Here is a 115,343-nt window from a genome sequence, read left to right on the forward strand (position 1 = left end):
GGCGGTTTCTCCCAATAACCAGTTTCTTAAGTCACCAACGGTAAAGCTGGATATTTTAGCAAAGGCTTGTTTATCGTGCTGTGCCATAATGAGCCGAGTTACTTCATCGTCTTCATACGGGATGGTAATGTCATCCAAAAAGTCGATTAATAAACAATCGGCTAAAGCCATTTGCGCCGCTACACGTTCTGTGGCGTCGGAAGCTGCAACCCCAGCCAATTCATCACCTGAGCGTCGCGGCGATGCTTTGGCAAGTAATACTTTTAAACTCTCAAATTGGTAGGTTTTCTGCCCTACAGTATGTTGATAAGCCATTTTGTTCACCTTCTATCTATACGTTTTATAGGCTATAAAATACAAGCTCTATAAACATCATTAACTCAAATCATCTGACGCGGCTCTAATTTCAGCGAACTCTTCTTCTGGCGTACCACTCACTAAGTGATGACGGCTGAATATGACAAAGTAGAGAATAAATATGACATAAATCCCTGCTGCCATAAACCAAACTTTGGGATCTACCATTAGTCCTGCAATAACGGCAAGAAAAGCTAACACAAGGGCGATACCTGAAGTCATGATGCCGCCCGGTGTCTTATAAGGGCGCGGCAGGTCAGGACGAGATAAACGCAGCTTAATGTGCGAGGCCATCATTAATACGTATGAGATAGTCGCACCGAACACCGCCATGAGAATGAGAAGGTCTCCTTCACCAGTAAGTGATAACAGAAAACCTATAATACCAGGGACAATAAGAGCCAAGTAAGGCGCTTTATTACTATTGGTGAGTGATAGTTTTTTGGGTAAATAACCCGCACGCGATAAGGCGAAAATCTGCCGAGAGTAGGCATAAATGATGGAAAAGAAGCTGGCGATCAGACCTGCGAGACCAACGAAGTTTACAAAACTTGCCAACCACGTATTTTCACCATATACGGCGATTAGGGCATCAACCAAAGGCGCTCCTGAATCTTTTAAGGTATCTGCACCCGCAGCACCTGGTCCTAAGAATAAAATAAGCAACGCGAATGACGCTAAAATCAACATGGCACCGATTAGCCCACGTGGTAATGACTTAGCAGGATCTTTAGCCTCTTCAGCCGCTAGAGGCACACCCTCAACCGCTAAAAAGAACCAAATCGCATAAGGAACGGCAGCCCAAATCCCGATATAACCAAAGGGTAGAAACGGACTTGCTCCTGCTTGTGTACCAACGGCAATATCAAATAGATTTTTACTATCAAAATGAGGAAACATCGATACGATAAATACCACTAAGGCAATACAGGCAACAGCGGTAATGCCAAACATAATCTTTAATGCTTCGCCTGCGCCTTTTAAGTGAATAGCGATAAAGACGATATAGCATGTTAAATATACGATCCAGCCTCCGATACCGAACAAAGACTCGCAGTACGAGCCAATGAACACTGCGATAGCGGCCGGTGCGATGGCATATTCAATCAAAATCGCAGTACCAGTTAAATATCCTCCCAAAGGGCCAAAAGCGGTACGGGCGAAACTATATCCGCCGCCTGCTGTAGGCAACATGGTGGACATCTCTGACATCGATAAACACATGCACAGATACATGAGAGCTACGGCTATCAAGGCGACAAACATTCCGCCCCAACCCCCTTGTGCTAGGCCAAAGTTCCAACCAGCAAAGTCTCCGGAGATGACATAGGCGACGCCAAGACCTATTAATAAAACCCAGCCAACCGCACCTTCTTTAAGCTGACGTTTGGCGAAATAATCTTTTTCAGCTTGAGTGCTGCCAGAGACCGCGCTTTTTTGATCATTAGGCGTGCTTGTCATGTTGTTCCCCTGCATAAAGACTATAAGTAAACTGAGGGTACTGCTAACTCATACTGTAAATAACTTCTTATTAAAAATTATTAACAACTGACATCTGAAAGCTGAAAATAAAAAGGTCGTATCCCTTCAACTCAAACTGCTAGTAACGCATGGTTGAAATGATACGACCTGTTATTAATGATTAAAGACGATAATCATTAGATCAATGTCAAAATGTCACAAAGCTATAAGGCTACATAGCGTAGTCAATTACAATGCGACCCTCGATTTTTCCTTGGCGCATACGTTCAAGAATATCGTTGATATTCTCAAGCGGTTCAGCCGCTACGGTCGCTTTTACTTTGCCTTCCGCTGCCATATCGAGCGATTCTTGCAAATCAAGACGCGTACCGACGATTGAACCACGAATAGTAATACCATTTAGTACCGTATTAAAGATAGAGACAGGGAAGTCACCCGTTGGCAGACCATTACAGACCAAAGTGCCACCGCGTCGTAACATCGTTAAAGCTTGATCAAAGGCCTTAGAGGATACGGCAGTTACAAGCACCCCATGAGCACCGCCGATCTCTTTTTGTAGATACTCACCAGGATCGGTATTCTTGGCATTAACGGTAACTGTTGCGCCTAGTTTTTTGGCAAATTCAAGCTTCTCATCGTCAATATCGACAGCGGCAACGTTGAGTCCCATAGCAGTAGCGTACTGTACCGCCATGTGACCAAGTCCACCGATACCTGAAATAACGACCCAATCACCCGGCTTGGTGTCGGTCATTTTTAGACCTTTATACACCGTAACACCTGCACATAGGACTGGTGCAATCTCAACAGAGTCAACACTCTCAGGGATGATGCCCACATAGTCAGCATCTGCTAATACGTATTCTGCAAAGCTACCATTTACTGAATAGCCAGAGTTTTTTTGTTTTAGACATAGAGTCTCCCAACCGCCTAAGCAGTGGGTGCAGTGACCACAGGCAGAGTAGAGCCAAGGGACACCAACTCGGTCGCCTTCTTTGACATGATGTACGTTTTCGCCAACAGCGGTAATGAGGCCGACGCCTTCGTGTCCGGGGATAAATGGTGGGCTTGGTTTGACTGGCCAATCTCCTTCAACCGCATGCAAATCAGTATGACAAACACCCGATGCTTGCATTTTTACCACAATCTGACCGGCGCCTGGGGTCGGGATGTCAACTTCTTCAATCTGCAGAGGTTGATTGAACTCATGTAGAACAGCCGCTTTCATTTTATTACTCATAAGGTAACTCCTTATTAATAGCAGTCACTAACGCTCAACTCAATCGTTCAAACCGCCAATTATTTTACCTATAGATGATTAGTAAGCATCAAAGTCGCACTTTACAGTTTTTCTATAAAGTGCTTTGAGAGATAGAGTTAAAAGAACCCCATCTTTTTAGGACTGTAAGACACCAGCATGTTTTTGGTTTGCTGATAATGATCGAGCATCATTAGATGGTTTTCACGGCCGATACCGGACTGTTTATAACCACCGAAAGCAGCATGCGACGGATAGATGTGATAGCAGTTGGTCCATACACGACCCGCTTGGATACCACGTCCGAAACGATACGCTTTATGTACACTGCGTGTCCAAATCCCAGCGCCAAGACCATATAACGTGTCATTAGCAATGCTCATCGCTTCGTCGTCGTCTTTGAACTTTGTGACGGCAAGTACTGGTCCAAAGATTTCCTCTTGGAACACGCGCATGTCATTAGTACCTTCGAAGATAGTCGGCTGCACATAGTAACCGTCTCCAAGATCGCCATTGTGTTCGGCTTTTTCGCCGCCCACTAGGACTTTTGCACCTTCTTTTTTACCGATATCGAGATAAGAAAGAATTTTTTCTAATTGATCTGAGCTGGCTTGCGCACCAATCATGGTGTCAGTGTCTAATGGATTGCCCATTTTGATAGCTTCGACGCGAGCAATACAGCGTTTGATAAATTCATCATAAATGCTTTCATGTACTAAAGCGCGCGATGGACAAGTACAAACCTCACCTTGGTTCAAGGCAAACATCACTAAGCCTTCTACTGCTTTGTCTAAGAAATCATCATCTTCGTCCATGATATCGGCAAAGAAAATATTTGGACTCTTACCACCAAGCTCAAGCGTTACTGGAATAATGTTTTCACTAGCATACTGCATGATGAGACGACCGGTGGTCGTTTCGCCAGTGAAAGCCACTTTATTAATGCGTGGGTTAGAAGCCAATGGTTTACCTGCCTCGACACCAAAACCATTCACGATATTTAGTACGCCTTTTGGCAAAATATCAGCGATGCCGATGGTTTCTAGCATGAACAAGATAGAAGCTGGCGTTTGCTCAGCAGGCTTCATGACGATACAGTTACCAGCAGCAAGAGCTGGGGCAATTTTCCATACTGCCATCAGAATAGGGAAGTTCCATGGGATAATTTGACCGACGACACCAAGCGGCTCATGAAAGTGATAAGCAACCGTGTCTTCATCTATTTGGCTAATACCACCTTCTTGGGCACGAATCGCGCTGGCAAAATAGCGAAATTGATCGATAGCTAATGGAATATCTGCCATGAGAGTCTCACGCACAGGCTTACCGTTTTCATAACATTCAGCGATAGCGATGGCTTCTAGATTGGCTTCCATCTTATCAGCGATTTTAAGTAGTAGGTTTGCGCGTTCAGCAACGCTGGTCTTACCCCAAGCGTCTTTGGCAGCATGAGCCGCATCTAGCGCGGCTTCAATATCTACTTCTTTTGAGCGAGCGACCTGACAGATGACTTTACCATCGACAGGACTTGGATTATCGAAATACTCACCATCAACGGGTGCAACCCACTCACCGTTGATAAAGTTGTCATATTTTTCGCGGAATTGGACAGGACTGTCTTCAGTATTAGGGTAGGCGTATAGCATCAACGACTCCTTGTTGTGTTGTTTGAGAGAGATCACAGGAAAGTTTATTTATTGTTTTATAAAATATTATAAAAAATAGATACTTACGTGTTTCATAATTAGTCTTCCTGACTAATTACTCACTCTATCGTACTTAGCTTTAAGACAGAGTGATAATGACTTTTTATAATGATATATTCTGTATCGCATAACTTTACGTTATATAAGCGCTGAAGATTAAAGTGGTTCGCAAAACTGGCGTAACTGTTATAATCGTTGCCAAGTAATTTAAGCGGTTGTCTTCAAAGCACTTATCCATTGTATGGGCTTCAATCTTGTCCAGTGTGCGCAGTGTACTTTTTATATGCAGCCGCATTTACTTCCTTGTTTTTTTAAGTTGCCTCAATTATACGTATACAATCGGTGACTTTATTTCTTATACTTTTTTCTCATTGTTAACTTAATTGGTTTGAATATATGCGTCAATCTTCTGCTCTTGATATTTTAAAAACAGGTCAAAATGTCTTTTTGACAGGCTCAGCAGGTTCAGGTAAGACTTATACGCTCAACCAATATATCAATTATCTGCGTGCACGCCGCGTACCAGTAGCAGTTACGGCAAGTACAGGCATTGCAGCAACGCATATGAACGGCACGACTATCCATAGTTGGTCGGGTATTGGCATTAAAGATGAGCTGACGGATCGTGATTTAACCAATTTATCGCGCAAGCAGTTTTTGGCAGATAGATTAAAAGATACAGCGGTGCTAATCATAGATGAGATATCCATGCTCCACGCCAAGCAGCTCAATTTGGTCAGTCAGGTCCTCAAATATGTGCGCAAAAACGACAAGGCATTTGGTGGTATTCAGGTCGTCGTCGCTGGAGATTTTTTTCAGCTCCCACCGATTGGAAGTAAGGGCGAGAGCAATCGTGAGAAGTTTGCCTTTATGTCGGAGGCTTGGCTTGATGCTAAGTTTCATATTTGCTATCTATCAGAGCAGCATCGACAAGTGAGCGAGGTGGCTAATGGCGGTCTTGATTTGGATGACATTTTGAACCAAATTCGTCGGCAAGAAGTCACTTTTGAAGCAATTGCTGCGCTCGAGGCCACCTTTGATCAAAACGTCGATATTAAGCGCACTCGTCTCTATACGCATAATCTTAACGTCAATAAAATCAACGACAAAGAACTAGCAGCGTTAGATGGCGATATGATGCGCTTTGAAGCTACCTCTACGGGCGATAACAAGTTGGTTGAGACCCTAAAGAAGACCGTACGTACTCAAGATGAGCTGATTCTCAAAATTGGCGCTAAGGTAATGTTTATCAAAAACAATACTGAGCTTGGTGTCTCTAATGGCACGATGGGGGAGCTGATTGGTTTTGCGGCAGTCAAAGTAGATGATAGCAAAGACCATAGTGACCCTTTAATTGAAGATGATGTTAGTACAGATAGTGATACAGATACTGCGAAGAACACAAAAAGTAAGGGCAAAGCTAAAGACGAAGAAACGCCAAAAGCTAAAAAACCCACTACGCAAAAAATGCCTGTGGTGAGACTCAATTCTGGTCGTGAGGTCATCGCTGAGCCTGAAGAATGGATCATCGAAGATGAAACGGGAGATGTACTAGCAAGCTACCTGCAAGTGCCGCTCTGTCTGGCGTGGGCGATTACCATTCATAAGTCGCAAGGCATGACATTAGATGCTGCTGAGATTGACTTGTCGCGTACCTTTGAGCTTGGGCAAGGCTATGTAGCTTTGTCACGATTAAAATCGCTGGCAGGACTACAACTGCTGGGTATGAATGAGATGAGCTTACAGCTTGATCCGTTAGCGCGTGGCGCCGACAAGCGGTTTTTGGTACTATCTGAGGAAGCCGATGCCAACTATGCGATGCTTGATGAAAAAAGCATGAAGCAGGCGCATGATAAGTTTGTTTTAAAATCGGGCGGTACGCTGAGCCAGTCTGTGATTGATGCCTATACAAGCCTACAAAAAAAACGCCGCGAAAAACAGCAAGCGCAGCAAGATAAGAAGCTAAAGTTGGGCAATCAAGTCTCAGATAAGTCAGAGAACACCTTGCTTGCGACACGGCTACTATTAGAAGAAAGCTTGTCCATTGCTGATATTGCTCAGACACGTGAGCTTGCGCAGTCAACGATTATGCGCCATATTAGTGATCTAAAACGTCAAGACCCAAGTCTTTCTTGTGATCATCTACGTCCTGATGACGATACAATGATGGCAGTAGGTAATGCTTATGTGGCAATCAAAGTGGCCAACAATCCTAATGATTTTAACGATAATGGCAGTGTAAAAATTAAGCCTATTTACGAGAGTCTTAAGCAAAGTATTGATTATAATACCATTAGATTGGCGCTAATTTTTATTACACCATAGACTTGCTATTTTTGCTCCTACATCATCTCCTACCTTTATAGCGATACTTTGTTATGCCTGAATTCTCTAATACCACTTACCACCTAAACTCTAAACCTATAAGAGCGACGACTCATGCTGCTGGCGAGCACACACAGCCATTGAGAGTCGCCATCAATGGCTTTGGACGTATAGGTCGTAACGTATTACGTGCGTTGCTAGAGCGCTTTGAGGTACTTGGACGCGCCATTCATGTGGTGGCTATCAATGATTTGGCTCCAGCTGAGACTTTGTTGCATTTATTGAAGTTTGATAGCACGCATGGGCGTTTGAGCAGACTGGGGGTCAGTGCCGAAATTGTTCAGGACGGCATCACTGATAAGGAACAAAAACCATCTGCTACTGCAAAAAGTGACATCCAGCTGTGCCTAACAAAAAACAATCTAACCTATTGTATTCGTCTATTATCAAGGCATGATCCAAAAACGCTGCCTTGGGACACTCTTGGTATCGATGTGGTATTGGAATGTACAGGACATTTTCGCTCTTATGCTCAAGCCAATCTACATATTGAAGCAGGTGCGCAACAAGTTATCATCGGTGCTGCACCCTTTGACGATGTTGACGCTTGTATCGTAATGGGTGTTAATACTGAGCTACTGACGCGTGAGCTACCGATTGTCTCAGGTGTCTCTTGTACCACGCAAGCGCTAGTGCCACTGATTGATACGCTCGATAAGGCCTTTGGTGTCAAGTCCGCAATGATGACTGAGATTCATGCTGTCACAGCTGATCAAACGGTCCTTGATCAAGCACATCGTGACCCAAGACGCGCGCGAGCGTCTGGTCATAATATCATTCCTACAACATCTAGTAGTATTGCCGCCTCAGAACGCGTGTTGCCAGCGATGATGGGCAAGATTAATGGACATTCTATTCGTGTGCCCACCATTAATGTCGCAGCAATCGATGTAACGTTTGTATTTAACGCATCGGGCATCAGTATCGATGCCATACGCGAAGTACTCAAGTCCGCCAGTCAAGCGCATTTGCTAGATATTATGGCCTATACTGATGAACCATTGGTCTCAAGTGACTTCATCCATCAGACAGAATCACTTATTATCGATGGGCAGCAACTCATGCAAGTGGATGATCAATACAAGGTTTTTGCGTGGTACGATAACGAGTGGGGCTATGCCAATAGGCTACTTGATATGTGTTTGCACCTGGCTTCTAGCAAGCAGACATTCACTAAAAAACAATAAGAAGTAAAATAATTTAATTTATTTTAGATATGCGCTTGCAATATGAAACGATATCTATATAATGATGCACCAATGGAGACGTGGCAGAGCGGTTGAATGCACCGGTCTTGAAAACCGGCAAGGGTTCATAGCCCTTCGAGAGTTCGAATCTCTCCGTCTCCGCCAAATTTAAAAGGCCCCAATCATTAATTGATTGGGGCCTTTTTTTATGGTTATTTTTTATATAGTTATAACCTTTGTACTTCTTTTGTTTAGTGCTGACTATAGCGCTGTTTACTCCAGAGGAGCCTCCTTAAACTCAATCTGCTGACCATCAGTTAAAAGTAGAACACCCTCACTAATCTCTATCGTAACATCTTGTGCGTTCCTAATCGCACGCATGACATTCACATCCTCAATACTACTTTCAATGACGATTTTACCTGACTGCTCAGGCTCAACAGCTGGTTTAAACTGCGTAAGCGGAACATTGAATTTTTTACCTTCTGTCAGTTTTGCATTTTTCATCAGCAAAGTCCCCTTAAAGCTTTCAATAGGCACCGAGCCATGATTGGATAGCATAAACTGCAGCTTTACCTGATTTAGGCTGTCACTATCACTACTTTTTACAGGTAACAAGGCGAGAGGGTAAGTCAACGTATTCATAGCATCTATCTGCTGATTGACCGTAACAGGGCTTTTTTTGCCAGTCGGGTTGTTAGGGTGCAGGCGCTCATATTCACGTTGCTGTACTAGTGCTTGCTTAATCGTTATACGCGGCATGGCGCCAGACTCGTAAGCATCGCTAAGCTTCATCCGTAGCATATAGCGGCTAAGAAGCTGTCTATCACTCTCAGGCAATTGCTCAAAAGTAGCGCCTAGCTTTTTTTGCCAATGATCAGAGTTCGTCGGTATGGTTTGCTTACTCGGGTCAGTTGGCGGCTGTGAGCAGCCACTCAATAAACCCGCTGCCACTAGTGACAAAACAAGCAACATAGCGGTACCTAAGCGCTGATAAAAGTGCTTATTATAAGGTATGGGCAGGAAGTCAAAGCTACGGAATAAAATGAGTGTACTCGCTATCATGCGCTTCTTTAAAGGCCTTACCATGATCTACCTCCTTGTTATAATCGATCCACTATAAAATAAACAAAAGCCACTAAAATAAGTTATATACAGCAACGAGCTGCGTGTGCATAGCAAGCAAAAAAATAATTTCAACAGTGTTTTTTAATCTTTGTACAGCTTTTACTTAGGACTGACTATATTTTTTTAATCAACTCTATAATCGACGTCAATTAGAATATACCTTACTTCGGTAAATAGTATTAGGAGCCATCATTAGCTATTGTGTTAAATTATGCTTAATACTAGTGACTTATATAATAAAAAAGAAGGCGACAATGAGGGGAAATAAGAGGCAAAATATCGCAAAGTGGGATGGCAAAGTGAATGGTAAAGACAGTGGTGGAGAATAAAGTAAGTAGAATACTTTAAGTAAAAAAGTCGGTCGCTAAGTGACTAAAATACACTTAGCGACTGGCTTTTTTAGGGTTATCTTAAACTATCAATAACAACGATCAGCTCGATAAAAACCTCAGTGCTAGTCGTCGTTTTGTAATTCCGTCAACGGATGCGTGATACTATTATTGTGCGTAACCACGATCGCTTCATCGATGATACGTTGGCTGACACCACGCTTACGCAGAGTTTCGATGAAAACTTCATCATGCGCTAAAGTATAATCTTGATGATCACGGTCAAGACCTTGGCGAATATACAAGCGGATTAGCCCTTGAATACGTTTGAACCCAAGCTCTGATGAGGTTGCCTCTAGTAGCTCAATCATCTCTTCAGAAAGACGAATGCTGACTGGGCGCATGATTTTTTGCGGATGATCAGAGAACTTATTTTTTATGCGTACAGGTATCATAATAAACCATTACTTTTAGTGACTAAAAACAAAGAACTTCAACGAGAATGATAGTAGCTATTCATTTGCAATAAGTGCTTGAAGTCGTTACTTATAAACATTTTAGATAGCTGTCATAAACAAACAGTTATCAATACTACTTACCATACAACAAAACCACTGCAAAAAACACTACAGTAGTAAAAATAGCAACCATAAAAAAACCTTCATCTAATATTGATGAAGGTTTTCATTATATGGCTCTCCAACCTGGGCTCGAACCAGGGACACACGGATTAACAGTCCGTTGCTCTACCAACTGAGCTATTGGAGAATAAGCTGTGATAACGGCAAACCTACTGTACGTGTCTGACATAGCAAGCACTAAGCTCGTTTGCGTTATGTGGGGCACATTTTAGCCAAGTAGCTGTAGACTGTCAACCAAATAAATCATTAATCATGGTTATTTATTATAATTTCTTTTTTAATGAGATTTAAGAGATACTGTACGACGTATTTGACAGTTCTGATAAGCTGTTTTAGTCAATGATAAACATAAGACCTAGTATTATAGGTAGAGCACTCATAAAAAAACCCTCATCAAATCGATGAGGGTTTTGGCAAATGCCATAATTGAATTACAAATAATTCAAGATTTTACTACTAAAATGTGGCTCTCCAACCTGGGCTCGAACCAGGGACACACGGATTAACAGTCCGTTGCTCTACCAACTGAGCTATTGGAGAATAGGCTGTAAGTATGTAATGACTTACAACAAGCTTAGAAAGCCTCTAACGAGTTCTTGCTAAGTGGGGCGTATTCTAGCAAAGATAAAAAATACGTCAAGCCTTTTTTTGCATAATTAGTAAAAATTATCATTTTAATGATGTGATAGAGGGTTTTTATCAAAAAATACCATGAAAAAGCCACTCTATAGAGTATATAAGCGGCTTTTTTTGTAGAAGCAATAGTGGAACCAGCTGTTCATTGCAATTTATTCAGTAACGTCTAAATCAGCCACTGATTTTTCGATGCGTGATAAGGCATCTTTTAGCGTCGCTTCGTCCGTTGCGTAAGAGATGCGCATATAGCCGCCAAGGCCAAAGGCGTCACCTGGTACGACAGCTACGCCAACCTTATCTAATAACCATGCTGAAAACTCAGTACATGATGACAGACCAGCGGCTTTAATAAGTGGTTTGATTTCAGGATAGACATAAAAGGCGCCGTCAGGACGCAGGCAAGTAATGCCCTTAATAGCATTTAGACCATTGACGACCAAATCACAACGTTTCTCAAAAGCTTCTACCATTGGCGCAAGTACGCTCTGGTCACCGCTAATAGCAGCTTCGGCGGCGACTTGGCTGATAGAAGCGGGGCACGAGGTTGATTGTGACTGAACTTTTTTCATTGCGCCGATGAGTTTGGCAGGGCCACCTGCATAGCCGATACGCCAGCCTGTCATGGCATACGCTTTTGAGACACCATTTAGGATGATGGCACGCTCTTTTAGCTCAGGTGCAGCGTTTAAGATATTGTAGAACTTATCACCCGTCCAGCGAATGTGCTCATACATATCATCTGAGGCCACATAGACGTGTGGATGCTTCTTCAATACTTCCGCAATGGCTTTTAGCTCATCCAAAGTATAAATCATGCCTGTTGGATTTGATGGGCTATTTAATACCAATAGTTTGGTTTTGTCCGTGATGGCGGCTTCTAACTGCTCAGCTGTGATTTTAAAATCTTGCGACGCTGGGCATTCGACGATGACAGGTTTACCGCCTGCGATGATAACCATGTCAGGATAACTGACCCAGTATGGCGCTGGAATGATGACTTCATCACCTGGATTGATAAAGGCTTGAGCAAGGTTGAAAAAAGACTGCTTACCACCGACTGACACTAGGATTTCATTTGGCTCATAGCTGATGTCGTTATCGCGCTTGAACTTCTCGATGATGGCTTTTTTGAGTTCTGGTGTCCCATCGACAGCGGTGTATTTGGTAAAACCGTCATTGATTGCATCAATGGCCGCTTTTTTGATGTGCTCTGGCGTATCAAAATCAGGTTCGCCAGCGCCAAGGCCAATGATGTCTTTGCCAGCCGCTTTTAGCTCTTTGGCTTTATTGGTAATCGCTAGAGTCGGTGATGGTTTGATGCTATTGACACGGTCAGACAATTGCAATTCACTCATGGGAGATCCTTTTTAACTGGGAGGGAAACTGGTTGATCGAGACTAGTTGTATGGTGTTGTAATTATTGTCAATACAAGATAAAAGCATGTTAAATAAAGAATATACTACCCTTTATATAAGCTCTTATAACCTTGCTTTTAGCATTGTAGCATGCTGATATTGTGCTGTCTCAATGGTTAATAGGGGATGGGAGACTGATTTGGCTCCATGTGATAAATGTTATTAAGTTAAACATTGTTATGAGGGTAAGGGCTGTCACAAAACAGGTGGTTTGCGTTACACTAATGCAAATCACCTATACTACTTTTAACTGCTCATAGCGAAACGGGAAGATTATGCCACAACTAAACACTTCGTCAACAGCCAAAAAAGCGCCTCTAAATCATGAGCTGTACATGTCAGTACTGATGACACCTGATATGGCCAATTTCATTGGTAATGTGCATGGTGGCGATCTGCTAAAAATGCTTGACCAAGTTGCTTATGCTTGCGCCAGCCGTTATAGCGGTAGTTATGTAGTGACGCTCTCTGTTGACCAAGTGATGTTCCGTGAGCCCATTTATGTGGGTGAGCTGGTCACTTTTGCTGCAAGCGTTAACTATGTGGGTACCACCTCAATGGAGATAGGCATTCGTGTTGAGGCAGAGGATGTGCGCGCACGTACTATCCGGCATACCAATAGCTGCTATTTCACAATGGTTGCTATCGATGACAATGGCAAACCCAATCCAGTTCCACCGCTTGACATTAAAAACCCTATGCAACAGTGTCGCTTTGATGCAGGTTTGGCGCGTAAAAATTTGCGGATGGATAGCTCACAACGTCCTAGTTGCGATATTAACAACATGATTGAAAGTCCAGAAAATACGACTAACAGTAAACCTAAATAAGCCTATACCTCAGCTCAAAGCCCTTTGACATGACTCACTAAAAAGCTACTGATATTTTCAAGGCCCTATTTTAAGCTAAGCTGTTACCTACCATAAACAGCATGGCTCCTATAAAGTGCACATGCCTTATCACGTATCGTTTTATTGAGTTTAGTATGAGTTTAGAGCCGCCCAATACCAACCTACAATCCCATCCTACTGATGATCCCAACATAGTAAGTACGCGCACACGCGGTGTTGGGAAGTCTGATGATAATACTTCTGCATCCGAGCATAAGTCTTCAAGTTCGCTGACGACAGTACTAATCGCAGTTGGGGCAAATCTTATTATCGCTATTGCGAAGACGTTGGCGGCATTTATGACTGGTTCTGCATCGATGATAGCGGAATCAGCGCATTCTTGGGCAGATGCGGGCAATGGGACACTATTGATTGTCGCTGAAAAAAAAGCAGTGAAACCTGCTGATAGAAGTCATCCTTTGGGCTATGGTAAAGAGTCGTATGTCTGGTCGATGATTGCCGCTTTTGGTGTCTTTATGGCAGGCTCTATTGTATCTATTTATACAGGTATCACTGAGTGGAATGCAGCGGAGAGTGAGACCAACTATACCATTGGTTTTATTATATTGGCGATCGCTTTTGTACTTGAGGGGTTTTCATTAGTACAGGCTTATCTACAAAGTAAAAAACATGGTGAAGCAATTGATGTAAGTGCGATTGGTTATGTCGTTGATACGTCGAACCCAACGCTACGCGGCGTGTTTTTTGAAGACTTGGCAGCTGTGATCGGTTTGGTTGTCGCTGCTGCTGCGATGGGTATGCATGCCTATACTGGTCAGCCATTTTGGGATGCGCTTGGCTCTATCATTGTTGGTTTGCTTTTGGGCGCAGTCGCCATATTTTTAATCAGTCGTAACCGTGACTTTTTAGTAGGCCATAAAGTCTCTGATAAAATGCATCGTTATGTGCTAGGCAAACTACTTGAACATCCAGATGTCGATAGCGTGTCGTATTTACATTTGGAATGGGTCGGTCCCAAAAAAATATTTATGGTGGCAGCAGTAGATATTGCAGGCAATCAACGCGAAGAATCTCTCGCTCGTAAGTTTGAAACTATCGAAAATCAATTCCGAGCCAATCCACTGTTCCAAGAGGCTATTTTAACCTTATCAGTACCTGACGCTGAAGTTTTGAGTTTAGAGAGTAGTGAGGCTGTTTGATATTTCTGATAACTTTCATAACGAGTGACAACGCATTCCTAATGCCTCACAACGAATGACGAATTAATGAATCTCTGACGCTCAGTAGGTAGATATAAAAAAAGGGTCACTTATTTAAAGTGACCCTTTTAACTTTAAGATAATACTTATATGCTAAATATTATTTTTTTGGTGCGTTAGCACCGATGAACCAAGCATCTTTATCGATAATACGACTGACTTCAGTAAATAAGTCCGCTGTATCTTCGTCACCAGCTTCTCCAGCAGTATCAATGGCCTTGCGTAGCTCTTCTGCAATCTTCTTATAACGATTGGTCAACTCACGAACATGCTGATCAACTTCAGTAATGTCAGTAGGGTAAGTCTCTAGTACGGAGTCTTCAACGACACGTTTTGAGATACCGTTCGCTTTACCACCTAAAATAACAATACGTTCGGCTACAGTGTCATATGCTTCTGTTAAACGCTCGTAGGTGTCATCTAACAATTGATGCACACCGATAAAGCCAGTACCTTGTAGATTCCAATGGCACTGTTTGCTATCCATGCTCAAGTCGATCAAATTGGCTAAATTAGAGTTTAGCAAATCTACCATTTTTTTCGCTGTATCATCAGTAATACCGCTTGCGTAACGTTCTCTCATATTTTACTCCATTATTTAAATTTATTTTGCTGAGTTTAAAATTTTAAGACGAATTGTTCTTTATTAATATTTTCTTAAACAGCTGTCTCACGTTAGCCTTTGTGTTTTATCTAAAAATAATTCTAAGATTGTGACGATTGATTTGTGACAATCTATTAATAAGATTAAGATAATGACTAACGCTTCGCTTGAGTGTTACCAGTCAATTCATAAACGATGATAGCAGTTTACATGAATGATTGAACCCTCAAGCGTTATGCTTTATTAAGTGGTCGTGTAATGACTTTGTTAATCGTGAAAAGCTTTGTAAATTTGGTCGTAATTAAAGGTACTGTGACTAGCATTATCAGCTCAAATTTTCTCTATCTACTATTAACGAATATGAGTCTGTCGAAAGTTGATACTTCGAGGCCCATTTTTAACAGTTTGCTCAATCATAATGTTAGTACACCTGCTATCTATAACTAAGGATAAAACTTACTATTATCCTTTAAAAAGAGCAGTTTAACCCCCATATTATTTTAAACTTAACGAGGAAGAAAGCCATTATGCGAATGCCTGAACCGCGCTCGTCGCGTCAGTTAAACCAATTGGCCACTCAGCTCCAAGGCGAAGCTGAAATCGTTGGTGTCAATGCGTCTGGGACGCAAATATCAAGTCGCGCCTTTGAGATGGTCACCGATTTTGAGCCAGCGGGTGATCAGCCGCAAGCGATTGAAAAACTGGTCAAGGGTATCGATAAGGGTATGGATGAGCAGTTGCTACTTGGGGTGACCGGTTCTGGTAAGACTTATACTATGGCTAAGGTCATCTCCGAATGCCAACGTCCAACCATTATCATGGCACACAACAAAACCTTGGCTGCCCAGCTATACGGTGAGTTCAAAGCGTTTTTCCCTAATAACGCGGTTGAGTACTTTGTCAGCTACTACGACTATTATCAGCCTGAAGCTTACGTTGCAGCGAGCGATACCTTTATCGAAAAAGACAGCGCCATTAATGATCATATTGATCAGATGCGTCTATCAGCGACACGTGCGCTACTTGAGCGCCGTGATGCTATTATTGTGGCTTCAGTATCGTGTATTTACGGTTTGGGCGATCCAGAAAGCTATCTAAAGATGCTGTTACATGTCGTGGTTGGAGACAAGATAGACCGTACTGCAACCATTAAGCGTCTGGTCGAGATGCAATATACACGCAATGAATTAGACTTTGGACGTGGTACTTATCGATTGCGCGGTGAGCTATTAGATATTTATCCTGCTGAATCTGAGCAGTTGGCTGTGCGTGTGCATCTGTTTGACAATGAAGTCGAAAAAATCACATGGTTTGATCCCTTGACAGGTAAAACCGTACGTAGCGTACCGCGCATCACTATTTATCCAAAATCTCATTACGTAACCCCTCGTAATAAATTAGAAGCAGCCAGTCATACCATTCGCGAGGAGCTTGAGCCGCGTTTAGAGTATTTCCGTGATAATAATAAGTTGATTGAAGCTCAGCGTCTCAAAGAACGCACCCAGTATGATCTTGAGATGATTCAGCAGCTTGGCTACTGTAATGGTATCGAAAACTACTCGCAGCACCTCTCCGGTCGCCCCTCAGGAGAGGCGCCGCCGACTTTATTTGATTATATTCCAGAGGATGCGTTATTGTTCCTCGATGAATCGCATGTGACCGTTTCGCAAATTGGCGCGATGTATAAAGGCGATAGATCGCGTAAAGAAAACTTGGTCAATTATGGTTTTCGTCTGCCAAGTGCGATGAATAATCGTCCGATGAAGTTTGAAGAATGGGAGCGTATCAAGCCCAAAACCATTTATGTGAGTGCCACGCCTGCGTTATATGAGCTTGAGCACAGCGAACAAGTGGTTGAGCAAGTGGTGCGCCCAACGGGTTTGATTGATCCAGAGATTGAAATTCGTCCCGTGCTCACGCAAGTCGATGATGTGTTATCGGAGATTATCAAACGCCGCGAAAAAGATGAACGCGTACTGATTACGACGTTGACCAAGCGTATGTCAGAAGATCTGACCAGCTACCTTAAAGAGTATGATGTCAAAGTTGCCTATCTGCATTCGGACATTGATACGGTTGAACGGATGCAAATTATTCACGAGCTGCGTACTGGCGTACACGATGTGTTGGTCGGTATTAACTTATTGCGTGAAGGTTTGGATATGCCAGAGGTGTCGTTGGTTGCGATATTTGACGCCGATAAAGAAGGCTTTTTGCGCTCGGAGCGCTCCCTTATTCAGACTATTGGCCGCGCTGCGCGTCACTTAAATGGTAAAGCCATTCTGTATGCCGATCGTATTACGCCAAGTATGCAAGCGGCGATAGATGAAACGGATCGTCGCCGTGACAAGCAAATTGCTTTTAACCTTGAGCACAACATCACACCAAAAGGCGCGCGCCGTAGTATCACGGACAAGATTGACACGGGCGAAAGCTTGGATGCCAATGACAATCAAGTGATTCCGATTAAGAGTCATCTGCCTGATGTTGATATCAGTATCTTGCGCAGTCCTGATCTGCTGGCTAAAGAAATCAATCGTCTTGAGAAGCTTATGAAGCAGTTTTCTCGTGATTTGAAGTTTGAGGATGCAGCGAAAACAAGGGATAAGGTATTAGAGTTAAAAGCGCATTTAATCTAATAGTTTATTTAAACCGTAGTGAGTATCCGTCTTATTTAGCGGTTAAAGGATAAGTTGCATCTTTGCAATTTATCCTTTTTTATTGGCTGCTAAATGCTTGAAAGTAGAAAGGTTTCTGTGAAATATAACTAATAACTAATGTTTGGGGTTTAGAAAACTTGTAATCATACCAAATGCCACTTAATATGATATCAATCATCAAATTTGATTTTATCTTCCACTGATATTTAGGCGTATCGTTCCTATGCATAATAATAAATTTTTGGAGTTAAACGCGAACGAAAACTCGCTCGGCATGTCAGATTCTGCCAAACAGGCCGTTACAGAGTCTCTAAGTGCAGGTTTTCGTTATCCAGACAATCCACGTGCTGCACTCATTAACAAAATTGCCACTATGCATAATGTGGCAGAAAACCAAGTCTCGTTAGGTAATGGCTCGACTGAAAATATGCGAGCTACCATTCAAATGCTGCAACACAAAGCATTTAAAGAGGGCAAAGAGTTCCAAATGGTAATTCCTGTGCCAACGTTTGATTGTGCTGAGATGTACGCAGATTCTATTGGCGCCTTGGTAGTCAAGATACCTTTAACGGCCGAAAATTATGATTTAGACTTACAGAATCTGCAAAAAGCTGCTGATGAGTTTGATGGAATTAGTTTACTTTATCTTTGTAATCCTAATAATCCGACAGGGACTATTACCTCAACGGCCAAGCTTAAAACTTGGATAAGTAACGCACCAGACAACCATTACTTTTTATTGGATCAAGCGTACTTAGAATACGTGACAGACCCAACCTTTGAAAGTGGATTTGAGTGGGTAAAACAAGGATTGTCAGATAACCTTATTGTCATTCATACTTTTTCAAAGTTATATGCTTTAGCCGGTATGCGAGTGGGCTACGCGATTTCTAACCCACAGGCTATCGCTGCTGTTGAAGCGTTTATGTCTATGGATAACACCAACTTGTCAGGTGCGGTCGCTGCTCTTACGACCTTAGATGATATAGATTTTTTGAAGCTAAGTTCACGCACAACTAAACAATCCCGTCAGATGGTTGAAGCAGCATTAGACGAGCTTGGACTTCGCTATTTACCTTCACAGACCAACTTTATTTTTCATGAAATCAAAGGAGATTTGCGCACATATATCAATAGGATGCGTGATAGTGGCATCAAAGTAGGTCGCGAGTTTCCTCCTGTGACAGGGTTCAACCGCTTAACACTTGGCACACCTGATGAGATGACAGTATTTATTAAAGTACTAAAGTCATTTCGTGAAAAGGGCTGGGTTTGATTAATGGTTTAAAAGATTAGTGCGTTTAACAGGACCAATCAATATTGAAAAAGGTGAGGTGCATAAGTTGCGTCTCACCTTTTTTATGGCGTGTTCAAAACTGAAAAATGCTCTTTTGACCATATTAGTTACTCTAGAAGCTAGGTAAAATTGCTTCCAGTAGCACTCAATTTTTTTAAAATAAATCAATAGGAAGAAACCTTGTAATCAGATGCAATGCCACTTAATATGACACCCATTCACCCCATCACCCACCTTCAAATCAGGTCTATTATCCATTGTGCATACTTATAACTTACTAGAGTTAAACTCTAACGAAAACTCACTTGGCATGGCAGACTCTGCCAAACAAGCTATCTTAGAATCTTTTGATATCGGGTTTCGTTATCCAGACGATCAGCGCGCAGCTCTTATTAATAAAATTGCTGAGGTCAACGGCGTAACAGAAAGCCAGGTCTCACTAGGCAACGGCTCCAGCGAAAATATCCGAGCCGTCGTGCAAATGCTACAAACCAAAGCTTTAAAAGCAGGCAAGCAATTTCAAGTCATCGTGCCTGATCCTACTTTTGCTTATGCAGAATTGTATGCACTCTCTATCGGCGAGTCTGTCGTAAAAGTACCACTAACGCCTAACAATTACGATTTAGATTTTGACAACCTGCAAAAAGCAGCTAATGAATTCGATGGCATCAGCTTGTTTTATCTTTGCAATCCTAATAATCCAACGGCAACTATCACTGTAACGGACAAGCTAAAAGCCTGGATAAAAGATGCCCCAGCGAATCACTATTTTTTACTGGATCAAGCTTATTCAGAGTACATTACCGACCCAAGTTTTGAGAGTGGGGTTGAGTGGGTAAAGCAAGAGCTATCAGCTAATCTGATCGTCGTTCGTACTTTCTCAAAACTATGTGCGCTGGCAGGTATGCGCATGGGCTATGCCATTGCCAATCCGCAAACGACCGCTGCTATCGAAGCTTTTATGTCCATAGATAACACCAATTTATCAGGTGCAGTGGCCGTCATTGCGACCCTAGATGACGAAGAGTTCTTGGCGCGCAGCTTACGCATTACTAATCAATCACGTGAAATGGTTGAGGCGACACTAGACGAATTGGGTCTGCGTCATTTGCCTTCACAAGCCAACTTTATTTTTCATGAAGTTAAAGGCAATGTAAAAGTCTACATGGACAGAATGCGAGAGCATGGCATTGTGGTCGGACGCGAGTTTCCACCAATTGAAGGTTTTAGCCGCCTAACACTTGGCACACCTGATGAGATGGCGGTGTTCATTGAGGTATTAAAGTCGTTTCGTGAGAAAGGTTGGATTTAGTTGACGATGTAAAAGAGATTAATTAGCACTAAAATTAATACTTAAAAAGGTGAGTTGCATGGTTTGCAGCTCGCCTTTTTTATGTAGTTGTTATTTGATAGATATACTGACTAAACTCATCTGACTTTTATAAGCTAACATTTGTAAACCTACTTTAATATCAAGGCTAACGACTGCCTTTCACCATTACCAACTGCAAACGCACAATTACATTTTTTGTCTTAAAAACAAAGTAGACATCTTATAATATAAAAAATAAGACAGGGTTTGGGTCATGATTGTATTTATGATTATGACCGTTTTACTGACAATAGACACAAAGGAGTATTTGACAGATGGATATTAAAGACATCTTCAAAAAAGAAGTAGAAAAACAGCTGCTCGATGTAGAAGATTACATCTTTACGCCTGAACGTATTGACATGGCTATTGATAATGGTGAGCTCAATTGCGTGTTGAACAGTGATGGCTCTGTAAATATGTTTTATACCAAAGAAGGCATTACAGATGTGCGGGCCGCAGCGCGAAAGCATCCCTTTACTGCGTTTGAAACTGAGCTGCATCATGGTATTTATGATGATGTGATTGAAGATTTAGTCGATGGCGTAAACGACATTATCAGCAGCCATTCTAAATATTTCCGTCCGTCTAGGGTCTTGCCTATGGGTGCTTCTTTAGGTAATGACGGGGTAATTACAGATGCTGATAAATACTAGACAGTAAAAGCTAAACAGAATAGACGTTAGAAGTATCAGATGCTAGAGAGGTTAAACGCTAGTAATTGCCAACACCCAATGTGCTTATTGATAGAACACATTGGGTTTTTTGCTTAAATGAATGGAACACTTATTGAGTGAAGCTTGCGTAGCAAGACTGCAACGATTTGGCAACCACACGTGTGACCAGCTGTGTTCGGTAGGCTGGGTCAATGGCAGCATTACCTAACTCAACGATAGTAACTTGCTGCGGAGCTTGCTCACTGACGCAGCCACAAACCTTACTTTTTACCGCTTCTTCTTGTGTTTCAGTCATAGCTGCGCTTGCAATACGCCAAGCACTTTGATTTTCAATTTGACTACGGCATTGGTTGTCAATAGCGGCTTTAAACACGTTCATACCGATTTCATTGGCGGTACCTATTGCAGTGTTTGCATTGGTATTGGTCCCTGTTGTTGTACATCCAGCCAAGGTCAGTGAAGCAAGAAGCGCAGTTGAGGCTAGGGTTTTTTTCATGATTGTTCCTTCAAGGTGTTTAGTAGGGTCTAAATTGAGGCACGTTAGACTGCATTTATGAATCACTAATAAAGCCTAACGATATATTTTGGCTGATTAAGAACTAAAAAACCAGCTAAGATAAAGTATCTTAACTGGTTTTATTTCATCATTACAGTGAGTTGAGTATTCAACAGTCTCTAATGGTTTTAAACATTTTTACCGTGTTGTTTATTCTGAATATCTTTTGCCAGCTTGTAGCATTCGTTGATATGGTCAGTCGCAATTTTTTTGAAAATCATGTAGCCCATCGTAGCTGCTACCATCTGACCGCCAAGTGGAATGAACTTAGTGACTTGTTTCGCCGCAATACGACCACCGAAGCCTTGTACGGTCTTTTTGACAATACCGCGCGTTGCCATAAGTCCTGCAAAATCAACAGTACGATCTTTTAAAGCGCTCCAATGGATTGCCCGTGAATCTAAATCTACCGCTGACTCACGTCCTTCAATCAGACCAAAGCGTTCGCTAATTTCAGGTAACAACTGGGTAAGCATACCAGCATCAACTGCAACATCAAAAAATGGCACAGGGACGACCGCTACACCAGCAGAGTATTTGGCACGCTTTTTGACCAATTTTTTACATTCTTTTTTGACTTGTTCTAAGTCTAAGTTTGGATCGATGGTATTTGGTAGTTTTTCAGCTGCTGGAGTGGTTTTCATAAAGCTTCCTTATAAAAAATGAAAAGTTTAACAGATAACAAATATCTCAGATGGTTACCATTTTATGGATTTATAGTCAGCTTACAATCATTGCTTTGTATCAAAATGCAGAAAAACACACTTACTATGCACAGTTTTTGTAAAAACGTAAATTCTGAAATATAAATTTGGGTTAAAATCATTAAAGAGCATGGGCAAGTTAAAGCGTATAAATTGCTATAATTATTTATTATGTACTCAATCGTTATAAATTCCCGTTGTGACCCTTTGTGAAAGCCAGTAGAATACGGCTATGCTAAATTTGACCCCTCGTTATACCAGCACTCGCATCGACGAGCTGCCCTCTGCCTTGCAACCCCTTGCTACTCAATCGCTTACGCTTGCACGTTTGTATGCAGGGCGCGGTATTACTGCGCTTGATGAGCTTGAAACGGGTTTGTCTGGACTACTACCAGCTGAGAGGTTGCACGGCGTTACCGAAGCGGTGCGTTTATTAGATATCGCCATTGATGAAGGTCAGCGTATTCTTATCGTTGGCGACTTTGATTGTGATGGCGCGACCAGTACTGCGCTGATGATGCGTGCGCTCACCAAGATGGGCGCGGTCGTTGATTTCTTAGTACCAGATCGCTTCAAATATGGTTATGGATTGACACCTGAGATTGTCGAGTTGGGTATTGAGACTTATAAGCCCGATATGATAGTTACTGTTGACAATGGTATCTCAAGTCATGAAGGGGTTGCCCGTGCGCAGGCTGAGGGCATTATCGTCATTATTACCGACCATCACCTTACGACCAAAGAGACACCGCCTGCTGAGGCCGTAGTGAATCCTAATCAACTCGATTGTGATTTTAGCAGCAAAGCATTGGTAGGGGTCGGCGTGGCGTTTTATGTACTTGGACGTTTGGCAAAACTACGGCGTGAAGCTGACAAATCTACCATCCAAGTCAGTCAATATTTAGATTTAGTGGCACTTGGTACGATCGCCGATGTTGGCGTGCTTGATAAGAATAACCGTATCTTGGTACATCATGGGCTAAATGCCATTCGTCAAGGGCGCTGCTGTATAGGTATCTTAGCCCTGCTTGAGCAAGCGGGTCGTGACCCTAAACAATTACATGCACAAGATTTCGGTTTTGTTTTGGGTCCGCGTATTAATGCCGCTGGGCGTATGGACAATATGCGTATCGGTATTGAATGTTTATTGACTGAGGATTGGGGCACTGCCCAGCGCCTAGCGCAAGAACTTGAACAGCTAAATCGTACGCGACGTCAGGTAGAAGGCGAGATGCGCGCGCAAGCTGATGGCATTGTGCAGGCATTGACGGCTGATACAGACAACGATAAAGATAACAATCAAGTTATTCACTCTGGTAGCCCTATTAACAACAAATCTAGCCGCTCTAGCAAGCGTAGTATTATTTTATATCAAGACGATTGGCATCAAGGCGTCATCGGTATCGTTGCTGGACGTTTAAAAGAAAGTCATTATTTGCCCAGTATCGTTTTCGCACCAGCGGATACAGAGCGTACTGGAGATGATGATGCGATCAAAGGCTCAGCGCGTTCAATTGCTGGCGTACATATTCGTGATGCCATTGAGCAAGTAGCGGAGCGCTATCCTAATTTAATCAGTCATTTTGGTGGTCATGCGATGGCGGCAGGTTTGACTATCAAACGTAGCAACTTTGATGGTTTTGTGACGGCGTTCAATGAAGTCATGGCAGAGGTGGACAATACAGTATTCGCCGAGCAAAAATTCACCGATGGGCCATTACAGGCAGGCGATTTTAGTTTATGGTTCGCAGAGCATTTAGCACATGCCAGTATTTGGGGTCACGGGTTTGTACCGCCGATATTTGATGGTGTATTTGAAGTGTTAAGCTTCAAAATCTTAAAAGACAAGCACCTTAAACTGTCGTTGCGTTATCCTGAAGTGCAATATCCGATTGAGGCGATTTATTTTAACTTTGATAGCAGCGCTTGGGACTATCGCGCCGAAAAAGTGCATTTGTTATTTCAGCTAGATATTAATGAATGGAATGGCAAACAAAGCTTGCAGCTTATGGTGAGAGATTTGGCACTTGTAAAAGAGACGGTAGAAGCAGGCTAGGGTATTGAATAAGCTTGTCATTGCATATCTTTAATACTTCCATTCGAGGGTCGGAAACTGCCAGTCATAGCGAATGGCAAGCATCCTCAAGGTAAAGATAGTTGTCATAGCAGAGATATCAGCAGCCCAATCAGCTACGCCTAGATTCTGCAACGCAAAGTAGAGAATACCGCCCGTCAATGCAGCAGTAATATAAATCTCTTGCTGGAGCACTAACGGAATCTCATTACAGATCATATCGCGAATGATACCGCCGACAATGATTGTAATGACGCCCAGTAACAACGCCACGGGGACATTGGTTCCCATACTATCGGCAACCTTGATACCGATTAAAGTAAACGCTGATAAACCAATCGTATCAGAGAGTTTTAAAAACTTATCGACCCGTTTTGAATTGGGATGGAAAAATATTTGCATCGCTAATGAAGAGATAGTGATAACCGTAAGGTAACTCATGTCCACCATCCAAAATAACGGATGACGATCCAAAATCACATCACGTACCGTACCACCGCCAATTGCCGTCACTATCGATACCAGTAAACAGCCAAATACATCGAAGTTTTTATGTTTGGCCAGTATCGTACCAGAAATACTACAAGCAATAATGCCGATCATATCAAACAGATATATCAAAGAGCGTGGGTCAAAAGTGGTAATCAGTTCCGTAGGGTCCAATGCTATCGTTAACATGAGAAAATCTCACTAAAATTCATTCTAATCAACCAAACGAATAGAAGGCAGATGCCAATCAAAGCGCAATGCTAGCATCCGTACTGCAAAGATAACACCAAGCATGATAAATTCATTGAGTCCTGCATCTACACCTAGGCGCTCAAGTAGTAAATAAGTTACTGATCCGGCGATACTGGCAGAGATATAGATCTCACGCTGTAGCACCAGTGGTATCTCATTACAAATAATATCACGTAGCATACCGCCGATAATGGCGGTCCAAACTCCCATCATAATGGCAACGATCGGAGACACATCTTGGTGTAAAGCAACTTTAAAACCAATGACGCTAAAGGCGGCTAAACCAATGGCATCGAAGAGCTTGAGCGCGTTATCGATCTTATGATACAAATGAAAAAAGATTTGTAGAATCAAGGACGTCACGGTAATGACAATCACATAATTGAGGTCGGTCATCCAAAATAAAGGATGGCGATCTAATGCCATGTCACGTATTGTACCGCCGCCAATCGCATTAACCATCGATACCAAGATGCAACCAGCAATATCGAAGCCTTTATGCTGTGCAAGTAAGGTTCCTGCAATCGCACAGGCGATAATACCAACCATGTCCAATAAATATAATAAAATATCAGGAAAAATCAAATCATTAACCATGGTTATATTACCAAATCATAAACATCAAAATGGTTGGATGTTTTTTGAGCTGTTGTTTTATATATGATTTAAACGAAATTCGCCTCATATTAGATCGTCGTTTAGCCATCTTTAGCAAACAGTATCAAACCTACGATAATAAGCACAATACCAAACAAGCCCATGGCTGATGGCAGCGGATTACCCAGCAAGATCATACCACCGATCAGAGCAAAAATAATCTCACTGGCTTGGGTTGAGTCAACGCCCGCCACCTCACTTGACGTGACTGCTTGTTCGCGCGCATACAAAAAAAGACTGGTCGCCGCTACGCCTGATAATAGCGCAACCAGTAGGGTATTAAACACCTGCGCGCCACCCGGTAACTCAGGACGCACTATAATGCCTAATACCAACCAAAATGGCAAACTACCCACAGTCATTAACCATACTTTGTTAAATGCATTCTGTAATAGGTCTGTCTCGATAACCGGAATACAGCCGATCAAGGTTTGTAGATTGGAGGTTTTTGTAGGGGCATGATTGATGCCATGCTCACTAAGAGCGCTCGAATCATCATGAGCACTGGCCAATAGGGCGGTCTCAGCACGCATAGGATGTGATGACTGCTGGTCAGCTTGCGTGTTGGCCTTGTATTGCTTGGCATTATAAGAAGCCTGCCAGACCAACTGATTGCCAATGGGGTAGCTAAACGCGGCAATCAGTGCTGGGAGCGCACCGTACAGCAACATTTGTGTCAACGGGATGGTATTGGCATTATTGGGGGCATGTAGACCTTCGCTGATATTAACCAACACCACGCCAGCAAATACTACCAGCGCATAGACGACAAATTTTTTATCAAAGCGCTGACCAAAGGCCAGTAACACCAACAGGCTAGATACCACCGTAAACATAAAGGTTGCGGCCACTACCCAACCACTGGCATGGTCACCTGCATAACAGATGCCTGTATAAAACACACCAAAGCCGATACTGCCAGTGATACACCAAAATACCCAATGCTGTCGAAAAACTGACCACAGCGCGCTGATGCGTCCCATGCCGTGCTGAATCGCAATCATTACTGTTAGCAATAGCAGCATAAATACATAGCGCAGGCTGGCTGACCAAAACCAATGACCACCAGCTGCACTCATCAGCTCATTTAACACAAACGTTGAGCTAAAAAACGCACCAGCCAGTAGGCCTAACAAAATCAATCTGACCATTCCTGTGTCCTTACAGTAGGCTTTAATTATGAGTTATTTACCTTTGGCATCTGCCCAAATTATCTTATGTAATTGCAATTGAAAGCGTACTGGCAGTGCATCAGCGAGCATCCACTCTGCCAGTTCACGAGTTAGTACTGGCACGTCAGGGCTAGCCTCTTCACTGGCATCATCTGCTACATTAAACATAGGTGAAAACCAAACGGTATCGACCAATGTATCAAGCTGATGCTCAAACAGCATCGCCTTTGCCCAATCGTAATCAGTGCGATTCATAATGACAAACTTAATTTGATCATGCTGAGTTAAGTGGTCAAGATTTGACCATAGGTTTTTATCAACCTCCCCTGAGCTTGGCGTCTTAAGGTCCATGACTTTACTGACCGCTGGCGGTACGTTTTCTACCGTGAGCGCACCTGCTGTTTCAAGAGAAATTTCATAGCCGCCGTCTAATAGGCGTTTAATCAGTTCAATGGCATTTGGCTGCGCTAAAGGCTCGCCGCCAGTAAGGCAAATGCGCTTGCAAGGATAACCTTCAATCGTGGTCATAATGGTTTCTAATGCTTGACGTTCACCGCCGCTAAAAGCATATTCAGTGTCACAATAAACACAGCGTAGCGGGCAGCCAGTCAGGCGCACAAATATCGTCGGTAAGCCGGAGGTAATCGCCTCGCCTTGTAGGGAGTAAAAAATCTCTGTCAAGCGCAGGCCTGCGGTCGGGTCAGTGACGGGAATATAAGTGTTTCTTAGAGAAGACTCATTCATAGTATTATCAAACAGAATAAGGTGTCGATACCGTGGTTAAACGTCTCAAATATACAAACTAAAAATAAAAAATAGGCTAAATCAGAGAGGCTGTTACCATATGGTTATCAGACAATATAAAAATAAGACACAAGAGAGCTGACAAATTTAGGGACTTGGCAAGTGACATGTGCAAGTTGGTTATTACTTTTTAGATAGGATAGGCATATTTTATGCCGAATTATAGCGTAAGATGGCTTATTAAGCTGCAAAAAAGATGCTGAAGCTTATCTTCAGCACCTTGATGTTTCTCTTGGCTATCTGGTTAAATGCTTTTATAAAAACGCTTATGCCAAGCGTAATAGCTCGTTAACTGAAGTTTTAGCACGTGTCTGCGCATCTACTTTTTTGACGATGATAGCGGCATATAAGCTATATGTACCATCTTCAGAAGGTAGTGAGCCTGGTACAACAACTGAACCTGCTGGTACACGGCCGCGATAAGTCTCACCAGTTTCACGATCATAAATACGCGTAGACTGACCGATATAAACCCCCATAGAGATGACAGCGCCTTCTTCGATGATCACGCCTTCAACGATCTCAGAGCGCGCACCGATAAAGCAATTATCTTCAATGATAGTAGGATTGGCTTGTAGTGGCTCAAGTACGCCGCCGATGCCTACGCCGCCTGATAGATGCACGTTTTTACCGATTTGCGCACACGAGCCAACCGTTGCCCATGTATCAACCATCGCCCCTTGATCGACATAAGCACCGATATTGACATATGACGGCATCAGTACCGCACCTGCAGCGACAAATGAGCCTTTACGAGCGATTGCTGGCGGTACAACGCGAACGCCAGCTTCTTTAAACTGCGCTTCAGACCAATCGGCAAACTTAGTGGGTACTTTGTCATAAAACTGTACATGTTCGCCAGCTGGCATGACATAGTTGTCGTTAAGGCGGAATGATAGCAAGACCGCTTTTTTGGCCCATTGATTGACGACCCATTCACCATCCTTTTTTTCAGCGACGCGTAGGCTACCGTTATCAAGCTGTTCTAACACTTGCTCAATGGCGGTGCGTACGTCTTGTGGCATCGTACTTGGACTGTATTCGTTACGGTTTTCGAAAGCTTGCTCGATGGTTTGTTGTAATGACATAAAGGGTTCCTAAAATTAGTAAAAGGGAAAGTTTGTAAGGAAATAAGGACGTTAACTTAGACAAAAAACATACTTGCCGTATTGTCGCTAATTTAGCGAATTTTAGCAAACCAAGTCAGTATTCATTACGCACTTAAATGTTTTATCCAATTTAAAATATCATGATAGACCACGCTATGATCTTGCTCATGTAGCGGTTCGTGACGCATGTTAGGGTATAAACGCGCGTCAGTATTTTGAAAACCTTGCTTGTTTAAGTTTTTGGTGATGTTACGAATACCGCGCCCCATATTGCCGATGGGGTCGTTTTCGCCACTGACAAATAACATGGGGAAGCTCTTGTTGATGGTGGATGCCCAGCGTTTATGTAGTCCAGCCTTCATCAACGCAAACAGGGTCATAAAGCCATTGTTGGTAAATTCAAAGCCAGTTAGCGGATCGGCCTCATAAGCTTCGATATTGTCAGTATTTTCACTTAGCCAAGCAAAGGGAGAAGAAGACAGGCGTTCACTAAGCTTGGCATTAAGTACCTTATTCATAATTTCAGCAAATACGGTGTTTTGTTTTTTGGGGGCTGTTTTGGCAAGAATAGCATTCAACGGCAGCAGTACTTTTACAAGTGGGTTGGCATCAGCAGTCCCCATAAGAATGGCACCTGTAAAGTCTTGCGCATGATGTTTAAGTACCACACGCACAATAAATGAGCCCATAGAGTGCCCCATAATAAAATGCGGGACGTCAGGATGACGCTCTTTTAAGGTGTTTGCCATGATGATGACATCTTTTAATAATGATTGTGCTGGATGTTCATTACCAAAAAATCCTAGCTCGTCTGATGACTTAATTGTACGACCATGACCGAGCTGATCATAAGTGGCAACTGCGATGCCGTGATCGGCTAAAAACTGCGCAAAATCGCTATAGCGGCCGCTATGTTCTGCCATACCGTGTACGATTAATAAAGTCGCTTTGATGTCGTCTTTAGGTTCAAAAAACGTATGGTGCAGATAATGGCTGTTGTCAGATGAGGTGATCGGCGTCGATGTACTCATAAAATTCCCTGATAAATCAAATAGGTCAAAAAGGTCACAATAAAGATGACGACAATACCGTCACGTGTTAAGACATAACGGTAAAAATAAGCGTCATTATACTTAAATATTGGCTCAACGTTGATAAATCGTTTTGCCTTCTTTGATGGTTTGAACTACCTCGATATCTTTAATGCTGTCAGGCGCCGCTGTCAACGGATTGGCGTCCAAAATGACCAGATCAGCCAATTTGCCTGGCGTTAAAGTGCCTTTGCTGTCCTCTTCAAAGTACTCATATGCCGCATGTGAAGTGGTGGCTTTTAACGCTTGATAGGGGCTGACGCGCTCATCACGACCGATAATCTGGCCGCTACGCGCGGTGCGATTGACCGCTGACCATACGGCGAATAATGGATCGACTGGAGTCACGGTATCGTCTGAGTGATTGGTAAATTTCAGCCCCATCTTATCAGCGGTCGCAAGTGGACTTAAAAAGTTGGCGCGCGCTTCCCCTAAATTTTTGACATGCACGTCTCCCCAAAAGTAGGCGTGATTGGTAAAAAATGACGGCAGCATGTTATATTTTTTAAAGGCCTCTAGCTGATCCATTCTGGCAAATTGCGCGTGAATGGGTACGGTGCGGCGATCTTTGTCTAGTGCTTGTCCGGTTTGTTTGACCGCATATTCGTGGGCTTTGATGATCATATCAGTCGCCGCATCGCCATTATTATGAATAAATAATTGGTTGTCGCGCGCATAAGCTTTGGCAAACATCTCATTCAGCGCCTCTTGGCTCACGCTTGGTAGTCCGCGACAATCCTTATCGCAATCAGGTACAGGGGTCAGATATGGCTGGCTAAAATACGCCGTCTTGCCTTGCGGTGAGCCGTCGGCGATGATTTTGGTGCCTTGAACCTTAAAGCCGTTTTGGTAGGTTTTCCAAACAAAGTCTTTATCGGCTAAGTTTTCATCCAAGTCGCTGACGCCAGCGAGTGACACCAAATCAATCTTTAATTTGCCGGCATCGGCTTGCGATTGAAAAAACTTGATCGCATCGCGCGTGGTTGAGCCATCTTGCGCGGTGGTGACGCCATGCTGAGCATAATAATCTTGGGTTTGCTCAAAAAACTCTGCTTGATTGGGCTCTAACACCTCAAGCATCTTACGCACAAACGGATACATGGCGGTTTCTTGCACCAAGCCATTGGGCTCACTGCTGCCTTTGACGCGAGCGATATTGCCGCCTTCAGGGGCTTCGCTGTCCGCATCAATACCCATAGCCGTAAGCGCTTTTGAGTTGGCAACACCCATATGCCCGCTGGTATGCTGCAAGTAAACGGGATTGCTGGGCAGCGCTTTATCGATCTCATCTTTGGTCGGGTGACGATCCTCGTCAAGTTGACTTTCATCATAGCCCCAGCCGTAGATCCACTCGCCATCAGCGATATTGTTGTCTTTTTTATAAGCGCTTAAAGCCTCTAACATTTTATCGATACTATCAACCTTGCCGACGGGCGGCGGATTGAGGTTCACTTGCCCCATGGTGTTTGAGACCATACCAAAGTGGCTGTGCGGATCGATAAAACCTGGGAGTAAGGTTTGGTCTTTTAGATCCACTTGTGCTGCGTTTTTATATTTTGACTGGGCAGAATTCAAGCTTCCAGCATAAGCAATTTTGCCTGCTTGAGTAACTAAAGCTTCAACCATTTGTGGCTTATCACTCTCCATCGTAATAATATTACCATTATAGTAAACAGTTGCTTGGGCAGCTGTTGTCTGTACCACCGCCGGATTGGCCTTTTGATTATCAACATTCTGATTAACAGTACAGCCAATGATGCCCATAATCCCAAGGCTTAATAAAGTTGGTTTTATAAATATATTCGTGGTCATTATGCTGTTCCTAATTGTATTAAATATATAGCTGGATGAATGTAACCAATCTAACGATAAAGCCTTATGCGGTCAATGTTATTTGGCTATTTATATTCGCTTTACGCTATTGATAAGCATTTTGCAGTGATAAATAAGCGTTGATGTTGATAAAAATATAAAACATATTAATGAAAATATACAAAAGAAAATAAGGTATTATTGATTAGATTAACTTTATTTTGACGGTGAATTTATAAGATTATTTTTGTGATGTTAAAATTTTAGCTATGTCTATTTATACTAAAGAGGACTGACAATTGGGTTCTATATCACTATGAAATCTACCATTGAATTACTCGAAGACACTGACTTTCCTGCTATTAAAAGACGAGGACTTACTGTCCTACAAGTTAATATGGGTTATCTATGTAATATGTCTTGTGTACATTGTCATGTTGCAGCCAGTCCGTACCGAACGGAGATGATGTCGCGTGAGCTGATTGAGCTCATTCCGCAAGTGCTGCAAGCGCAAGATATCGATACGCTTGATTTGACCGGCGGTGCTCCTGAGATGCACAAAGACTTTAAATATTTGGTCAAGGCGGCACGCAAGCTTGGTGTCAAAGTCATTGATCGTTGTAACTTGACGATCTTGATGGAAGAGGGATATGAAGATATGGCGCAGTTTTTGGCAGATAACGAGGTCGAAGTGGTCGCCTCATTGCCGTGTTATTCGCTAGAAAACGTCGATAAACAGCGCGGCAAAGGCGCATTTGATGACAGCATCTTAGGTCTGCATAAGTTAAATGCGCTCGGTTATGGCAAAGACAACCCCAACCTTGTGCTCAATCTTGTCTACAACCCGCAAGGCGCAAGCTTGCCGCCCAATCAACAGCGACTAGAAGCGGACTATAAACGCGAGTTGAAAGAACATTTCGATATTGAGTTTAATCAGCTGTTTGCCTTAACCAATATGCCGATCCAGCGCTTCGGTGCGGTGTTATTGGCCAAGGGTGAGTTTCATCCTTATATGGATTTGCTCAAAGACAATTATGACGCTCGTAATTTAAATGATGTCATGTGCCGCTCGACGATTAGTGTCAATTGGCTGGGTGAGTTGTTTGATTGTGACTTTAACCAGCAATTACAGATACCAGTACCGAATAAGTCTCGTCGTCATCTTAGAGATTTATTAACGCAAGACCCTGCTGGTGATGATATCGCTATTGCCGATCACTGTTATGGCTGTACTGCAGGACAGGGTAGTAGTTGTGGCGGTGCTTTAGAAGAAGAGACAGAAACGTAGTTTAGGATTGTTTTTAACCATTTTTGTTTAACACACCTCAGTCATTCTTAAATAAAAATTCACGAGTTTTACTCCAAGCGATTGTTATAAATTTTTTGTAGCCTCTGTCTGTGAATGCGCCGCAAGCAAAAAAATTTACATCAGTAGCAATGTAATACTTTTAGACCAAATCTACTATGTCAGTAGCTACGGAGCGCGTTCCATGTTTACCAATAAGGCACTTTTATCTATGACCTCAATATCTATGGTCTCAACGACCAAAGCTCTTCTCGCTGCCACAATTATGCTATCGAGCGCCGCTTACGCTGATTTTAATCACAGTAGCTGGGATAGTTTGCTGGACAAAAACGTCACTATGACCAATGGCGGTAAAGCGTCTGTGGTCAACTATGCTGGCATGAAAGCAGACAACGGCAAGTTGAGTAGCTATTTGAATGCCACAAGCAAAGTCAGTCAGGCAGAATTTAACCGCTGGAATAAAGATGAGCAATTGGCCTTTTTAATCAATGTCTACAATGCTGCTACGATAGAGCTGGTGCTCATAAAATACCCTAATATCAAATCCATTAAAGATATCGGTGGACTACTAAGCTCACCATGGAAGCAAGACTTTATTCCGCTACTTGGCAAAACCCGTTCGCTAGATGATATTGAGCATAACCTTATACGCGGCTCAAAACGTTATAACGAACCGCGCATTCATTTTGCGGTCAACTGCGCCAGCATTGGCTGTCCAGCCTTATTGGACGATGCTTTTACCGGCAAGAAGCTAGAAAGACAGTTAGAGCAAGTCACCAATAAATTCTTAGCAGACAGCAGTCGCAATCGTCTTAAAGGTAGTACGCTTGAGGTGTCACCGATATTTAAGTGGTATAAAGAGGACTTTGAGACGAACTGGCGTGGTACTAACGACTTAGAAGGGTTTTTGGCCCGTTATAGCTCGTCTTTGGGTCTTAATAAATCACAAACTGCTGACCTAAAAGCTGGCAAAACCAAAATAAGCTACACCAATTATAATTGGAACCTAAATAAGAGATAAAAGGTTGAGTACTGCTAACTATGACCGCCACACCTACTGTTTCTATTGTTGTTCCTATATTAAATGAAGCGGACAATTTACCAAAGTTGTTTGAGCATTTGCATCAATTGACTGCAAAACCGCAGCAAATCATCATCGTTGATGGCGGATCGATAGACGGCTCTCTTACACTGGCTCAAAGTCTCATGACAGAGATGATAACGATTCAGCAGTCAGCTATCGATTGGCAAGTGCTAGCTTTTAGCGCTGGTCGTGCATTGCAAATGAATAGGGGTGCGGCATTGGCTACTGGTGATGTACTGCTATTTTTGCATGCAGATACGAAGTTGCCAGACCACGCTATGACTGAGATAGCATTGGCTATTACACAAGCTAAGTGGGGACGTTTTGATGTGCATTTGGACAGTAATAAACTGCTGCTAAAACTCGTTGGCAGTATGATAAATCTACGCTCGCGACTCAGTGGTATTGCCACAGGCGATCAAGCCATCTTTATCAAGCGAAAACTTTTTGAGCAGCTCGGCGGTTACCCCAATCAAGCATTGATGGAAGATGTTGAGATAAGCAAACGTCTAAAAGCCATCGGCAAACCTGCTTGTTTAAACAGCAAAGTCGTTACCTCAGCACGGCGCTGGCAGCAGCACGGCACTTGGCGCACGATACTATTAATGTGGCGATTACGCTTCGATTATTGGCGCGGTGTTTCGGCGGATAGCATAAGGCGACGTTATTACAAAAACTAGATGACAATACATATCCTATGCCAAAAGACACCCTTATCATTATCTTTGCCAAGTTTCCTGCTCAGGGTATGGCAAAAACCCGTCTGCAACCGGCGCTTGGGGTTGCAGGCGCTGCGCAAATAGCGCGCAAGTTGCTTTTACACAGCATAGAGCAAGCCGTCGCTACTGGTCTAACCGTTGAGCTTTGCGTGAGTCCATCACCAAACGATTCATGCTGGCAAACGCTTAATTTACCCGGGTCAGTACAGTGGTCAGGGCAAGCAGAGGGTGACTTGGGGAAACGTATGTTAACTGCTAGCCAGCAAGCTTTAGCTCAATTTAAGCAAGTTATATTAATTGGCACTGATTGTCCTAGTCTTAGCACGACTCAAATTCGAAGGGCCGTGCGGCAGTTAAAAACGTTTGAAAGCGTAATAATCCCAGCCTTTGATGGCGGTTATGTGCTTTTTGGTTTTAAGCAAGCTTGTGCCAGTCTATTCTCAAATATCGAGTGGAGTACCGCTAGTGTCGCTACGGTGACGCAGCAGCGTATTACAGCATTGAATTGGTCGCTGGCGTTATTAGAGCCATTAAACGATATTGATGAGCCTGCGGATTTAAAATACCTGCCCGTAGGCTGGCTGGACGGTTATAGAGTGACTAATAGCTAATTTATGACTATTTGAATATTTTTTCGTAGGCTGTGGCTTTAGCCCAGCATCTTAACTTTGCATAAGTAGAGCGCTGGGTTAAAAACCCAGCCTACAATGACTTCCCAAAGATAAAAAAGGCCATCAAATGCTTTGATAGCCTTTTATGTGTACAAAAAACCTATAAATTTAAGGTTTCAACCATTAAGGAAGTAACGCTGCCAGTCTTGTTTTGGTTTGCTCATCCATTGCTGTAACGGGCGTGACTAACGCTTGGGCAAGCGCAGTATGGGCGATGGATTTAGGCTGTTCAGCAGCGAGTAGCGCGACTGCTTGCTTAATAACTTGCTGGGCATTGTCGGCATTTTTCATCAGGTTCTGAATGGCGTAGTCAGCACTGACAGCTTCCTCGGTAGGATGCCAGCTATCGAAATCGGTCACTAGTGCCAAGGTGGCATAGGCGATACTGGCTTCACGCGCAAGTTTTGCCTCTGGCATATTGGTCATACCGATAATGTCAGCATTCATTTGCCGATACCAGTGTGACTCCGCACGAGTGGAGAACTGCGGCCCTTCGATACATATATAGGTCGCTTTTGAGTGGCACTGTCCATCGACAATATGCGCTTTTTTATAAGCTCGCAGCAAAATATCTGCTACTTTAGAGCATAATGGATCAGCCATCGATACATGAGCGACTGCACCATCACCAAAAAACGTACTAACACGCTGCTTAGTCATATCAATCATTTGATCAGGGACGACCATATCTAGAGGTTTTAGTGTTTCTTGCAATGAGCCGACCGCTGATACTGAGATGACATAGCGTACGCCTAAGGACTTTAGCGCATAGATATTGGCGCGATAGGGTACTTCTGACGGGGATAATCGGTGTCCTTGACCATGCCGCGTTAAGAATGCGACCGTTATGCCATTCATTTCACCCAATACAATTTGATCAGATGGCTTACCAAAAGGCGTTGGAATAACAATGCTGCGCTTATTAGTCAAATCTTGCATCTGATACAGACCACTACCACCGATGATGGCGATATCAGCGGAATGTTGAATAGTTGTAGAGGTGCGGTCGTTTAAATACGCTTTATTTGCAACTTGGCTATCTTTTATTGTGCTCATCCTAATTGGCTTCCAATTGGTTATCAATGTGGGGTCAGCATAACCTATATTTTTTCAAAAAATAAATCACTATTACTAAGTACCTATAGGTATAACACGAAAAATTCGTTAGATATCATTTTTATTTGGAGTGAGTTGCGGTATGCTTACAAGGTTATGAAGCAATTAGATTAATTGATAACCAAAAATAGTCTTAACCATCAAGGAAGAAATCAATGAAATTGACCAGTAAGACGGCTCTAATGATAGCAATGGTTGCCTCTAGTTTGGCATTCACAGCATGCTCTAATACAGAAAATGAAACAGCAAGCGCTGAGGATTCAGCGGTCTCTGGCGAGTCAGAAACCACTGCGGCTACTGCGAATGATAAGCTGGACACAAAGTTTGTCACTATAGCCACAGGCGGCGCATCTGGCCCTTATAATATCATTGGCACTGCATTGTCTGAGGTTTATGCCAAAACCTTTGGCGTTAACTCAAAGACGCAGACGACAGGCGCCTCAGTTGAAAACGTCAACCTATTGACTCAAGGCAAGGTTGATATGGTACTGGCGCTGAGTGATGTCGTCACCGATGCGGTTGAAGGTAAAAACAACTTTGATCAGCCAATTGACAACATTCAACAGATCGCTGTGTTATACCCGAATGTGGTTCAGATCGTGACGTCTCAAAAGTCAGGTATCAAGAATATCGAAGATTTGCGTGGTAAGCGTATCGCAGTAGGCGATCAAGGTTCAGGCACAGAAGTCAACGCTCGAACCCTATTAGAAGGTTTTGGTATTACTTATGATGATATCGATGTGGATTATCTAGGCTTTGCTGAAGCAGCTGATGGTATGAAGGCTGGTAAAATCGAAGCGGCGTTCTTTAGTAGTGGTCTACCAAACTCGTCATTGATGGAGTTAGAGCAAGGCTTAGACTTGCAGCTGATCACGATCGATCAAGACAAGCTGAATGACATCATCGCAACCAAACCTTATTTTAAGACTTTTGAGATTCCTGCTGGTACTTATGGCAACGATACTGCGATACCAACTGCAGCGATTATGAATGCATTATTGGTGAGTTCAGACTTATCTGAAGACGATGGTTATAAGCTCACCAAGGCTTTGTTTGAAAATTTAGATGGTCTAAAAACAGCGCATCAAGCGGCCAACGATATCAGCTTAGAGTCTGCTAATACCGGTATGGTAGCGCCGATTCATCCTGGCGCTAAAAAGTACTACGATGAGCAAGCAGCCAAATAAACGTTTATGGCTATTAACTAGCGCGGCACTGGTTGCTGCGCTAGTTTTTTTTGTGCTATGGGCCAGCTTATCACGTCAGTCCGTCATCGAAGTGCAAGTTGATACAGTGACTTGTTATTTTACTGAACCCGACTTTGAGCTGCGCTGGATTCATTCTGTAGAAAAGCAGTGGTGGGAGGAGCAGTATCAGCGCACAGACGATGGTCTGCTGTTGACCACCACTTATTTTGAAGCGTTTGGCGCAGGTACGCCTTCGACTGAAGCGCTAGCCCCCATACAAAAACCTGGCTATTTGGGTTATCAAATCAATGAAAAAATGCCAAGTCTGAATTGGGTAGTGTCTAGGCTGACCAAGGGTGAACTAAATTATGCCGACCATCGGCTTTTAATTCACGAATGGGCGCCAGATTATTCTGAAGTAACGATTACGCCCAAAGCGTATCATTTAATTGATAGATTAAAAAAGGATTTTTGTCATGAACTCTCAAGTGACGGATCACGATAATGTGACAACGATATCAGCCAATCAAGCTGATCTGCCCATACATGCCAACACCCATGCTGATACCAATGTAGATGCTGAGCTTGACGCGCAAGCTCATAATCAAGCCATATTAGAAAAGTATGATCGAGAGTCAATCACCCGTCAAATCACTCAAGGTCCAGTCAAGTATTTTATCGCTGGAATTTGCATTTTATATTCTATCTTTCATTTGTATATCACCTTTAATCCGATGCCAGCATTGCTACAACGCTCTGTACACGTCGGAGTTGGATTTGCCCTGATATTTCTTATCTTTCCAGCGAGTAAAAAAAGCAGCCGTAAGCGCGTAGCCTGGTATGACTGGATATGGTTTATGCTGTCCTTGTCAGGGATGGCCTATCTGATATACGAGTATCAAGACATTGTGACCTCACGTGGCGGCATGGCCAATCAGGTTGATGTGATATTTTCTATTATTACGGTCATCTGTGTACTCGAAGGTAGTCGACGTATCACAGGCTGGATACTGCCCATACTGGCGTCGATATTTTTGGCTTATCCATTTATCAGTCATCTAGATTTTATGCCTGATCGATTGCTCACGCGTCCTTATGATATGGGCGATATTTTTGGTCAATTATTTTTAAAAACTGAAGGTCTATATTCTGTCGCGATTGGCGCATCGGTAACGTTTATCTTTTTGTTTATTCTATTCGGGGCATTTTTAGCGCGCTCGGGCATGGGTCAGCTGTTTAATGACTTGGCACTTGCGCTAGCTGGTGATAAAAAAGGCGGACCTGCAAAAGTCGCGGTTATCTCTAGCGGCTTTATGGGCAGTATCAATGGCTCAGCGTTATCGAACGTTGTTAGTACTGGAGCGTTTACTATCCCGCTGATGAAAAAGGTCGGTTATCATAAAGACTTTGCAGGGGCAGTAGAAGCAAGTGCGTCGGTTGGTGGACAGATATTGCCGCCTATTATGGGAGCCAGTGCTTTTATTATGGCTGAGACAACAGGCTTGCCGTACAGTACCATTGCTTTAGCCGCTCTATTACCCGCAGTACTCTATTATCTGGGTGTCATTGCCCAAGTGCATTTTCGTGCAGGGCGCCGCGACCTAAAAGGCATCGCTAAAGAAAACTTACCAGCCGTCAAAGAGGTATTAAAAGCGCGTGGCCATATGCTACTACCGATTGTGTTTCTAATATTTTTATTAATCAAAAACGTACCGGTCGGCTATGCAGCGGCCTATACCATCGGTTTTACAGTCGCAATTAGTATGATACGCAAAGAGACCAGAATGGGGTTCTCCGATATTTTAGGCGCACTAGAAGATGGTGCTCGTCAGTCGCTGGCTGTGATGGCTGCTTGTGCGGTCGTCGGGGTGATTATTGGTGTGGTCAGCTTGACTAGCTTTGGGACGGTGATGACCTCATCCATCGTGACATTAGGAGCGGGGTCGTTGTTCCTCACCTTAATCTTGACCATGCTGGCCTCGATGGTTTTGGGGATGGGCTTGCCGTCTATTCCTGCTTATATCATTACCGCAACGATGGCAGCGCCTGCACTAGCAGGTTTTGATATTCCGATTTTATCAGCGCATATGTTTGTGTTTTATTTTGGTATTTTTGCCAATATTACCCCACCTGTGTGTCTAGCCGCCTTTGCTGGGGCGGGCATATCCGGTGGTGATCCAATGAAGACAGGATTCTTATCGTTAAAGTTAGCATTGGCCGGATTTATCGTGCCGTTTATGTTTATTTATAGTCCGACGATGCTGATGATAGATCCAACTGGTCTAGCGGTTACAGCAAAAGACTTTCCGCTGCCGCCTATCTTTGACATAGTGGCAGTCGTATTGACATCGGTAACAGGTGTTATTGCCTTAGGGGCCGCGTTAGAAGGGTATTTTAAAGGTGCTATGAGTCCACTCACGCGTGGCGTATTGACCATCGGCGCGTTACTACTGATTTATCCTGAGCTTACGACAGGATTAATCGGGGGAGTAATAGTATTAATCGTGGCGGTATTTAATATAAAAACAGCTGATAAGCCAACGCCAACTCTAACTGTTTAAAGCGTTAGGTTTGAAGGCTTTACAGATTTATTAAAGTCATAAAAAAGGGTGAATAATGATTATCTGTTATTCACCCTTTTTATATTCTCAGCTGACTGTTTTTAGTGATGATTTCTAGGCTCTGAATTTGAGTTCTAAACCTAGATCCTAAACACAGACACTAACGACTCGCCACTCTTTCAAATATACCCTGGGCAAGCGCTTTAACGATCATTGCCTGACTTTGCACAAAGCCGTTGTATTTTGGCAAATTATCATCCGCATTTCTAACGCGGCGATGATAAAACAGATGCATAGACGGCTGAGGCAAGGCGTCGATATCTGGGTAGTTGTCCGTCGGTACTAATACAAGGTTACCGCCTACCGCCATTTCTATACTGGGTTTGTGACAATATTTACAAAGGCCGCGGCTAATATTCGGCGGTAGTTTCCAGCGGCGAAAACGCGTTTTATTTATCTCTAATTCGCTAATATCCGATTTTAGCAAAACTGTAACATCGTTATATGCCTTTCCTGTGTAATCCTGACAAATAGTGCAGTGGCAAATAAAGCGCGCAATAGGCGTATGGGTGATCGTATAGGTATTGCTATAGCAGGAGCAAGAGCCATCTTGTGGGGTAAATTCGCTGCTCATTAGTTAGTCCTTCATTAATAAGAGGGTAAGAGAGTTAGCATCATTTATTAATGCAAAATATAGCACTATCTTAACGTACTAATGTAGTCACTTTGAGTAGAAAAATTGACTAATAGTTTAATTTTTCAATAAGTTAGTTTTCAAGTTCTAAGGCTCATTAGAATCGCTGTATGAAAAAGTAGTATGGTTTTTATAAAAATCCAATAAAAAAGAGACCAATAGTAGGTCTCTTTTTTATGTATAACTAACTTTCTATCACTAGCATAGTCAATCATAGACTAGCAGCCAAGCTTACCTTCAGCTGCCAATGCCTTTTTGCTACGAACCGGCGCAGGGCAGTCCTCGCCGTAATACTGACGATCAGCGAAGTAGCTTGAGCGTACCATTGGACCTGCCCAAATGCTAAAGAAGCCAATCTTTTTACCGTAGTCCATATAGCGCTGAAACTCGTCTGGATGGACATACCGATCGACAGGCGCATGGTTTTTACTCGGCTGTAGATACTGACCAATAGTGATCATATCCACATCATGAGCTTTTAGATCATCGAGCAGCGCATAGATTTCTTCTTCAGTCTCACCGAGGCCAACCATAAAGCCGCACTTAGTGGCGATATCAGGACGACGCTCTTTATAAATCTTAAGCAAATCTAGCGAATGCTGATAGTCAGAACCTGGACGGAAGGCTTTGTATAGACGTGGCACGGTTTCGATGTTGTGGTTAAAGACGTCTGGCGGTGTTTCAGTCAATAAGTCTAACGCAATCTCCATACGACCACGGAAATCTGGCACCAATATCTCGATCAAGCAGTTTGGGCTTAGCGCGCGCGATTCATTCAATACTTCTACAAAATGCCCAGCGCCGCCATCTTTTAGATCGTCACGATCGACAGAGGTAATGACCGCATATTTAAGACCCAAGCCTTGAATGGTCTCAGCAGTGTGACGTGGCTCATCTTTATCTAGCTCGTTTGGACGACCGTGGCCCACATCACAGAACGGACAGCGGCGGGTACAGATATCACCCATGATCATAAAGGTAGCTGTACCATCAGCGAAGCACTGCGGCAGGTTAGGGCAGGCCGCCTCTTCGCAGACGGTATAAAGCTTTTGCTCACGCAAGGTGGCTTTGATACGCGCGACTTCAGCAGGCGACGACATCTTTACCCGAATCCAATCTGGCTTTTTCTTGGCCTCGACGGTCGGGATGACCTTAATTGGGATACGCGCAACTTTGTCGTAGCCACGCAGTTTTTCGCCTTGAATGGCTTTCTTGGGTTTGACCTTAGCAGCAGGTACATGTGTTTGTACGGCAGTTGTCATAATGGAGTTATCTCTTAACCCTTTATACTATAAGGGTTTATGGAATGATCAGAATGTTTGATAAGTGTCGGTATTATAGCAGAAATTTAGGGTTTAATTTTTAGTGAATATTCTTAAGACTACTATGAATTGTTTGACTACCATAGTTTTAAATATCTATATCAATATCCAACTCATTCAGGATTTCTATGGCAGCGCGAAACGCTTCTTGAGTGGCAGGTGCACCGCAGTATGGCAAGCTATGCATCAATACTTCTCGAATCTCAGCGACACTAGCACCATTATTAATGGCACCGCGAATATGGCCTTTGAGCTCGGTCGGACTTTTTTGCGCGATCAAAAAAGCAATGGTTATTAAAGAGCGATATTTACGCGGTAGTACTGAGTCATCTTGCCATGTGCTGCCCCAAGCGTGTTCAATGATCCAGTCTTGTAACGGCTGAGTAAAGCCAGTCGCGCTATCAAGCGAGCGCTTAATATGTGCTTCACCCATTACTTCAGTGCGCACTTGTAGACCATTTTGATAATCGACATTTTCTGTCATTTTAAGCTCCTTCCTATTGTTTTTAATGTCATTATTCCCTATAGATCTTTTCTTTTGTACGGTTCTTATTTATGAATAAAATTTGCTTTTTCAAGTTAGTTTAGCGTATTCATACAGTGTATCTATTTTGTTTAGTATCGACTATCGCCCATTTATATATCTAACTATGATGCTAAAAATAGGCGCCTATTTTTAGCATCATGAGAGGGTAGTTAATCATACAATTGATAGTACTATTTTTATAATAAATGTCCAATATGGCTTTATTCTGTACCTTTTAAAGCCATAGCCATTAACATTGAGAGCATTTTAAGCTATGATTGCACCGAAATTATTTTATAAAGTACATAGACGCAGGCAGTCATACTGACTACCCACGTATTGTGTTAATTCCCAACTAACGAGGACGACTATTGTGTTAGAAGCTTATCGTAAACATGTCGAAGAACGTGCCAAGCTAGGAACTGTACCGCTACCATTAAATGAAAAACAAGTAGCAGAGTTGGTTGAGCTATTAAAAAACCCACCAGCAGGCGAAGATGATTTCTTAATGAACTTGCTAGAAAACCGTATTCCAGCAGGGGTTGACCAAGCGGCTTATGTTAAAGCCGCATTTTTAGCTGCTATCTTAAAGGGCGAAGCCTCATCACCGCTTATCAATAAGAAAAAAGCGGTTGAAATCTTAGGTACGATGCAAGGTGGCTATAACGTACAGCCATTGGTTGCTGCCCTTGATGATAGCGAAGTTGCTCAAGATGCTGCTGAAGCGTTAAAAAAGACTTTGCTCGTATTTGACGCGTTCAATGACGTGACTGAAAAAGCTGAAGCCGGCAACGATATTGCCAAAGAAGTCATACAGTCTTGGGCGGATGCTGAATGGTTCTTGAACCGCGCCGAGGTACCAAAGAAATCAACTTATACGACGTTTAAAGTCACAGGCGAAACCAACACCGATGATTTATCTCCTGCGCAAGACGCGTGGAGCCGTCCTGATATTCCACTGCATTCATTAGCCATGCACAAAAACTCTCGCGACGGCATCAATGCTGACGAAGAGGGCGTTGTTGGTCCGATGAAGCAAATCGAAGAGCTGAAAGAAAAAGGCCACCCACTTGCGTACGTTGGTGACGTGGTTGGTACGGGTTCTAGCCGTAAGTCTGCGACCAACTCAGTACTATGGCTGATGGGCGAAGACATTCCGAATGTGCCCAACAAACGTGGTGGCGGTCTAGTATTAGGTAACAACATTGCTCCTATCTTCTTTAACACTATGGAAGATTCTGGCGCATTGCCAATTGAGAAAGTGGCGGTTGATAACCTAAATATGGGCGATGTGTTTGACATCTATCCACATGATGGCAAAATCACTAAGCATGACTCAGATGAAGTTATCTCTGAATTTAAATTGAACTCACCAACGTTGCTTGACGAAGTGCGTGCTGGTGGCCGTATTCCATTGATCGTTGGTCGCGGTCTAACCAACCGCGCTCGTGAGTACATGGGTCTTGGTCATTCAGATGTCTTTGCTAAGCCTGAAGAGCCAGCCGATACTGGTAAAGGCTTTACCCTTGCGCAAAAAATGGTTGGTAAAGCGTGTGGTCTAGAAGGCGTACGTCCTGGTATGTATTGTGAGCCAAAAATGACCACAGTTGGTAGTCAGGATACTACTGGTCCGATGACTCGTGATGAGCTAAAAGATTTAGCATGTTTGGGTTTCCAAGCGGACCTCGTCATGCAGTCATTCTGTCATACCGCCGCTTATCCAAAGCCAGTTGACGTTGAGACTCAGCATACTCTACCTGACTTTATCATGAACCGTGGCGGTGTGAGCTTACGTCCGGGCGATGGTATTATTCACTCGTGGTTGAACCGTATGCTTCTTCCAGATACCGTTGGTACTGGTGGTGACTCGCATACTCGTTTCCCAATGGGTATCTCGTTCCCAGCGGGTTCTGGTTTGGTAGCATTTGCCGCCGCGACTGGTGTGATGCCACTCGATATGCCTGAATCTGTCCGCGTACGTTTCGTCGGTGAGCGTCAGCCTGGTATCACTCTACGTGACCTTGTCCATGCCATTCCTTATCAAGCGATCAAAGAAGGTTACTTGACTGTCGATAAGAAAGGTAAAATCAACGAATTCAACGGCCGTATTCTTGAGATCGAAGGTCTAGAAGACTTGACCGCTGAGCAAGCGTTCGAGCTATCTGATGCTTCAGCTGAGCGTAGTGCTGCTGGTTGTACTATCACATTGTCTGAAGAGTCAGTAACTGAGTACCTAAACTCAAACATCACCCTTCTTAAGTGGATGATCTCAGAAGGCTATGGCGATGCGCGTACTATCAGTCGCCGTATCGAGCAGATGCAAGACTGGTTAGCTAACCCTAGCCTGATGCGTGCTGACGAAGACGCTGAATATACTATCGATATGACCATCGATATGAACGAAATCAAAGAGCCGATTCTTTGCTGTCCGAACGATCCAGACGATGCCAAGACCTTGGCTGACGTCGCAGGCGATACCATTGATGAAGTATTTATCGGTTCGTGCATGACCAACATCGGCCACTTCCGTGCGGCAGGTAAACTGCTACAAGACGTACCAGCAGGAAGCCTCAAGACTCGTCTATGGATTGCGCCACCAACGAAAATGGATGCACGTCAGTTGATGGAAGAAGGTTATTACAACATTTACGCACAAGCGGGCGCTCGTACTGAAATGCCAGGGTGTTCACTATGCATGGGTAACCAAGCACGTATCGCACCGAAGTCTACTGCGGTATCGACCTCAACCCGTAACTTCCCGAACCGTCTGGGTCAAGGCGCGAACGTTTATCTCGCGTCAGCTGAGCTTGCAGCCGTTGCTGCAGTACTCGGTAAGTTGCCAACTAACGACGAATACCAGCAGTATGCTGGCATGCTCAATAGCATGGGTGAGGAAGTGTATCAATATATGAACTTCGATCGTATGGAAGAGTATACCGAAGAAGCCGATAAGATTAACGTTGCTCAGTTGACCTAGTTTTTCATTTGAAAGCTTTTTAATCTTTTGAAAGAAAACCCCGTATCGAAATGATGTGGGGTTTTTCGTTTTAAAAGCGCTGGCTGATTTATTTCACTATCTTCTGTATAATATAAGGGCAGGCAGAAACCGTAGCTTTGCACTTTTTTACTTTTTCTATCTCGGGACGGACCGATACTTTAATTATGCACTTATAATCCAGGTGCTTTGGAGTCTTGGTTGATTACTTTATCCCCTCTCAAACGTCGCATCGTTTATGTGGTTATCTTTGAAATTATCGCTATTATCTCGTCCACTTATGTATTGATGAAACTTAGCGGTAGCGATGCGGCAGAGTCTTTGCCAGTCGCGGTGATGGTGTCATTGGCAGCGGTAATTTGGAACTTTATATATAACACCGCTTTTGAAGCATGGGAGCGGCGCCAACAGGTGGCAAAGCGTACGTTATTAATCCGCAGTATTCATGCATTGGGGTTTGAAGGCGGCTTGGTATTGGTTTGCCTACCGATTTATATGATTTGGTACGATGTTGGTTTGCTAGAAGCCTTCATGATGGAGGTGGCATTACTGCTTTTCTTCTTAGTTTATACTTTCGTTTTTACCTTAATTTTTGACAAGATATTTACCTTACCAAACCATCATAAGCCAGCCCCTGCTTCTTAAACAGCACCAATATATCAAAGTACTGCTTATTATTTATAAACTATGCTCAAAAAAATCTGCCAATAATAGGCAGCTTTTTGAGTAATTTATACAGATATAAAGAGGTGTTATTTGCCTTGATAAACTGGCTTGCGCTTTTCGATAAAGGCGGTTACCCCTTCGATAAAATCATCGGTTTTGGCCAGCATGGCTTGCTGCTGTACTTCCCTATCTAGGGCTTCGTGTAGGCCAGAATAGGCATGGGTATTAAGAGAGTCTTTCATGATAGACAGTGCTTTACCGGGCAAGGCACTCAGACGAGAGGCGAGCTTTAGTACTGCGTCATCTAACGCCTCGGCAGTGACAACTTGATTGACTAGATTTAAGTCAGCCATATCTTGTGCGCCGATTTTATCTCCCAGCATGACAAGCTCGGTAGTCTTGGCAGGACCGACTAGCTGATTTAATAAGTACACACCGCCAGCATCAGGTATGAGACCAATATGGACGAACGCTTGGACAAATTTGGCGTTGTCTGCGGTGATACGAAAATCACAGGTAAGCGCCAAGTTCATGCCAGCGCCCGCGACAGCACCTTCGAGCTTGGCGATAATAGGCTTGGGGATACTACGCAGCTTTAAGCTGACTTCGCCTGCGCCTTCGACCATACCTTTTAGTTTATTGGAAATTACCTCTTTGTCGATGCCTTCAGACAGCATCTCTTTGATATCACCGCCGCTTGAGAAGTTACCGCCAGCACCTTGTAAGATAATTACCCGAACGTCATCATCAGCGTCGGCCTGCTTAAGCGCTGTTAGTACACTTTCTTTAAGAGGGGTACTAAAGGCGTTTAGGCTCTTTGGATCATTTAGGGTAATAGTGGCGATATGATTTTCGCTTTGATACTCAACGAGAGATTGGAGCATTTTGGATTTCCTTGTCTTATATAGTTGTTTATATCTATTAGCAGTCAATACAAAGAGAAGATAATAAGTCGGTTCTACTAATGCCAATTACTATAGCAGCTTGCTATGATTATAAAAGCAGGTTCTGTGAGCGCTAAAGCCACAGTAAGATAAATAATATATAGAAGATTATGAATCAGGGGTCAGTCTCAACACTTGATAAAAACAATGTATTTATTTAAATTTGCTTACATTCATTATCAAAGTCCATACTAGGCGACAGAGGGTTTGTGTCTTATGCTGAAGCATAAAAACCTGTATATAAAAATACTCACAAACAAGCCAATCGCTTTTTGCTTATAAACAACTATAGTTAATTGACTACATCAGACAAGGACGCTTCTATGCCACATATACAAATCAACAATGCCGATATTTATTACGAGGACAGTGCACCCAACGATCAGAATAAACCGGTCATGGTATTCGCTCATGGTCTGCTGTGGAGCTCACGAATGTATGATAAGCAGGTCGCTTATTTCAAAGAAGATTATCGCTGTATTGCTTTTGATTTTCGCGGGCAGGGACAGTCGCAGGTCACCAAAACTGGTTATGATATGGACTCTTTAACTGATGATACCATTGCGCTACTGGACACTCTTGATATTGATAGTTGCCACTTCGTAGGCTTGTCAATGGGTGGGTTTATTGGGCAACGAATCGCTATAAACCGTCCAGAACTTCTGTCCTCTTTGATACTACTTGAGACATCATCTGATCCTGAAGATCCCAAAAATGTCCCGCAGTACCGTAAACTCATTACCGCGATCCGATGGTTAGGGATGAAACGAGTCAGTAAAAAAGCGTTGCCTATTATGTTTGGCAGTAGTTTTTTGGCAGATAAATCGCGCAAATCTGAATGCAAAGATTGGCTTGCGCAGATTCAAGACAATCATAAGGTTGGGGTGAGTAAGGCCACAATGGGCGTCATCGAACGTAACGGAACCTATGAGCAGCTGGGAAGTATCACTACGCCAACACTGATCGTAGTCGGTGATGAAGATGCTGCAACCCCTTATTCAAAGTCTGAGCGCATGCACTTTGCCATTAAAAGCTCTAAGTTTGCAGTCATTAAGCGCGCCGGTCATACAGCGACTGTAGAAGAGCCTGAGCAAGTAAATACTGTGATAAGTAAGTTTTTAGAGTGCTGCGTGTAGTATATAAAGTCTAACCTAAAAAAACCGCTGCCCTAACGGGGTAGCGGTTTTTTTAGGTTAATGTACCGTATAAATCATCAATCTTATAAACGGGGTTTGTAGTCACTATTGCCATCATTAATTGTGCCAAACACTTCGGCACGATTCACCACTTCATGCGCCCAAGCGCGATGTGTCGCAGGCTCTAACATCGTATTGTTATATTTAAATACCGCTTTTGCTTCACTATGGAGTATCGCTTGTGCCTCATCTAACATGCTAAGCGGCACGCAATAAGCTTGCTGTACCAAAGCAATTTGGCTTGGATGAATGACGGTTTTACCGACTAAGCCCAAGCTGACATCACGAGTCAGCTCTTGCATAAACAGCGTTGGTTGATCTAAATACTCAAACACGGGCGCGCTAAGATAAAAACCATGCGGTACAAAGCAGCCAAGCAGTTGATAAGCGAGCGTACCAATCGGAGTATCATAGACGACATTGTCCTTTGGACGGCGCAAACGCAGCGCGGCAAACAAGTCGTTGCCACCAATGCGTAAGGCATAGACGGGCTGATTAAAGGCTTCTTTAAAACCAATCGCCAACTCTTGATTATGATGCGGATTGAATAAGGCGGCAGTCTCCAAGGTTGGCATCAACAACTGCTCCGTGCTGACACTTTGGCAGGCCATACGCCAATTCGACAAGCTATACATATCGACTTTGGGCATCACAAAACCATCAACGAGGTCAATATGAGCAAAATCTGTAAGTTGTTGTAGCATCATCGGATTACGTGGGCGTACAAAGACTAGCGGCCGCGTTGGCTGCGTCTGAATATTTGACTGTCCTGAGGGCTTATTAATGCCATCGACGTGCATCGCCCACGTATGAAGTAGTGCTTGCAAGCGCTCAAGTGCCAACTCGACATCGCTATGGCTAACGGCATCTTCTAAACAGATAATGATGCTATTAATCGTCGGTAATTTATCTCGCTTGATGACTTGCCAAATATCTTGACGAGTCGCTGGCATGTAAAGGCTTGCGCCAAGCTGATAGGGGTGATAAGTGTGCGGCTTGATCATGGCATGACGCTCAGTGATCAGATGCTCATAAGACTGTGTGTGGCTATAAATATTTGTTTCGTTATTTGACGTATCTGACATAGTTGGCATCATAAATAAGGATAAATGAGAAATTATAAAAGGTGACAAAGAGTAGAAGATTATAAGGCGCTAATCGTCTTTGCCGCGCTGCTTAATAAGAGTGATGGCTTGATAAGGCAGTATTTTAGCACCTAAAACGCTGATAGCAATATGACGTTCGCTACATAAATGACGTAATAGCACCGTGTCAGGATGCTCAGCAGTGGCTAACAAAATACGCTCAGGGTCGCGGCGTAATATCGCTCTTGTCGCCTCTGCAATCGTTGGCTTAATGCGGTTACGATTGGTGATGTCGTAGTCCGCTGCGATTTTATCTATCAGCTCGGCGGTCTGATAGCGGGGCCGCGTAAACGTCGGCAAACACTGCGCTGATATCGTCAGTACTCGCCGCACGTTATCGATTTGCTCGATAAATTTTAGGCTATGGTCTGCCTCTACCAAATTATCATAAAACACGCTGCGATGTAGCCCTGATTGCGGCTCGGTATACAAACTACGAGAGATCAGCCCCGATACGGTACTATTAAGTAATCCTGATGGGATTAGCCAGTCATCAGTACTGGCTGCCAGCCAAGCGACTCCTGCTGGATCAGCCAGTGTTAATAAAGGAATGGTGCCCTTACCTTGATGATAAATACTGGCAAAATATGGATGGTTGGGGTCACTAAAGGCTTCTAAACTGTGCGCCAGCTCTTGATAAATCGCGCCTTTACCCGTCCAGCCATCGACAAATACGATGGGACTGTTTGGATAAGCCTCCAATATCATCTGCAGTGCGACTGAGTCAAGACCGCGATCACGAATGATGCTGACGCCATAATGCACACTGGACAAAGCATAGCTGCTATTGGCATCGGCTAAGGCTCGCTGCAACAATACCCCAACTGGCAAACCTGCTCGTACCAAGCTGACCAGTACTAACGGACACTCATCATGAATAGTGTGCTGAAAAGTATGATGTAGCGTATGGGCCAAATGAGCAATATCAGTCGCGCATCTATTTGTGCCTTGAGCTAGGGCTTGCGCGTATAGCTGCTCATGCATGGCGGTCGGTGCTTGCTCTAAAGTCAGCATGTCTGAATAGTGACGCTGACCACTTTGTATAAGAGCTTCTTTTTGACTGACTGGCACATCGGCCACCGTCTCTTTATCGACGATATCGAGCAGTACCGTCACATCACTGGCAAGATAACTGCCTGAGCTGTATTTTTTTAGTTGTTGAATATTGGGGTGGGTCATAGAAAACTTTTCTCGTATCAGCTGTTATTATAATTACTGAGAACTAATATTGTCGTGCAGTTGACCATGATTGGGCATACCGTACCAATCTAATAGCTGTAAAAACGGCAAATCGGCTAAGCTATCACCAAAACCAAAGCTTGGCCGTTGACTGTCTAAATGATGGTCTATTAAAAACTGTACGGCATGGCGCTTATGCACTGCATGCGGCAGTATGGCAAGATTGTTAGCATTTACGTGCACATAAAAATCTTGCTCAAAATCACGTATCAATGTAGGCAGCTTCTTGGCCAACTCTACCAATGCTTGATGGTCCTTTTGTGCATGTTTAATCGCCAAATAAATGGTCAGCTCTTCATTTACAGACCCATTACTAAAACTGTCGATATGCGGTGTAAATACTAGCTGACTGTTATCGTTTTTACTATGGTTTGCAAATACTTGGCTCAATTGGTTCAGCTTATCCTGTAAGGGTACAAGCTCGTTATACATATGCTGCTGCCACGTGCTTAATAACTCACCATCAGAAGTTAAAATAATCGCTCCGTGAGTTAAGACTTGCCAGCTGTTAAAAGGCAATTTAACGCGTTTAATCTCATAGCGGTCGCGTGCAGTGACGACTATTAAGTCAGTGCTCACAAGTAGCCAGTTAAAGAAATTAGCTTGGCGCTGACTCATAAAGCTCAATGGTGCGCCTTGTTTGTTGACCGCGGCGCATACTAAGTGTTCGGTTTTAGCAGTGGGTAAATTCCATACATCAATTTTACGCTGGGTTTGAAACAACGTGTCGTCCAAATCCATAAGTGCATAAGGTTTGGTGATGTCAGGATTAGTCTTAAAAAACGGGGTAGTCATAAAAGTGTCCGTAAATAATGAGCTTGAAAAGTAGAGCATAACCCAGTCAGAGCGTAGCTTGGAGAACAAGTTAAAGCATAGGGCTCACTACCAATACATTATCCAAATCTTGCCACATATCATCCACGCTTTTAGAAGCTGTTTCTATACAAAGCACAATCAAATCCCATTCCTTTGGCTCAACATTATAGACAAAGTTGGTCATACCAAGCCCATAATTATCGTTAAAGCTCATCATTGTACTAATTGCGCCACCAAGGGCAATTGGTGAGCGGGTCAATGCGCTAAACTTGACGGTTGGTACTGTGCTAGAGCTTTGTATTTGCGTCTCTTTTTCAAGCCATTCTGCCAATAAAAATGGCAACCAAACAAATTCATTACTGCCCAAAACCAAAATCCGCTCAGGCAACTGTTTTTGTTCAAACTGTAGCTGACCGCTAAACTGAGCAAATGCCTTTTGAAACTTCAATAAATAGTCAGCGAACCCATCTGTACTATCGAGGGTCGGGAAGCGTCCCCAATTACCAGTATCGGCTAATGGCTGACTACCAGCATCAGTAGTGTCAACCGATGGCATGATAATTGCTCTAGGGTTAGGAGTATCTGTCCATTGCCAAGTACCTGACAGCAAATGATGACGTTGGAAGTCAATATTAGGTAGACATGCTGATACCTGATCAGAGACTGGCTCGTCTGCGTCTGCGTCTGCGTCTGCGTCAGTTGCAGTCTGGGTCTGATTTAGGGACCAATCAACCAACGTGGTGAGATGTACTTGTTCTAGCTCTGTGAGTCCTGAGTTGCGTAAAGCTGTCACCACATTAATGCAAGTATTGCCTGTCGACGCTTCGTCATCGACCATAATCAGTGTTTTGCTAGCAAGTAGCTGTGCTTGTATGGCGTTATCGGCGCTTTTATAAATTAAATGCTGACTGGCATGACTATGATCTTCGCTAAAAGTGGTCAATAGGGCGTTTTCGTCACTGTCTGCATGCTGGGCATGACGAGTAGAGTTTAACAATAGGGCATTTGGATAGCGCGTTTGTAGCGCTTGATGGACACCAGCAGATAGACCAACGGCAGTTTCTGCCATCCCAACGACTAAAATCGGCTCAGGTAAGTTACTAGGGACTGAGTTTGCCAAATCAGTGAATGCTTGGCGCATAGTCGTAGGTGCAACTGGAATATGCCGCCCCAACACTTTTGATACAAACAAAAATGCACGTTTTGGATTGATACGCTGCGCAAATCCAAGTAAATCTTCTAATTGGTAACGGTTGTTTTTTTCTAAGTCATCATGACTTGTCCCGCAGTTGGTCTGATAAGTCAGACTGAGTGTGCCGCGGGGCAGGGAGATGGTTATATGCTGCTGCTGAGATGACATTGGTGTTCCTTTAAATTTTCAATTTTGTAGAGCGTCGATTGGGGCAGATGATAACTGAAATGTCATTATAACGCGCAAGTTTTATGATTTTTGCAATAACAGTAGAAGTAAAATAAATATAAGTGTATTAGTAAAATAAATGCCTATTACATTTATTCGGATTAGCGAATTTAAATAAAAACAGGTATCAATTTTTATTTAATTTTGGCTTCTTTATTAGTCGAATGTCATTTATCGGAAGAAACATCCCTTTATCGGATGATATTGTGCTAAAGCTTGCTAGTGTTTATTCCTTCAGTAATAATATTGAAAAACCCTTCCATAGAAAAGATGCTAGATTATTTTAGTAATATTAAGAAAAGATAAAAGAGTATTTTTCAAATTAATAAAAACATAACTACTATCTTTATTAATTTGAAAATAAATATCAGCAGAGAGAATATATAATAATTTAATCTGTAAGCTAATATTTATAGCTGATACTCACTTTGTTAAATCAGTAATTCTATATCTTTAAAACTAGTTTGATGCCTACGTTTATGTAGATAGAATTCATAAGGTTAGACTAAATAAACTATGGAATGACTATATATTATAACTTATAAAACCGAAGGTTTTGGCTAGATATAATTATAATTTTTATAAAAAAATACTGCGATTTTTATAAAAATTATAAACCAAATATATACCGCTACTATAAACCGTATATGCCATTTATTTTGACTATGAACTTTGTCTAAATAGCTTGGTACTAAATTGGTACTGAAAAAGTCTAGCTATATATACAAAAAAAGGAGTGGTCTTTGAAATTCTCTTGTGCATTAGAAACGTCGTCTGAACGCATTCGCCTAGTTAACGTAATCTCGCCTCTTATTAAAGCAGGTTATCAACTAGTATCGCAAAAACAAGAACCATCAGAAAACGGTGGAAATATTATTCATGTGGTCGCTAGAAGTCAAGGATCAAAAACACAAGCTGATCTGGTCGACGACTTATCCTCTATCGCAGGCTGTACGCTCTTCAATTTAGAAATCTCTGACGAAGAAACTGAAGCACCAACCAAAAAAGCGATGGATGAAAAAGATGTTTTGGCGACTATCGGTGCTCAATATCCCAATATAGTTAATGTGGTCAACCAATACGCTGACAGTTTAGCAGACAATAAGCGTGCGACTGCGTTACACGAACTAGGCCGTAAGGTTGGCGGTGGTATCTATCAACGCGATTATGCGCTTGGGAGTCCGTTAAAAAAATCTGTTGCCATCAGTCGAGAGCTTGTTCCAGCGTTGAAAAGTTTTGCTAAAGTTAAAGCTAATGAAAACATGATTAGTTTAATTAGATGTCCGTTTTGTGGTTCGTCAACTAGCAGTCATTCAAGTTGTGACTTTGTAGTAGGTTACATAGAAGGCTTTTTAACGGCCAATCCTGCAGTAGGTAAAGCAAGTGTTGAGGAGACCAGCTGTGGAGCTGGAGGTAACAATACTTGTGAGTTTAACATTAGATAAAATAGTCGCTCATAGTTAGTTTAGCCGCTATAAACAAAAATAGTAGATGTATTAAGCACCTCGGTTCAACCAAACCAGCATGGTCTTATGCTCAACTTTTATTACATATGAAGGATAAAAAAATGATTGAAGTTCAATATGACATGCTTTTGGTGTTTGTCTCATACGCGATTGCAGTATTTGGCTCTTATGTTGGTTTAAACCTTGCTATTCGTGTTCCAGCTGCAAAGCCAGGCGCAGATCTGTATTTTTGGGTAGCTTTATCTGCCATCGCTATTGGTGGTGCCATCTGGTCAATGCATTATATCGGTATGATGGCAGTCGATATGCAGATGCCAGTGACTTATGATGTAGGTATGACGATTGCTTCTATGATACTTGCGTTTGTGTTCGTTGCAATTGGAATCGTTATTGTAGGTCGCGGTACACCAAGTATTGCTAAGTTATTAGGCGGTGGCACACTAGCGGGTCTTGGTGTTGCAGCCATGCACTATACTGGTATGGCATCAATGCAGATGGAAGCGACCATGTCGTATAATACAACACTTCTAATCGCTTCAATTATTATTGCTATCGTAGCTGCTACCGCTGCACTATGGTTGGCGTTTAACTTACGCGGTAACTTACAACGTTTTGGTAGCGCGTTCATTATGGGAATCGCGGTTTGCGGTATGCATTATACAGGTATGGCTGCGATGGAAATGACCCATACAGGCGATATGATGTCTATGGGCTATACCAATTCAGGTGCATTCACCTCATCACTGACTATCTTTATTAGCTCAGTCATTGTATTAAGCTTACTATGGGCTGCTGCCTCTTATAACGCACCTAAAAAAGCGACACTAGTGTTTGGCGAATAATAACAAGCTAATAACACTCTTATAGTTAAACCATAAAAAAGGTTTTTAGATTTATATCTAGAAACCTTTTTTTGTGCCTGAATACTTAAGCCAGCTTTAGCTATACGGTAAAAGGGTTATAAGTGAAACTGTTTTAAGGTTGCCGCGTTAAATAAAAGACTACTTAAATTGACGTTATAGGCTTAGGATTTTTTACATTGTTTTTATATAGTAGGTTTAACTTAAACGTGTTGCAGCGATACTGGGATGAATTTTGCGCGGTCTCTAAGAACGCAGCAAGCAAGGAAAATTTATCCCAGTATCGCGTTTGAACTTATGACAGTTTTATTTTCAACTGACTATATGATCTGAATCATTGTCTTTATTCTCACCTCTGCCGTACTGTGTTGACGTCTTTTCATAGTAGATTTTATGGAATACAATCTTGATGCGGAAGCAGTTTCTCGCCGAACCCAATATTTTCGAGTAATACTAGATGTCTTAACTCATTCTAAACTTTCACACTCGTCGTAATTGAGCGTACCTGACAGGGGATAATCTGCTCGATGATGTCAGCTAATTTTGGCTTAGCTGTTAGTCCTAACCAATAGGCAAACCCTACTTGGGTTAAATCTACACCGCTATGAGCCGTATAGCTAATACCACCTGATGGGCGACTGTTAATCTCAAGGACACGGTGCTGACCATTATCATCTGCCTTGGTCTGTACACTAACAATACCATCACAACCAAAAGTTTTAATCAATGGCATAACGACGTCCATGACTGACTGCTCGTAGCCGATATGCTGGATTTTCCCTGTTTTATGGCGAGTGATTGCGGCTAAGACTTCGCCATATTCACAGACCACATCGATAGAATATTCTTGCCCTGATAAGTAAGGCATCAGTAACATAGGAATAGGACGCTCATGCACCATCTGACTGTTTGTATAGGCATTCACAAACTGTTCAGTATTGATTTTCTTACTGTCTGTAAAATACAGATGCTCAAAACTATCATATTGTTCGTTAGCTGCTTTGCCAGTATCTAATCGCCAAAATCCTTGAGCAAAAATACCAGTAACCGGTTTTACACATAGTGGTTGATGACCATGTTTAGCCAGTAACGCTTCAAGCTCATCAGTAGTGTCAAAGCGCCAAGCGTCTGCCACGGGGATATCATGCGTATGACACTGCTGCATAAACGCAAATTTATCTTCAATCGACGCTAGTGCCTCTACGCTGGTTGCACCCGTTAATAAACGAATACCTGCTGTGTCAAATGCTTCACGCTGCACTTCGTAGTCAATTCCATTACGACCAGTCAAAAGCACCTTTACGTTGTGTTGTTTTGCATGCTCTAACACAAATTGCCAACGCGGCATGTCAGGTTTTAAGGCTGAGTCTTGATCGTCATCTATTAACACGCCAGTAGGCTCTTGATAAGTCAAATCAGCAAATTCAAAAATCTCAGGACGATGATGTCGATGTGAGGCAATCACATCAAATGGGGTGTTAGAACGAGTTTTTAGGGTTTGTAAGCTAGATAACATATCGCGCTGGCTTGATTGTCCTTCAGCAAGCCAAGCCGCGCTTAAATCATACTGATATTCATTGTCTTGGTTGTCCATAAATCTCTCAACGTCGTTTGGTTTGGCGTACTATGTTCACAGTCATTATATACAAATGTGGCAAATTATAAATCATTATGCAAGTAATGCACGACAGCTGATGTAGTAGATTTCAAGCTTAACCATAACAAGCGTATTCTCATTCAGCAGCTGCTAAAAATTGAGTCATATCCATGCTACTATAAGACGATAATAAGGCTAAAAATATCTCAACTGTATAACCATATAAAGGATAAATCATGAGTCAAACCCTAGTTGCAGGTGCCAATGCGCCATTACCAAATGACAATATTAGTATTAGAATTTTGAGTCAAAATGCGATTGATTGTGCCGCTTATCGTCTGACAAACAGCGGCAAAGTCCGCGGTGATGGCGATATGGTGTTTTATGGTCAAAAAAGTAGTGATGATAATAGCGTCAGCTTTCGAGGTCATGACAGTGATGGTTTTTTTGATATCAATTTGCCTGCGCAGCCTGCAAGCATCGAAAAAATAGCCTTAGCATTTTCTAGTGGGCAGACGCTGGCGCAACTGGGTGATGTCGACATTCAAGTATTGCAAGGCAGTCAGGTACTGATGACTTGCCAGCTTAGTAGCGCTGGACGTAATGAAAAAGCCATCATTCTGGCAGAATGCTATCGCAGGCAAGGTAGCTGGAAATTTCGCTTTATTGCTCAAGGTTTTGAAGGTGGACTAAAACCATTATCCGAGCATTTCGGTGTTGAGATTGCAGATGAAGCGCCAGTTCAGAACCAGTCACAAAATCAACCACAGAGTCAATCACAATCTATCAATACCCAAAGACCTATCAACACCCAAAAAGCGGGTAGTGCAAGTCAAGCAAGCACACCGCCGCCGATTCCGACCAGTCCTGCAATCAATTTAAGTAAAATTACCTTAACCAAAAACCAGTCCAGCATTAACCTCAAAAAACGCGATGACTTTGGTAAAATATCAGTTAATTTGGATTGGAATCAGCGCCCAAATACGGATAAGGCAGCGCCCAAAAAAGGCTTACTAGGCGATCTATTTAAGCAGCATGGTAAAGGCGGTATTGATCTTGATGTCGGTGCGATGATTCATCTGAAAAATGGCGAAAAAACACTGATTCAAGCACTAGGCAATCGTTTTGGTAGTTTGCAATCAGCGCCTTATGTATTGTTGCGTGCTGACGACAGAACTGGACAGGTAAGTGGTGGCGAGTGGCTCGATATTAATGGTCAGCAATGGGCACAAATCGAAGAGGTGTTTATTTTTGCCTTTATCTATGAGGGCGCACCAAACTGGGCGCAGACGGATGGGGTGGCGACGATACATGTGCCAGAACAACCACCGATTGAAACTCGCTTAACCGAAGGCGCTGGTAATCTACCGATGTGTGCCATTGCACGTTTGGTGAATCAGCAAGGTAGTATCAACGTTGAACGTATCAACCAATACTTCAAAGGTCATCAAGAAATGGACAAAGCGTTTAATTGGGGCTTTAGTTGGAAGCGCGGGCGTAAGTAATATTTAGCCCCGATATTTAAATAAAAAACAGCCCGTCTATGCATAGCATACGGGCTGTTTTTTTATAATCACAATACAATTATAGCAGACTGTGCTTAAACCTATTATGCATGTGGCGTGATAGCAGGCATCAAATCATGAAAGGTACGACCAGAAGCAGTTTCACCAATAGCGTGCATCTTCCATTCATTATTATGGCGATACACTTTTGCCATAATCATCGCTGTATGACTGCCTTGGGCAGACAAGTTATAACGTGCCACTTCTGAGTTGTTGTCAGCGTTGACGATACGGCAAAAGGCATTTTCTACTGTCTCAAATGTCTGTCCAGTAAAGCTATTGACAGTAAAAACCAGTGATACTACCTCAGTAGGAACTTTTGCAAGATCAACGTTGATTACTTCGTCATCACCATCACCATCACCTGTGCGATTATCACCAGTATGAACAATACTGCCATCTTTTGACTTAAGCTGACTGAACCATATGGCATCGACAGGCTGTTTATTACTATCAAACATAATGCATGAGGCATCCAAATCGATTGAGTCGCCGCCAGTGCCGCCACCAAATAACTTACCTAAGAAGCCACCTTTTTTGTCTTGGGGTTCTTGTGCGACATCCCAGCCAAGACCTAGCTTGACTTGGGTAAGGTTGCCGCCAGCTTCTTTGCTTAAGGATATTTTTTGACCCTTTTGTAAACTAACTGCCATGATGAGATCCTTATACCCTCTCAAAAATTACGATTAGCTGCGTCAAACTTGCTTAGTCTATGATGCGTAGTTCTACGATGCATAGTACGGACACTTATTTTCCTTGCTACTCGCATTTTTGTCGAAAGTATTATAGTAATTGTAAGTGGAATATTTAAATGTTGATTACTGTAGTTAGCCATTCATTTTGCTTATAAAGTTTGCTTATAAGATATTATCTAAAAAACCGCCATTACCGCCACGACCACCTGAACTGCTACCTAAGATACTTTGTAGCCAGCCCTGATAACTGTCTCGATTACGTGAACAAATAATGATCTTGCCAGTGCCTGAAAAGTTCAGCACCATACCTTCACCACTAGTGACTGAATTGATGATATTACTCATAATACCTTTTTTCTTACTGGTTGAAACCGACAGCTTGTAATCAAGGTTTGAGTCCCAGCAGACTACATGCCCATTATCGATAATGACATCTTTGTCTGGCGTCACATCAATCTCAAACAAGGAGCCAAAGCCAGAGACAACGACTTGACCTTTACCTTGGGTCTGCATGACCATAAAGCCGCCCGTATCACCAAACACCGCACCGCCGAGGTTACGCTGAATATTTGCTCTAATATCGACCCCTGTCTGTGCGGCGACAAAAGCACCGTCACTCAGAGTATACTGCTGAGTACCGACGTCCAGTATCTGCATATCGCCATCCAGTGTTGGCGCAAGTAGGCAGTCACCTTCACCATCGACCGCTTCTATCTGTTGTTGAAATAGTGATTCATCATTAGCAAAGCGGCGCATTAACGATTGCATCAATCCACCTTGCATTTTACCTTTTAGCTCAAGATTGGACTCCATCATTACCATGGCATTGGCTTCGCAATAAATCGAATCGCCTTTTTTAAGGTTACAATGCAAAAATGGTTCGATAGTTCCGATTAAGCTAAACGTAGCAGTCATGAATGAAAAATCCTTCTAATTCTATATTGATTGTATACATCTTACTAAGCAATTATATTCAAAAATTTTACGTAATCATCTATATTTAAAGCCATCAAATGTGGTCAATACACTTGATGGCTTAGGGAGAAATACAGTCAAACGTCTGATTGTCTGCGTTTACTCATAAATGGTTAAAATCAATGATTAAACATTGACACCATAAGAGGCGGCTAATGGTCCTAGACCACCGCTAAAGCCTTGACCAACTGCGCGGAATTTCCAATCACCGCTATGACGGTATAACTCCCCAAAGATCATTGCAGTTTCGGTGCTACCATCTTCTGATAAGTCATAACGTGCGATTTCAGATTGGCCAGTGTCGTTGACGACGCGGATATAAGCTTCACCAACTTGACCGAAGTTTTGATTGCGGTTTTGACCTTCATAAATGATAGCGCAAATAGCTACTTTGCTGACGTCAGCTGGAATGCTTGCAAGGTTGATTTTGATTTGTTCATCATCGCCGTCGCCCTCACCAGTACGGTTATCGCCAGTATGCTCAACAGCGCCGTTATCTGATTTTAGGTTATTAAAAAAGATAAAGTCTTGGTCATTACGTACTTTGCCTGCTTCATTGACCAAAAAGCCAATAGCATCCAAATCAAACTCTTGACCGTCGGTTGCGCGTGGATCCCAGCCAAGACCAACGGTGATATTGGTTAAACCTGGCGCTTCTTTTGATAAGTTTACGTTGCCGCCTTTTGTTAAGCTAATAGCCATATAAATATCCTTTAGATTAATAATTGAGTGGATTAAAGAATCGAAAAAGTGAAATAAAAATCGTGCAGTCGTCTAACAATCAACGTAAATATCAAAAATATCTACCTGTATGTCACGTCCTGCATGTCATTACGTTTTACTATACTAAGCGTTTGCCTACTAAGCAAGGCGAATTTTGTGTGACTATATGACATATACATTTCTATTTATAAAAAAATGGTTTTATTGCAATATTACGCTCATTTTGGCTATTTATTTGATTATGATTTATAATAGCGCGCTCAGGTTCCCTCTACCCTGGTGTAAAAAAAGGCCGCTTTATGACTATCAGTACTGTTTTGACAACCCCGATTGAACCCATTCGCCATAGCCGTGCTTTATTTTGGCTAGTCAGCTTACATATCTTTATCATCGCAAGTAGTAACTACTTGGTGCAATTACCTGTTGAGCTGTTTGGCTTTATCACCACCTGGGGCGCTGTTACCTTTCCTTTTATATTTTTGGTTACTGATTTGACCGTGCGTATCTTTGGTCAAAATCTCGCTAGACGCATTATCTTCTTTGCTATGCTGCCTGCGCTATTGATCTCTTATTATTTTTCAGTAGTATTTTCAAATGGTCAGTTTATTGGTCATGAACACCTGCTGGATTTTAATCTGTTTGTTTTTCGCATTGTTCTTGCAAGCTTTAGCGCTTATGTCGTCGGACAGCTGTTAGATATTCAGGTATTTAATAGATTACGCCGTCTTAGCGTCTGGTGGATTGCGCCCTTAGCATCGACGTTTATTGGTAATCTGGTCGATAGCTTGTGCTTTTTTGCCATTGCCTTTTATAAAAGTCCTGACCCTTTTATGGCGTCGCACTGGGTTGAGATTGGCGCGATGGACTACTTATTTAAGATCGTAATGGGTGTATTTATTTTCTTACCATTATATGGTGTGATATTGGCAAAGTTGCAGAAGATGCTGGCAGGGAAGTAGAGCATAAAAAAATAAGTTGTGTATACGTAAATGTCTAACACGCTCTAAAAACGGACATAAAAACAGGTCATAACCGATAGTGGCGATGACCTGTCGTGTAACGGCTCAGAACAATTTAAGCATTAAGCTTAGAGTTATCGAGACCTATTCAATTGCTGCTTGCTTACGATATTTGAGTGAAGAAAGTAACGCCCAGCCGATAAAGGCGATACCGATAAGACCAGTAATCAGCTCTGGCACATGAAGCTTCACTGATAACAACATAATAATCGCTAGCGCACCGATAGCATAGTGTGCGCCATGTTCAAGATAAACGAACTCATCAAGTGTGCCTTTGTCCACTAGGAAAATGGTCATAGAACGCACAAACATCGCACCAATAGCAAGACCTAGCATAATAACGATAACGTCGTTGGTAATAGCAAAAGCACCAATGACACCATCAAAACTGAACGAGGCATCAAGGACTTCTAAGTATAAGAAACCAATAATACCGCCTTTCATAATGGCACTGGTCGCTTCCCCGCCCGACATACCATCTTCGTGTTCTAAACCTTCTTCAAGATCGCCCTCGAGCATACCAGATACCACTTGGACACCAAGATAAACTAGAATACCCCAAACGCCAGCGATTAATACAGCAGAAGCTTGCTCTGTACTAGCCCATGATACCGCTATCATCAAGATAATAAGTGCGACAAAGACACTCATAGCATCAACTTTACCCAGTTTTGCCAAACGGCTTTCAAGCCAGTGGAACCATAGGACTTCTTTTTCGTCAAATATAAAGTTTAAGAAAACCAGTAGTAAGAAAATACCACCAAACGCTGAGATTTCAGCATGGTGCGCCATCAGTCTGGCAGAGTACTCTTCTGGGTTGTATAAGGCTAGGTTGATCACTTCCATCATACCAAGGTCAGCGGTAACCGCGACAATGACGATAGGGAAGACCAAGCGCATACCAAATACGGCAATTAAAATACCAACGGTTAAGAAGATTTTTTTCCAAAATTCATCCCAGCCTTTGAGGACTGAGGCGTTGACCACCGCATTATCAAACGATAATGAAATCTCCATGACGGCCAAAATAGCAGTAATAGATAAGGTAGCTATCATGCCACCCATACCGCCATGTGAATATCCCCACCACGCCGCTACCGCTAAGGCAATGGCTGTAAAGATAAAGTCTAAATAAAAATGTCTCATGACACATCCTGTCTGGTTGCGTAAAGCTAAGGTCGGCCTATTATAGACACAAACCACAAAAAAGTGGCTATTGCTAACCACTTTTTATGCATAATTTTAATCGAAACATAAAGCATTATCAGTCGTTTGGCTACCAATAATAGTGACTGTTTTGTAGCTATACTCACTACTATTAATAGAGCAACCTATACTTTAGGTTTTGGATGTGATAGTTATTCTAATAGCAGTATAAGTACTGATTTTAGGACAACTCTAAATATCCACACCATACTGCTGACACATGGCTTGCAATCCACCTGAGTAGCCCTGTCCGACAGCACGGAATTTCCACTCGCCGTTGTGACGATACACTTCGCCAAATACCATGGCCGTCTCAACAGAGTAGTCTTCTGCTAAGTCAAAGCGAACGACCTCAGTACCTGTCTCTTCATTGACGACGCGGATGAAGGCGTTGGCTACTTGACCAAAGTTTTGACTACGAGCAGCAGCATCATGAATAGTAACGGTAACGACAACTTTATCGACATCAGCAGGTACTTGGGTCAAATTTACTTTGATGACTTCATCATCACCGTCACCTTCGCCAGTACGGTTGTCACCCGTATGCTCAACCGCGCCATTGTCGGACTTGAGTTGATTATAAAAGATAAAGTCATGATCACCGCGTACTTTGCCAGCCGTACTTAACAAAAACACACTAGCATCAAGATCGAATTCTGCGCCAGACGTCGCGCGCTCGTCCCAACCAAGACCGATAAGCAGTTTGGATAAATTTGGATCGGTTTTCGTTAGCGATAAGTTACCGCCTTTATTAAGTGATAAAGCCATTTGATAGTCCTTATTATTAGAGTAAGTTCAACGTTTTATTAAAATCGTGTTGATGTTGAGACGATACAAGGAAGAATAATATTGCATCAGAAATGGTGCAAAACCAACACGTAATAACGTTCTATCATAACAACAAAAAATGACCCAATCAAAGCAGATTAGGTCATTGTTGTGTTTATGACAAGGTGAACTACAAATGATAATATTTAAATACTACAGTGAACTTTTGTACATCTAAACTCTAGCGATGACGAATCTCAAAACTTTGATGGATGGGTTTTTTGATATTAAAATCAAAGCCAATAGTCTTTGAGGTAATATCAATGATAGCGTAGCGCTCGCTCAGCTGTTCATCTAATTCAAAGCGAGTAAAGTTGTTTGAAAAATACAACACGCCATCCGAAGTCAAACGATTCATAGCACGGTTGATAAGGGCAGCATGATCACGCTGTACATCAAAAGTACCCTGAAACTTTTTTGAGTTTGAAAAGGTCGGTGGATCGATAAAGATAATATCAAATTGCTCAGTATTGTCCTTAATCCACTCAAAGATATCAGCCGCAACGAATTGATATTTGTTACGACTAACATCCAGACCATTGAGTACAAAGTTTTGTTTGCCCCAGTCTAGATAGTTCTGTGACAAGTCAACGCTAGTGACTTTTTTCGCGCCAGCAAGGGCTGCGTGCACACTCGCTGTACAAGTATAAGCAAATAAGTTTAATACCGATTTACCGCGACTATTGCTCTTGATGCGTGCGCGCATATTACGATGGTCAATGAATAGACCAGTATCGAGATAATCAGTAAAGTTGACATAAAAATATGCACCATCTTCACGAGCGACATAAAACTTACCACGTTTTTCAGTGTCGCCTTGCTTACTATATTGATCATTGCCAGATTGACGTGCACGGGTTTTGATAAAGACTTGCTCGCGGTTGATATCAAATACCTCACGAATACCCATCAATGCCAAATTAAAGCGTTTTTTGGCAGTTTCTGGCGGGATGGTTTTGGGCGGTGCATATTCTTGCACATGCGCATAATCGCCATATAGATCAATTGCGACTTTAAAATCAGGCAAATCAGCATCGTAGACACGGATATTACTGACGTTGTCTTTTTTGGCCAGTTTTTTAAGCTTAGCAAGATTTTTTTGCAGACGGTTGATGAAGTCCTGACCATCTTCTACGTCAATCTCACGCTTTTCAAAGCGACTAACAAGGTTGCCCGTTTGCCCAGCGATGAGTGTTCCGTAACGGAAATAAACGGTGATAGCACCATTATGACAACGTAATGTTTTAGGCGCTTTAATCGGCAAGATATCAACTTGTTCGACATTAGCGGCCAAAATACCAAGCATTGGGTCAATTCCGCTACCAGCAAAGCTATCTTGCAAGATGAGTCCTAACGCATGGTATAACGGTTTTATCATCTCTTCATCACCCAAACGCTCACCATAAGGTGGGTTGGTGATGATTAAAGGGTTGCTCAATCGACCATCATCGACCAGTGGTTTTAACACACCGCTCAATTGGTCAAGAGCGCGGGTTTCTATATCCAGTAGCGGTAGCAAATCTTGCAAACCTGCTGCAATCAGGTTCTTCTCTGTCGCTAGAGTCGCACCGCTATCTGCATCGTAACCTAGTATAAGAGGCAGGGTATCTGGCTGCTCATGAGCAATCGCTAAAGCGTCGCGAAAACGTGTCTGCGCATCATCAATCATTTGCTGCCACAGTGCATCATCATGATGTTGCCATTCATAAAAACCAAATTGATTGGCCGCTTTATCGATACCGACTGCATAATCACAATGCATAAGAAGCGCTTCGATAATAAACGTACCAGAGCCGCACATAGGGTCGATGAGAGCATTGTAAAAAGGTGCGTTACCAGCGTCGTTTTTCTTATGCCAACCAGCACTATAGAGTAGGGCAGCTGCTAGGTTTTCTTTTAATGGGGCTTCGGTCATCGCCACACGGTAACCACGGCGATGCAAACTGGTACCTGATAAGTCTAGATACAGCTCAGCTTGTTTATCATTGACGGTCGCAAATACAGAAAAGTCTGGATTTTTACTATCGACATTAGGACGGCTGTCATAAACTTCATTAAAAGTATCGGCAATCGCATCTTTGATACGCAGCATCGCAAACTGTTGACTGACAGCAACACGCTTGTCAACAGACAGGCGAATCGCAAACGTTTGCTCCAAGCTAAACTGTTCAGTCCAGTTGACCGATTTTGCCAAGCCATAGAGCTGTTCTGCCACATCATAATCTGTATTAATGTTTTTACGTTTGATAAGCATTAGTACTCGTGAAGCCACACGAGACCACAAGCAAATCGTATATAGATCATGCAAAGTACCAGTCACTGCCAGACGGCCCGTACTTTTGATGTCACTTGCAATACCAAAACTTGTCAGCTCAATCTGTAGGGGCACCTCAAGTCCATCGGCACAGGTGATGATAAGATCAAGCGACAACGCTGGTGGAGATACTGTGGAAGAGAGGGGCGCGGCTGTTTCGGACATACGGATACCTGTGGGCTAAATGGATAAATGAGGCGCATCATAAATTACGATGTTTAACCCGCGATTTTACCATATTTCAGGATAGGATGGTTTAAAGTGGTTGGTATTAAGCAATATAGTCGATACTAAGTGTTTGAGTGTGCTAACTAATGATATGCACCAATACCCAATATCTAACGCGTCTCGACTGTTTTATTTCTCATTTTTGGTTGAGGGTAGCGGTTCTGTTTTCATTTCTGGTTCTGCAATGACTTGCGTTGTGGTTGCAAAAGGTTTGGTAGCGATAGGGTAGTCGACATCCTTTGGCATGAGCAACCGCATATGCGGGTAGGGCGTTGAGATATTGGCAGCATCGAAGGCGCGTTTGATATCTTCTTGTAGGTTTTCTTTAATTTTTGGCATACGTGCTACGGCTGCAGGCTTCACCCAAAAGCGTACAATAAAGAATACGCCATATTCACCAATTTCATCGACTGTAGCTGAGGCCTCAGGGCGACTTAGCACAACATTGGTGTCAGTCAATACTTGTAAAATCTCTTTGCGAGCTGTATCGATATCATCTTCGAAGGCGATACGCATCCGAAGATCAAAACGTATAAAGTTCTTAGAGGTCAGGTTGATCACCTCAGAGGAGGCCACGTTAGAGTTTGGGATGATAACGGTGATGTTGTCTCGCGTCAAAATATGGGTGGTGCGTAAGGCAATAAGTACCACACGACCTTCGTTTTCATTAATGTGAATCCAGTCGCCCACCTGAAACGATTGTTCGAGCAAGATTGTGATACCAGCGATGAAGTTGGCGAGTGTTGATTGTGCTGCAAAGCCGACTGCTAAGCCAACGATACCAAGACCAGCTACCAAAGATACAATATCGAAGCCAAATTGGGCCATGACGCTGGCAAGTCCAAGCACCCATATTAGTACAGATAAAATATTTTTGAGTAGCTGCTCGATAGAGGCATTAAGACCATAGTGTTGCAGTACTTTATGAATGATCTGTCCTGATGACGTCCACAATATATAGTAGATACCTGCCCAAATACTGGCTTTTGCTGTGGCTTTAACAGTACCTGGCTCAAAGTTAATCTGACTCATGATGGCGATTAGACTAGCGACAACCCATATATAACGCAGTACTGAGCGTACGATGTTACTACGTCGCTCATTAAGACGAAACCGTGTCTTATTGTGCTTTATAATATAAATCGCCAGCCAATAAAAAAACCCTAACACTGCAAGCAGTATCAGGATTTTGATGCCAGTACTAACCAACTCTACTATCTGAGTGGACCAATCAAAAGAATCTTCTTCTACTGAGCCACCAAGCGCAAGATATAAACTGGTATGTAGGTCACGGATAATCTCTTCAAAAAAATCAGTAATACCAGCAATTGCCATTATCTTGTCCATGCAAAGTTAAGTCTCAAATTACTACAAGCTTTGTGCCAATCAACAGTCCAAATAGTGATTGGCACAAGGCATATCTCTTATTTGAAAGTGTAACTGAGCAGACAACTAAAAGCTATACTCCTGTGCATCTTGAGATTGATAAGGTATCTCCATTTTATGCTGGACATCACGCAGAGCAGTACGCAGACCTTCTAAAATAGTAGGATGATAAAAAGGGGTGTCGAGTAAATCTTTGACACTTATATCATTGGTAATAGCGGTCGCCAATATATGTCCAATGTACTCAGCATCTGGACCAACCATACTGGCACCTAAAACTCTATCGGTTTTTTTACAAGCATAAATATGCAATAGGCCGCAGTTAACACCCATAATACGACTACGTCCTTGGTTGTCAAAACTGACACGGCCGATGACATATTCTAACTCTGGATCCTGTTGTATCTCAGGTAGTGACATACCGACGTTGACAATCTGCGGTGAACAAAACACAATAGAAAAGGGAATAGCTGGCGGACGTATATAAGCGTCTGCCTTATTTTCGCATACTATATTACCTGCACTATATCCTTCATCACTAGCAACATGTAATAGAGGAATATTAGCATTGGCATCACCAACAATATAAACATCAAGATCACCAATCTGACCCGTCTTCTTATCTAATTGTTTTGGCCGGTTTTTGTCATCAAGCTCAACATCTAAATTTTCAATACCCAATTGTTCAATATTATTACGACGTCCAGTCGCGACTAGTACACGTTCACCTTGCCATTGCTGCATCTTACCTGCACTGTCTTCATACTCAATAAAGGCGGACGTCTTATCTTCTCCTTCAACAGTTTGCGTACCTACATTATTGATCTTACTGCCCAAATGCATGGTCAATTCGCGGTTTAAACAAACGATTGCTTTATTGTTGATGTCATCATCTTTAAGTCCAGCAACGCGTTTAGCACGATTGAATAAAGTGACTTCTACGCCTAAGCGTTTAAACGCTTGCGCAAGCTCTAATCCGATAGAACCTGCACCTATGACGGCTATAGATTTGGGCAAGTCTGTCAGCTCAAAGACGGTATCAGACGTCAATAAAGTGTCACCAAGATTGTCAGACCAGTCATCTGGAATATAGGGAGAGCTGCCAGTCGCCACGATAATTTTATTGGCCTTTATCAACTCATCATTAACTTCAATCAAACCCTGTTTATTAATATGCGCGCGCCCTGATATCTTCTTGTTTTCAGGCCAGCTATCTACTTGCTTCTTAATATAGCTTGCAAAATGGCTACGCTCATCACGGACACGTTCCATTACTCGTTTACCATCTATCTGAGTCGTAGCATGAATGCCAAAGTCCTCAGAATGATTGGCGTCATGAGCACGATCAGCTGCGGCAATTAAAAGTTTACTTGGCATACAGCCAACTTGGATACAGGTTGTACTCCAAAACCCGTCATTAATAATAACAATGTTTTCAATAGTTTTACTGGCTTGACGAAACGCGTTCTGACCTGCAGTACCAGCACCAATTACTGCTACCTCTACCTTACGAGTGACATTCTTGTCAGTGTTACCAGACAGTTTGCTCATATTATCCTCAGTTAGTTGATTATTTATATCTATATTTGACGATTTATTTTTTTAAATAGTGGGCTTTAATACTAAAGCTTATCTAAACGTTATGCACCTATGCATACGTAGCAAGCTGTTGCAAAAATGTGTCATTATTTTCTTAGATGACATAAATGTTTTTACAAAAATATTGATTGAGAATGATAAATATAGTTTCTGTCTTGTCAGAAAGTTTCATAGCAAGTGCTAATAATAAAGTAATGATTACGAAAAGCTTTGATATACAATTAAGTTTACTAAGTCAACATGGCAAACAGATGTCATTAGTGGATGATGCGCTGGCAAGCTTCTATGAAGCTATTAAAGAGTTAAACGCGACTGACAGTGTGACAACTTTAACAATCCAGATTTAGGATTTATGAAAAAATAGTCTTTTGTTGTTAAAAACAAAGAAGCCTTCATAGCTCTGATAAATACCGATGGTCCTTATCAAATCTAAGAAGGCTTTTTAAACATTTACTTGTTCTTCAAGCAATATCAATCGGAGTGATTACGCACTTAGCGTCTCTAACAAACGCTCAGTATAACCTTTTGCTCTTAGGTTGCGCTGCGCGTGGGTCAGTGTCCCGTCCTTATCAAATACAAATACTGAACGCACAAGGCCCATAGTGATTTTTCCATACATATTTTTTTCTTTAATAACGTCAAAGTACTGGCAGAGTTTTTCATCACTATCGCTAATAAGTGGAATTTGTAGATCGTACTTGGTGATGAACTTCTTATGAGACTCAACGCTGTCTCTTGATACGCCAACGATATCATAGCCAAGCTTATCAAAGACAGGTAGATGTTCTGTAAACTCTGTGGCCTGCGTAGTACAACCAGGTGTATCGTCTTTTGGATAAAAGTAAAGAATCAGTCCTTTATCGGTATGCTCTACAAGCTCTTTTAAGCCGATGCTATCATCAATCAAGTGACCGTCTAAATTGCGAACTATCGCTACTGGAAAATCTGGTAGGGTAATGCTTTCTGTTGCTGGCTTTGCCATATTAACTTCCTTATCTTATTGAATCCAAAATATAGTCGATGTCAGTTGACTCATTATAGTTAAACTAATAACAGCGATTGATAAATTTTGTATATTGTTTATTTACTAGCAAAAAAAAGACTGACGATTGCCAGTCCTCTTAATACACGTATTTAAAAAATAACTTAAGCAGGCTTTTGTGGTTGTTTTAAGTCCAAACCTTTAGTGCACTGCTGCAAATCTTTTTGCATTGTTTTTACGTAAGGTAGGCCTGATGGGTCTTTTTTATCTTTTGCGTAGCTTTCAATTTCCCACATCTGACCAATCGTCATTTTACTGCGCACATCGATGGTACAGTTACACAGTTTAGTGGCAGTACTCTTGTCAGCGACTTTATATTTGACCGCACCAGTAACGCACTGATTAATATTGTTTTGCTTGATATCAGTAGCATTTGCTTGCGGCATAGCGACCAGACCGATTAATGCTAGGGGTAGTACTTTTAATAGCTTCATATACACTCTCTTATAAATAAACACAGCGCCGATAAAACAAACGCTAAATGGATAATACTGTTGATAGCCAGATATTGTTAAAAAGCTTTTCATCTATCGGCTATGCTGTTATTTGTAAACGATATCTAGTAGGGGTATAAGGATTCATACCATAACAATTATAGCTATCAATGAACACTGTGTACTTGCTGTGTTGATGCAATCAAATGTTACGCTTATGTTTGTCACGTTTATGGTCTGTGCTTTGAGCATAAAGCAGTGTTTAGATGAAGACATTCAAGCATAAACTTAAATACACAAGCAAACTCAAATGTTTGAATTTACTCAGGACGTTGGTACTGTGCTTGGTAATGCGTAGGATCAGCAACGCCAGCTTGAACAAATCCTTGACGACGTAGCGCACAGCTGTCACAAACACCGCAAGCAAGCCCATCTTCATCTGCTTGATAACAAGAAATGGTCTGTCCGTACTCAACACCAAGCGTAAGTCCAAGCTCAATGGTTTGTGCTTTAGACAATCTTTGCAAAGGTGTTTGAATGCTTAAATGATGACCTGTAACGCCAGCTTTGGTCGCAAGGTTTGCCATGTGTTCAAAAGCGGCGATGTACTCGGGACGGCAGTCAGGATACCCAGAATAATCTACTGAGCTGACACCAATAACGATATGATTGGCAGCCGTTACTTCGGCAACTGCCAACGCATAAGACAAGAATATGGTGTTACGCGCAGGTACATAGGTATTTGGAATGGCATCGTTATCAATCTTATCGTGCTTTTTATCAGGGAATTTATCCGCATCCCCATCAGGCACCGTCATACTGTGATCGGTTAATGATGAACCACCAAGCTGGGCAATATCAATATCAATAATGCGGTGATTCACTGCCGCAGTTTTAGCAATCGCTTTTGCTGCAACAAGTTCACTATTATGGCGCTGACCATAATTGAAGCTTACCGCGGTGACGCAAGCATAGCGAGCCTTTGCCCAGTACAAACAAGTGACCGAATCAAGCCCACCTGATAGTAAGACGACAGCATTTTGATCTTGTTGAAGCGTATGTGCAGGAGTTTTGGATACTGAGCTGAAAAAGTCAGATTGCGAGGTAATGTCAGTCATAGTAGTGTCTATTATTGAAAAGCGAAAAACAGCCATTTTAACAAAAATATGGCTACTATTACATAACCATAGAAGTTATAAGACCTATATGGATAACAAGGGTATTGAATTTTATGACTTTAAACCCTGCAATTTAATCTCATCTTTTCAAACTGTTAGCATTTTTTGTTATAATCGCTGCTGCTTTTAGTGCATTAGTAGTAACACGTCATTAAACCTTGTTCTACTATCAATTGCTTTATCGCCAAATCACCTTTGTAAAGATACTGAGTAATCTATGACCGTAGCGACCTTATTCACGCCAAAAAATACGCTTGAGTCTGACAAGATGTCTACTAAAGCACATCTAGATAGCCATACTTTAGAAACTGATGCTTATAGTGTGGAGTATGATGACGCTGATGACGCTGATGACGCTGATGACATCGCTACAGAATCTGCTTCTAAAGATTTAGCTGACGAACAAACTCTTACAGAGTCTGCATTATTTCGCAAATTACAAAAAAAGCTACGCAGGCAGGTTTCGTGGGCCATTCGTGACTTCAACATGATCGAGGATGGTGATGTCGTAATGGTATGCGTTTCGGGCGGTAAAGATAGCTATACGCTGTTAGATATCTTACTGCTATTGAAGCGTATTGCCCCGATCAGCTTTGATATTGTCGCAGTCAACCTTGATCAAAAGCAGCCTGGTTACCCAGAGGATATCCTGCCTGCTTATTTGAATGAGCAAGGTATTGCACATTATATTTTAGAAAAAGACACTTATAGTATTGTCAAAAGCGTCGTGCCAGAAGGGAAGACCTATTGCTCAGCCTGTTCACGTCTGCGCCGAGGCTCTTTATATGGTTTTGCTAAGCAAATCGGTGCAACCAAAATAGCCCTCGGTCATCATCGCGATGATATGTTAGCAACCTTCTTTTTGAATCTGTTTCATGGTGGTGCACTCAAATCAATGCCGCCAAAGCTGCTGAGCGATGACAAGCAAAATATGCTTATTCGTCCATTGGCTTATGTCGAAGAAAAAGACATCATTGAGTATGCCCGCTTAAAAGCATTTCCTATTATTCCATGCAATCTATGCGGCAGCCAAACCAACTTGCAGCGTGCCATCATCAACGATATGCTGCGCGATTGGGATGATGCGCACCCGCAGCGTCTGGCCTCGATATTTAAAGCCATGCAAAATGTTGCGCCATCGCAATTAGCTGATCGTGAATTATTTGATTTTGAACAGCTAAGCTTAGAGCGTGATAACCATGAGCGTCTATTTGAAGGGGATAATATCCAAGCAGGGCAGACCGACAGTCTTGCTGAGATTGGTCTGCCTGTCGCGCCAAAGACTCAGACTTTTAATGCAAAGTTTGATAATAATTATAAACAGTCAGCAGCTTTGGATAACAGAAAAGAAAGTAGCCGTGCCACACAGAAAATCCCTACGATTAATCCACTTCTTTAGCTGCTTATTTAACTAAGTAAAATTGGTTAGTACATAAAAAAACCAGCTTTTAATAAGCTGGTTTTTTATGGTTTTAAACGAGTTATTTTGAAAACTATGTCCAAAAAGGTTTAACTTTTGGCAAACACTTGCAGTGGATCAAAACTGACTTCTGGACGAGGCAATTTTGCAACGTCTTGCATACGCCAGTCGTCTTTACCATCATTGCTCACTTGCAAATAGTATTTGGCTTTTACTGAATCAATATCCACTTTGGCACTGTATCTATTCCCTTCTTGATGCTCTAGCACCACGTCTCGATCTTTTTTGACATCTGTTGCATGTGAAATCGAAAGCTCTAACGTATCAGGATAGGTAAGTGGTTTACCATTTAACAGTTTGCCTGTTTGTAAGCTCTGCTGTGGATAATCAAGATAAAAAGTAATATCTCCATTTGAGTTAAATTGCATTTTGCCACTCAAGTCTAAATCGTATGTCAGCTTATCGCGTGATACATCGTGATACAGCGTTTTGCCGTCCATATACCAATCGTCACGTACCACACTGTCACGAATCTGATAAGAGTAGTAGACAAACCAAAGACAAGCGATAACCACAAAAGCGGGCATACCAATAACAAAGATAACCACCATATAATTTTTATACCATGGTTGGCTATCTTGATGCTTAAAACTTGGCGAAGAATTTGGTGTAGACATAGAATACCTATTAGATGTATGAACCGATCAATATGCTATTACCTAGATTGAGTCTCTAATATACAGACACTCAATCATAGATTATACCTTATATTTCAAGTATTTACTGGCCTTGAGTCGTAAAAATGTTTTGTTTACTGACTTTATACTGACCGTCCTCACTTACCACGTTTAAAGTAACAGGCGTTTGACCAGACTCAATAATATCAGGGTCACCATAAATGCTCACAGGCATATCGAAGCTTTCGCCAGCTTCTAATGGCACGTCGTTAAAACGCAGCACTAAGCTAAGACCATCTTGCGGTGCGAGCGATATTTTGTAAGCGTGAGGCTCTTGGGTTTTGTTGGTTAGCTTCACAATATAGCTGTTTTCAATCATACCTTGGTTAGTTAGAGAAGACAGCTGGTTACGGTCACGGCGAATGTCAATTTCTAATGGCACGCGATCAGTTAATGCATAGATAAGACCCCCACATAACACAGTTAATAGTGTCAAGTAAGCAAACAAACGCGGGCGTAAGACACGGCTAGGCTCATTTTCAGCCAATTGTCTCTCAGTTGTATACCTTATAAGTCCGCGTGGATAGCCAACTTTGTCCATGATTTCATTACAGGCATCGACACACGCTGCACATTGAATACAAGCAACTTGTAGGCCGTCTCGAATATCGATACCAGTAGGGCATACCTGCACACACATTTGACATTCGATACAGTCGCCTAAATGGTCTGGATTGGTACCTTTTTTTCGTGCGCCGCGAGGTTCACCGCGTTCATAGTCGTAAGATACGATGAGAGTGTCTTTATCGAACATGACACTTTGGAAACGACCATAGGGGCAGATTTGAATGCACATCTGCTCACGCATATAACCGGCGTTAGCATAAGTCGAAAAAGCGAAAATAAATATCGAAACCCAAACCCAGGTTGGCCAATCAGGAAAAGGGATGAACCCTATCATCTGCCAGCTGTTATACAGCGCTTCTGTTCCTGATACATAACTGACAAAAGTCGTGGCAGTAATCATCGAAAACACAAACCAAATAAAATAAATCAAAAACTTTTTAAATGCTTTGCTCGCACTCATCGGCGTTTTGTCAAACTTAATACGCTTGTTACGATCGCCAATCACCAACTTCTCAACATATTGGAACAGATGCGTCCAGATGGTTTGTGGACAAGCATAACCACACCATACTCGACCAGCATAAACGGTGACCATAAACAGCGTAAAAGCGGCAATAAGAGCAAACGCGGCAATAAAATAAAAATCTTGCGTCAAAAACGTCATTCCGAATATATAATAGTGCTGTGAGGGCACATCAAACCATATTGCTTGCCTACCGTTGTAACGCAACCAAGGTAAAATTAAAAATAACGCTAAAAACGCATACATACTGATGACACGAATATTTTGATAAAAACCTGTGACGAATCGAGGATGTATACGATGCTTTGTCGCATCAAGATCTATTTGTTGTACTGGGATTTTATTAGGTTGTGGTGCTGACATAAACTTGCCTCTTTAAAAAAAAGAATCAGTTCGCTGGCATGGGTAACATACATAAAGTGATGCAAAGCTTAGCATTGTTATCAATGTCAGTAAGTAGTTAAAGCATAAACATGGCATAAAAAAACTGCCCAACTACCAAATGATTGATTGTAAATAACGGGTTTAAATACTGACTGTTTTACCATTTACCTTAGTATAAATGAGGCGATAGGCTCAAAAAACAATCATTATACAAATATAAAATATTTTTATTATGAATGTTTAAACTTAAAAAAGGAGAGCCGTCATAACAGCTCTCCTTTGTTAACGCTCATTACTAATCAGACTAGATAATTAAGAACTTAATTGCTGCTGACTGCTGGAACACTATTGGTCGCTTTTGGCATAGAAGCCGCAGCTGTCACATTAGCGCCGTTCTTGGTAGCTGCTGATCTGTCTGATAATGAATAAACATAAGATACTACAAGCATAATACGCTCATTACCCAATTTGGTTTCCCATTCAGGCATGACGCCTGCACGGCCATAGCGTAGGGTATCGCGAACAGTTTCACGCTCACCGCCATACAGCCAAATGTTATCAGTCAAATTAGGCGCACCAGTTGAAATCATACCTTTGCCATCTTTACCGTGACATAAAGCACAGTTCGCATCATAGATAGACTCGCCTTGGGCGACTAAAGTTTTATCCAGCTCACCGTTGTCCTTATGACCGTTGTTATCAGATAATGATAGAACATACTCAGAAGCTGCGCGAACGCCTTCTTCACCAATCTGATCACGCCATGCTGGCATACCACCAACCCGGCCTTTGTGTAGCGTGGTGAGTAGGTTTGCCGCATCACCACCATATAACCAGTCATTATCCGTCAAGTTAGGATAACCTGTTGCACCCTTAGCGTTTGACCCATGACACACTGCACAGTTTTGCAGGAACAAACGGCTACCTACTTTTAGTGCGTTAGGGTTTTGTGCCAGTTTTTCGATTGCAGGCGCAAGATCAGTAATTTTTTCATCAATCTTAGATTGCAAATCCGCTGGTGGGTTGTCACTACGTTTCAAAGTATTCTGTAACTCTGATAGCTCACTTAAAGTCTGAGCGGCATCAGTGGCATCAGCTTTTACCAGAATACTTTTTTCAAAGTTATCGGTAAATACTTTATTGTTGCTTTCAAGTTCACTATTTAACTCATTGTGAGAAGTCCATGGTACAGTCTCGCCATCAACTTCTACTGTTGCAATACCGTCCCAGTGTTTTGGGAACATCGCTGGAAAAAATATCCAATAAGCGACCGCCCATACAATAGAACCAAAAAATATTACTAGCCACCATTTGGGTAGCGGTTTGTCGTATTCTCGAATACCATCATACTCATGTCCTGTAGTGCCGTCCTCTTCTACTTCTGGCTTATACTTTAGTACCATTAGTAAAACTGCGAGAATACCTAACCAACACGCAAAGCTCAGTATAGTGATCCAAGAACTCCAAAAAAATGTCATCATTCATCCTTATTGCGCGGCTGGTCAGATGAGGATTCTTTGTCCTCATCATCAAGCGCAAGTTGTGCATCTTCTTCGAAGCGTTTTTTGTTTTTTGGCGAATACGCCCACCATGCAACGCCCAAAAAAGCGATAAAGGCGGCAACCGTTGCAATGGTCTGTAGTTCACCAATACTCATTAGCGCTGTCCTTCCATCGCTGTACCCAATTGCTGTAAGTAGGCGACTAAAGCATCAAGCTCTGTGGCACCCAGTACCGCATCAGGAGCACCTTCAATGTCTTCTTCAGTGTAAGGTACGCCAAAACGATCACGGAATAGACGCATCTTAGTTTGAACGTTATCACCATTAACTTCATTAGTTGCAAGCCATGGGAAACCTGGCATGACAGATTCAGGTACCAACGAACGCGGATTGATTAAATGCTGCTTTTGCCAGTCATCAGAGTAGCGTTCACCAACACGAGCCAAATCAGGTCCAGTACGCTTTGAACCCCATAAGAAGGGATGATCCCACGTAGACTCAGCAGCACGTGAATAGGGTCCATAACGTTCAACTTCTGCACGTAACGGGCGAACCATTTGCGTATGACAAACATGACAACCTTCACGAATATAGATGTCACGACCTTCAAATTCTAATGCAGTCCATGGTTCCATAGCAGGAAGAGGAGCGTTGACCCCACCATCCTCAGGACCTTTGTTATCATAAATTAGTGGTACGATTTCAACTAGCGTTGCAAAGCTAATAGCAATAACGATACCGATGACCAACAAGCCTGTATTTTTTTCAATAATTTCATGCGGTGTACCAGCCATGATCGCTCCTTATACGTTAGCTGTCGATGGTTTTTCGACACTAGGTTCATGATCCGTTGGATCTGCGACATCTACAGGCTTACCTTCTGGCATCTTGAGCGTTTTATAGCAGTTATATGCCATAACAAACATACCTGATACATATAAGAAGCCACCAAAAGCACGACCAATATACGGGAAATGTGAAAACTCAACCGTATCAACGAAACTATATACCAAAGTACCGTCAGGGTTAGTTGCAAGCCACATCATGCCTTGACCGATGCCCGAGATCCACATCGATACGATATAGAAAATTGTCCCTGCAGTCGCAAGCCAAAAATGCGTAGTGATTAAACTGATTGAGTACATTTTTGGTTTGTTATAAATACGTGGTAACAATACATATAATGAACCGATAGTAATCATACCCACCCAGCCAAGTGCTCCTGAGTGTACGTGACCGACCGTCCAGTCAGTGTTATGCGATAAGGCGTTGACTGTCTTAATCGACATCATCGGACCTTCAAACGTCGACATTGCATAAAATGACAGTGCCACAATCATAAAGCGAATAATCGGATCCGTACGCAGTTTGTCCCAACTACCTGATAGCGTAAGCACACCATTAATCATACCGCCCCAAGAAGGTGCAAATAGGATGATTGAGAATACCATTGCTAAAGACTGCGTCCAATCTGGAAGCGCTGAATAATGCAAATGGTGACCACCAGCCCACATATATGAAGCAATTAACGCCCAGAAGTGAACGATAGACAAACGATACGAATAAATCGGACGACCAATCTGTACCGGAACGAAATAATACATCATTCCAAGAAAGGCAGCTGTCAAGTAAAAACCTACCGCGTTATGTCCGTACCACCATTGCACCATCGCATCAGTTGCACCGCCAAATAACGAGTAAGACTTAAATGCACTAACAGGAATGGCCATGCTATTTACGATGTGCAGTAGAGCAATCGTAATAATAAAAGCACCAAAAAACCAGTTAGCCACATAAATATGTGACGTTTTACGTTTGATAAGGGTGCCAAAAAAGACAATGGCATAAGAGATCCATACCAAAGCAATCAAAATATCAATTGGCCACTCAAGCTCTGCATACTCTTTAGTAGAGGTCAAACCTAAAGGGAGGGTGATTACAGCGGATACAATCACCGCTTGCCAACCCCAAAAGGTAAACCAAGCCAGATAGGGGGCAAATAGTCTTGTCTTACAAGTACGTTGAACGACATAGTAAGAGGTTGCGAACAGGGCAGAGCCACCAAACGCAAAAATAACCGCATTGGTATGTAGCGGTCTTAAACGACTAAAGGTCAGCCATGGAATGTCAAAGTTAAGTGCTGGCCATGCCAACTGTGAAGCAATGAACACACCAAGACTCATGCCGACGATGCCCCATGCAACGGCCATAATCGTAAAAAACCTTACGATAGTAATTTCGTATTCACGGTCAACTGGGGCGACTGCTGTGTTTTGTAAACTCATTGGATGATTCCTTTACAGCCCGAATTATCAATAGAACTAACTAACGCTCCACGTTACGTATATGATAAAACATAATGAACGTGACACATGATATTGTCCGACTCACCTATTACCGTAAGGGTTTATTAACTACTTTATTAAACTTTTCGCAGGGGATTGATTAGTAATGATGGCACAAAAGAAACAAGGCTTACGACTACTATTCAGCGAGACTAAGGCAATTAATATATCGTTACAGTTAATGCAAAAACAAACCGACTTTAGGCATTAAACATCTATTTTACAAAGCGTGAATGATAGAGGTATGCGAGCGGCGGCTGACAAAAACATATTGACGTAATATTTAGTTAAAATTCCTGATTCTGTTTAAGGTATTGTAACGCAATCTTAATAAAATATCATCAGAACTATGCGTCAAAATACAAACTCTTTGGTAAACCATACGGCTAACAACCTTTACTTATGGCTAAGTAAAAGGGTTGTAAAACGTTATATTTATGATAAAAATAGATGTAGCTCTAATCTGAAAGTAAAGAGTAACTAACCTAGTTACCCTATTGTTCAATAGTGTTAAATTTCATCATACATCTTTATTAATACTATTAACTTATCTGCCGCTAACCATATGATTTAACTTATGATACGCTTATAAAGTAGATATGTTAAGAACATTTTTTGAAGTTTATCAACGTTTTATCTTATGTAACTGTTTTGGCTTATTTAAAGCAACAACTTTTATATGACATGTAGTTATTCAAAGTCATCGGCGCTCATCATAACAAAAAACCTTAATATATCAATACAAAACATAAGGATTTTTCTTATAAGCTTCATAGAAGCTAAAACTGAGTGTGAAGCACTAAATTATGTTGATCAGCGACGGTCTTAAACAAACCTAACCATGCTAGCATTTGTTACAATTCAGAAAAATCTCATATTTTTGGGTTTTACTTATTATAAAATCACGCCATAATGACACGCAGCAATATTAGCAATGACATTAATCGTAATTTTTTAACGTAAACAGGATAATAATATGGCAGTTTTTTTGACGGATGCATGGTTTGAGCAGGTAGCGCAGTTAGGGAATGAAGCTGGTGAGTTGAATTTACCACCAGCATTGGCAGACATGGTTATCAATTTAAAAGTTTCTGATGCTGAGCAAGATATTGAAGCCAGTTTTTCAGACGGCTTACTTCATCAAGGTTTAAATGATAATGCTACTACTACGCTGCTACTTGATCGTGATACTTTACAATCTATCATCACAGATTTTGACATGAATGAGATTATGGGTGCTTTTATGGGGGGTAAGATTCGTGTCGAAGGAGATATGTCACAGTTGATGGCATTACAAACTGCCCGTCCAAGTACAGAACAAAAAGAGCTATTTAAAAAGATTAAGTCCATGACTACTATGGCTTAAAGCACTGGTCAAACGGTGTCAGGTAAATGATGTTACTCTTTAGCCTTAGATAAAAAGTCTGTAAGTAAAAGCCTTTAAACAAAAAGCCTCTAATTTTAATTAGAGGCTTTTGTTTGTACTAGGTGTCGGTTTTAGACAGTATGTCTGTTTAGACCATTATAAAGATATCAGCTGGCTTGAGTCTGTATTTGTACTTTTGTGTTTTTAGAGTCTTGGTTTTCTTTATAAATCGCTGCTTGTAGCCAAATGTTTGCTTGAACATAGTTATTTACTTTGATGGCCTTTGTGCTTGCCGTACTCAGAGCGCCGATACGCACAACAAATGGGTCTGCATCTTGCTCACGCAAGATAACCACATCGAACAAAATAATGGGCTTGTCATTGAACGTCGTTTCTTGTTTGCCAATAACTTGCCCCTGACACCATGCTTCGTCTTCTTGGCCGAGTGTATCGCCAAATAGATAAGCACACATGTGACCCAAGTTAATCTCTACTGGCGCCATCTGTTCTTTGGTTTCTGGTTGCCAACCTTTAATCTGTTCTTGAATGTCTTCTGGCACTTGTCCATCATTGGCTGCAACGATATCGTTAAAAGCGCGATGATAGCGAATCGCTTCTTGATCCTCGACCATAATGACTTCCTCTTGATCGCTGATCGAGATTTCGTGTGCCCAAGCGCTAAAATTCACAAAATAAGGCGTGCTTTGTTGATATAAGTGGCGATTGGCTGTATAGAGCTGATCAAAAGCATAAATAATACTGCCATCAACACTACGCAGGCGTAACACTGCATCATGTGAGCTGTCACTGACAATCATACGCTCAATCGTACAAGTCAGACCATAAGGGCCATTGACGCATGGATAGGCGTTAATAAAGCATTCAGGTTTGCCATCTTTCATGGCAAGTACTTGATTGATATGGCAAGGCTGATCCTCAGACAGTAGCAGACAAGCGTCTTGGGCACTCGCATTAGCATTAAGGCCCTTGGGCATGGTCGCTTGTTCAATCATTTTTTGTAGCCACTCTGGCACATCACGACTCATATCATCAGTCAAAATACGCCAATGATCAGCGTGCCCTGCCGTTTGCTTGTCTGTTAAAGTAATTTTGGTCGGAGATTGTACGTTTTTATATTGATAATTAATGGTCATGAAAATACTCAAACTTAAGTCTGCCATGGAGTTTGGACGCCAAATAGCGCAAAAAGCTTTTATTTGTTACTAACACAGTAAGCCAATACCTAAGCAATATATTATATATAAGCTCAATATTGTGCTATGTTTGCGCAGCATTAATGGGTCAACAAACAACAATGATGGGTTAATGACAATTGTCCTTAGCATATAATATATAGGTATAGACACAACTAATAGCAAGCCCTTCTAAGAAAAATAATAATAAAGCCCTATATTTTGCTAAAAAAGACTAGCAGTTTTCACTAATGACTGGCACATGTTAGAAAAATTGTGTCAAACTATCCACTTTTTTGGTAGCCATGATTGGGACGTCTAAAACCTTATGTATATGTTTGTCGCATATTCATATAACCATGACCAGTACTGGCTCAGTTGCTTGTTAAGCGCGGCAAGCTTGTTAGCTTGCGTTAGTGTGCTTATCTGACAGTTGCTCACCTAGATAAGATAAAGAGTTTGAATATGTTTCGTCCTTTAGCATTATTTATTGGTTTACGGTATACCCGAGCAGAGCGTAGTAATCGCTTTATCTCGTTTATATCGCTCATCTCAATGATTGGTCTAACCCTTGGAGTAGCGGTATTGATTACCGTGCTATCAGTGATGAACGGCTTTGATCGCGAGTTAAAAACCCGTATTTTGGGAATGGTGCCGCAAGCGACTGTGACGTCGCCTGAAGTCATCGGCGATTGGAAGCAGCTTGCTGATCGTATCAAAGAAGACCCAGAAGTTGCAGCAGTTGCGCCATTCATTCAGTTGCAAGGTATGCTGACTTCTAATGGGCAAGTTGCCGGTATTATGGTCACAGGTGTTGATCCTGAGTACGAAAAAAATGTCTCGATCATTAATGAGCATATGACTGAAGGCAGTATTGATACGTTAAAAGGTGGCGACTTTAGCATTGTACTGGGCGAGGAGATGGTGCAGTCTCTTGGTTTGAATATTGGCGACAAGGTTACGTTGGTGCTACCAGAAGCGTCACCATCACCAGCTGGTGTTATACCGCGCTTTAAGCGTTTCACCTTGACAGGTATTTTTAGTATCAGTCCAGAAGTGGATAGCTTGATGGCATTTATTCCGATGAATGATGCCGCCAAATTATTGCGTCTTCCTGAAGGTGCGCAAGGTATTCGCATGAAGCTCGATGATCTATTTAATGCACCGATGGCCGCACAACAAGCAGCGGCAATTGCACCAGAACAATTGTATCCTAATGATTGGACACAAACTCATGGCAATCTATTCGGCGCGATTCAAATGGAAAAAGCGATGGTCGGGTTATTATTATTTTTAATTATCCTTGTCGCCGCCTTTAATATTGTCTCAAGCTTAGTCATGCTCGTCACGGACAAAAAAGCAGATATAGCGATTTTAAAGACTTTTGGTGCCTCTCCGCGTCTGATTACTCAAGTATTTATGGTGCAAGGTGTGGTCATCGGGGTCATTGGTACCGTCGCTGGTACTGTGCTTGGGGTCATTTTTGCCTTAAGTATTAGCGATATTTTAGGTTGGATCAATCAAAGCTTTGGTCTAAATCTGTTCGATGCTTACTTTATTAACTACTTACCATCACAGCTACGCTTGGTTGATGTTGTACTAATCACTGGCGCATCGTTTATTTTGAGCTTTTTGGCCACTATCTATCCTGCACGCCGGGCAGCCAAAATTCAACCTGCCCAAACATTGCGTTATGAGTAGTAACATTGACGGTTATACGGCAGCAATATAAAAATATAATTATAGACTTTTAAGTGTCAGCGTTTGATTGACAAAAATTTGAGTGAAGGAAGCGGTATGGCGGCCATTTTAGAGGCAAGCAACATTAGTAAGGTATATGATGAAGGTGCAGTACATACGCAAGTGCTGACTGGATTGGATTTATCTGTCAATGCAGGCGAGCGCATCGCTATTGTTGGTACAAGCGGGTCAGGTAAGAGTACTTTGCTGCACTTATTAGGCGGTTTAGATACACCGACTGATGGTGAAGTATGGTTGCATGGTAAGTGCTTAAATCATATGAATGAGACACAGCGCGGTGCTATGCGCAATCAGTATTTGGGATTTATCTACCAGTTTCACCATCTATTGGCAGAATTCACTGCAGTAGAGAATGTCGCCATGCCTTTGTTAATGCGGCCAAAAGTTTCTACAACAGACGCGCGTCTGCAAGCCATTGAACTGTTAGAAAACGTGGGTTTGGGTCATCGTTTGAATCATAGACCAGGAGAGTTATCAGGGGGTGAGCGTCAACGCGTGGCTATTGCCCGTGCTTTGGTGACTAAACCATCGCTTATATTAGCGGATGAACCGACTGGTAACTTGGATTATGACAATGCTCAATCTGTCTTTGGTTTGCTATCAGAATTACAAAGTACGATGCAAACAGCGCTACTAATGGTGACACATGATCGTAATCTGGCTGCATTGGCTGATCGGCAATTATTGCTACGAAATGGCCATTGGGCTGAGTATTAAGCCGCTGGGCCTGTACCAATAGCAAATTATATTTATATGATTTAAAGTCTGGCAAAGTTTATGAGGATACATATTATGACTGATAATAAAGATGAAAATGAAGATCCAGTTTCTGCTTTTGGTAGCGCTGAAGAAGGCAATGATCCGCTAAAAGATTATATTGACCCAACGCTGTTTGAGACGATCGATCGACAGACTCAAATAGAGCTACTGACCCCTGCTTTTGACGCTATTACGCTTGCTGGTGCTGACTATGATCTAAAAGCTCAAGATAGCGCTACAGGGAAGCGTTATACATTACTTAAAAATAAAGAAGTAATAGAGATTTTAGTGATGGATAACAGTTTTACTGATCAAGTCGTTGATGCTATAAACAAAGACCAAGAAGAAGGGTAGTACTTTTAAAAGTATAACTCACTTAATACAGATGAGTTCTACTACGTCTTTGGTGGTTTATCTGAAGATTCTTTTTGACGCTTTTGCCAGCTCGTCACTGTTCTATAGCGCCAAATCGCTTTAAAGGTTAAACCACAAATAATACTAGTAATTACTGCCAACAACGCCAGTCCTAAACAAAAGGCCGTCAACGATACTGTACCACGGTAAGTAATGAATGGATTGGCACCATTTGCAAGCACCCACAAGCTAAAATCAGCAATCATCCTTCCGATTACTCGTAAGCTAATCATTGGCTCACCCATAATATGGGCACCAACGTAATAACCTGCATAAAAAATAGGTAGGGTAGTAAGAGGGTTGGTAATCCACGTCAGGCCAAGCGCCATAGGTACGTTAGCACGAAAAATAAGCGCACCAATCAAAGCCAACAGCATCTGTCCTGGCAAAGGGAAAAACGCACTAAGTACCCCAATATAAACCGCTTTGTTCAAACTATGACGATTAAACTGCCATAAACGAGGGTCAGCCAAATGCGGCGCAAACAGCTTTAAAGAGCGGCTCTCTAGTATTTTTTCAGGCGTAGGTAGGAGGTTTTTAAGACGTTTTTGGGGCACAGGTTTGCCTTTGATCGTTATCTACAGTTCACTCAGTAGAGCATAAGCGTTTGATATTCGACAATTTTGATAAAACATTGTCAGTAAAGATAAAGTGTTGATAAAAAATAGGACGAGTGGCTATCAATAAAGGCAATCGCGATATGATAAATAGTATAGGGTAATACCGTTAATAATGCTATCATCGGTATTTAGTCGTCTAATGTTAGTTAATAAACAACCAAACAAATGATGTATAATAAAAGTTGATTGATCGCTATCTTTTCGACTTTATCTATTCTTCTATGATGTAGAAGGTTGTGGATAGAACATCGTCAGTGGTTAAGTATATATTTAATAAGCCGTCATGCAAGGAGTGCTGATGTATTGGACGATTGGCATCTCAATCATTATAGCGATGGTAGGCACATTATCAATAGGGACGGTAGACTTTGCTCAAGATAGGTTATTAGCATTTGATTTGTCTATAGCAAGCGATCTTATTTGGCTCTCATTGATCGTAACAGCGATTATTTTCCTTTTTCTTCTCCAGCGCAGTGCAGCGTTGCCGTCAATAAGCAACTACTCCCTCCATAAACGTCGAACACAAAATCATACGATATCTTCTAAGTTTATCCGTTATCTACTGATGACGATCATAGCGAGTGTGCTGGTTTTTGGAAGTGCCCTGCAAGCATTGTCTGCCTATCAGCAAGCAGAGACGACAAAAATCACCGAGCCTATGCAGGTACGTGCGTGGGTGACCATCAAGGGCATTAGCGATAGTGTATATGATTCTGAAATAAATAGTGGCTATCGACAAGTTGCAACGTTGCAATTAGTTGAGCCGTTGGTGTCCAAATTAACTTCACAGGATTTACAAGCGCAAACGTTAAGCTATATTAATAATAGCCTAAGTAGTAAAGGTTTGTATAATAAAGACATAAATGGTGACAAAAACTTAGAGCATCGTGTGCTTCTCAGTGCTTATCCTAAGCGAACATCTAGTAACACACAAACAATTGATCTTAATGGTCTACAGCCTGGTGATCAGTTGCTCATGACTTTAAAGCTTGTACCTCTAGTCACCTCTGGACAAACACTCAACAATCCAACAGGTTTCGACAGCTATCGCTGGTTACGGGGACGTCATATCGATGGTATGGCTACTATTATGGCGACTGGCGAGCCTATCAGAGTGTTAGATAGCTCATCGACAATGCTTGCTTCAAATGCCGCGTTTGACTCATTTCTTAACAGTTTGCGCACTCATATTGACCAGTGGCGTTGGCAGCTGCGTCAGCATTTTTATGCAGATTGGCTGCAGCAAACGACAGCAGAGCAACAAGCCAAAGCAGTAACGTTAAGTTTACTGACAGGTGATCGTAGTTTAATCAATCACGAGACCAAGGATCTATACCAGTTGGCTGGTATCTCGCATCTGTTAGCCATTTCTGGCACGCATGTTTTGTTTTTGGCCATCATACTCGCAGGTGCCGCAGTTTGGTTAGTAAACCACCAGTGGCCAGCGCTGTATCGTAATATACCGCGCTGGCAGGTACGTTGGTGGGTCATGATTGGTGTTGCTTTTATCTATGCGTTATTTACAGGATTTGATGTACCAGCTGCCCGTACCGCATGGATGCTACTAGCAATAGGGTTGGTGCGATTAACGCTACTGCCTATTAGTACCATGCGTGTGTTACTTGCGATAGCAGTACTCATGGCTTGGTTTGATCCTTATGTATTATGGCAAGCAGGCTACTGGCTATCGTTTGTCGCGGTGGCATTATTATTAAAATATGACGACACATCATATCAGCGAGATAACGTAGCTTTAGCGCAGCATCGTCATGACATTACTGATAACAACCATATAAGTAGTACTTTACTGACCCAAATAGGGCTAACTGGTAAACGCGTATTTAAATTGCAGTTTTGGTTATTTATCGCATTGTTGCCTATTACGTTGTTATTGTTTGGCAAAGCCTCGCTGTGGGGGCTGTTCATCAACCTATTTGCTATCGGTTTATTCGGTTGGGTCATCGTACCTTTGAATCTGTTAGCAGGGCTCTGCTATCTTTTGTTACCTACTGTAGCAGATAGTATTTGGGCATTGGTAAGTATCATAGTTGCAAGCCTGCATAAGCTGATAGCATGGCTGACTTCATTACCAGCGTTATCAGACGCATGGCTGTATACGTCAGTGAATATGGCTATATTGCTGATGGCGCTACTGGTTATGATGCCATGGTTGCTACCACGCGGGCTTATCAGTCGCGGGCTGGCGTTACCACCTCTAAGCTTGTTAGTGATGACGGTTTATGCCAATCAGCAGTCCTTGGTAACAGCTCCTACCTTATACGTGCTACCAACTGGCGATCAGTATTTGAGCGCGACGGTATTGCAGTATCCTATAGTACGTCAACACATAGATAACAGTAGTCATGTTAAAAATAATAATGAAAGAGCGCCAGTTTCAGGCGCTGTTTACTGGCTATTTTTAGCAGACCACCGACCTTATGGTAACAGGACGATGCCAAGCACAATGACTGCAGATGATATAACTGCTCACTTAGCACAACAGCTGGGAACGTTATCGATTGACCAGTTAGAAGGTGTTGTCATACAAACCAGTGTACCGATATTGACCGACACTCTTTCTTCTAAACAAAACAATAGCAAGATTAAAAGCAATATAAAAAAATCTGAGCTACTACCGATGAGTGTCTTACAATTAAATCAAAGGATGCCTATTAATCAGTACTGGCAAGCAGGACGCCATGAGCGCTGGGCCGCTTATCAGCAGTTATACTTAGAGCAAAAACAATCTGCGCGAGCAACTACTATTACCGCTCAAAGCTGTGAGCAAGGCAAAACATGGCAGCTAGACAATAAAGATATGGCATTACAAGCAATGACAGGCTGGCGTGATATCGATGATAGTAGCGTTTGGGATTGTACTATAGCGATTGCTAGCAAACAGCCCATTCGTGTCATTCGATATGATGCTAACAATCCACAGCAGTCATTACAGGCAGATTCTCAAACGTTTATTCCACCTACACCGATATCAAAGACCAGTCAGAAAACTACCCATCGAAATGGGGCATTTGAAGCACGTGTGGTCTTAAATGCAGACACTCACCATCACCTCTGGCAAATGTGGCCCTTGCTGTGCTCAGCTGATTCGTTTGCATATAGTACCAGCATAAACTATCCTACGCAGTGGCTTGGTCACAGTACATCTCAGGTAACTACAGAGGCATTAAGCCGACAACAGATTGATAAGATAATCACATACGATCGCAAAACTTTAGAGATAGCGCTACGTTTTGATGCTTTACCATAAAAACGATACCGATACGGCCAATACCTATTATCAACATCGTAGTATAATGATATTTCACGTTTTCACTATTGAACCATGAGTAAAATACCACCATACTTAATGACCTAGTCATACTAATCATTCATGTATGCAAATTTTTATCGTGTTTATTTTCTATCCTCATTTTTACTTGTTTTAGATTGCTTTTTACCTAGGAAGTTATATGCCCAACTGGCCGCCAGACCCTAACAAACGTCCTGATAATTTAGAAAATCAGCCGGTACCATTGCAACAAACATCGCCTAATCAGCCAAATGGACAAGAATGGCGTCTTATTGAAAAAACTTTATTAGCCAGTGTAGAAGAGCAGCGCCGTTCAAGGCGTTGGAGCATCTTTTTTAAGCTACTTACCTTTGGTTATATCTTGTTATTATTCTTAACGATAGGCCGTAGCTGTAGTAACGATGCGCCATCTGGGCTAGAAGGAATTGATACCAGTAAGCCGCATTTAGCGGTGGTTGAGCTACAAGGTACGATAAGTAACGCCGATCCTGCAAATGCTTACGATATTAGTAAAGCGTTGACGCGTGCTTTTGAAAATAACAACTCAAAAGCAGTGGCACTTGATATAAATTCACCTGGTGGCTCTCCGGTACAATCAGATGAGATCTGGCAAACTATGATGAACTTACGTCAGCAGTATCCAGACAAAAAGCTTTATGCGGTGATTGGTGATATTGGTGCGTCAGGCGCTTATTATATTGCATCTGCTGCAGATGAGATTTATGTCAATCCATCAAGCTTAGTAGGCTCGATTGGGGTCATCATGCCAAGCTATAATATTGAAGGCTTAATGGACAAAGTAGGCGTGTCCGATCGTACCATCACCGCAGGCGAGTACAAAGATATTTTAAGCTTGTCGCGTCCGCTTACTACGTTTGAGACACAGCATGTTGAAAACGTACTTGATAATACGCATAAGCACTTTATTAATGCAGTCAAAGAGGGTCGCGGCGATCGTCTTAAAGACCCTGAGGCCAACAATTTGTTTTCGGGGCTGTTTTGGACCGGTGAGCAGTCTATCGCACTGGGACTGGCAGACCGATCAGGTAGCATTGCAAGTTTAGAAAAAGATTTAGAATTAGATAACGTGGTAAATTACACGCCACTAGATCCGTTCCAACTATTCATGGATCGCTTCGCAGTTAAGCTTGGTGCAGGCGTAGGCTCGAGTATCAATCTTGATGTATTGCCACAAGAGGATGGTAATATCGAGATGCGTTAAACGTTCTTTTTTCATTTTGAACGGATTATATTTAATGTGTATGATTGTTGAGGCTGAGCATATAACTATGCTCAGCCTCAGTTATATAGTCAGTTTAAATTATAAATAAATTACTAAATCAAGTACCGAGCCTTTAAGAGCACCAAACCTCTATAAGAATTAGTGAGAGCCTGTCATGAGTGAAATCAATTTGCAGACCTTTGCATCATTGCCTGTATCGAACATAACCCAAAAGCCAGTCCTTCATTTTGCTCATGCGAACGGGATGCCAAGTGCGGTCTACCAGCCATTTTTTGAGATATTGGCTGAATTTTTTACGGTTGAATATATACCGATGTTAGGGGGCGACCCAGACTATCCTGTTGACAATCACTGGCGCAGTCTTACCCAGCAAGTTATCGATAGCGTAAAAACTGTCTGTGAGAAGCACGGCATCTCACAAGTGGTTGCGGTAGGTCACTCGCTTGGTGCTATGTGTACGCTACAAGCGTTGTACCGCGCTCCCAAAATATTTAATCAAGCAGTACTTATGGATCCGCCTTGGGTTTATGGCAAGTCAAGCTTACTATGGCATGTGGCAAAGACAGCTGACAAGTTGCCTCTGATGGACAATCGTCTGATGGATAAACTGTCACCATCTGGTATTTCTAAGAACCGCCGTGATGTTTGGGATAGTCGTGCAGATGCTTACGAAAAAATGCGTCATAAAGGGTTTTTTAAGAATTTTGATGAGCGTAGCTTTGAAGGTTACATTCAGCATGGCTTGTATGAGCGTGCAGATGGCAAAGTCACTCTAGCCATTCCTAAAACTAGTGAGGTTGCTGTGTTTCGTACCAACCCTTCTTGGTACTGGCTGTCACCCAATCGTCGGCCTAAGCCGCCAGCGACACTTATTATCGGTGAGGAGAGTATATTTTTAAAGCGCCGTTTTCCGCAGCAAATTCAAACGCGCTTGGGTATTCCTTATCAGACTCATGCAGGAGGTCATATGTTTCCGCTTGAGCATCCTGAATCTGTCGCACAGCAGGTATTGGCACTGATAAAGCAGCAATTATTAACTTAACTGGTGCTTAAATACTATATATCATAAATATTTATGAGAATTATTAAGTTACTGTTTTGAGTATTACTATTATGCCAAACCGTGCTACTGCTTTGAACAACACAACGACACTGCAACCAAAGCGCCCAGCTTTGTTTTCACGCTTAGGTGCGTTTTCTCTTGTCATAGGAATGGTCATTGCTTTTTTTATCAGTCAGTTAATAGGAGTTTACATTGCAGGCAGACTATTGTTGCCAGCTACCAAAAGCATGACAATAGGAGATGTATTTTTTTTTGGTAGTAATGATGGAACTGTAGTAAGTGCTTCGATTATTATCAGTTGCATACTACTGATGGCACTGAGTTATTTGATTGTACGTGTAAAATCTGGAGATATACGTGAATACTTAGCGATCAAGCCATTTTCCTTGGTAGTTGGCATTGGAATGTTTGGCATACTGTTAGTGTTCATGATTGGCAGCCAAGCATTGACTTATTTGTTGGATAAGTCTCCACTGGTTTTTGTAGATCCGTTATATCAGTCTGTCAGCTCAGTGTGGTTACTCGTTTTTGCGATGGTGATAGTCGCACCGATATATGAAGAGCTGATTTTTCGCGGCATTTTGTGGTCGGCTGTCGCAGAACAGTTTGCTGCAACTCCACGCTCGAAACAGCGCGGAGCACTGGTAGCGAGTATCGTGACCAGCTTTATTTTTGCTGTGATTCATTTGCAATATGGTATTTATGAAATCACTACTATCGTGGTACTAGCATTTATATTTTGCTACGCGCGTATCAAGTCAGGATCACTAGTACTGCCTATGTTGTTACATATTATCAATAACGGTGTTGCTATGTGGCAGTACCTAAACCAAGTTAGTTGAACAAAAGATACTTGACCAAAACGATCAAAACAAATTAAGCATTAGGGTTTAGTTGCAAAACTTCGTCGGCAGCTTTTTTGATATCATCGAGTGTCAGCTGCGGTTTACCGCTTAATGCTTGTCGCCACTTACGAGCTCCGGGCAATCCTTGAAATAATCCCAAATAGTGCCGCGCCATCGTCGATAGTGTCTCACCTTTTATAAGCTGCTCCTCTAAATATGGATACAGCTGCGCTAAAATATCTGCACGCTTAGGCATCGGCTGATCCCATAGACTATTAGCTTCTGCTAGTAAGTAAGGGTTATGATAAAAAGCCCGTCCAATCATTACCCCATCAATATATTGTAAGTGCGTGGCAATATCAGCGACAGTCTCGATACCACCATTAATCTCAATATCAAGCTCTGGAAAGTCCTGCTTGAGTCGATACACATCATCGTAACGCAGTGGTGGTATTTCACGGTTTTGCTTAGGGCTGAGTCCTTGTAGCCAAGCTGTGCGCGCATGTACGATAAAACGTGTACAACCAGCATCAGCTACCGTCTTTACAAAATCCACCATAAACTCATAACTGTCAAAATCATCGATACCGATGCGATGTTTGACGGTTACCGGAATATCAACGGCCGCTTGCATGTGCGTTACTAAGTTGGCCACAGTGTTAGGCTCTGCCATTAGGCAGGCACCGATTTTATTGTGCTGTACACGGTCGGAGGGGCATCCAACATTGATATTGACTTCATCATAGTTATGCTGCTGAGCAAATTCGGCGCACTGAGTCATCTCGGCGATATCAGCACCGCCAAGCTGTAGTACCACAGGATGCTCTAATGCATCGAAGCGTAGGTGCCGCGCACGGTTGCCATGTATAAGAGCACCAGTACTAATCATCTCGGTGTACAGATATACTTGAGGGTTAAACAAACGCGCAAAGTAACGATAATCCGTCGTCGTCCAGTCAATCATCGGAGCAACTGATAAACGCTTATTGGTCATATCAACCATGGGTGTTAAGCCTTAATATTTTTTGAAGTTTGTATTAAATGTGATAAAACAGCTGTTTCATTACAGCCAATGTTTGATTGAAAAATCCATAAAACAAGAACAGTAGGTCATCAGACGCTAGATTAACTGATTGATTTTTTTGTACTCAGGCATATTATAAAAGTAAAACCCCATGATAATGCCAATCAAACCGATAAAAGCGATATAGAGTGCAGGCGAAAAGCTTACAAACATAGTGGCATAGCCAAGTCCGAAAGGTACGGATACGCCCACAAGTCCATAGATTACATTGTAGCAAAACGCCATTCCTGTCAGGCGTACGTTGGTTGGAAATAACTGTACGAAGATAGCAGGTACCATGCCAATGATGCCAGCACAAAATCCTAAGAGTGCATACATGATCAAGATATAATCACCGCCAGCTTGCATATGGTAGAAAAACGCAAACATTTGAGCAATCAGTAAAACGGAGCCGACTATTAAAATTTTACCAAAGTTCTGGTAGTTAGATAGTATTCCATAAAATACACAGCCAAAAATCATAAACACAATGCCCAAACTGTGTGAAAACCCAAATAAGTCTTTGTCCAAAGCAAACCGTAATTCAATCAAGTCTGGGAGCAACAGTATGATGACAGTCGTAATGCTAGACATAATCAAACTTAGCATCAAACCGATAAATATTGAATGCTTACAGTGTTTGAAAAGTAAGGTAAATGGCTGAGCGGTATGACTATTCGTTTTTACTTTTTTAACTTCTAAAAAGAATGGTGACTCATCAATAAAACGCCATACTAATAAAGGTAAACAGCTCAAGATTGCTGCAATAAAGAAGGGTAAACGCCAGCCGTAACTGGTTAGCTCTTCAGGGGTCATAGAGCCGGTGAGCCATACAAAAAAAGCGTTAGAAAATAGCACCCCTATAAAAAAGCTTGCTGTCACATAGCTACAGCTAACCGATAGATACTGCCGCGGTACATGCTCTGCAACAAAAACCCAAGCCAATGGGACATAAAGGCCAAATGCCATTCCCTGTATCAGTCTAAGTAGGATAAATAGGATTGGAGCTAGCATGCCCCACTGTGCATACGTGGGCAAAAACGCTATAGTCAGTAAACTGCCTGCAATGATAGCCATGCTGATGAATAGAATTGGCCTGCGACCCTTGATGTCGCCATAACGTCCAAGAATAATGCCACCGAGGGGCCGTGCCAAATAACCCACTGCAAAAAGCCCAAGTCCTTGTAGTCTTAGGATATCAGGATTGGTACTAGTCGGAAAAAAAGCAGACGACACGATGTCTGCGATGTATAAATAAATCAGAAAGTCAAAAAAAGCAACAGCGCTGCAAAAGCAGACAAATAAGACTGTATTTTTGTCTTTAGAGGACATCAGTGCATATTGAGAACGAGAGGGCATAATTGATCACGCATCCACATATAAAAGTGGTTGTTGAGACGGTCATCATGAGATAACCGACCATCATAAAAAACGACAAACCAACATGGGTAGATGCTGGTTTGCCAGAGGAATACTTTAGAACGTTTTATTTGAAAAGGTTTTGACAAAAATATTTTTGGACTATGTAATAAGCAATGATATTGATAACGTTAAAAGAAGACATCGTTGGTATTTACAACAACCAATCAATAGGCAACCAAGACATGACAGTTAGCCATAAGTGATCAGTCAAATCTACTTTTGGTTCTGAATCATACACCACTTTTTCTCCATTTTCGAGCGTATGCCATTGTAACTTATTGTTATCTATTAACTTTACTTCATAAGCTTGACTTAACAGATCGTCACTGAGCGCTTCATGTAGTTGTCTTGCCAGCTCATCGTCATTGATAATCACGCCCATTTCAGTGTTAATATTAGCTGAGCGGGGGTCAACATTATAGGAACCAATGAAGACTTGATGGTCATCTACAGCGAAAGTCTTTGCATGTAAGCTGGTTGACGACTGACTGCGCGCTTTCCATAACTTGTTTTCGCGCTTTTCTTCACTAGCGGTTGATTTTAACTCATATATTTTGACACCAGCGCCGAGTAGATGAGGGCGCCACTTGCTATAACCAGAATGCACAGCAGTTACGTCAGTTGCATTAAAAGAGTTGGTCAAAATCTTTATATCAATTCCTGATTTTGCCAGTTGTACTAACGTATCTACACCGTCTTTGGTTGGGACAAAATAAGATGAGATGATGGTTAGCTTTTCAGAGGGGCTTCCAAGTAGGGTTCTTAACTGATGGACTAAGTTGCTATCAGTGGGGACGGTTTTGGTCAATTTGCCGACATCATCACTCAAGAACTGCATATCTGTCCAACGAAATGGTACGCGCTTATTAATCAGGTCAGTATCGATAGAGGAGTCTTCAATGGCTGCTTTATAAATAGTTAAACTGTCGCTAGAACGGCTCTTTTCATCTCCATCTAACTTATCTAATCCTGTCAAAAAATTACTGGTAGTGTTTTTATCGAGAGTGACGAGCGTTTCAATATCGAAGGATATAGGGGCTGACCAGTAGCTCATAAAACTGTTATCAATATCAGCGACTACTTTGCCAATAAGTAACACGTCTAAATCAGCAAATTGACTGCTTTGATCATTACTAAGGTATTCGTTACCAATGTTGCGACCTCCAATAACGGTAATTTGTTTATCAAAAGTCATGCTTTTATTATGCATGCGTCTGTTGATACGCGGCAAACCGGTGACAAAGTTCATCGCTTGAACCTTACGGTGCATTAAAGGATTGATAATGCGTACAGCGATATTTGGATGGCTGGCAAAACGTAATAAGTGCTGATCAAGTTTTGCATTGTTATTAAAATCATCAAGTAGTAAGCGTACGATTACCCCGCGCTCAGCAGCTTTCCACAAATCTTTTAGCAACAGCTGACCTGCTTGGTCATCATGCCAAATATAGTACTGTACATCAATACTGCGAGTGGCCATATCAGTTAGGATACTTCGTGACGCAAAAGCATTCGCACCAGTGACAATAGGATGGTAGCCTGATAGCTCAGGGTGTATGTCGTTTTGTTCACTGATGGATGCCACTAAGTCGTTGTTACTGCTGGTGCTGTTTTTACCTTGAGTATTGTCCAGACTACTGTCTTGTTGGTATAGAGCATTAACACGGGCTGATAACGCTTGGCTTTCAGGCAGATGCGGCTGTTTTGGCAAGCTTTGGCATCCGCTAAGACCTAATGTTAGGCCAAGTGTTAGACTCAGTGACAAGCTGCTCGGCTCTCTACTTAACATCGACATAACTGGTTTACCTTGATAAGTTTTAAAGTGTGCTGAAATTTATACAGACTAATGTGGAGGAATAATAGCATTGTTTATAAGGTATGTAATAGCAACGTTTAAAGCCTAGTTAAAAATGCTGCCAAGCTTAGCAGGTGATGCAGTATCTGCCTATCAAAAATACGTTATTTTTCTTAGATTGGTAGTCACTCACGTTGCTATAATAACTTAAGCTGAGACTAGGTTTTATTATTTAACCATAAGGCTTTCAGAAACAACCCGTAGTCAGTGCTTAAAACTGACTATAAACGTTAAGTGTTTTAAATCTGAAACAGACAAACAAGTAAAAGCAATACCTGAAATCTAACGTCTGATATATGGGAGCATGATATGATAAGCGCTTTGAATTATGTATCATGAAAACTATAATCAGCAGTGTCAATACCAACCATAGTAACGGAAAACTTATGAGTCAGTCGCAAGCACATGATGAAAGCAATTCAAATCCACTGGATCCAAACTGGCGCAATGATGCTTTAGACCTAGACCTCGATTACGGCATGCAGACTATTGCAGTTCGTGCAGGGCAGCATCGTACTGATGAAGGAGAGCACGCCGAACCTATCTTTACCACCAGCTCTTATGTCTATACTTCTGCAAGTGATGCCGCTGCGCATTTTAATGGAACAAAGACTGGTAACGTTTATTCGCGCCATACTAACCCCAGCGTGCGTACCTTTGAGCGTCGCCTAGCCGCACTCGAAAACGGTGAACGTGCGGTTGCCACAGCCTCAGGTATGGGTGCGATTTTGACTATGTGCTTGGCCTACCTAAAAGCAGGTGATCATCTGCTTGCAGCCAATCAGCTCTTTGGCTCATCCATTGGTTTATTCAATAATTACATGGCTAAGTTTGGCATTGAAGTCAGCTATGTCGATTGCTTTGACAATGACGCATGGGCAAGCGCCATACGACCAAACACTAAGGTGATTTATTGTGAAAGCCCAAGTAATCCTTTGGCACAAATTTGTGATATTGGTTATTTAAGTCAGCTGTGTAAAGCCAATGATGTGTTACTAGTCGTTGACAATTGCTTCGCCACACCAGCGCTACAGCGGCCGTTAGACTTAGGAGCTGATGTGGTGATTCATTCTGCAACCAAATACTTGGACGGTCAAGGCCGAGTGCTGGGCGGCGCACTTGTCGGTAGTGATAAGCTGATGCAAGCAGCATTTACCGTTGTGCGCTCAGGCGGTATTAGCATGAGTCCCTTCAATGCTTGGGTCTTTACTAAAGGACTTGAGACCCTTAAATTACGTATGCAGGCACACTGTGCCAATGCCAATCAAGTGGCAGAGTTTTTGGTCAATCATCCTAACGTCAGTAAAGTACACTTTTCAGGGCTCTTAGATCATCCCTCTCATGAGCTTACCAAGCGTCAGCATCATATGAAGAATGGCTATGGCGCCATTATGGGGTTTGAGGTTAAAGCGTCTGCTGCTAACAACCATGTCAATGATCGCGATACAAAAGAAGCTGCTTGGCATGTCATTGACTCAACACAAATGGTCTCTATTACTAATAATTTGGGAGATGCCAAAACCACCGTTACCCATCCTGCGACCACGACTCATTTTAGGCTTACCCCTGAGGCACGCGCTGAGGCTGGTGTCAAAGATGGGCTTATTCGGTTGTCAGTAGGACTAGAAGATGTGGAAGACATTATCAAAGATTTGGCGCGCGGTTTAGACAGTTTATAAAGATGACGGTATAATCAACGTTATCGTATTAACTTTATGATTAAAAGCTATTTATCATTCATTTGTATAAAACAAAGGGGCAATTATGAACATTCAAGCACTTATGCAGCAGGCTCAGACCATGCAAAAAAAGGTCGAAGCTAATGTTGAATCGGCAAAAAAAGATCTAGCAAATAAAGAAGTCCAAGCAGAGGCGGGTAGTGGCCTAGTAAAAGTCACTATGACGGGTCGTCATGTGGTCAAGCGTTTAAGTATCGATCCAAGCTTACTTGAAGATGAGCCTGATATGATTGAAGATTTGATCGCTGCTGCTATCAATGATGCGGTCCGTCAAGCGGATGAGCTATATGAAGAGACAATGGCTGGCGCGACTTCAGGTATGGGTCTGCCACCAGGTATGCAAGGTTTATTCTAAGTCTTAATTTGCGGTAAATACTGCATATTGAAGACAACAATGGGGTTGTTATCCACCGGATACGACCCCATTTTTATATCTACGGTTTATAGATAAAGGATGCAGATTTGCTTACAGCCAAATTTGATCAGCTGGTTAAACAGCTGCGTATTTTACCAGGTGTTGGTCAAAAAAGTGCTCAGCGTATGGCACTCCACCTCCTTACCAAAAAACGTCCACAAGGGATGGCGCTTGCCCAAGCACTTGATGAGGCAATGCGTGATATTGTTGAGTGTCAGCGTTGTCATAGCTTTAGTGATGATGCGGTTTGTCCACTGTGCCAAGATCCAAGACGTGATGATGGGTTGTTATGTGTGGTCGAAACCGCCGCTGACGTCATGGCCATTGAGCAAACAGCGGGTTACCGTGGACGTTATTTTGTTTTAGGTGGGCATCTGTCACCGATTGATGGTATTAGCGCTGATGATTTAAACATTGACCAGCTGGTATGGCGCGTTAAACAAGAGCAGGTTGAGGAGCTTATATTGGCAACAGGTACCACTGTTGAAGGTCAGACAACGGCACACTTTATCAGCGAAGCGGTGAGTCGTCATGTCAATAAAGTCACTCGTTTGGCACAAGGCGTACCCATAGGCGGTGAGCTCGAATATTTAGATAGTATGACATTGGGACAGGCACTACAAAATCGCTCCTTTTTATAATATAAACAAAAGCTATATGTTTTAGTCTCGTAAATAATGGCTTTAAACTTGACGCTGTCATACGAAACGCTCCAAAACATGAACGCTAATTTGTTATAATTTTCTTTTATTGTCTCTAGGCGCTATTAATAGCGCTCTTTTTTCTTCTATTCTCTTCTATCTAAGCAGGTATCTGCCCGTGTCTGATCTAAGCTCTTTTGATGTAAGCGCTCAAACCAATTTATCTCAAGTTGATTTTTCGCAAGATGATTTGTCTCAAGACGATGTTTTGCAACCCGATGCAAAAGAAGGCGTTGACGGTGGTCAAACATATGCAGCTACTAATGTGGTAGACATGCCTGCCGAGCCGGATATTGACGCGTTGCTAGACATAGCAGATGAAGCATCTGTCACTTGGGTACGTGAGCAAGCGCAATTGGACGAGGTTATCAAGGCCTTGGAAGTTTGCGGGCGGGTAGCGTTAGATACTGAATTTATCAAGCGTGACACTTACTATCCACGTCTTGCTTTAGTGCAGCTTAATACTGGCGATCACATTTATTTATTAGATGCCCCGCAACTGCAACTAGCTGAACTATGGCAAGTCCTAACTGAAGTCGATGTGGCGATTTGGCATGCTTGCGGAGAAGATCTAGGTATTTTTTATCTACTCTCTGGCTGTCCGCCATTGACCAATATTTTTGATACGCAAATTGCGCTGTCTTATTTAACAGGTCAACTGCAAATGGGCTATCAGCAAGCGCTTGATGATCAGCTAGACATGCAAATTGACAAAGAACAAAGCCAGTCTGATTGGCTACAACGTCCATTGTCAGATGAACAAGAACAGTATGCAATCGATGATGTGCGTTTTTTACCAGCACTGTATCTAAGTTTGGAGTACGAATTAAAAAGACAAGGTCTATATGATTATGTATGGGCGGATTGTCAGCTCTATGCTCATGAGCTATACAAGGTGCAGCATGTTGAAGATGAAGCTATGTATTTGACGATGGCAGATTATCGTTATAATTCAGAGCAGATGGCTATACTAAAAGCAGTGGCTACTTGGCGTGAAGCGCTGGCACGTTCGACCAACCAGCCGCGTACTTTTGTAATTAAAAAACAGGCGGTGCGTGAGATTATCACCGAAAAGCCAACCAGTATGCGCGCGCTTGCCCATAAGACGACGATGCACCGCAGTATGTTGCGCCTTTATGGTGAGGAGCTGCTAAAGGTCATTAAAGAGGCAAAAAACTTAGCGCCTGCTGAGCATCCAGAGTGTCTACTACCGCCATACCGCTCGAAAAATAAAGTACTATCAAAAGCGGTACAGCAAGCGGTAGATGAGCAAGCTAAAGAGCTTGGTGTGCCGGCTAACGTGCTTATGCGTAAAAAATGGTTAGGTCAGCTTTATGAGGTTATTGCCTTCGATAAAGATTTGGCCGAATTACCAGAAGGTCTAAAAGGCTGGCGCAATGAATGGGTGATGCAAACTTTGATTCCAGTGATTGAACAACATAAGACTGAATTGCAGCAAGGGATGGGTATCAATGTTTAAATGTTTGGATATTTTTCTTGGTTAAATATCAGCGTTTAAATTTTCCGTGCTGCAAAAAGTGTTCAGTTTGCTTAGCCACTGTTTCATTTACTAACATGCCTGTATGCGAGACAGGTAAGACGATATGATCGGTGGCTTTGTCAATTTTAGTCTCTTCTACATATACCGTTCCATCATGCACAAGCGCTTGCTTGGGACTTGACTTGTCTGCTTTACGCAATTTTCGATTATGATACTGCAAAAACAGTTGCCCTAAACCATAGGGCTTATTACCCGCAATCACTCCCAAAGTAATATGTTGTGGCAATGGTGCCACCGTCCCATCTAAAGCATCGACGTATGAGCGGCCTACAATAGCAGGGGTTAATCGCCAAATATAATCGGCACAAACGCTGCCAACATGCGGTGTACCTAGGGTCACACAGCGTCCAATCTGCCACTTTGGATAATGGTAAACAAAGTCACGAATAATCAGCCCGCCTAAACTATGCCCCACCAAATCTAACGGCTGGTCGGGATGATGGTTGTTTTCAAGCCACGTATTAAGACGCTGACTATTGGTCGTAATACTGTCACGCATACTACGGTAGCCGTATTGATGAGTACTAAAGCCTGCGGCTTGCAAGCGTTTGGCCAATGGTCGCATAATCCATGCGGTTTGATGCAGACCATGAATAAGAATGACGCGGTTTTTTTGTTGCATTTTATCGTCCAAAAAGTGCATTAAATAAAGATCAGCAGTGCCTACTAATAAGTAACGAACATTAATAAGTAACGAATATGCTTTAGTATATCGTTAAATAATCGTGTTAATTGCTCATGTTAAATAGATATGTAAGTAGTGTACAAAATAAAAACCTCCAAATCAGCTACTGACTTGAAGGTTTGTTTTTATATAAAAGACTTAAGACGACTACCTGTTACCATATACTACATATAGTTTTCGATACTTGGGCAAGAGCACATTAGGTTCTTATCACCATAAGCGTCATCAACGCGTGCCACACTTGGCCAGAACTTATGAGCACGGACATAAGGCAGTGGGAACGCAGCGACATCACGGCTGTATGGATGCGTCCATTCGCTATCAGTGATCATAGAAGCTGTATGCGGAGCATGAACCAATGGATTGTCTTCAAGCGTCCAACCATCTTCGCCCGCTTTGGCTTTCATCGCTTCAGCTTTGATAGATTTTAAGGCACTAATAAAGCGATCTAGCTCTTCGACAGACTCAGACTCGGTTGGCTCAATCATCAAGGTACCTGATACTGGGAAGCTCATCGTTGGCGCATGGAAGCCGTAATCCATCAAGCGTTTGGCGATATCACTCTCGCTGATGCCTGTCTCTTCTTTTAGTGGACGAATATCAATGATACATTCGTGCGCGACTTGACCATTCTTACCCGTATATAGAACAGGGTAGTGGCCTTTTAACTGAGAGGCAACGTAGTTGGCGTTTAAAAGTGCCAGATTGGTCGCTTCAAGTAAGCCATCACGGCCCATCATCGCGATATACATCCACGAAATCGGCAAGATACTCGCTGAACCGTACGGTGCTGCTGATACTGCTGAGCAGTCCTTTTGCGCATTATGAACTGGACTGATAGTGTGGTTGGCCATAAATGGCGCCAAATGTGCCTGCATACCGATAGGACCCATGCCAGGACCACCGCCACCATGTGGAATACAAAAGGTCTTGTGAAGGTTCATATGTAGAACGTCGGCACCAACGTCAGCAGGCTGCATGATACCAACTTGAGCGTTCATGTTAGCGCCATCCATATAGACCTGGCCACCATGCTTATGGATGAGGTCACAAATCTTGCGAATGCCTTCTTCAAACACTCCATGCGTTGACGGATAAGTAATCATCAAGGCGCCAAGATTTTTGCTATGTTCTTCACACTTAGCATTAAGATCATCTATATCTACATTACCGTTGTCATCTGTTTTGACCACGACGACTTTCATGCCCATCATCATTGCTGTCGCAGGGTTGGTACCGTGCGCTGACTGAGGAATGAGACAAACATCACGATCTGTTTCGCCTAGTGATTCATGATAGCGACGAATTGCCAGCAGGCCTGCATACTCACCTGAAGCACCAGAGTTTGGCTGCATAGAGACATCATCAAAACCTGTAATGGCTTTTAGCTGCTCTTGTAAGCTATCAATCATATCGATATAGCCACCGACTTGGTCACGCGGTGCAAAAGGATGCACGTTTGCAAATTCAGGCCACGTAATAGGTAACATCTCGCTTGTAGCGTTTAGCTTCATCGTACAGCTACCGAGTGGAATCATACTGCGGTTCATCGCCAAATCTTTATCTTCAAGCGATTTTAAGTAACGCAGCATTTCGTGCTCGGTATGATGCGAGTTAAATACGGGATGAGTCAGTATATCGTCTGTACGTAAATGTTCTGCATTTAAAGAGACAGAGGCCGCTTCGGGTAGATCATGTGATTTATTGACAAACAACTGAGTTAAGACATTAAAGTCTTTTTCATCACTAATTTCACTAAATGATACACCCAGTTTATTTTCACTCAAACGCCATAAGTTGTAGCCAACATTGTCTGCATTCTCAAAGATTTGCGTGGCAAGCTTTTCTGAGCCACAATCAACTACCACGGTATCAAAAAACTGCTTATGAACGACGTTTAGTTGATTGTCGCTATCTGCAGTACTAATAACGTCAGCAAAAGCAGTCGCAAATGCATGAATACGAGTAGCGATACGCTTTACACCGCTTGGGCCATGATAGACGGCATACATGCCAGCAAGGTTAGCAAGCAATACTTGTGAGGTACAGATATTTGAGTTGGCTTTTTCGCGGCGGATATGCTGCTCACGAGTCTGTAGTGCCATACGTAGAGCGGTATTACCTTGTGAGTCTTTTGAAACCCCAATGATACGTCCAGGTGCTGAGCGTTTTGCTTTATCAGAGAAAGCAAAATAGGCAGCGTGTGGACCACCAAAGCCCATAGGAATACCAAAACGCTGCGTGCTACCTAGAGCAAGATCTGCGCCCATATCAGCAGGTGATTTTAATAATACCAAGCTCATGATGTCGCTGACGACTGACGTGTAGGTTTTATTTTGCTTAACGGCGCTAATAACATCGGTTAAGTCTTTAACATCACCCTCGACACCGACATATTGAAATAAGGCACCAAAGTAGTCACCAGATTTGGCCAGTTCAAAATCACCAACGATAACTTCCCAACCAAAATACTTAGCACGAGTATGGATAACGTCTAGTGTTTGTGGGTAGATACGCTCATCAACAAAAAATTGGTTTGATTTGCTTTTACTCATACGCTTTGACATAGCCATCGCTTCTGCAGCGGCAGTCGCCTCGTCAAGTAGCGATGCACCAGCCAGCTCAAGTCCAGTGAGATCAATACAAACTTGCTGAAAATTAAGCAAGGCTTCTAGACGACCTTGAGCGATCTCAGCCTGATAAGGCGTATAAGCAGTATACCAACCTGGATTTTCAAGTACATTACGCTGAATCACTGCTGGCATACGCACAGGTGAGTAGCCTTGACCAATATAGCTTTTATTAACGGTAATGTTGTCTGCCATAGTACGTAATTTGGCAAGCGCTGCATGCTCACTCATCGCAAGTGGCAAATCCAACTCTCTATGTATGCGTACTGGTTCAGGAACCGTATCATTAATAAAACTTGCCATGTCTTTATAACCAATAGCACTTAGCATATCAGCTTGCTTGGCATCGTTAGAACCTAGATGACGATAAACAAATTCAGTTTCATTAAATAAACCTTTAAAAGTATCAAAGGTAGGTTTTTGAGAATGAGTCATGAAAATCCTTAATAGACTTGGTAAAAAAGTAATAAGTTAGGACAAAAAAGACGGCATAAAATTGAGAAAATAACTTTAGACCAGACACTTATTAAAGGGTTAAAAATACGAGATAGACCGTATAAAGCTCAACAATAGATAAGGTTAAACATAGTGAACAAACTGCTTTTGATCGAAGCGAAACTGCGAGTGATAAATACCTTTATCAGAACGCTCACCTGCACCAATCATCATTACAATATGATGATCATCGCTAAGTTTGAGCAGCTTTTTCATTGCGGGCTCATCAAAACCGCCCATCGGACAGCTATCAAACCCATGTGCCCGTAGCGCTAGCATTAAGTTTTCAGCGGCAAGCGCCGTATTGTTTGTCGCCCAGTTTTTGACATCTTCAAAGGTATAGTAAGGCGACTTTATTGGACCTTTTACTCGCCTAGCTACTTGCGTTGCGCCCCATTTAACGACAGAGATTGCGTTTATCGGACCACGCAGAAAGTCTGCTGTGACTACTTTGGTGTAGTAGTCCGTCACTTTTTTGGGTACAGGCTTATCAGGATACTCACGCAAAACCTGCTTAGCGTGATCGTGCCAAATATCCGTACGTGCGACAACGGCAATCAAACGAGCAGATGTTTTTGCAGCATTTTGGTTCATACAGTTTTTGACAGCGCGTTTGCGACTATCTGCGCTATCAATCACATAAAACTCCCACGGTTGCAAGTTACTAGAGTTTGGCGCTAGCATTGCAAGTCGTAGGCAGTCTGCGAGCACATCGTCAGGAATAGGCGTATCGGTAAAGCGGCGTACCGAACGACGTGACTCTACAACTTCACAAAAGGCTTGTAGCTGCGAGGTATGGCTTGGCGTTGCTAGATTATCTGTTTTGGGATTTTCTGCTCGAATCTTTGGCGTGTCGGCTACATTGATATGGTTGTCGTTAGTATCTGCTTGACTCATATAAAGCTCCAAAACGTCGCGTTAATAGAAAAAACGATAAAAATATAAGCAAAAAAACAGGTAATAATAGGATGGTATAAATGGCGTTACGCGTTAGCCAGTTGGTTTTTTGATAAGGTTAACTATGTCTTATAAGACATAAGCAGACATCAGCTGACGCCAATATCTGCAGGTTTTTGATAGCTAACGTAGGTCAGCATAAAAGCTTTAAAAAATTATAGCTCGTTTTGATACTCTTCAGCCGTCAATAGTGCTTCGTAGTCGTCCAAGTTGTCAGGCTTCATTCTAAAGAACCAGCCATCGCCATAAGGGTCTGAGTTGATGATTTCTGGATCATCTTCTAGACTTTCATTAATAGCAACGACTTCGCCTGAGATAGGCGCGTACACATCAGAGGCCGCTTTTACTGACTCTACCACCGAGATTTCATCATCAACGACGATAGTGTCACCAACTTCTGGTAACTCAACGAACACCACATCACCAAGCAAGTCTTGGGCATGATCAGTGATACCAACGGTGATAGTACCGTCTTCTTCTAAACGTAACCATTCGTGGCTAGCGATGTATTTCAATTCTGCTGGAACATTGCTCATGGTGTCTCTCCTAAATGATAGAGGCTGGTTAATAGAACATATAAAAAATAAGAGCCAATAATAGGCTGTGGTCAATCGACACTTTTGGCATTACTTTCGGCGTCGTTATCAAAAGTCTCGATTAACCCATAATCAAACAGTATTCGTTTAATTTAGTCAATATTAAAATCAGTCGAACTGCTGTTTACCATTGCGTACAAATGGTAGCTTAAGGACGCGTGCATCTACGAATTTACCTTTACCGCGCAAGTCAATTTGCACATTATCATCGTCTGATAAGCTGGCTGGGACACGGGCGATAGCGATAGAGTTTTTGAGGCTAGGGGAGAATGTGCCACTAGTGATAATGCCTTTTTGCTCGTTGTCCGCTCCTTGGTTAATGGTCACTTCCATCCCTTCACGCAAGACACCGCGAGTTGTCAATAATAGACCAACTTGTTTCATTGCAGTGCCGTCTTCTTTTGCTTGCTTGCGCTGGTTGACCAAGGCTTCACGACCAACAAAGTCGCGATCGTCTTTTAGCGCAAGTGTCCAGCCCATATTACATTCATAAGGGCTAATGCTCTCATCCATGTCATGACCATAAAGATTCATACCGGCTTCTAGACGTAGCGTATCACGTGCGCCAAGCCCAGCAGGCTTGATGCCGTGGGCTTTTAATAGCTCAAAAAAAGCTGGCGCGTCATCAGCATGCATAATGACTTCAACGCCATCCTCACCCGTATAACCAGTACGAGCGACAAACCAATCTGTACCCTCTATGTCGGTAAGATCAGCACCAACGAAAGGCTTTAATTCGTCAAGAATAGCGCTCCAGCTCGGTTTGGCTTGAGCCAGTTTTGCAACTGCATTTGGCCCTTGGACGGCAAGCATAGCAAGCTCTGGACGCTCAGTAATCGTAATATCGAAAGCGTCAGCAACTTTATTAAAATGAGCGATATTTTTATCACGAGTACCTGCATTGGATACGATACGATATTCAGTCTCATCAGCAGTTATTAAGTAGACGATGAGATCGTCAATGATACCGCCTTGCTCGTTAAGCATAGGAGAGTATAAAGCTTTACCGACTGTTTTTAGTTTATTGACATCGTTTGCTAGCAGTTTTTGCAACCATGTTTTGGCGTCTTGACCTTTGATATCAGTCACGACCATATGTGAGACATCAAACATACCAGCATCAGTACGTACAGCTTCATGCTCTTCAATTTGTGAGCCATAATGAATTGGCAACTCCCAGCCCGAAAAATCTACCATCTTACCATCACTATCGACGTGAGACTGATATAGAGGGGTGCGCTGAGGAGCTTGGCTAGTATTGTCTTGAGAGCTGGAGTTTTGAGAATTGGTATCGGTCATAACAAATCCTTGTGTATACGCTATCGGCCTTTTATAAAGGTACGAGGATGATGAGCGTCATTACAGTAGAGAGAAGCAAAATTGCAAGGCGCAAACATTGCTCCAAAGGGTAGCAAAAAATAAAGCAATAAGCCAAACAGACGCATAACGTCAGTTTAAACAAAAGCCCTATCTGTCCTGTGACCTGAGATTTTCAATACGATAGCTGTGCATTAGAAGCTATGACTCGATGTGAGCATACAGTATCGTATTTTCTCCCCTTCGGTGGGTAAGGCGTCGTTGCTGGCTCCTTACCTCTCTCCAGATTTGTTATGTCGCTTGTGTATGATTGCAAAATTCAAATAAAAAGTGCAAATAAACAACGAGGGACATGCGTTTTTCAGTCCTTTTACCTGAGCGATTGGCAGGGTAGATGCGCCTTCGGTGGTCGTATAACAATACTGATAGTGCCTTATAAATACAGGGCGCATACTGTTAAACGACTCTCTCCTGAAAAACGCTATTATTATGAAAGGTTAGTCGCGCTTTTACAAGTCATCAATGGGATTAATATTAACAATCCTATAAAAACCTAACATTTAATAGAGACAAGCAGCAAAAACCAAATAAAGTTGTAATACTAAAAGTCACTATTGATAACAGAGCATGCCATGATAGGCTATAATTCTATTATTCATAAGCATTTTTTATATCAATTGTGATGTGTAATTTGCTTTCATTTTTAGTGTTAGATAGGTGTTTTATGCATTGTGATATTTATAAGTTCCCCAAACATGACGATATGTATGTCTATATTGCTCGTCCTGATTACCCTGACGACACTGACGAAATTAAAGATTGGTTAAGTGTGTTGCCAAAGGATTTTAGAGCCGGTTTGGGTGTGAGCAAGTTTGTTATGCATTTAGATTTAGAGACGACGCCAACGCTTGCTCGCGTCGATAAAAAGGATGTTTTAGCAAAACTAAAATCACAAGGATACTTTGTTCAGATGCCGCCACAAGAGGTGATGCGTCGTCAAGCAGCGCTACGTGCCCGTGAGGCTCAAGACAATATTTACGATTGAGCATCTATATCGTGATAAACTGATCATTTATCAAACTTGTATATTGGTGCCAAGTTGCTGGTCAACTGAAAGACCATGTAGTCAGCAATTTCGCTATCAGTTGATAAGATCATTGTCATCGAATTACAAACCAAGCGATTGATAAACCGAGCAACTTATAAACTTAGGTAACTAAACACGCATGGACTGGTTAAAAAGTATCTTAGACAGCTTACCTTTAGAAAAGCTGAGCGATCTTCTTGGTGAGATTGTTATTTGGTGGAGTCAGATGGTCAAAGACGTGCCACCTGCTGACTTGCCAATGTACGCATACCTTGGTGGTTCTATTATAGTATTATTACTTTGGATATTGGTGGCGCGTATGCTGCCACGTCCATTAGGTGGCATGAGCTGGATGGTTCTGTTTGCAGTTTTATTAGCTCCAGGAACTGCACTGAGTGATCCTAGTGTTATTGCACCAGCGAGCATCAGCGTGGTTTACGCTATCATGATGAAAGACATGACAGGGGCCATTACCAATGCATTACCCATTCTAGTGGTGTTGGTTGCAGGGTTGTTTTTAGGTTTTGTCTGGCAGCTTATTCGCGGAGCTTTTGAGTCAAGTTTGGATAAGGCTCGTCATCGTAGCGCTGAAGACACACAAGCCAATCTACAGCTGGCAACGGGTAATTATATAGGCGAAAAAGACTATGCAGGTGAGACAAATAATAAGTCTTTGCCAGTGAATACTCCAGTAATTGATAAGGCTACGACCAAAGGTACTCTTAATACTAAAACTGAGAAAACTGCTAAAAGCAGTTCAGTCGATAACGATAAGAGATGATGCTTCTTGGCTAGTACTGACTACAAGTTGTAGAAGTCTAACTCTATATATAACTACATGATAGATATTGAGTGACATAAAAAAGACACCTGTGCGTGTCTTTTTTTATGGTCATAGATTTGTTTTATCGTCATAAAACATTTGAGCTTCACTGGTAACCGCGACGCATGAGTATTTGGGCATTAAGATACGCTGTGCTAATCTAAACCATTAATTTTCTATCATTTCACATTGATAACAACGACAGAGATCTTACCATGAGTACTGATAATAAGACTGCAAAACCGAGCTTTACAGGCACCAAAAGCTATATTGCCACTGATGATTTGCAACTAGCAGTTAATGCAGCAATGACGTTACAAAAGCCGCTGCTAATCAAGGGTGAGCCTGGCACAGGTAAAACGCTACTTGCAGAAGAAGTGGCTAACAGCTTAGGCATGCCGCTTATCACCTGGCATATTAAATCGACTACTAAAGCTGAGCAGGGACTGTATGAATACGATGCAGTATCGCGCTTGCGTGATTCGCAGTTAGGGGATGATAAAGTATATGAGATTGGCAACTACATCAAGCCTGGTAAGCTTTGGGAAGCTTTTACCAGTAAAGATCGTAGCGTGCTCCTCATCGATGAAGTGGATAAAGCAGACATTGAGTTTCCTAATGACTTATTGCATGAGCTTGATAAAATGTCGTTTTATGTTTATGAGACAGGCGAGACCATTACTGCCGAGCAGCGTCCTGTGGTCATCATCACCTCAAACAATGAAAAAGAGCTGCCAGATGCCTTTTTGCGTCGCTGTTTTTTTCATTATATAGACTTCCCAGAAGAGCAAACCATGCGTCAAATTATTGAAGTGCATTTTCCTGATATCCAAGAAAAGCTGGTCAATGATGCGCTCGATATCTTTTATAAACTGCGTAATATTCAAGGACTCAAAAAGCCACCGTCAACCTCAGAGCTGGTCGATTGGTTAACTTTACTATTGGCTGATGATATGGCACAAGAAGAATTAGAAGAAAATCTGCGTGGAGAGAAGTCCATTCCGCCTCTATACGGTGCACTGCTAAAGAATGAAGCTGATGTTAATTTATTACAGCGTTTTGCAAATATGATGCGCCGCTAAGGTTAAACACTATGTTTATCAAACTATTTTATACCCTGCGGACTTATGGTGTACCAGTCAGCACGCGTGAGCTACTGGATTTGAATGCCGCGTTAGATCAGGGTCTAATGATGCAGCCGCATCCTGAGAATCCAGCGCTGTCTACCTTTGCCAGCCGCGAAGATATGTATCGTCTTATTCGTCTATGTATGGTCAAAGATGAACGCCATTTTGACAAGTTTGATCGCGCCATGGCAGATTATTTTGAAGGAATCGATAGCTTAGATATTGATGAGCTAATGGCAAAGTTGACAGAGGTTCCAAAAGAGTGGCTCGATCTCAAACTAGATCCCAAAAATCTAACAGATGAACAGCGGCGTTTATTAAAAAAATATGGCTCGCTTGAGGAGCTGATGAAAGCACTTGAGGAGCGCCTAAAAGAGCAAAAAGAGCGTCATCAAGGTGGTAGCAAATGGGTTGGCACAGGTGGTAGCTCACCATTTGGTGCTTATGGCGATCATCCAGAGGGCGTACGCGTCGGAGGGGAGTCACGTAAGCGTAGTGCAGCCAAAGTCTGGGAGCAGCGTAAATACCGCAATCTTGATGATGATAACCTGCTCGGTACGCGCCAGATTCAAATGGCACTTCGCAATTTACGCCAGTTTGCGCGTACTGGTAGTGCTGATGAACTTGACATCAAAGAGACAATCAAGCGTACTGCTAAAAAGGGTGTGCTCGATATTCATATGCAAGCGGAGCGTCGCAACCGTGTAAAAGTACTGATGCTATTTGATGTGGGCGGCAGTATGGATATTCATGTGGAAGCACTAGAAAAGTTGTTTTCCGCTGCAAAAAATGAATTTAAAACGTTAGAGTTCTTTTATTTTCATAATTGTCTTTATGATTATGTCTGGAAAGACAACAATCGACGTCATAGCGCACCGATGCCAACTTTTGAGCTACTAAATACCTATGGTCGCGAGTATCGAGTAATATTTGTCGGTGATGCGTCTATGTCACCTTATGAGTTATTTTCAGTCGGCGGCAGTGTCGAGTACATGAATAATGAGGCAGGTATAGTATGGTTAAAAAGAGTGCTAAATCACTTCGATAGAGTCGCCTGGTTAAATCCTGAAACCCCAGCTTATTGGAAATATACCCAAACTATTAATGAAATTAAAAAGGTATTTAATGATCATATGTATCCTATGACATTGCATGGAGTAGAAGACATGACCGCTTATTTAGCACGTTAACCCATTGTCTTATATACCTACTTAATTTCGTAAATACAGAATCATTAATTTAAAAATACCACTACTATAATTTATGGTAGTGGTATTTTGTATTAGAATTGATAAATTGAATATTCTTCAATAATCGAATTAAGGTTAGCTAAAGACAAATGTTCTTGAAGTTAACAATTTGTAGATAAAAGCTTTTATATACTAACAGCATATAATTTCATTTCTATTGACTATTTCTTATTTGTATGAGTTTAATTAAGGCAGTGAATTTAGAGCATACTTTATGAAATATTTGCATAGCAATCTTGAGCTCAGTCATAAAAAAGAATAGCAATTTTGATAAAATAATTTGATTAGGAAAACTTATTAATAGTAATTTTTTATTTGGTGTATGAGTTTTTGCACAGTGATTGCTTTTTGAAATGCTAGAGGGTGTGCTTATCGCTACTTAAGCCAAACGAAGAATTTTTTAATAATGTTATTAAAAACCATAACTTGTAGGTTAGCCATAGTGAACTGTCTGAATAGCCGATAAATGGACGTTTTTGGGCAATTAACCAATAAGGAACTATAATACTTTTTGATCTATTGTATATTGTAGGAAATATAATCTGACTGACAGTTACATAGGATGATGTTCTATCAAAAAAACTACTATTATATGGTTATATTTTTAAAATTAGTAACAAACATACTTGCTTAAATAACTAATTGTAAAAACAAACTTTTATATTCTCTATGAGAAAATATAAAAAAGAAGACTTTGAGTCATTTTGGACTTGAGGTCTTTTTTTATGTCTATCGCCGGTGCATATAGCCTTTCACCATACAAAATCTCTATTTTAATCAGATTTTATCTAAGGAATTACTTCTAAAATACTAACTTACTTTGTTGTTAATATGTAAATAAAAGGATAAACGGTTGTAAATAATCGCCTAACGGTATTGTTTCTATATATGTATATCCGTTAAGATGAATGCATATATCCGGAATTATGAATATATATGGAAACAGTCAGTTTACAATACAAAAATTTTTCGCTTCTTAATGCTTAATAACGGGTTACATCTTAACAAGATGTTACGTATATGTAAGTCTAAGGCCCGTTATCTTTTGTTATTTAGACTCTCTGTAACATAGATTTTGGTTTTGTTTTTTATATCTAATAGATCTATTTGGGAGTATATATTATGAATCGCAGTTATAAAGTCATATGGAATGAAGCGTTGCAATGCTTTACAGCAGTTGCTGAAAATGCCAAAGCGAAGGGTAAGTCATCAAAGTCTTCTATCAGTGCTTCAGCTCTAAAGACTGATATAGGGACACAAAGCGGCCGTAGTCTACGCCTAAATGCATTACGTTCAGCACTTATTGCCGTCGGCTTGACAAGTTTGGCAATCGGTATGTCTTCACAAGCTATTGCTGCTGTCGGAGTGAACGGCGGTACAGGAAGTGGTACAGCTATTTCTGAATGTACTAATGATAGCCAAGCAAATTCAGGCACTAATAAAGAAAATATCGCTATTGGCTGCGAATCTTCTACCAGCAACAAGGGATATCAAATCGCTGATCGTGGCAACCCTTACTATACTGATAATGAATTTACGCCTGGGATGAAGAATGGAGGCTCCGTCGCGATTGGAACAGGTGCAAGTACAGAGCATGTATTTAGCGTAGCAATAGGTGAATATGCAAAAACGACTAGTGGCGCTGGTGTGGCTATAGGCGTTGGCTCATTATCTGAAGGCAATACTGCATTAGCGATAGGTCGTCAATCAGTTGCTAGAGGAGACTACTCACAAGCCATGGGTAACGTCGCTTCTGCTACAGGCGATGGATCGTTAGCAGTCGGTCATTCTGCAACTGCAACTGGTTATCGTGGTATCGCTATTGGTTCTACTGATATTGACGGAGCGGGTGAAGTCGCTGGACAAGATGGAGCTGCTTATCAATTTATAGGTCAAACCAAAGCATCTGGTAGAGACACTATTGCTCTTGGTAGCGGTGCTCAAGCTACCGCAGACAATGCGCTGTCTCTTGGTAGCGGTGCTCAAGCTACCGCAGACAATGCGCTATCTCTTGGTACTTCTTCGGCAGCAACCAAGGCAGGATCAGTAGCATTAGGTAATGGTTCTAATACAAATACTAATGCAGAGAGTGTTACCAGCGCAACTGTAGGCGGTGTCAAATTTGATAACTTTGCTGGGGCAGCTAACGCCGCAGGAGATCAAGTCTCTGTGGGTGCTAGCGGACAAGAACGTCAAATTAAAAACGTTGCAGCAGGCGATGTCATGGAAACCAGCACAGATGCTATCAACGGTAGTCAGCTATTCTCTGTTGCAGATACGTTGAGCACAGATATTACTAATAATACGACTAACATTACTAATAATACGACTGCTATTGGCAGAGGCTTGAGCTTTACAGGTGACAACACTACTGTCACGATCAATCGCAAATTGGGTCAGACGCTTACTATCAAAGGTGGCGCAACTGAACTTACTGAGAACAACATAGGCGTTGTCGCTGACGGAGAGGGTAGTCTTAACGTTAAATTATCCAAGGATTTAATGGGTCTTAATACTGCAACCTTTGGTAATGTTATTGTCTCAACAACGGGTCTAAATAATGGTGGTAACAGAATTACTAACGTAGCCAGAGCTACAGAAGGTACCGATGCGGTCAACTTTGATCAATTAAATGAAGTCAGAGACAGTGCTACCTCCGCTAACCAAGGTTTCAATGTTACTGCTCAAGGTGAGAATACCAGTACAGTAAGACCAGGTGATACTGTTGATCTTAATAATCAAGATGACAATATTGTGGTCTCTAAAGACGCCAATAATAACAATGTGAGTTTTGATTTAAACAAGGACATTGATTTAGACAGCGCCACCTTTGGCGATGTCGTCATCTCATCCAATGGCCTAAACAATGGCGGAAATAAGAT

General features: G+C 42.2%; 95 protein-coding genes, 3 tRNA genes and 2 riboswitches (2 of these 100 cut by a window edge). Of the genes, 42 read left to right on the forward strand and 56 right to left on the reverse strand.

The features are described from left to right. The 4 genes from ACS8FB_RS00260 to exaC all read right to left on the reverse strand — a co-directional run. Positions 1 to 315: the start of an ethanolamine ammonia-lyase subunit EutB gene (locus tag ACS8FB_RS00260; RefSeq protein ID WP_439260465.1), read on the reverse strand. 1,065 nt of this gene lie to the left of the window's left edge; the window shows 315 of its 1,380 coding nt (coding positions 1–315); its start codon is at positions 313 to 315; its stop codon lies off the left edge, out of view. Between the two features lie 60 nt (positions 316 to 375). Beyond that, positions 376 to 1,818, reverse strand: coding sequence for an ethanolamine permease (gene eat, locus ACS8FB_RS00265; protein WP_439260467.1), 1,443 nt, complete (start codon positions 1,816 to 1,818; stop codon positions 376 to 378). A 232-nt stretch (positions 1,819 to 2,050) separates the two neighbouring features. Beyond that, the gene (adhP, locus tag ACS8FB_RS00270; protein ID WP_439260469.1) at positions 2,051 to 3,079 is read right to left on the reverse strand and encodes an alcohol dehydrogenase AdhP; all 1,029 of its coding nucleotides are present in this window, start codon (positions 3,077 to 3,079) and stop codon (positions 2,051 to 2,053) included. Positions 3,080 to 3,216: 137 nt separating this feature from the next. Continuing rightward, on the reverse strand, positions 3,217 to 4,743 hold the full coding sequence (gene exaC, locus ACS8FB_RS00275; RefSeq protein WP_439260470.1) for an acetaldehyde dehydrogenase ExaC: 1,527 nt from the start codon (positions 4,741 to 4,743) through the stop codon (positions 3,217 to 3,219). A 456-nt stretch (positions 4,744 to 5,199) separates the two neighbouring features. On the opposite strand from exaC, the gene ACS8FB_RS00280 reads away from it, so the two are divergent. The 3 genes from ACS8FB_RS00280 to ACS8FB_RS00290 all read left to right on the forward strand — a co-directional run bounded on the left by ACS8FB_RS00280 (position 5,200) and on the right by ACS8FB_RS00290 (position 8,540). Further along, positions 5,200 to 7,128 carry an AAA family ATPase gene (locus tag ACS8FB_RS00280; RefSeq protein ID WP_439260471.1) on the forward strand — a complete coding sequence of 643 codons (1,929 nt, stop codon included), beginning with the start codon at positions 5,200 to 5,202 and terminating at the stop codon, positions 7,126 to 7,128. Positions 7,129 to 7,181: 53 nt separating this feature from the next. Beyond that, on the forward strand, positions 7,182 to 8,375 hold the full coding sequence (locus ACS8FB_RS00285; RefSeq protein WP_439260472.1) for a type I glyceraldehyde-3-phosphate dehydrogenase: 1,194 nt from the start codon (positions 7,182 to 7,184) through the stop codon (positions 8,373 to 8,375). 74 nt (positions 8,376 to 8,449) lie between these two features. Next, a tRNA-Ser gene (locus tag ACS8FB_RS00290) sits at positions 8,450 to 8,540 on the forward strand. Positions 8,541 to 8,648: 108 nt separating this feature from the next. On the opposite strand, the gene ACS8FB_RS00295 is transcribed toward ACS8FB_RS00290, so the two are convergent. The 5 genes from ACS8FB_RS00295 to ACS8FB_RS00315 all read right to left on the reverse strand — a co-directional run bounded on the left by ACS8FB_RS00295 (position 8,649) and on the right by ACS8FB_RS00315 (position 12,464). Next, positions 8,649 to 9,464, reverse strand: a complete 816-nt coding sequence (locus ACS8FB_RS00295) for a hypothetical protein (RefSeq protein ID WP_439260473.1) — start codon at positions 9,462 to 9,464, stop codon at positions 8,649 to 8,651. Between the two features lie 493 nt (positions 9,465 to 9,957). Then, positions 9,958 to 10,287 carry a CopG family transcriptional regulator gene (locus ACS8FB_RS00300; RefSeq protein WP_299216955.1) on the reverse strand — a complete coding sequence of 110 codons (330 nt, stop codon included), beginning with the start codon at positions 10,285 to 10,287 and terminating at the stop codon, positions 9,958 to 9,960. A gap of 237 nt (positions 10,288 to 10,524) precedes the next feature. Further along, a tRNA-Asn gene (locus tag ACS8FB_RS00305) sits at positions 10,525 to 10,600 on the reverse strand. Positions 10,601 to 10,937: 337 nt separating this feature from the next. Beyond that, a tRNA-Asn gene (locus tag ACS8FB_RS00310) sits at positions 10,938 to 11,013 on the reverse strand. A 248-nt stretch (positions 11,014 to 11,261) separates the two neighbouring features. Next, positions 11,262 to 12,464, reverse strand: coding sequence for a pyridoxal phosphate-dependent aminotransferase (locus ACS8FB_RS00315; protein WP_439260474.1), 1,203 nt, complete (start codon positions 12,462 to 12,464; stop codon positions 11,262 to 11,264). Between the two features lie 336 nt (positions 12,465 to 12,800). Here ACS8FB_RS00315 and ACS8FB_RS00320 point away from each other — a divergent pair, with 336 nt between their 5' ends. Both ACS8FB_RS00320 and ACS8FB_RS00325 read left to right on the forward strand, forming a co-directional pair. Further along, complete coding sequence (locus ACS8FB_RS00320; RefSeq protein ID WP_299216935.1) at positions 12,801 to 13,355, forward strand: acyl-CoA thioesterase; 555 nt, start codon at positions 12,801 to 12,803, stop codon at positions 13,353 to 13,355. A gap of 155 nt (positions 13,356 to 13,510) precedes the next feature. Beyond that, positions 13,511 to 14,575, forward strand: coding sequence for a cation diffusion facilitator family transporter (locus ACS8FB_RS00325; RefSeq protein WP_439260475.1), 1,065 nt, complete (start codon positions 13,511 to 13,513; stop codon positions 14,573 to 14,575). A 160-nt stretch (positions 14,576 to 14,735) separates the two neighbouring features. On the opposite strand, the gene dps is transcribed toward ACS8FB_RS00325, so the two are convergent. After that, positions 14,736 to 15,218 carry a DNA starvation/stationary phase protection protein Dps gene (gene dps, locus ACS8FB_RS00330; RefSeq protein WP_439260476.1) on the reverse strand — a complete coding sequence of 161 codons (483 nt, stop codon included), beginning with the start codon at positions 15,216 to 15,218 and terminating at the stop codon, positions 14,736 to 14,738. A gap of 548 nt (positions 15,219 to 15,766) precedes the next feature. Between dps and uvrB the strand changes: the two genes are divergently transcribed. The 4 genes from uvrB to ACS8FB_RS00350 all read left to right on the forward strand — a co-directional run bounded on the left by uvrB (position 15,767) and on the right by ACS8FB_RS00350 (position 21,224). Next, positions 15,767 to 17,878 (forward strand): excinuclease ABC subunit UvrB, encoded by a 2,112-nt coding sequence (uvrB, locus tag ACS8FB_RS00335; protein WP_299216926.1) that lies wholly within the window; start codon positions 15,767 to 15,769, stop codon positions 17,876 to 17,878. Positions 17,879 to 18,122: 244 nt separating this feature from the next. After that, a complete protein-coding gene (locus tag ACS8FB_RS00340) occupies positions 18,123 to 19,175 on the forward strand; it encodes a pyridoxal phosphate-dependent aminotransferase (protein ID WP_439260478.1) in 1,053 nt (350 codons plus the stop codon). A 280-nt stretch (positions 19,176 to 19,455) separates the two neighbouring features. After that, on the forward strand, positions 19,456 to 20,508 hold the full coding sequence (locus ACS8FB_RS00345; RefSeq protein WP_439260480.1) for a pyridoxal phosphate-dependent aminotransferase: 1,053 nt from the start codon (positions 19,456 to 19,458) through the stop codon (positions 20,506 to 20,508). A 335-nt stretch (positions 20,509 to 20,843) separates the two neighbouring features. After that, entirely contained in the window at positions 20,844 to 21,224 is a 381-nt protein-coding gene (locus tag ACS8FB_RS00350; protein WP_439260482.1) for a hypothetical protein, read from the forward strand. A gap of 130 nt (positions 21,225 to 21,354) precedes the next feature. On the opposite strand, the gene ACS8FB_RS00355 is transcribed toward ACS8FB_RS00350, so the two are convergent. Next, positions 21,355 to 21,741, reverse strand: coding sequence for a hypothetical protein (locus ACS8FB_RS00355; RefSeq protein ID WP_439260484.1), 387 nt, complete (start codon positions 21,739 to 21,741; stop codon positions 21,355 to 21,357). Positions 21,742 to 21,929: 188 nt separating this feature from the next. After that, positions 21,930 to 22,445, reverse strand: a complete 516-nt coding sequence (locus tag ACS8FB_RS00360) for a hypothetical protein (RefSeq protein WP_439260485.1) — start codon at positions 22,443 to 22,445, stop codon at positions 21,930 to 21,932. A 292-nt stretch (positions 22,446 to 22,737) separates the two neighbouring features. On the opposite strand from ACS8FB_RS00360, the gene recJ reads away from it, so the two are divergent. Then, a complete protein-coding gene (gene recJ / locus ACS8FB_RS00365; RefSeq protein WP_439260486.1) occupies positions 22,738 to 24,561 on the forward strand; it encodes a single-stranded-DNA-specific exonuclease RecJ in 1,824 nt (607 codons plus the stop codon). A gap of 30 nt (positions 24,562 to 24,591) precedes the next feature. Here recJ and ACS8FB_RS00370 read toward each other — a convergent pair whose 3' ends face one another. From ACS8FB_RS00370 to ACS8FB_RS00400, 7 genes are all read right to left on the reverse strand, one after another. Beyond that, positions 24,592 to 25,257 (reverse strand): trimeric intracellular cation channel family protein, encoded by a 666-nt coding sequence (locus ACS8FB_RS00370; RefSeq protein WP_439260487.1) that lies wholly within the window; start codon positions 25,255 to 25,257, stop codon positions 24,592 to 24,594. A 24-nt stretch (positions 25,258 to 25,281) separates the two neighbouring features. Beyond that, complete coding sequence (locus ACS8FB_RS00375) at positions 25,282 to 25,917, reverse strand: trimeric intracellular cation channel family protein (protein WP_439260488.1); 636 nt, start codon at positions 25,915 to 25,917, stop codon at positions 25,282 to 25,284. 101 nt (positions 25,918 to 26,018) lie between these two features. Then, a complete protein-coding gene (locus ACS8FB_RS00380; protein ID WP_439260489.1) occupies positions 26,019 to 27,128 on the reverse strand; it encodes a multidrug resistance efflux transporter family protein in 1,110 nt (369 codons plus the stop codon). Positions 27,129 to 27,161: 33 nt separating this feature from the next. Continuing rightward, positions 27,162 to 27,893, reverse strand: coding sequence for a 7-carboxy-7-deazaguanine synthase QueE (queE, locus tag ACS8FB_RS00385; protein WP_439260490.1), 732 nt, complete (start codon positions 27,891 to 27,893; stop codon positions 27,162 to 27,164). Between the two features lie 326 nt (positions 27,894 to 28,219). After that, positions 28,220 to 29,041, reverse strand: a complete 822-nt coding sequence (gene dapD / locus ACS8FB_RS00390; protein ID WP_439260491.1) for a 2,3,4,5-tetrahydropyridine-2,6-dicarboxylate N-succinyltransferase — start codon at positions 29,039 to 29,041, stop codon at positions 28,220 to 28,222. Positions 29,042 to 29,166: 125 nt separating this feature from the next. Continuing rightward, positions 29,167 to 30,093 carry an alpha/beta fold hydrolase gene (locus ACS8FB_RS00395; RefSeq protein ID WP_439260492.1) on the reverse strand — a complete coding sequence of 309 codons (927 nt, stop codon included), beginning with the start codon at positions 30,091 to 30,093 and terminating at the stop codon, positions 29,167 to 29,169. 114 nt (positions 30,094 to 30,207) lie between these two features. Then, the gene (locus tag ACS8FB_RS00400) at positions 30,208 to 31,965 is read right to left on the reverse strand and encodes an amidohydrolase (protein WP_439260493.1); all 1,758 of its coding nucleotides are present in this window, start codon (positions 31,963 to 31,965) and stop codon (positions 30,208 to 30,210) included. A gap of 316 nt (positions 31,966 to 32,281) precedes the next feature. Here ACS8FB_RS00400 and arsS point away from each other — a divergent pair, with 316 nt between their 5' ends. From arsS to ACS8FB_RS00420, 4 genes are all read left to right on the forward strand, one after another. Next, positions 32,282 to 33,253 carry an arsenosugar biosynthesis radical SAM (seleno)protein ArsS gene (gene arsS / locus ACS8FB_RS00405; RefSeq protein WP_439260494.1) on the forward strand — a complete coding sequence of 324 codons (972 nt, stop codon included), beginning with the start codon at positions 32,282 to 32,284 and terminating at the stop codon, positions 33,251 to 33,253. 229 nt (positions 33,254 to 33,482) lie between these two features. Beyond that, entirely contained in the window at positions 33,483 to 34,292 is an 810-nt protein-coding gene (locus tag ACS8FB_RS00410) for a DUF547 domain-containing protein (protein WP_439260495.1), read from the forward strand. A gap of 20 nt (positions 34,293 to 34,312) precedes the next feature. Further along, a complete protein-coding gene (locus ACS8FB_RS00415) occupies positions 34,313 to 35,035 on the forward strand; it encodes a TIGR04283 family arsenosugar biosynthesis glycosyltransferase (protein ID WP_439260497.1) in 723 nt (240 codons plus the stop codon). Positions 35,036 to 35,052: 17 nt separating this feature from the next. Further along, positions 35,053 to 35,685, forward strand: coding sequence for a TIGR04282 family arsenosugar biosynthesis glycosyltransferase (locus ACS8FB_RS00420; RefSeq protein ID WP_439260498.1), 633 nt, complete (start codon positions 35,053 to 35,055; stop codon positions 35,683 to 35,685). A gap of 183 nt (positions 35,686 to 35,868) precedes the next feature. Here ACS8FB_RS00420 and mtnP read toward each other — a convergent pair whose 3' ends face one another. Next, the gene (gene mtnP, locus ACS8FB_RS00425) at positions 35,869 to 36,801 is read right to left on the reverse strand and encodes an S-methyl-5'-thioadenosine phosphorylase (RefSeq protein ID WP_439260499.1); all 933 of its coding nucleotides are present in this window, start codon (positions 36,799 to 36,801) and stop codon (positions 35,869 to 35,871) included. Positions 36,802 to 37,016: 215 nt separating this feature from the next. On the opposite strand from mtnP, the gene ACS8FB_RS00430 reads away from it, so the two are divergent. The 3 genes from ACS8FB_RS00430 to ACS8FB_RS00440 are packed head-to-tail and all read left to right on the forward strand — an operon-like array spanning position 37,017 to position 40,609. Next, positions 37,017 to 38,048 carry a TAXI family TRAP transporter solute-binding subunit gene (locus tag ACS8FB_RS00430; RefSeq protein ID WP_439260501.1) on the forward strand — a complete coding sequence of 344 codons (1,032 nt, stop codon included), beginning with the start codon at positions 37,017 to 37,019 and terminating at the stop codon, positions 38,046 to 38,048. Further along, positions 38,029 to 38,553 (forward strand): DUF1850 domain-containing protein, encoded by a 525-nt coding sequence (locus tag ACS8FB_RS00435; protein ID WP_439260502.1) that lies wholly within the window; start codon positions 38,029 to 38,031, stop codon positions 38,551 to 38,553. Before ACS8FB_RS00430 ends, ACS8FB_RS00435 begins: the two co-directional genes overlap by 20 nt. Then, entirely contained in the window at positions 38,525 to 40,609 is a 2,085-nt protein-coding gene (locus ACS8FB_RS00440; RefSeq protein WP_439260503.1) for a TRAP transporter permease, read from the forward strand. The genes ACS8FB_RS00435 and ACS8FB_RS00440 overlap by 29 nt, the downstream gene beginning before the upstream one ends. A gap of 160 nt (positions 40,610 to 40,769) precedes the next feature. On the opposite strand, the gene ACS8FB_RS00445 is transcribed toward ACS8FB_RS00440, so the two are convergent. The 3 genes from ACS8FB_RS00445 to ACS8FB_RS00455 all read right to left on the reverse strand — a co-directional run bounded on the left by ACS8FB_RS00445 (position 40,770) and on the right by ACS8FB_RS00455 (position 43,109). Further along, the gene (locus tag ACS8FB_RS00445) at positions 40,770 to 41,243 is read right to left on the reverse strand and encodes a GFA family protein (protein WP_439260504.1); all 474 of its coding nucleotides are present in this window, start codon (positions 41,241 to 41,243) and stop codon (positions 40,770 to 40,772) included. Positions 41,244 to 41,521: 278 nt separating this feature from the next. Next, positions 41,522 to 42,565 (reverse strand): lipoyl synthase, encoded by a 1,044-nt coding sequence (gene lipA / locus ACS8FB_RS00450; RefSeq protein WP_439260505.1) that lies wholly within the window; start codon positions 42,563 to 42,565, stop codon positions 41,522 to 41,524. Between the two features lie 148 nt (positions 42,566 to 42,713). Further along, positions 42,714 to 43,109 carry a carboxymuconolactone decarboxylase family protein gene (locus ACS8FB_RS00455; RefSeq protein ID WP_439260506.1) on the reverse strand — a complete coding sequence of 132 codons (396 nt, stop codon included), beginning with the start codon at positions 43,107 to 43,109 and terminating at the stop codon, positions 42,714 to 42,716. Between the two features lie 415 nt (positions 43,110 to 43,524). Between ACS8FB_RS00455 and acnB the strand changes: the two genes are divergently transcribed. Together acnB and ACS8FB_RS00465 are read left to right on the forward strand one after the other, a co-directional pair. Further along, on the forward strand, positions 43,525 to 46,128 hold the full coding sequence (gene acnB / locus ACS8FB_RS00460; RefSeq protein WP_439260507.1) for a bifunctional aconitate hydratase 2/2-methylisocitrate dehydratase: 2,604 nt from the start codon (positions 43,525 to 43,527) through the stop codon (positions 46,126 to 46,128). A 219-nt stretch (positions 46,129 to 46,347) separates the two neighbouring features. Then, positions 46,348 to 46,791 (forward strand): PACE efflux transporter, encoded by a 444-nt coding sequence (locus tag ACS8FB_RS00465; RefSeq protein ID WP_439260509.1) that lies wholly within the window; start codon positions 46,348 to 46,350, stop codon positions 46,789 to 46,791. 107 nt (positions 46,792 to 46,898) lie between these two features. On the opposite strand, the gene ACS8FB_RS00470 is transcribed toward ACS8FB_RS00465, so the two are convergent. Continuing rightward, entirely contained in the window at positions 46,899 to 47,696 is a 798-nt protein-coding gene (locus tag ACS8FB_RS00470; RefSeq protein WP_439260510.1) for an enoyl-CoA hydratase/isomerase family protein, read from the reverse strand. A 383-nt stretch (positions 47,697 to 48,079) separates the two neighbouring features. Here ACS8FB_RS00470 and ACS8FB_RS00475 point away from each other — a divergent pair, with 383 nt between their 5' ends. Then, positions 48,080 to 48,892 (forward strand): alpha/beta fold hydrolase, encoded by an 813-nt coding sequence (locus ACS8FB_RS00475; RefSeq protein WP_439260511.1) that lies wholly within the window; start codon positions 48,080 to 48,082, stop codon positions 48,890 to 48,892. Positions 48,893 to 48,975: 83 nt separating this feature from the next. Here ACS8FB_RS00475 and ACS8FB_RS00480 read toward each other — a convergent pair whose 3' ends face one another. The 4 genes from ACS8FB_RS00480 to ACS8FB_RS00495 form a co-directional block, all read right to left on the reverse strand. Further along, entirely contained in the window at positions 48,976 to 50,037 is a 1,062-nt protein-coding gene (locus ACS8FB_RS00480; protein WP_439260512.1) for an HpcH/HpaI aldolase/citrate lyase family protein, read from the reverse strand. Between the two features lie 69 nt (positions 50,038 to 50,106). After that, entirely contained in the window at positions 50,107 to 51,276 is a 1,170-nt protein-coding gene (locus tag ACS8FB_RS00485; RefSeq protein WP_439260513.1) for a cysteine protease StiP domain-containing protein, read from the reverse strand. Positions 51,277 to 51,309: 33 nt separating this feature from the next. Then, positions 51,310 to 52,131, reverse strand: a complete 822-nt coding sequence (locus ACS8FB_RS00490) for an HAD hydrolase family protein (RefSeq protein WP_439260515.1) — start codon at positions 52,129 to 52,131, stop codon at positions 51,310 to 51,312. A 70-nt stretch (positions 52,132 to 52,201) separates the two neighbouring features. Further along, entirely contained in the window at positions 52,202 to 53,512 is a 1,311-nt protein-coding gene (locus ACS8FB_RS00495) for a phosphoribosyltransferase domain-containing protein (protein ID WP_439260516.1), read from the reverse strand. Positions 53,513 to 54,315: 803 nt separating this feature from the next. Between ACS8FB_RS00495 and ACS8FB_RS00500 the strand changes: the two genes are divergently transcribed. Both ACS8FB_RS00500 and ACS8FB_RS00505 read left to right on the forward strand, forming a co-directional pair. After that, entirely contained in the window at positions 54,316 to 55,017 is a 702-nt protein-coding gene (locus ACS8FB_RS00500) for a hypothetical protein (protein ID WP_439260518.1), read from the forward strand. Positions 55,018 to 55,139: 122 nt separating this feature from the next. Continuing rightward, positions 55,140 to 55,880 (forward strand): MHYT domain-containing protein, encoded by a 741-nt coding sequence (locus ACS8FB_RS00505; RefSeq protein WP_439260519.1) that lies wholly within the window; start codon positions 55,140 to 55,142, stop codon positions 55,878 to 55,880. Between the two features lie 490 nt (positions 55,881 to 56,370). Here ACS8FB_RS00505 and ACS8FB_RS00510 read toward each other — a convergent pair whose 3' ends face one another. Continuing rightward, positions 56,371 to 57,492 carry an ATP-grasp domain-containing protein gene (locus tag ACS8FB_RS00510; RefSeq protein WP_439260520.1) on the reverse strand — a complete coding sequence of 374 codons (1,122 nt, stop codon included), beginning with the start codon at positions 57,490 to 57,492 and terminating at the stop codon, positions 56,371 to 56,373. 239 nt (positions 57,493 to 57,731) lie between these two features. On the opposite strand from ACS8FB_RS00510, the gene ACS8FB_RS00515 reads away from it, so the two are divergent. Continuing rightward, on the forward strand, positions 57,732 to 59,000 hold the full coding sequence (locus ACS8FB_RS00515) for a TerD family protein (protein ID WP_439260522.1): 1,269 nt from the start codon (positions 57,732 to 57,734) through the stop codon (positions 58,998 to 59,000). Between the two features lie 104 nt (positions 59,001 to 59,104). Here ACS8FB_RS00515 and ACS8FB_RS00520 read toward each other — a convergent pair whose 3' ends face one another. From ACS8FB_RS00520 to ACS8FB_RS00530, 3 genes are all read right to left on the reverse strand, one after another. Beyond that, positions 59,105 to 59,713: a TerD family protein gene (locus ACS8FB_RS00520; RefSeq protein WP_439260524.1), complete on the reverse strand. Its 609-nt coding sequence runs from the start codon at positions 59,711 to 59,713 to the stop codon at positions 59,105 to 59,107. Positions 59,714 to 59,917: 204 nt separating this feature from the next. Then, positions 59,918 to 60,670: a TIGR00266 family protein gene (locus tag ACS8FB_RS00525; RefSeq protein WP_439260525.1), complete on the reverse strand. Its 753-nt coding sequence runs from the start codon at positions 60,668 to 60,670 to the stop codon at positions 59,918 to 59,920. Positions 60,671 to 60,856: 186 nt separating this feature from the next. Further along, positions 60,857 to 61,432, reverse strand: a complete 576-nt coding sequence (locus ACS8FB_RS00530; RefSeq protein ID WP_299216765.1) for a TerD family protein — start codon at positions 61,430 to 61,432, stop codon at positions 60,857 to 60,859. Positions 61,433 to 61,752: 320 nt separating this feature from the next. On the opposite strand from ACS8FB_RS00530, the gene ACS8FB_RS00535 reads away from it, so the two are divergent. After that, the gene (locus ACS8FB_RS00535) at positions 61,753 to 62,412 is read left to right on the forward strand and encodes a 7-cyano-7-deazaguanine/7-aminomethyl-7-deazaguanine transporter (RefSeq protein ID WP_439260526.1); all 660 of its coding nucleotides are present in this window, start codon (positions 61,753 to 61,755) and stop codon (positions 62,410 to 62,412) included. Positions 62,413 to 62,556: 144 nt separating this feature from the next. Here the strand turns inward: ACS8FB_RS00535 and ACS8FB_RS00540 are convergent, their stop codons facing one another. The 8 genes from ACS8FB_RS00540 to queC all read right to left on the reverse strand — a co-directional run bounded on the left by ACS8FB_RS00540 (position 62,557) and on the right by queC (position 72,627). Beyond that, the gene (locus ACS8FB_RS00540; protein ID WP_439260527.1) at positions 62,557 to 63,618 is read right to left on the reverse strand and encodes a DUF475 domain-containing protein; all 1,062 of its coding nucleotides are present in this window, start codon (positions 63,616 to 63,618) and stop codon (positions 62,557 to 62,559) included. Positions 63,619 to 63,870: 252 nt separating this feature from the next. Next, on the reverse strand, positions 63,871 to 64,446 hold the full coding sequence (locus ACS8FB_RS00545; protein WP_439260528.1) for a TerD family protein: 576 nt from the start codon (positions 64,444 to 64,446) through the stop codon (positions 63,871 to 63,873). Positions 64,447 to 64,687: 241 nt separating this feature from the next. Continuing rightward, positions 64,688 to 66,985, reverse strand: coding sequence for a bifunctional 23S rRNA (guanine(2069)-N(7))-methyltransferase RlmK/23S rRNA (guanine(2445)-N(2))-methyltransferase RlmL (gene rlmKL, locus ACS8FB_RS00550; protein WP_439260529.1), 2,298 nt, complete (start codon positions 66,983 to 66,985; stop codon positions 64,688 to 64,690). A 192-nt stretch (positions 66,986 to 67,177) separates the two neighbouring features. Beyond that, on the reverse strand, positions 67,178 to 68,383 hold the full coding sequence (locus ACS8FB_RS00555) for a mechanosensitive ion channel family protein (RefSeq protein WP_439260530.1): 1,206 nt from the start codon (positions 68,381 to 68,383) through the stop codon (positions 67,178 to 67,180). Positions 68,384 to 68,500: 117 nt separating this feature from the next. After that, a complete protein-coding gene (locus ACS8FB_RS00560) occupies positions 68,501 to 69,985 on the reverse strand; it encodes a dihydrolipoyl dehydrogenase (protein WP_439260532.1) in 1,485 nt (494 codons plus the stop codon). Positions 69,986 to 70,517: 532 nt separating this feature from the next. Beyond that, positions 70,518 to 71,015 (reverse strand): peroxiredoxin, encoded by a 498-nt coding sequence (locus tag ACS8FB_RS00565; RefSeq protein ID WP_439260534.1) that lies wholly within the window; start codon positions 71,013 to 71,015, stop codon positions 70,518 to 70,520. Positions 71,016 to 71,179: 164 nt separating this feature from the next. Continuing rightward, complete coding sequence (locus tag ACS8FB_RS00570; RefSeq protein ID WP_299216741.1) at positions 71,180 to 71,509, reverse strand: hypothetical protein; 330 nt, start codon at positions 71,507 to 71,509, stop codon at positions 71,180 to 71,182. Between the two features lie 320 nt (positions 71,510 to 71,829). Then, on the reverse strand, positions 71,830 to 72,627 hold the full coding sequence (queC, locus tag ACS8FB_RS00575; RefSeq protein ID WP_439260536.1) for a 7-cyano-7-deazaguanine synthase QueC: 798 nt from the start codon (positions 72,625 to 72,627) through the stop codon (positions 71,830 to 71,832). A gap of 328 nt (positions 72,628 to 72,955) precedes the next feature. Here queC and ttcA point away from each other — a divergent pair, with 328 nt between their 5' ends. Then, positions 72,956 to 74,086: a tRNA 2-thiocytidine(32) synthetase TtcA gene (gene ttcA / locus ACS8FB_RS00580; RefSeq protein ID WP_439260822.1), complete on the forward strand. Its 1,131-nt coding sequence runs from the start codon at positions 72,956 to 72,958 to the stop codon at positions 74,084 to 74,086. 110 nt (positions 74,087 to 74,196) lie between these two features. Here the strand turns inward: ttcA and ACS8FB_RS00585 are convergent, their stop codons facing one another. The 6 genes from ACS8FB_RS00585 to ccoN all read right to left on the reverse strand — a co-directional run bounded on the left by ACS8FB_RS00585 (position 74,197) and on the right by ccoN (position 80,104). After that, positions 74,197 to 74,784 carry a FixH family protein gene (locus ACS8FB_RS00585; protein WP_439260537.1) on the reverse strand — a complete coding sequence of 196 codons (588 nt, stop codon included), beginning with the start codon at positions 74,782 to 74,784 and terminating at the stop codon, positions 74,197 to 74,199. Positions 74,785 to 74,887: 103 nt separating this feature from the next. Continuing rightward, on the reverse strand, positions 74,888 to 76,297 hold the full coding sequence (gene ccoG / locus ACS8FB_RS00590) for a cytochrome c oxidase accessory protein CcoG (protein WP_439260539.1): 1,410 nt from the start codon (positions 76,295 to 76,297) through the stop codon (positions 74,888 to 74,890). A gap of 341 nt (positions 76,298 to 76,638) precedes the next feature. Then, positions 76,639 to 77,796 carry a cytochrome-c oxidase, cbb3-type subunit III gene (ccoP, locus tag ACS8FB_RS00595; RefSeq protein WP_439260823.1) on the reverse strand — a complete coding sequence of 386 codons (1,158 nt, stop codon included), beginning with the start codon at positions 77,794 to 77,796 and terminating at the stop codon, positions 76,639 to 76,641. Further along, positions 77,796 to 77,975: a cbb3-type cytochrome oxidase subunit 3 gene (locus tag ACS8FB_RS00600; protein WP_299216726.1), complete on the reverse strand. Its 180-nt coding sequence runs from the start codon at positions 77,973 to 77,975 to the stop codon at positions 77,796 to 77,798. The genes ccoP and ACS8FB_RS00600 overlap by 1 nt, the downstream gene beginning before the upstream one ends. Continuing rightward, complete coding sequence (gene ccoO / locus ACS8FB_RS00605) at positions 77,975 to 78,613, reverse strand: cytochrome-c oxidase, cbb3-type subunit II (protein ID WP_299216723.1); 639 nt, start codon at positions 78,611 to 78,613, stop codon at positions 77,975 to 77,977. The genes ACS8FB_RS00600 and ccoO overlap by 1 nt, the downstream gene beginning before the upstream one ends. Positions 78,614 to 78,622: 9 nt before the next feature. Further along, positions 78,623 to 80,104, reverse strand: a complete 1,482-nt coding sequence (ccoN, locus tag ACS8FB_RS00610; protein ID WP_299216721.1) for a cytochrome-c oxidase, cbb3-type subunit I — start codon at positions 80,102 to 80,104, stop codon at positions 78,623 to 78,625. Positions 80,105 to 81,140: 1,036 nt separating this feature from the next. On the opposite strand from ccoN, the gene ACS8FB_RS00615 reads away from it, so the two are divergent. Then, complete coding sequence (locus ACS8FB_RS00615; protein ID WP_299216718.1) at positions 81,141 to 81,530, forward strand: SCP2 sterol-binding domain-containing protein; 390 nt, start codon at positions 81,141 to 81,143, stop codon at positions 81,528 to 81,530. Between the two features lie 167 nt (positions 81,531 to 81,697). Here ACS8FB_RS00615 and ACS8FB_RS00620 read toward each other — a convergent pair whose 3' ends face one another. Then, positions 81,698 to 82,684 (reverse strand): hypothetical protein, encoded by a 987-nt coding sequence (locus tag ACS8FB_RS00620; RefSeq protein WP_439260824.1) that lies wholly within the window; start codon positions 82,682 to 82,684, stop codon positions 81,698 to 81,700. Between the two features lie 504 nt (positions 82,685 to 83,188). Between ACS8FB_RS00620 and ACS8FB_RS00625 the strand changes: the two genes are divergently transcribed. The 3 genes from ACS8FB_RS00625 (at position 83,189) to ACS8FB_RS00635 (ending at position 85,597) form a co-directional block, all read left to right on the forward strand. Further along, positions 83,189 to 84,424: a lipoprotein-releasing ABC transporter permease subunit gene (locus ACS8FB_RS00625; RefSeq protein ID WP_439260541.1), complete on the forward strand. Its 1,236-nt coding sequence runs from the start codon at positions 83,189 to 83,191 to the stop codon at positions 84,422 to 84,424. A 96-nt stretch (positions 84,425 to 84,520) separates the two neighbouring features. Continuing rightward, a complete protein-coding gene (gene lolD / locus ACS8FB_RS00630; RefSeq protein ID WP_439260543.1) occupies positions 84,521 to 85,201 on the forward strand; it encodes a lipoprotein-releasing ABC transporter ATP-binding protein LolD in 681 nt (226 codons plus the stop codon). A 75-nt stretch (positions 85,202 to 85,276) separates the two neighbouring features. After that, the gene (locus ACS8FB_RS00635) at positions 85,277 to 85,597 is read left to right on the forward strand and encodes a hypothetical protein (RefSeq protein ID WP_439260544.1); all 321 of its coding nucleotides are present in this window, start codon (positions 85,277 to 85,279) and stop codon (positions 85,595 to 85,597) included. Between the two features lie 41 nt (positions 85,598 to 85,638). Here ACS8FB_RS00635 and ACS8FB_RS00640 read toward each other — a convergent pair whose 3' ends face one another. Further along, positions 85,639 to 86,214, reverse strand: coding sequence for a DUF2062 domain-containing protein (locus ACS8FB_RS00640; protein ID WP_439260546.1), 576 nt, complete (start codon positions 86,212 to 86,214; stop codon positions 85,639 to 85,641). Positions 86,215 to 86,575: 361 nt separating this feature from the next. Here ACS8FB_RS00640 and ACS8FB_RS00645 point away from each other — a divergent pair, with 361 nt between their 5' ends. The 4 genes from ACS8FB_RS00645 (at position 86,576) to ACS8FB_RS00660 (ending at position 92,735) form a co-directional block, all read left to right on the forward strand. Next, the gene (locus ACS8FB_RS00645; RefSeq protein ID WP_439260547.1) at positions 86,576 to 89,545 is read left to right on the forward strand and encodes a ComEC/Rec2 family competence protein; all 2,970 of its coding nucleotides are present in this window, start codon (positions 86,576 to 86,578) and stop codon (positions 89,543 to 89,545) included. A gap of 202 nt (positions 89,546 to 89,747) precedes the next feature. Continuing rightward, on the forward strand, positions 89,748 to 90,809 hold the full coding sequence (gene sppA / locus ACS8FB_RS00650) for a signal peptide peptidase SppA (protein ID WP_439260549.1): 1,062 nt from the start codon (positions 89,748 to 89,750) through the stop codon (positions 90,807 to 90,809). A 175-nt stretch (positions 90,810 to 90,984) separates the two neighbouring features. Next, the gene (locus tag ACS8FB_RS00655) at positions 90,985 to 91,872 is read left to right on the forward strand and encodes an alpha/beta fold hydrolase (protein WP_439260551.1); all 888 of its coding nucleotides are present in this window, start codon (positions 90,985 to 90,987) and stop codon (positions 91,870 to 91,872) included. A 71-nt stretch (positions 91,873 to 91,943) separates the two neighbouring features. Further along, entirely contained in the window at positions 91,944 to 92,735 is a 792-nt protein-coding gene (locus ACS8FB_RS00660) for a CPBP family intramembrane glutamic endopeptidase (protein ID WP_439260825.1), read from the forward strand. Positions 92,736 to 92,769: 34 nt separating this feature from the next. Here the strand turns inward: ACS8FB_RS00660 and dusA are convergent, their stop codons facing one another. From dusA to ACS8FB_RS00675, 3 genes are all read right to left on the reverse strand, one after another. Then, positions 92,770 to 93,741 carry a tRNA dihydrouridine(20/20a) synthase DusA gene (dusA, locus tag ACS8FB_RS00665; protein WP_439260553.1) on the reverse strand — a complete coding sequence of 324 codons (972 nt, stop codon included), beginning with the start codon at positions 93,739 to 93,741 and terminating at the stop codon, positions 92,770 to 92,772. Between the two features lie 117 nt (positions 93,742 to 93,858). Beyond that, positions 93,859 to 95,160, reverse strand: a complete 1,302-nt coding sequence (locus tag ACS8FB_RS00670; protein WP_439260555.1) for an MFS transporter — start codon at positions 95,158 to 95,160, stop codon at positions 93,859 to 93,861. 214 nt (positions 95,161 to 95,374) lie between these two features. Continuing rightward, the gene (locus ACS8FB_RS00675; protein ID WP_439260557.1) at positions 95,375 to 97,018 is read right to left on the reverse strand and encodes a phospholipase D family protein; all 1,644 of its coding nucleotides are present in this window, start codon (positions 97,016 to 97,018) and stop codon (positions 95,375 to 95,377) included. A gap of 446 nt (positions 97,019 to 97,464) precedes the next feature. On the opposite strand from ACS8FB_RS00675, the gene ACS8FB_RS00680 reads away from it, so the two are divergent. The 4 genes from ACS8FB_RS00680 to ACS8FB_RS00695 all read left to right on the forward strand — a co-directional run bounded on the left by ACS8FB_RS00680 (position 97,465) and on the right by ACS8FB_RS00695 (position 101,413). Further along, positions 97,465 to 98,757 carry an O-succinylhomoserine sulfhydrylase gene (locus ACS8FB_RS00680; RefSeq protein WP_439260559.1) on the forward strand — a complete coding sequence of 431 codons (1,293 nt, stop codon included), beginning with the start codon at positions 97,465 to 97,467 and terminating at the stop codon, positions 98,755 to 98,757. Positions 98,758 to 98,842: 85 nt separating this feature from the next. Then, a complete protein-coding gene (locus tag ACS8FB_RS00685) occupies positions 98,843 to 99,172 on the forward strand; it encodes a YbaB/EbfC family nucleoid-associated protein (protein ID WP_058368496.1) in 330 nt (109 codons plus the stop codon). A gap of 107 nt (positions 99,173 to 99,279) precedes the next feature. Next, the gene (recR, locus tag ACS8FB_RS00690) at positions 99,280 to 99,873 is read left to right on the forward strand and encodes a recombination mediator RecR (protein WP_299189394.1); all 594 of its coding nucleotides are present in this window, start codon (positions 99,280 to 99,282) and stop codon (positions 99,871 to 99,873) included. 334 nt (positions 99,874 to 100,207) lie between these two features. After that, positions 100,208 to 101,413 (forward strand): ribonuclease D, encoded by a 1,206-nt coding sequence (locus tag ACS8FB_RS00695; RefSeq protein WP_439260826.1) that lies wholly within the window; start codon positions 100,208 to 100,210, stop codon positions 101,411 to 101,413. 28 nt (positions 101,414 to 101,441) lie between these two features. Here the strand turns inward: ACS8FB_RS00695 and ACS8FB_RS00700 are convergent, their stop codons facing one another. The 5 genes from ACS8FB_RS00700 to gcvT all read right to left on the reverse strand — a co-directional run bounded on the left by ACS8FB_RS00700 (position 101,442) and on the right by gcvT (position 108,156). Then, positions 101,442 to 102,116: an esterase/lipase family protein gene (locus tag ACS8FB_RS00700; protein ID WP_439260560.1), complete on the reverse strand. Its 675-nt coding sequence runs from the start codon at positions 102,114 to 102,116 to the stop codon at positions 101,442 to 101,444. A 227-nt stretch (positions 102,117 to 102,343) separates the two neighbouring features. Then, a complete protein-coding gene (gene gcvP / locus ACS8FB_RS00705) occupies positions 102,344 to 105,244 on the reverse strand; it encodes an aminomethyl-transferring glycine dehydrogenase (RefSeq protein WP_439260561.1) in 2,901 nt (966 codons plus the stop codon). 144 nt (positions 105,245 to 105,388) lie between these two features. Next, on the reverse strand, positions 105,389 to 106,201 hold the full coding sequence (locus ACS8FB_RS00710; RefSeq protein ID WP_439260562.1) for a nitroreductase family protein: 813 nt from the start codon (positions 106,199 to 106,201) through the stop codon (positions 105,389 to 105,391). A gap of 215 nt (positions 106,202 to 106,416) precedes the next feature. Beyond that, entirely contained in the window at positions 106,417 to 106,797 is a 381-nt protein-coding gene (gene gcvH, locus ACS8FB_RS00715) for a glycine cleavage system protein GcvH (protein WP_075102841.1), read from the reverse strand. A gap of 168 nt (positions 106,798 to 106,965) precedes the next feature. Next, the gene (gene gcvT / locus ACS8FB_RS00720; RefSeq protein WP_439260563.1) at positions 106,966 to 108,156 is read right to left on the reverse strand and encodes a glycine cleavage system aminomethyltransferase GcvT; all 1,191 of its coding nucleotides are present in this window, start codon (positions 108,154 to 108,156) and stop codon (positions 106,966 to 106,968) included. 162 nt (positions 108,157 to 108,318) lie between these two features. Further along, positions 108,319 to 108,470, reverse strand: a riboswitch (glycine riboswitch). Positions 108,471 to 108,526: 56 nt separating this feature from the next. Further along, positions 108,527 to 108,658: riboswitch (glycine riboswitch) on the reverse strand. Positions 108,659 to 108,898: 240 nt separating this feature from the next. Here gcvT and ACS8FB_RS00725 point away from each other — a divergent pair. From ACS8FB_RS00725 to ACS8FB_RS00745, 5 genes are all read left to right on the forward strand, one after another. Further along, positions 108,899 to 109,219, forward strand: a complete 321-nt coding sequence (locus ACS8FB_RS00725) for a YcgL domain-containing protein (RefSeq protein WP_299216653.1) — start codon at positions 108,899 to 108,901, stop codon at positions 109,217 to 109,219. Between the two features lie 181 nt (positions 109,220 to 109,400). Beyond that, positions 109,401 to 110,042: a hypothetical protein gene (locus tag ACS8FB_RS00730; protein ID WP_439260564.1), complete on the forward strand. Its 642-nt coding sequence runs from the start codon at positions 109,401 to 109,403 to the stop codon at positions 110,040 to 110,042. 257 nt (positions 110,043 to 110,299) lie between these two features. Beyond that, positions 110,300 to 111,166, forward strand: coding sequence for an AAA family ATPase (locus ACS8FB_RS00735; RefSeq protein WP_439260565.1), 867 nt, complete (start codon positions 110,300 to 110,302; stop codon positions 111,164 to 111,166). 11 nt (positions 111,167 to 111,177) lie between these two features. Beyond that, positions 111,178 to 112,401, forward strand: a complete 1,224-nt coding sequence (locus ACS8FB_RS00740; RefSeq protein WP_439260566.1) for a vWA domain-containing protein — start codon at positions 111,178 to 111,180, stop codon at positions 112,399 to 112,401. 1,182 nt (positions 112,402 to 113,583) lie between these two features. Further along, positions 113,584 to 115,343, forward strand: partial view of a YadA family autotransporter adhesin gene (locus ACS8FB_RS00745; RefSeq protein ID WP_439260567.1) — the 5' portion only. 970 nt of this gene lie beyond the right edge of the window; only the first 1,760 of its 2,730 coding nucleotides appear in the window; its start codon is at positions 113,584 to 113,586; its stop codon lies beyond the right edge, outside the window.

The organism is Psychrobacter sp. 1U1 (assembly GCF_051847535.1).
Taxonomy (GTDB): domain Bacteria; phylum Pseudomonadota; class Gammaproteobacteria; order Pseudomonadales; family Moraxellaceae; genus Psychrobacter; species Psychrobacter saeujeotis.

Bases quoted from the DNA above. Each gene is read 5' to 3' on its own strand.
- eat (WP_439260467.1), bottom strand. From the start codon at position 1,818: ATGACAAGCACGCCTAATGATCAAAAAAGCGCGGTCTCTGGCAGCACT.
- adhP (WP_439260469.1), bottom strand. From the start codon at position 3,079: ATGAGTAATAAAATGAAAGCGGCTGTTCTACATGAGTTCAATCAACCT.
- exaC (WP_439260470.1), bottom strand. From the start codon at position 4,743: ATGCTATACGCCTACCCTAATACTGAAGACAGTCCTGTCCAATTCCGC.
- ACS8FB_RS00280 (WP_439260471.1), top strand. From the start codon at position 5,200: ATGCGTCAATCTTCTGCTCTTGATATTTTAAAAACAGGTCAAAATGTC.
- ACS8FB_RS00285 (WP_439260472.1), top strand. From the start codon at position 7,182: ATGCCTGAATTCTCTAATACCACTTACCACCTAAACTCTAAACCTATA.
- ACS8FB_RS00295 (WP_439260473.1), bottom strand. From the start codon at position 9,464: ATGGTAAGGCCTTTAAAGAAGCGCATGATAGCGAGTACACTCATTTTA.
- ACS8FB_RS00300 (WP_299216955.1), bottom strand. From the start codon at position 10,287: ATGATACCTGTACGCATAAAAAATAAGTTCTCTGATCATCCGCAAAAA.
- ACS8FB_RS00315 (WP_439260474.1), bottom strand. From the start codon at position 12,464: ATGAGTGAATTGCAATTGTCTGACCGTGTCAATAGCATCAAACCATCA.
- ACS8FB_RS00320 (WP_299216935.1), top strand. From the start codon at position 12,801: ATGCCACAACTAAACACTTCGTCAACAGCCAAAAAAGCGCCTCTAAAT.
- ACS8FB_RS00325 (WP_439260475.1), top strand. From the start codon at position 13,511: ATGAGTTTAGAGCCGCCCAATACCAACCTACAATCCCATCCTACTGAT.
- dps (WP_439260476.1), bottom strand. From the start codon at position 15,218: ATGAGAGAACGTTACGCAAGCGGTATTACTGATGATACAGCGAAAAAA.
- uvrB (WP_299216926.1), top strand. From the start codon at position 15,767: ATGCGAATGCCTGAACCGCGCTCGTCGCGTCAGTTAAACCAATTGGCC.
- ACS8FB_RS00340 (WP_439260478.1), top strand. From the start codon at position 18,123: ATGCATAATAATAAATTTTTGGAGTTAAACGCGAACGAAAACTCGCTC.
- ACS8FB_RS00350 (WP_439260482.1), top strand. From the start codon at position 20,844: ATGGATATTAAAGACATCTTCAAAAAAGAAGTAGAAAAACAGCTGCTC.
- ACS8FB_RS00355 (WP_439260484.1), bottom strand. From the start codon at position 21,741: ATGAAAAAAACCCTAGCCTCAACTGCGCTTCTTGCTTCACTGACCTTG.
- ACS8FB_RS00360 (WP_439260485.1), bottom strand. From the start codon at position 22,445: ATGAAAACCACTCCAGCAGCTGAAAAACTACCAAATACCATCGATCCA.
- recJ (WP_439260486.1), top strand. From the start codon at position 22,738: ATGCTAAATTTGACCCCTCGTTATACCAGCACTCGCATCGACGAGCTG.
- ACS8FB_RS00370 (WP_439260487.1), bottom strand. From the start codon at position 25,257: ATGTTAACGATAGCATTGGACCCTACGGAACTGATTACCACTTTTGAC.
- ACS8FB_RS00375 (WP_439260488.1), bottom strand. From the start codon at position 25,917: ATGGTTAATGATTTGATTTTTCCTGATATTTTATTATATTTATTGGAC.
- ACS8FB_RS00380 (WP_439260489.1), bottom strand. From the start codon at position 27,128: ATGGTCAGATTGATTTTGTTAGGCCTACTGGCTGGTGCGTTTTTTAGC.
- queE (WP_439260490.1), bottom strand. From the start codon at position 27,893: ATGAATGAGTCTTCTCTAAGAAACACTTATATTCCCGTCACTGACCCG.
- dapD (WP_439260491.1), bottom strand. From the start codon at position 29,041: ATGTCATTACAACAAACCATCGAGCAAGCTTTCGAAAACCGTAACGAA.
- ACS8FB_RS00395 (WP_439260492.1), bottom strand. From the start codon at position 30,093: ATGAGTACATCGACGCCGATCACCTCATCTGACAACAGCCATTATCTG.
- ACS8FB_RS00400 (WP_439260493.1), bottom strand. From the start codon at position 31,965: ATGACCACGAATATATTTATAAAACCAACTTTATTAAGCCTTGGGATT.
- arsS (WP_439260494.1), top strand. From the start codon at position 32,282: ATGAAATCTACCATTGAATTACTCGAAGACACTGACTTTCCTGCTATT.
- ACS8FB_RS00410 (WP_439260495.1), top strand. From the start codon at position 33,483: ATGACCTCAATATCTATGGTCTCAACGACCAAAGCTCTTCTCGCTGCC.
- ACS8FB_RS00415 (WP_439260497.1), top strand. From the start codon at position 34,313: ATGACCGCCACACCTACTGTTTCTATTGTTGTTCCTATATTAAATGAA.
- ACS8FB_RS00420 (WP_439260498.1), top strand. From the start codon at position 35,053: ATGCCAAAAGACACCCTTATCATTATCTTTGCCAAGTTTCCTGCTCAG.
- mtnP (WP_439260499.1), bottom strand. From the start codon at position 36,801: ATGAGCACAATAAAAGATAGCCAAGTTGCAAATAAAGCGTATTTAAAC.
- ACS8FB_RS00430 (WP_439260501.1), top strand. From the start codon at position 37,017: ATGAAATTGACCAGTAAGACGGCTCTAATGATAGCAATGGTTGCCTCT.
- ACS8FB_RS00435 (WP_439260502.1), top strand. From the start codon at position 38,029: ATGAGCAAGCAGCCAAATAAACGTTTATGGCTATTAACTAGCGCGGCA.
- ACS8FB_RS00440 (WP_439260503.1), top strand. From the start codon at position 38,525: ATGAACTCTCAAGTGACGGATCACGATAATGTGACAACGATATCAGCC.
- ACS8FB_RS00445 (WP_439260504.1), bottom strand. From the start codon at position 41,243: ATGAGCAGCGAATTTACCCCACAAGATGGCTCTTGCTCCTGCTATAGC.
- lipA (WP_439260505.1), bottom strand. From the start codon at position 42,565: ATGACAACTGCCGTACAAACACATGTACCTGCTGCTAAGGTCAAACCC.
- ACS8FB_RS00455 (WP_439260506.1), bottom strand. From the start codon at position 43,109: ATGACAGAAAATGTCGATTATCAAAATGGTCTACAAGTGCGCACTGAA.
- ACS8FB_RS00470 (WP_439260510.1), bottom strand. From the start codon at position 47,696: ATGCTCCAATCTCTCGTTGAGTATCAAAGCGAAAATCATATCGCCACT.
- ACS8FB_RS00475 (WP_439260511.1), top strand. From the start codon at position 48,080: ATGCCACATATACAAATCAACAATGCCGATATTTATTACGAGGACAGT.
- ACS8FB_RS00480 (WP_439260512.1), bottom strand. From the start codon at position 50,037: ATGTCAGATACGTCAAATAACGAAACAAATATTTATAGCCACACACAG.
- ACS8FB_RS00485 (WP_439260513.1), bottom strand. From the start codon at position 51,276: ATGACCCACCCCAATATTCAACAACTAAAAAAATACAGCTCAGGCAGT.
- ACS8FB_RS00490 (WP_439260515.1), bottom strand. From the start codon at position 52,131: ATGACTACCCCGTTTTTTAAGACTAATCCTGACATCACCAAACCTTAT.
- ACS8FB_RS00495 (WP_439260516.1), bottom strand. From the start codon at position 53,512: ATGTCATCTCAGCAGCAGCATATAACCATCTCCCTGCCCCGCGGCACA.
- ACS8FB_RS00505 (WP_439260519.1), top strand. From the start codon at position 55,140: ATGATTGAAGTTCAATATGACATGCTTTTGGTGTTTGTCTCATACGCG.
- ACS8FB_RS00510 (WP_439260520.1), bottom strand. From the start codon at position 57,492: ATGGACAACCAAGACAATGAATATCAGTATGATTTAAGCGCGGCTTGG.
- ACS8FB_RS00515 (WP_439260522.1), top strand. From the start codon at position 57,732: ATGAGTCAAACCCTAGTTGCAGGTGCCAATGCGCCATTACCAAATGAC.
- ACS8FB_RS00520 (WP_439260524.1), bottom strand. From the start codon at position 59,713: ATGGCAGTTAGTTTACAAAAGGGTCAAAAAATATCCTTAAGCAAAGAA.
- ACS8FB_RS00525 (WP_439260525.1), bottom strand. From the start codon at position 60,670: ATGACTGCTACGTTTAGCTTAATCGGAACTATCGAACCATTTTTGCAT.
- ACS8FB_RS00530 (WP_299216765.1), bottom strand. From the start codon at position 61,432: ATGGCTATTAGCTTAACAAAAGGCGGCAACGTAAACTTATCAAAAGAA.
- ACS8FB_RS00535 (WP_439260526.1), top strand. From the start codon at position 61,753: ATGACTATCAGTACTGTTTTGACAACCCCGATTGAACCCATTCGCCAT.
- ACS8FB_RS00540 (WP_439260527.1), bottom strand. From the start codon at position 63,618: ATGAGACATTTTTATTTAGACTTTATCTTTACAGCCATTGCCTTAGCG.
- ACS8FB_RS00545 (WP_439260528.1), bottom strand. From the start codon at position 64,446: ATGGCTTTATCACTTAATAAAGGCGGTAACTTATCGCTAACGAAAACC.
- rlmKL (WP_439260529.1), bottom strand. From the start codon at position 66,985: ATGTCCGAAACAGCCGCGCCCCTCTCTTCCACAGTATCTCCACCAGCG.
- ACS8FB_RS00555 (WP_439260530.1), bottom strand. From the start codon at position 68,383: ATGGCAATTGCTGGTATTACTGATTTTTTTGAAGAGATTATCCGTGAC.
- ACS8FB_RS00560 (WP_439260532.1), bottom strand. From the start codon at position 69,985: ATGAGCAAACTGTCTGGTAACACTGACAAGAATGTCACTCGTAAGGTA.
- ACS8FB_RS00565 (WP_439260534.1), bottom strand. From the start codon at position 71,015: ATGGCAAAGCCAGCAACAGAAAGCATTACCCTACCAGATTTTCCAGTA.
- ACS8FB_RS00570 (WP_299216741.1), bottom strand. From the start codon at position 71,509: ATGAAGCTATTAAAAGTACTACCCCTAGCATTAATCGGTCTGGTCGCT.
- queC (WP_439260536.1), bottom strand. From the start codon at position 72,627: ATGACTGACATTACCTCGCAATCTGACTTTTTCAGCTCAGTATCCAAA.
- ttcA (WP_439260822.1), top strand. From the start codon at position 72,956: ATGTCTACTAAAGCACATCTAGATAGCCATACTTTAGAAACTGATGCT.
- ACS8FB_RS00585 (WP_439260537.1), bottom strand. From the start codon at position 74,784: ATGTCTACACCAAATTCTTCGCCAAGTTTTAAGCATCAAGATAGCCAA.
- ccoG (WP_439260539.1), bottom strand. From the start codon at position 76,297: ATGTCAGCACCACAACCTAATAAAATCCCAGTACAACAAATAGATCTT.
- ccoP (WP_439260823.1), bottom strand. From the start codon at position 77,796: ATGACATTTTTTTGGAGTTCTTGGATCACTATACTGAGCTTTGCGTGT.
- ACS8FB_RS00600 (WP_299216726.1), bottom strand. From the start codon at position 77,975: ATGAGTATTGGTGAACTACAGACCATTGCAACGGTTGCCGCCTTTATC.
- ccoO (WP_299216723.1), bottom strand. From the start codon at position 78,613: ATGGCTGGTACACCGCATGAAATTATTGAAAAAAATACAGGCTTGTTG.
- ccoN (WP_299216721.1), bottom strand. From the start codon at position 80,104: ATGAGTTTACAAAACACAGCAGTCGCCCCAGTTGACCGTGAATACGAA.
- ACS8FB_RS00615 (WP_299216718.1), top strand. From the start codon at position 81,141: ATGGCAGTTTTTTTGACGGATGCATGGTTTGAGCAGGTAGCGCAGTTA.
- ACS8FB_RS00620 (WP_439260824.1), bottom strand. From the start codon at position 82,684: ATGACCATTAATTATCAATATAAAAACGTACAATCTCCGACCAAAATT.
- ACS8FB_RS00625 (WP_439260541.1), top strand. From the start codon at position 83,189: ATGTTTCGTCCTTTAGCATTATTTATTGGTTTACGGTATACCCGAGCA.
- lolD (WP_439260543.1), top strand. From the start codon at position 84,521: ATGGCGGCCATTTTAGAGGCAAGCAACATTAGTAAGGTATATGATGAA.
- ACS8FB_RS00635 (WP_439260544.1), top strand. From the start codon at position 85,277: ATGACTGATAATAAAGATGAAAATGAAGATCCAGTTTCTGCTTTTGGT.
- ACS8FB_RS00645 (WP_439260547.1), top strand. From the start codon at position 86,576: ATGTATTGGACGATTGGCATCTCAATCATTATAGCGATGGTAGGCACA.
- sppA (WP_439260549.1), top strand. From the start codon at position 89,748: ATGCCCAACTGGCCGCCAGACCCTAACAAACGTCCTGATAATTTAGAA.
- ACS8FB_RS00655 (WP_439260551.1), top strand. From the start codon at position 90,985: ATGAGTGAAATCAATTTGCAGACCTTTGCATCATTGCCTGTATCGAAC.
- ACS8FB_RS00660 (WP_439260825.1), top strand. From the start codon at position 91,944: ATGCCAAACCGTGCTACTGCTTTGAACAACACAACGACACTGCAACCA.
- dusA (WP_439260553.1), bottom strand. From the start codon at position 93,741: ATGGTTGATATGACCAATAAGCGTTTATCAGTTGCTCCGATGATTGAC.
- ACS8FB_RS00670 (WP_439260555.1), bottom strand. From the start codon at position 95,160: ATGCCCTCTCGTTCTCAATATGCACTGATGTCCTCTAAAGACAAAAAT.
- ACS8FB_RS00675 (WP_439260557.1), bottom strand. From the start codon at position 97,018: ATGTCGATGTTAAGTAGAGAGCCGAGCAGCTTGTCACTGAGTCTAACA.
- ACS8FB_RS00680 (WP_439260559.1), top strand. From the start codon at position 97,465: ATGAGTCAGTCGCAAGCACATGATGAAAGCAATTCAAATCCACTGGAT.
- ACS8FB_RS00685 (WP_058368496.1), top strand. From the start codon at position 98,843: ATGAACATTCAAGCACTTATGCAGCAGGCTCAGACCATGCAAAAAAAG.
- ACS8FB_RS00695 (WP_439260826.1), top strand. From the start codon at position 100,208: ATGCCTGCCGAGCCGGATATTGACGCGTTGCTAGACATAGCAGATGAA.
- ACS8FB_RS00700 (WP_439260560.1), bottom strand. From the start codon at position 102,116: ATGCAACAAAAAAACCGCGTCATTCTTATTCATGGTCTGCATCAAACC.
- gcvP (WP_439260561.1), bottom strand. From the start codon at position 105,244: ATGACTCATTCTCAAAAACCTACCTTTGATACTTTTAAAGGTTTATTT.
- ACS8FB_RS00710 (WP_439260562.1), bottom strand. From the start codon at position 106,201: ATGAGTCAAGCAGATACTAACGACAACCATATCAATGTAGCCGACACG.
- gcvH (WP_075102841.1), bottom strand. From the start codon at position 106,797: ATGAGCAATGTTCCAGCAGAATTGAAATACATCGCTAGCCACGAATGG.
- gcvT (WP_439260563.1), bottom strand. From the start codon at position 108,156: ATGACCGATACCAATTCTCAAAACTCCAGCTCTCAAGACAATACTAGC.
- ACS8FB_RS00725 (WP_299216653.1), top strand. From the start codon at position 108,899: ATGCATTGTGATATTTATAAGTTCCCCAAACATGACGATATGTATGTC.
- ACS8FB_RS00730 (WP_439260564.1), top strand. From the start codon at position 109,401: ATGGACTGGTTAAAAAGTATCTTAGACAGCTTACCTTTAGAAAAGCTG.
- ACS8FB_RS00735 (WP_439260565.1), top strand. From the start codon at position 110,300: ATGAGTACTGATAATAAGACTGCAAAACCGAGCTTTACAGGCACCAAA.
- ACS8FB_RS00740 (WP_439260566.1), top strand. From the start codon at position 111,178: ATGTTTATCAAACTATTTTATACCCTGCGGACTTATGGTGTACCAGTC.